Annotated in this window: 122 protein-coding genes, 1 other RNA gene and 4 pseudogenes (2 of these 127 cut by a window edge); 38 read left to right on the forward strand and 89 right to left on the reverse strand. The window is 45.6% G+C overall.

The features are described 5' to 3' along the window. From E8L90_RS13035 to E8L90_RS13045, 3 genes are all read right to left on the reverse strand, one after another. A protein-coding gene (locus tag E8L90_RS13035) for an ABC transporter ATP-binding protein (RefSeq protein WP_137029768.1) crosses the window boundary here: on the reverse strand, positions 1–1456 show its 5' portion. It extends 461 nt beyond the left edge of the window; only the first 1456 of its 1917 coding nucleotides appear in the window; its start codon is at positions 1454–1456; its stop codon lies beyond the left edge, outside the window. Positions 1457–1720: 264 nt separating this feature from the next. Then, positions 1721–2443 carry an NAD-dependent deacylase gene (locus E8L90_RS13040; protein WP_137029769.1) on the reverse strand — a complete coding sequence of 241 codons (723 nt, stop codon included), beginning with the start codon at positions 2441–2443 and terminating at the stop codon, positions 1721–1723. Positions 2444–2545: 102 nt separating this feature from the next. Further along, complete coding sequence (locus E8L90_RS13045; protein WP_137029770.1) at positions 2546–3301, reverse strand: cupin domain-containing protein; 756 nt, start codon at positions 3299–3301, stop codon at positions 2546–2548. 167 nt (positions 3302–3468) lie between these two features. Here E8L90_RS13045 and E8L90_RS13050 point away from each other — a divergent pair, with 167 nt between their 5' ends. The 6 genes from E8L90_RS13050 to E8L90_RS13075 all read left to right on the forward strand — a co-directional run bounded on the left by E8L90_RS13050 (position 3469) and on the right by E8L90_RS13075 (position 7793). Then, a complete protein-coding gene (locus E8L90_RS13050; RefSeq protein ID WP_137029771.1) occupies positions 3469–4254 on the forward strand; it encodes a metallophosphoesterase family protein in 786 nt (261 codons plus the stop codon). 174 nt (positions 4255–4428) lie between these two features. Then, complete coding sequence (locus tag E8L90_RS13055) at positions 4429–4857, forward strand: disulfide oxidoreductase (RefSeq protein WP_137029772.1); 429 nt, start codon at positions 4429–4431, stop codon at positions 4855–4857. A gap of 3 nt (positions 4858–4860) precedes the next feature. Continuing rightward, positions 4861–5331, forward strand: coding sequence for a thioredoxin family protein (locus E8L90_RS13060; RefSeq protein ID WP_137029773.1), 471 nt, complete (start codon positions 4861–4863; stop codon positions 5329–5331). 178 nt (positions 5332–5509) lie between these two features. Then, positions 5510–6379: a cytochrome c oxidase assembly factor CtaG gene (gene ctaG / locus E8L90_RS13065; RefSeq protein WP_137029774.1), complete on the forward strand. Its 870-nt coding sequence runs from the start codon at positions 5510–5512 to the stop codon at positions 6377–6379. Positions 6380–6413: 34 nt separating this feature from the next. Beyond that, positions 6414–7025, forward strand: a complete 612-nt coding sequence (locus E8L90_RS13070; protein ID WP_137029775.1) for an SCO family protein — start codon at positions 6414–6416, stop codon at positions 7023–7025. 6 nt (positions 7026–7031) lie between these two features. Beyond that, positions 7032–7793, forward strand: a complete 762-nt coding sequence (locus E8L90_RS13075) for a FixH family protein (RefSeq protein ID WP_137029776.1) — start codon at positions 7032–7034, stop codon at positions 7791–7793. On the opposite strand, the gene E8L90_RS29910 is transcribed toward E8L90_RS13075, so the two are convergent. Both E8L90_RS29910 and E8L90_RS13085 read right to left on the reverse strand, forming a co-directional pair. Beyond that, entirely contained in the window at positions 7782–8054 is a 273-nt protein-coding gene (locus E8L90_RS29910) for a hypothetical protein (protein ID WP_162309077.1), read from the reverse strand. The two genes, E8L90_RS13075 and E8L90_RS29910, sit on opposite strands and share 12 nt — an antisense overlap. Positions 8055–8335: 281 nt before the next feature. Beyond that, a complete protein-coding gene (locus E8L90_RS13085) occupies positions 8336–9502 on the reverse strand; it encodes a UDP-N-acetylmuramoyl-tripeptide--D-alanyl-D-alanine ligase (protein ID WP_137029778.1) in 1167 nt (388 codons plus the stop codon). A 156-nt stretch (positions 9503–9658) separates the two neighbouring features. On the opposite strand from E8L90_RS13085, the gene E8L90_RS13090 reads away from it, so the two are divergent. Then, positions 9659–10726, forward strand: coding sequence for a CapA family protein (locus E8L90_RS13090; RefSeq protein ID WP_137029779.1), 1068 nt, complete (start codon positions 9659–9661; stop codon positions 10724–10726). 151 nt (positions 10727–10877) lie between these two features. After that, complete coding sequence (locus E8L90_RS13095) at positions 10878–11846, forward strand: GNAT family N-acetyltransferase (RefSeq protein WP_137029780.1); 969 nt, start codon at positions 10878–10880, stop codon at positions 11844–11846. A 69-nt stretch (positions 11847–11915) separates the two neighbouring features. Here the strand turns inward: E8L90_RS13095 and E8L90_RS13100 are convergent, their stop codons facing one another. The 5 genes from E8L90_RS13100 to E8L90_RS13120 all read right to left on the reverse strand — a co-directional run bounded on the left by E8L90_RS13100 (position 11916) and on the right by E8L90_RS13120 (position 14800). Then, positions 11916–12419, reverse strand: a complete 504-nt coding sequence (locus E8L90_RS13100) for a CarD family transcriptional regulator (protein ID WP_012685669.1) — start codon at positions 12417–12419, stop codon at positions 11916–11918. Positions 12420–12521: 102 nt separating this feature from the next. Continuing rightward, positions 12522–12989, reverse strand: coding sequence for a DMT family transporter (locus tag E8L90_RS13105; protein WP_137029781.1), 468 nt, complete (start codon positions 12987–12989; stop codon positions 12522–12524). Between the two features lie 21 nt (positions 12990–13010). Then, positions 13011–13709 (reverse strand): Crp/Fnr family transcriptional regulator, encoded by a 699-nt coding sequence (locus E8L90_RS13110; protein ID WP_137029782.1) that lies wholly within the window; start codon positions 13707–13709, stop codon positions 13011–13013. 31 nt (positions 13710–13740) lie between these two features. Beyond that, complete coding sequence (locus E8L90_RS13115) at positions 13741–14166, reverse strand: DMT family transporter (protein WP_137029783.1); 426 nt, start codon at positions 14164–14166, stop codon at positions 13741–13743. Between the two features lie 139 nt (positions 14167–14305). After that, the gene (locus E8L90_RS13120) at positions 14306–14800 is read right to left on the reverse strand and encodes a DUF1648 domain-containing protein (protein ID WP_137029784.1); all 495 of its coding nucleotides are present in this window, start codon (positions 14798–14800) and stop codon (positions 14306–14308) included. A gap of 128 nt (positions 14801–14928) precedes the next feature. Between E8L90_RS13120 and E8L90_RS13125 the strand changes: the two genes are divergently transcribed. Continuing rightward, positions 14929–15735 carry a DUF2935 domain-containing protein gene (locus tag E8L90_RS13125; protein WP_137029785.1) on the forward strand — a complete coding sequence of 269 codons (807 nt, stop codon included), beginning with the start codon at positions 14929–14931 and terminating at the stop codon, positions 15733–15735. A 213-nt stretch (positions 15736–15948) separates the two neighbouring features. Here E8L90_RS13125 and E8L90_RS31090 read toward each other — a convergent pair whose 3' ends face one another. Further along, complete coding sequence (locus E8L90_RS31090) at positions 15949–16071, reverse strand: hypothetical protein (RefSeq protein WP_041749352.1); 123 nt, start codon at positions 16069–16071, stop codon at positions 15949–15951. Positions 16072–16236: 165 nt separating this feature from the next. Here E8L90_RS31090 and E8L90_RS13130 point away from each other — a divergent pair, with 165 nt between their 5' ends. Next, the gene (locus tag E8L90_RS13130) at positions 16237–17028 is read left to right on the forward strand and encodes a DUF2935 domain-containing protein (RefSeq protein WP_137029786.1); all 792 of its coding nucleotides are present in this window, start codon (positions 16237–16239) and stop codon (positions 17026–17028) included. Between the two features lie 1205 nt (positions 17029–18233). Continuing rightward, entirely contained in the window at positions 18234–18479 is a 246-nt protein-coding gene (locus E8L90_RS13145) for a hypothetical protein (RefSeq protein WP_137033427.1), read from the forward strand. A gap of 85 nt (positions 18480–18564) precedes the next feature. On the opposite strand, the gene E8L90_RS13150 is transcribed toward E8L90_RS13145, so the two are convergent. Next, positions 18565–18756 (reverse strand): hypothetical protein, encoded by a 192-nt coding sequence (locus tag E8L90_RS13150; protein WP_162309013.1) that lies wholly within the window; start codon positions 18754–18756, stop codon positions 18565–18567. 329 nt (positions 18757–19085) lie between these two features. On the opposite strand from E8L90_RS13150, the gene E8L90_RS13155 reads away from it, so the two are divergent. Next, positions 19086–19514: a NucA/NucB deoxyribonuclease domain-containing protein gene (locus tag E8L90_RS13155; protein WP_137029789.1), complete on the forward strand. Its 429-nt coding sequence runs from the start codon at positions 19086–19088 to the stop codon at positions 19512–19514. Positions 19515–19755: 241 nt separating this feature from the next. On the opposite strand, the gene E8L90_RS13160 is transcribed toward E8L90_RS13155, so the two are convergent. Further along, the gene (locus E8L90_RS13160) at positions 19756–20352 is read right to left on the reverse strand and encodes a hypothetical protein (protein WP_137029790.1); all 597 of its coding nucleotides are present in this window, start codon (positions 20350–20352) and stop codon (positions 19756–19758) included. Positions 20353–20941: 589 nt separating this feature from the next. On the opposite strand from E8L90_RS13160, the gene E8L90_RS29915 reads away from it, so the two are divergent. The 4 genes from E8L90_RS29915 to E8L90_RS29920 all read left to right on the forward strand — a co-directional run bounded on the left by E8L90_RS29915 (position 20942) and on the right by E8L90_RS29920 (position 22983). Further along, positions 20942–21103 carry a hypothetical protein gene (locus E8L90_RS29915; protein ID WP_162309078.1) on the forward strand — a complete coding sequence of 54 codons (162 nt, stop codon included), beginning with the start codon at positions 20942–20944 and terminating at the stop codon, positions 21101–21103. Positions 21104–21523: 420 nt separating this feature from the next. Then, positions 21524–21793 carry a hypothetical protein gene (locus E8L90_RS13165; RefSeq protein ID WP_137029791.1) on the forward strand — a complete coding sequence of 90 codons (270 nt, stop codon included), beginning with the start codon at positions 21524–21526 and terminating at the stop codon, positions 21791–21793. A 190-nt stretch (positions 21794–21983) separates the two neighbouring features. Further along, the gene (locus E8L90_RS13170; protein ID WP_244297212.1) at positions 21984–22379 is read left to right on the forward strand and encodes a hypothetical protein; all 396 of its coding nucleotides are present in this window, start codon (positions 21984–21986) and stop codon (positions 22377–22379) included. 373 nt (positions 22380–22752) lie between these two features. Next, a complete protein-coding gene (locus E8L90_RS29920) occupies positions 22753–22983 on the forward strand; it encodes an Ig-like domain-containing protein (protein WP_425267129.1) in 231 nt (76 codons plus the stop codon). Between the two features lie 147 nt (positions 22984–23130). On the opposite strand, the gene E8L90_RS13175 is transcribed toward E8L90_RS29920, so the two are convergent. Continuing rightward, a complete protein-coding gene (locus E8L90_RS13175; protein WP_208759426.1) occupies positions 23131–23382 on the reverse strand; it encodes a hypothetical protein in 252 nt (83 codons plus the stop codon). An 814-nt stretch (positions 23383–24196) separates the two neighbouring features. Then, entirely contained in the window at positions 24197–24391 is a 195-nt protein-coding gene (locus E8L90_RS13180; protein ID WP_064202647.1) for a tautomerase family protein, read from the reverse strand. Positions 24392–24970: 579 nt separating this feature from the next. Between E8L90_RS13180 and E8L90_RS13185 the strand changes: the two genes are divergently transcribed. After that, entirely contained in the window at positions 24971–25381 is a 411-nt protein-coding gene (locus E8L90_RS13185) for a GNAT family N-acetyltransferase (RefSeq protein ID WP_137029792.1), read from the forward strand. Positions 25382–25526: 145 nt separating this feature from the next. Then, entirely contained in the window at positions 25527–25859 is a 333-nt protein-coding gene (locus E8L90_RS13190; protein WP_137029793.1) for a DUF2834 domain-containing protein, read from the forward strand. A gap of 617 nt (positions 25860–26476) precedes the next feature. Here E8L90_RS13190 and E8L90_RS31380 read toward each other — a convergent pair. From E8L90_RS31380 to E8L90_RS13225, 7 genes and pseudogenes are all read right to left on the reverse strand, one after another. After that, a pseudogene (locus tag E8L90_RS31380) lies at positions 26477–26746 on the reverse strand (sigma factor-like helix-turn-helix DNA-binding protein); the annotation flags it as partial. 133 nt (positions 26747–26879) lie between these two features. Next, on the reverse strand, positions 26880–27194 hold the full coding sequence (locus tag E8L90_RS31385) for a hypothetical protein (RefSeq protein WP_425267108.1): 315 nt from the start codon (positions 27192–27194) through the stop codon (positions 26880–26882). A gap of 73 nt (positions 27195–27267) precedes the next feature. Then, a complete protein-coding gene (locus tag E8L90_RS31390; RefSeq protein WP_425267109.1) occupies positions 27268–27396 on the reverse strand; it encodes a hypothetical protein in 129 nt (42 codons plus the stop codon). A 4-nt stretch (positions 27397–27400) separates the two neighbouring features. Continuing rightward, a complete protein-coding gene (locus E8L90_RS31395) occupies positions 27401–27703 on the reverse strand; it encodes a ParB N-terminal domain-containing protein (RefSeq protein ID WP_425267110.1) in 303 nt (100 codons plus the stop codon). A 757-nt stretch (positions 27704–28460) separates the two neighbouring features. After that, positions 28461–28940 (reverse strand): hypothetical protein, encoded by a 480-nt coding sequence (locus tag E8L90_RS13210; protein WP_162309080.1) that lies wholly within the window; start codon positions 28938–28940, stop codon positions 28461–28463. 875 nt (positions 28941–29815) lie between these two features. Then, entirely contained in the window at positions 29816–30295 is a 480-nt protein-coding gene (locus E8L90_RS13220; RefSeq protein ID WP_137029795.1) for a GNAT family N-acetyltransferase, read from the reverse strand. A 185-nt stretch (positions 30296–30480) separates the two neighbouring features. Next, a pseudogene (locus E8L90_RS13225) lies at positions 30481–30727 on the reverse strand (ArpU family phage packaging/lysis transcriptional regulator). A 105-nt stretch (positions 30728–30832) separates the two neighbouring features. On the opposite strand from E8L90_RS13225, the gene E8L90_RS13230 reads away from it, so the two are divergent. The 3 genes from E8L90_RS13230 to E8L90_RS13240 all read left to right on the forward strand — a co-directional run bounded on the left by E8L90_RS13230 (position 30833) and on the right by E8L90_RS13240 (position 32569). Next, a complete protein-coding gene (locus E8L90_RS13230) occupies positions 30833–31207 on the forward strand; it encodes a hypothetical protein (RefSeq protein WP_137029796.1) in 375 nt (124 codons plus the stop codon). Positions 31208–31509: 302 nt separating this feature from the next. After that, complete coding sequence (locus tag E8L90_RS13235) at positions 31510–32010, forward strand: hypothetical protein (protein WP_137029797.1); 501 nt, start codon at positions 31510–31512, stop codon at positions 32008–32010. Between the two features lie 328 nt (positions 32011–32338). Further along, positions 32339–32569, forward strand: a complete 231-nt coding sequence (locus E8L90_RS13240; protein ID WP_137029798.1) for a hypothetical protein — start codon at positions 32339–32341, stop codon at positions 32567–32569. 703 nt (positions 32570–33272) lie between these two features. Here E8L90_RS13240 and E8L90_RS13245 read toward each other — a convergent pair. The 5 genes from E8L90_RS13245 to E8L90_RS13265 form a co-directional block, all read right to left on the reverse strand. Continuing rightward, a complete protein-coding gene (locus tag E8L90_RS13245) occupies positions 33273–33524 on the reverse strand; it encodes a sigma factor-like helix-turn-helix DNA-binding protein (protein WP_244297214.1) in 252 nt (83 codons plus the stop codon). A gap of 117 nt (positions 33525–33641) precedes the next feature. Beyond that, complete coding sequence (locus tag E8L90_RS13250) at positions 33642–34199, reverse strand: GNAT family N-acetyltransferase (RefSeq protein WP_137029799.1); 558 nt, start codon at positions 34197–34199, stop codon at positions 33642–33644. A 215-nt stretch (positions 34200–34414) separates the two neighbouring features. Beyond that, complete coding sequence (locus E8L90_RS13255) at positions 34415–34645, reverse strand: recombinase family protein (protein WP_137029800.1); 231 nt, start codon at positions 34643–34645, stop codon at positions 34415–34417. A 156-nt stretch (positions 34646–34801) separates the two neighbouring features. Next, positions 34802–35992 carry a hypothetical protein gene (locus E8L90_RS13260; RefSeq protein ID WP_137029801.1) on the reverse strand — a complete coding sequence of 397 codons (1191 nt, stop codon included), beginning with the start codon at positions 35990–35992 and terminating at the stop codon, positions 34802–34804. Positions 35993–36347: 355 nt separating this feature from the next. Continuing rightward, positions 36348–36773 (reverse strand): hypothetical protein, encoded by a 426-nt coding sequence (locus E8L90_RS13265; RefSeq protein ID WP_137029802.1) that lies wholly within the window; start codon positions 36771–36773, stop codon positions 36348–36350. Between the two features lie 629 nt (positions 36774–37402). On the opposite strand from E8L90_RS13265, the gene E8L90_RS13270 reads away from it, so the two are divergent. Continuing rightward, on the forward strand, positions 37403–37783 hold the full coding sequence (locus E8L90_RS13270; RefSeq protein ID WP_137029803.1) for a DUF1259 domain-containing protein: 381 nt from the start codon (positions 37403–37405) through the stop codon (positions 37781–37783). Between the two features lie 726 nt (positions 37784–38509). On the opposite strand, the gene sigK is transcribed toward E8L90_RS13270, so the two are convergent. Together sigK and E8L90_RS31095 are read right to left on the reverse strand one after the other, a co-directional pair. Further along, complete coding sequence (sigK, locus tag E8L90_RS13285; RefSeq protein ID WP_047072702.1) at positions 38510–39220, reverse strand: RNA polymerase sporulation sigma factor SigK; 711 nt, start codon at positions 39218–39220, stop codon at positions 38510–38512. A 667-nt stretch (positions 39221–39887) separates the two neighbouring features. Continuing rightward, complete coding sequence (locus tag E8L90_RS31095) at positions 39888–40010, reverse strand: hypothetical protein (protein WP_279633650.1); 123 nt, start codon at positions 40008–40010, stop codon at positions 39888–39890. Positions 40011–40323: 313 nt separating this feature from the next. Between E8L90_RS31095 and E8L90_RS13295 the strand changes: the two genes are divergently transcribed. Continuing rightward, positions 40324–40677: a DUF5412 family protein gene (locus E8L90_RS13295; RefSeq protein ID WP_162309081.1), complete on the forward strand. Its 354-nt coding sequence runs from the start codon at positions 40324–40326 to the stop codon at positions 40675–40677. 633 nt (positions 40678–41310) lie between these two features. On the opposite strand, the gene E8L90_RS13305 is transcribed toward E8L90_RS13295, so the two are convergent. The 8 genes and pseudogenes from E8L90_RS13305 to E8L90_RS13340 all read right to left on the reverse strand — a co-directional run bounded on the left by E8L90_RS13305 (position 41311) and on the right by E8L90_RS13340 (position 47888). Beyond that, positions 41311–41748 (reverse strand): hypothetical protein, encoded by a 438-nt coding sequence (locus E8L90_RS13305; RefSeq protein ID WP_137029805.1) that lies wholly within the window; start codon positions 41746–41748, stop codon positions 41311–41313. A gap of 18 nt (positions 41749–41766) precedes the next feature. Further along, a complete protein-coding gene (locus E8L90_RS13310) occupies positions 41767–42543 on the reverse strand; it encodes a CPBP family intramembrane glutamic endopeptidase (protein WP_137029806.1) in 777 nt (258 codons plus the stop codon). Positions 42544–43277: 734 nt separating this feature from the next. After that, the gene (locus E8L90_RS13315) at positions 43278–44420 is read right to left on the reverse strand and encodes a zinc-ribbon domain-containing protein (protein WP_162309082.1); all 1143 of its coding nucleotides are present in this window, start codon (positions 44418–44420) and stop codon (positions 43278–43280) included. Between the two features lie 90 nt (positions 44421–44510). Further along, positions 44511–45449, reverse strand: coding sequence for a hypothetical protein (locus E8L90_RS13320; RefSeq protein WP_137029808.1), 939 nt, complete (start codon positions 45447–45449; stop codon positions 44511–44513). 63 nt (positions 45450–45512) lie between these two features. Continuing rightward, positions 45513–46145, reverse strand: coding sequence for a hypothetical protein (locus E8L90_RS13325; protein WP_137029809.1), 633 nt, complete (start codon positions 46143–46145; stop codon positions 45513–45515). Between the two features lie 32 nt (positions 46146–46177). After that, entirely contained in the window at positions 46178–46516 is a 339-nt protein-coding gene (locus E8L90_RS13330) for a hypothetical protein (RefSeq protein WP_137029810.1), read from the reverse strand. A 494-nt stretch (positions 46517–47010) separates the two neighbouring features. Then, positions 47011–47202 (reverse strand): annotated as a pseudogene (locus E8L90_RS13335) (RNA polymerase subunit sigma-70); the annotation flags it as partial. Between the two features lie 125 nt (positions 47203–47327). Then, the gene (locus tag E8L90_RS13340) at positions 47328–47888 is read right to left on the reverse strand and encodes a hypothetical protein (protein WP_137029811.1); all 561 of its coding nucleotides are present in this window, start codon (positions 47886–47888) and stop codon (positions 47328–47330) included. Between the two features lie 111 nt (positions 47889–47999). Between E8L90_RS13340 and E8L90_RS13345 the strand changes: the two genes are divergently transcribed. Then, a complete protein-coding gene (locus E8L90_RS13345) occupies positions 48000–48197 on the forward strand; it encodes a hypothetical protein (RefSeq protein WP_137029812.1) in 198 nt (65 codons plus the stop codon). 20 nt (positions 48198–48217) lie between these two features. On the opposite strand, the gene E8L90_RS13350 is transcribed toward E8L90_RS13345, so the two are convergent. Genes E8L90_RS13350 through E8L90_RS13360 form a run of 3 tightly spaced genes read right to left on the reverse strand, consistent with a single transcriptional unit; the run spans position 48218 to position 50496 of the window. Continuing rightward, complete coding sequence (locus tag E8L90_RS13350) at positions 48218–48688, reverse strand: ankyrin repeat domain-containing protein (protein ID WP_137029813.1); 471 nt, start codon at positions 48686–48688, stop codon at positions 48218–48220. Positions 48689–48725: 37 nt separating this feature from the next. Further along, a complete protein-coding gene (locus tag E8L90_RS13355; protein WP_137029814.1) occupies positions 48726–49154 on the reverse strand; it encodes an immunity 22 family protein in 429 nt (142 codons plus the stop codon). A gap of 16 nt (positions 49155–49170) precedes the next feature. After that, on the reverse strand, positions 49171–50496 hold the full coding sequence (locus E8L90_RS13360; RefSeq protein WP_137029815.1) for an SMI1/KNR4 family protein: 1326 nt from the start codon (positions 50494–50496) through the stop codon (positions 49171–49173). A 184-nt stretch (positions 50497–50680) separates the two neighbouring features. On the opposite strand from E8L90_RS13360, the gene E8L90_RS13365 reads away from it, so the two are divergent. Genes E8L90_RS13365 through E8L90_RS13375 form a run of 3 tightly spaced genes read left to right on the forward strand, consistent with a single transcriptional unit; the run spans position 50681 to position 55007 of the window. After that, on the forward strand, positions 50681–52381 hold the full coding sequence (locus E8L90_RS13365) for a molecular chaperone HscC (RefSeq protein WP_137029816.1): 1701 nt from the start codon (positions 50681–50683) through the stop codon (positions 52379–52381). After that, entirely contained in the window at positions 52381–54267 is a 1887-nt protein-coding gene (locus E8L90_RS13370; RefSeq protein WP_137029817.1) for a J domain-containing protein, read from the forward strand. Before E8L90_RS13365 ends, E8L90_RS13370 begins: the two co-directional genes overlap by 1 nt. 20 nt (positions 54268–54287) lie before the next feature. After that, entirely contained in the window at positions 54288–55007 is a 720-nt protein-coding gene (locus E8L90_RS13375; RefSeq protein ID WP_137029818.1) for a DUF1266 domain-containing protein, read from the forward strand. 85 nt (positions 55008–55092) lie between these two features. On the opposite strand, the gene E8L90_RS13380 is transcribed toward E8L90_RS13375, so the two are convergent. Both E8L90_RS13380 and E8L90_RS13385 read right to left on the reverse strand, forming a co-directional pair. After that, positions 55093–55659: a GNAT family N-acetyltransferase gene (locus E8L90_RS13380; RefSeq protein WP_137029819.1), complete on the reverse strand. Its 567-nt coding sequence runs from the start codon at positions 55657–55659 to the stop codon at positions 55093–55095. A 190-nt stretch (positions 55660–55849) separates the two neighbouring features. Continuing rightward, positions 55850–56914, reverse strand: coding sequence for an HD-GYP domain-containing protein (locus E8L90_RS13385; RefSeq protein ID WP_137029820.1), 1065 nt, complete (start codon positions 56912–56914; stop codon positions 55850–55852). A gap of 216 nt (positions 56915–57130) precedes the next feature. On the opposite strand from E8L90_RS13385, the gene E8L90_RS13390 reads away from it, so the two are divergent. Then, complete coding sequence (locus E8L90_RS13390) at positions 57131–57622, forward strand: Mov34/MPN/PAD-1 family protein (RefSeq protein WP_137029821.1); 492 nt, start codon at positions 57131–57133, stop codon at positions 57620–57622. Here E8L90_RS13390 and E8L90_RS13395 read toward each other — a convergent pair. The 9 genes from E8L90_RS13395 to E8L90_RS13435 all read right to left on the reverse strand — a co-directional run bounded on the left by E8L90_RS13395 (position 57534) and on the right by E8L90_RS13435 (position 67251). Beyond that, positions 57534–59360, reverse strand: a complete 1827-nt coding sequence (locus E8L90_RS13395; protein ID WP_137029822.1) for a peptidoglycan D,D-transpeptidase FtsI family protein — start codon at positions 59358–59360, stop codon at positions 57534–57536. The two genes, E8L90_RS13390 and E8L90_RS13395, sit on opposite strands and share 89 nt — an antisense overlap. Before the next feature lie 105 nt (positions 59361–59465). Continuing rightward, a complete protein-coding gene (gene udk, locus E8L90_RS13400) occupies positions 59466–60110 on the reverse strand; it encodes a uridine kinase (RefSeq protein ID WP_137029823.1) in 645 nt (214 codons plus the stop codon). 43 nt (positions 60111–60153) lie between these two features. Beyond that, on the reverse strand, positions 60154–60789 hold the full coding sequence (locus E8L90_RS13405; protein ID WP_137029824.1) for an O-methyltransferase: 636 nt from the start codon (positions 60787–60789) through the stop codon (positions 60154–60156). Between the two features lie 106 nt (positions 60790–60895). After that, positions 60896–61996: an endolytic transglycosylase MltG gene (gene mltG, locus E8L90_RS13410; protein ID WP_137029825.1), complete on the reverse strand. Its 1101-nt coding sequence runs from the start codon at positions 61994–61996 to the stop codon at positions 60896–60898. A gap of 145 nt (positions 61997–62141) precedes the next feature. Beyond that, positions 62142–62432 (reverse strand): DUF1292 domain-containing protein, encoded by a 291-nt coding sequence (locus tag E8L90_RS13415; RefSeq protein WP_007727932.1) that lies wholly within the window; start codon positions 62430–62432, stop codon positions 62142–62144. A gap of 5 nt (positions 62433–62437) precedes the next feature. Further along, on the reverse strand, positions 62438–62854 hold the full coding sequence (gene ruvX, locus E8L90_RS13420; RefSeq protein WP_012685619.1) for a Holliday junction resolvase RuvX: 417 nt from the start codon (positions 62852–62854) through the stop codon (positions 62438–62440). A gap of 9 nt (positions 62855–62863) precedes the next feature. Then, entirely contained in the window at positions 62864–63124 is a 261-nt protein-coding gene (locus E8L90_RS13425; RefSeq protein ID WP_007727936.1) for an IreB family regulatory phosphoprotein, read from the reverse strand. A 100-nt stretch (positions 63125–63224) separates the two neighbouring features. Continuing rightward, positions 63225–65873 carry an alanine--tRNA ligase gene (alaS, locus tag E8L90_RS13430; protein ID WP_137029826.1) on the reverse strand — a complete coding sequence of 883 codons (2649 nt, stop codon included), beginning with the start codon at positions 65871–65873 and terminating at the stop codon, positions 63225–63227. 313 nt (positions 65874–66186) lie between these two features. Then, the gene (locus E8L90_RS13435; protein WP_137029827.1) at positions 66187–67251 is read right to left on the reverse strand and encodes an AI-2E family transporter; all 1065 of its coding nucleotides are present in this window, start codon (positions 67249–67251) and stop codon (positions 66187–66189) included. Positions 67252–67630: 379 nt separating this feature from the next. Here E8L90_RS13435 and E8L90_RS13440 point away from each other — a divergent pair, with 379 nt between their 5' ends. Beyond that, a complete protein-coding gene (locus E8L90_RS13440) occupies positions 67631–68317 on the forward strand; it encodes a TerC family protein (protein ID WP_137029828.1) in 687 nt (228 codons plus the stop codon). A gap of 115 nt (positions 68318–68432) precedes the next feature. On the opposite strand, the gene E8L90_RS13445 is transcribed toward E8L90_RS13440, so the two are convergent. From E8L90_RS13445 to cymR, 7 genes are all read right to left on the reverse strand, one after another. Continuing rightward, entirely contained in the window at positions 68433–68627 is a 195-nt protein-coding gene (locus E8L90_RS13445) for a hypothetical protein (RefSeq protein ID WP_244297216.1), read from the reverse strand. A gap of 27 nt (positions 68628–68654) precedes the next feature. Further along, a complete protein-coding gene (locus tag E8L90_RS13450) occupies positions 68655–68861 on the reverse strand; it encodes a hypothetical protein (protein WP_137033433.1) in 207 nt (68 codons plus the stop codon). 34 nt (positions 68862–68895) lie between these two features. After that, a complete protein-coding gene (locus E8L90_RS13455) occupies positions 68896–69375 on the reverse strand; it encodes a PRC-barrel domain-containing protein (RefSeq protein WP_048032157.1) in 480 nt (159 codons plus the stop codon). A gap of 74 nt (positions 69376–69449) precedes the next feature. After that, positions 69450–71711: an SF1B family DNA helicase RecD2 gene (gene recD2, locus E8L90_RS13460; protein ID WP_137029830.1), complete on the reverse strand. Its 2262-nt coding sequence runs from the start codon at positions 71709–71711 to the stop codon at positions 69450–69452. A gap of 80 nt (positions 71712–71791) precedes the next feature. After that, entirely contained in the window at positions 71792–73456 is a 1665-nt protein-coding gene (locus E8L90_RS13465; RefSeq protein WP_137029831.1) for a methyl-accepting chemotaxis protein, read from the reverse strand. A gap of 169 nt (positions 73457–73625) precedes the next feature. After that, complete coding sequence (locus E8L90_RS13470) at positions 73626–74771, reverse strand: cysteine desulfurase family protein (protein WP_137029832.1); 1146 nt, start codon at positions 74769–74771, stop codon at positions 73626–73628. Between the two features lie 210 nt (positions 74772–74981). Next, positions 74982–75401, reverse strand: a complete 420-nt coding sequence (cymR, locus tag E8L90_RS13475; protein WP_137029833.1) for a cysteine metabolism transcriptional regulator CymR — start codon at positions 75399–75401, stop codon at positions 74982–74984. Between the two features lie 97 nt (positions 75402–75498). Here cymR and E8L90_RS30285 point away from each other — a divergent pair, with 97 nt between their 5' ends. Continuing rightward, entirely contained in the window at positions 75499–75672 is a 174-nt protein-coding gene (locus E8L90_RS30285; RefSeq protein WP_167497601.1) for a hypothetical protein, read from the forward strand. Positions 75673–75688: 16 nt separating this feature from the next. Here E8L90_RS30285 and E8L90_RS13480 read toward each other — a convergent pair whose 3' ends face one another. The 7 genes from E8L90_RS13480 to E8L90_RS30290 form a co-directional block, all read right to left on the reverse strand. After that, entirely contained in the window at positions 75689–77047 is a 1359-nt protein-coding gene (locus E8L90_RS13480; protein ID WP_137029834.1) for a replication-associated recombination protein A, read from the reverse strand. Between the two features lie 6 nt (positions 77048–77053). Then, complete coding sequence (locus E8L90_RS13485) at positions 77054–77809, reverse strand: tRNA threonylcarbamoyladenosine dehydratase (RefSeq protein WP_137029835.1); 756 nt, start codon at positions 77807–77809, stop codon at positions 77054–77056. Between the two features lie 68 nt (positions 77810–77877). Further along, positions 77878–78059, reverse strand: a non-coding RNA gene (gene ssrS, locus E8L90_RS13490) — 6S RNA. Between the two features lie 50 nt (positions 78060–78109). After that, the gene (gene aspS, locus E8L90_RS13495; protein ID WP_137029836.1) at positions 78110–79900 is read right to left on the reverse strand and encodes an aspartate--tRNA ligase; all 1791 of its coding nucleotides are present in this window, start codon (positions 79898–79900) and stop codon (positions 78110–78112) included. 24 nt (positions 79901–79924) lie between these two features. After that, entirely contained in the window at positions 79925–81199 is a 1275-nt protein-coding gene (hisS, locus tag E8L90_RS13500) for a histidine--tRNA ligase (RefSeq protein ID WP_137029837.1), read from the reverse strand. Between the two features lie 490 nt (positions 81200–81689). Further along, entirely contained in the window at positions 81690–83213 is a 1524-nt protein-coding gene (locus E8L90_RS13505) for a coproporphyrinogen III oxidase (RefSeq protein ID WP_137029838.1), read from the reverse strand. A 107-nt stretch (positions 83214–83320) separates the two neighbouring features. Further along, positions 83321–83491, reverse strand: a complete 171-nt coding sequence (locus E8L90_RS30290; RefSeq protein ID WP_167497602.1) for a hypothetical protein — start codon at positions 83489–83491, stop codon at positions 83321–83323. Between the two features lie 200 nt (positions 83492–83691). Here E8L90_RS30290 and E8L90_RS13510 point away from each other — a divergent pair, with 200 nt between their 5' ends. Next, complete coding sequence (locus E8L90_RS13510; RefSeq protein WP_425267130.1) at positions 83692–85536, forward strand: N-acetylmuramoyl-L-alanine amidase family protein; 1845 nt, start codon at positions 83692–83694, stop codon at positions 85534–85536. A gap of 194 nt (positions 85537–85730) precedes the next feature. Next, positions 85731–86273, forward strand: a complete 543-nt coding sequence (locus tag E8L90_RS13515; RefSeq protein WP_244297218.1) for a DinB family protein — start codon at positions 85731–85733, stop codon at positions 86271–86273. Positions 86274–86338: 65 nt separating this feature from the next. Here E8L90_RS13515 and E8L90_RS13520 read toward each other — a convergent pair whose 3' ends face one another. The 8 genes from E8L90_RS13520 to E8L90_RS13555 form a co-directional block, all read right to left on the reverse strand. Next, complete coding sequence (locus E8L90_RS13520) at positions 86339–86899, reverse strand: short-chain dehydrogenase (RefSeq protein WP_137029840.1); 561 nt, start codon at positions 86897–86899, stop codon at positions 86339–86341. A gap of 25 nt (positions 86900–86924) precedes the next feature. Next, positions 86925–87362: a D-aminoacyl-tRNA deacylase gene (dtd, locus tag E8L90_RS13525; RefSeq protein WP_047072750.1), complete on the reverse strand. Its 438-nt coding sequence runs from the start codon at positions 87360–87362 to the stop codon at positions 86925–86927. Positions 87363–87413: 51 nt separating this feature from the next. Next, positions 87414–89585: a RelA/SpoT family protein gene (locus tag E8L90_RS13530; protein ID WP_137029841.1), complete on the reverse strand. Its 2172-nt coding sequence runs from the start codon at positions 89583–89585 to the stop codon at positions 87414–87416. Positions 89586–89968: 383 nt separating this feature from the next. Then, a complete protein-coding gene (locus E8L90_RS13535; RefSeq protein WP_137029842.1) occupies positions 89969–90481 on the reverse strand; it encodes an adenine phosphoribosyltransferase in 513 nt (170 codons plus the stop codon). Between the two features lie 12 nt (positions 90482–90493). Beyond that, positions 90494–92842: a single-stranded-DNA-specific exonuclease RecJ gene (recJ, locus tag E8L90_RS13540; RefSeq protein ID WP_137029843.1), complete on the reverse strand. Its 2349-nt coding sequence runs from the start codon at positions 92840–92842 to the stop codon at positions 90494–90496. Positions 92843–93006: 164 nt separating this feature from the next. Further along, a complete protein-coding gene (gene secF / locus E8L90_RS13545; RefSeq protein WP_137029844.1) occupies positions 93007–93930 on the reverse strand; it encodes a protein translocase subunit SecF in 924 nt (307 codons plus the stop codon). Then, positions 93920–95158 carry a protein translocase subunit SecD gene (gene secD, locus E8L90_RS13550; protein ID WP_137029845.1) on the reverse strand — a complete coding sequence of 413 codons (1239 nt, stop codon included), beginning with the start codon at positions 95156–95158 and terminating at the stop codon, positions 93920–93922. The genes secF and secD overlap by 11 nt, the downstream gene beginning before the upstream one ends. A 185-nt stretch (positions 95159–95343) precedes the next feature. Next, positions 95344–95580, reverse strand: coding sequence for a post-transcriptional regulator (locus E8L90_RS13555; RefSeq protein WP_137029846.1), 237 nt, complete (start codon positions 95578–95580; stop codon positions 95344–95346). Between the two features lie 87 nt (positions 95581–95667). Here E8L90_RS13555 and spoVB point away from each other — a divergent pair, with 87 nt between their 5' ends. Beyond that, on the forward strand, positions 95668–97254 hold the full coding sequence (spoVB, locus tag E8L90_RS13560; RefSeq protein WP_137029847.1) for a stage V sporulation protein B: 1587 nt from the start codon (positions 95668–95670) through the stop codon (positions 97252–97254). A 4-nt stretch (positions 97255–97258) separates the two neighbouring features. Here the strand turns inward: spoVB and E8L90_RS13565 are convergent, their stop codons facing one another. Next, positions 97259–97972, reverse strand: a complete 714-nt coding sequence (locus E8L90_RS13565; RefSeq protein WP_137029848.1) for a DUF421 domain-containing protein — start codon at positions 97970–97972, stop codon at positions 97259–97261. 68 nt (positions 97973–98040) lie between these two features. After that, entirely contained in the window at positions 98041–99018 is a 978-nt protein-coding gene (corA, locus tag E8L90_RS13570) for a magnesium/cobalt transporter CorA (protein ID WP_137029849.1), read from the reverse strand. Positions 99019–99149: 131 nt separating this feature from the next. Between corA and E8L90_RS13575 the strand changes: the two genes are divergently transcribed. After that, positions 99150–99566 carry a TIGR04086 family membrane protein gene (locus E8L90_RS13575; protein ID WP_137029850.1) on the forward strand — a complete coding sequence of 139 codons (417 nt, stop codon included), beginning with the start codon at positions 99150–99152 and terminating at the stop codon, positions 99564–99566. A gap of 49 nt (positions 99567–99615) precedes the next feature. Here E8L90_RS13575 and yajC read toward each other — a convergent pair whose 3' ends face one another. From yajC to E8L90_RS13620, 9 genes are all read right to left on the reverse strand, one after another. Continuing rightward, positions 99616–99936: a preprotein translocase subunit YajC gene (gene yajC / locus E8L90_RS13580; protein WP_137029851.1), complete on the reverse strand. Its 321-nt coding sequence runs from the start codon at positions 99934–99936 to the stop codon at positions 99616–99618. An 18-nt stretch (positions 99937–99954) separates the two neighbouring features. Continuing rightward, positions 99955–101085 carry a tRNA guanosine(34) transglycosylase Tgt gene (tgt, locus tag E8L90_RS13585; RefSeq protein WP_137029852.1) on the reverse strand — a complete coding sequence of 377 codons (1131 nt, stop codon included), beginning with the start codon at positions 101083–101085 and terminating at the stop codon, positions 99955–99957. Positions 101086–101202: 117 nt separating this feature from the next. After that, the gene (queA, locus tag E8L90_RS13590; RefSeq protein WP_137029853.1) at positions 101203–102231 is read right to left on the reverse strand and encodes a tRNA preQ1(34) S-adenosylmethionine ribosyltransferase-isomerase QueA; all 1029 of its coding nucleotides are present in this window, start codon (positions 102229–102231) and stop codon (positions 101203–101205) included. Positions 102232–102274: 43 nt separating this feature from the next. Beyond that, positions 102275–104209, reverse strand: a complete 1935-nt coding sequence (locus E8L90_RS13595) for a SpoIID/LytB domain-containing protein (protein ID WP_137029854.1) — start codon at positions 104207–104209, stop codon at positions 102275–102277. Positions 104210–104367: 158 nt separating this feature from the next. Continuing rightward, entirely contained in the window at positions 104368–104586 is a 219-nt protein-coding gene (locus E8L90_RS13600) for a DUF2905 domain-containing protein (RefSeq protein WP_012685583.1), read from the reverse strand. After that, on the reverse strand, positions 104583–105581 hold the full coding sequence (gene ruvB, locus E8L90_RS13605) for a Holliday junction branch migration DNA helicase RuvB (protein WP_012685582.1): 999 nt from the start codon (positions 105579–105581) through the stop codon (positions 104583–104585). Before ruvB ends, E8L90_RS13600 begins: the two co-directional genes overlap by 4 nt. A gap of 4 nt (positions 105582–105585) precedes the next feature. Then, positions 105586–106203 (reverse strand): Holliday junction branch migration protein RuvA, encoded by a 618-nt coding sequence (gene ruvA / locus E8L90_RS13610; RefSeq protein WP_137029855.1) that lies wholly within the window; start codon positions 106201–106203, stop codon positions 105586–105588. Then, positions 106200–106700 carry a crossover junction endodeoxyribonuclease RuvC gene (gene ruvC / locus E8L90_RS13615; protein ID WP_007724528.1) on the reverse strand — a complete coding sequence of 167 codons (501 nt, stop codon included), beginning with the start codon at positions 106698–106700 and terminating at the stop codon, positions 106200–106202. The genes ruvA and ruvC overlap by 4 nt, the downstream gene beginning before the upstream one ends. Before the next feature lie 150 nt (positions 106701–106850). Continuing rightward, a complete protein-coding gene (locus E8L90_RS13620) occupies positions 106851–107042 on the reverse strand; it encodes a hypothetical protein (protein ID WP_017247563.1) in 192 nt (63 codons plus the stop codon). A 132-nt stretch (positions 107043–107174) separates the two neighbouring features. Here E8L90_RS13620 and E8L90_RS13625 point away from each other — a divergent pair, with 132 nt between their 5' ends. After that, a complete protein-coding gene (locus E8L90_RS13625; protein WP_137029856.1) occupies positions 107175–108260 on the forward strand; it encodes a hypothetical protein in 1086 nt (361 codons plus the stop codon). Between the two features lie 86 nt (positions 108261–108346). Here E8L90_RS13625 and E8L90_RS13630 read toward each other — a convergent pair whose 3' ends face one another. Next, positions 108347–108919 (reverse strand): BofC C-terminal domain-containing protein, encoded by a 573-nt coding sequence (locus E8L90_RS13630; RefSeq protein WP_137029857.1) that lies wholly within the window; start codon positions 108917–108919, stop codon positions 108347–108349. Between the two features lie 214 nt (positions 108920–109133). Here E8L90_RS13630 and E8L90_RS13635 point away from each other — a divergent pair, with 214 nt between their 5' ends. Continuing rightward, complete coding sequence (locus tag E8L90_RS13635) at positions 109134–111122, forward strand: bifunctional 2',3'-cyclic-nucleotide 2'-phosphodiesterase/3'-nucleotidase (protein WP_137029858.1); 1989 nt, start codon at positions 109134–109136, stop codon at positions 111120–111122. 55 nt (positions 111123–111177) lie between these two features. On the opposite strand, the gene E8L90_RS13640 is transcribed toward E8L90_RS13635, so the two are convergent. Then, positions 111178–112206, reverse strand: a complete 1029-nt coding sequence (locus E8L90_RS13640; protein WP_137029859.1) for a phosphotransferase — start codon at positions 112204–112206, stop codon at positions 111178–111180. A gap of 460 nt (positions 112207–112666) precedes the next feature. On the opposite strand from E8L90_RS13640, the gene E8L90_RS30765 reads away from it, so the two are divergent. Next, the gene (locus E8L90_RS30765) at positions 112667–113143 is read left to right on the forward strand and encodes a hypothetical protein (RefSeq protein WP_244297220.1); all 477 of its coding nucleotides are present in this window, start codon (positions 112667–112669) and stop codon (positions 113141–113143) included. A 116-nt stretch (positions 113144–113259) separates the two neighbouring features. Next, a complete protein-coding gene (locus E8L90_RS30770) occupies positions 113260–113679 on the forward strand; it encodes a hypothetical protein (RefSeq protein ID WP_244297221.1) in 420 nt (139 codons plus the stop codon). A 125-nt stretch (positions 113680–113804) separates the two neighbouring features. Here E8L90_RS30770 and E8L90_RS31240 read toward each other — a convergent pair. The 3 genes and pseudogenes from E8L90_RS31240 to thrB all read right to left on the reverse strand — a co-directional run. Next, positions 113805–113963: pseudogene (locus E8L90_RS31240) on the reverse strand (LysM peptidoglycan-binding domain-containing protein); the annotation flags it as partial. Positions 113964–114008: 45 nt separating this feature from the next. Next, entirely contained in the window at positions 114009–114872 is an 864-nt protein-coding gene (pheA, locus tag E8L90_RS13650; RefSeq protein WP_137029861.1) for a prephenate dehydratase, read from the reverse strand. A gap of 22 nt (positions 114873–114894) precedes the next feature. Further along, positions 114895–115343, reverse strand: partial view of a homoserine kinase gene (gene thrB / locus E8L90_RS13655; RefSeq protein WP_137029862.1) — the 3' end only. It continues 481 nt past the right edge of the window; only the last 449 of its 930 coding nucleotides appear in the window; the start codon falls outside the window, past its right edge; the stop codon is at positions 114895–114897.

Consider the following 115343-nt stretch of genomic DNA (forward strand, 5'->3'; position numbering starts at 1 on the left):
ACTGCTCGAGATAGTCTTCCAAAATACTGAGCGTCTGAATATCCAAATCATTCGTAGGCTCATCTAAAAACAGCACATTCGGCTCTCCCATCAGCGTACGAAGCAGATAGAGACGTCTGCGCTCTCCCCCAGACAGGCGGGAAATCGGTGTCCATTGCATATGCGGAGAAAACAGAAACCGCTCCAGCATTTGCGAAGCCGTGATCGACTCCCCGTTGCTCGTCTGAATGACCTCTGCCGCTTCCTTTACATATTCGATGACGCGCAGCTTTTCGTCCATCTCGACGCTATCCTGCGTGTAGTAGGCGATTTTAACGGTCGTCCCGATTTCCAATGAACCGCTATCCGGTTGAATTCTTCCTGCGAGCATGTTCAGGAGTGTCGTTTTTCCACTTCCGTTTGGCCCGATAATTCCCACACGATCACCCGGCAGGACAATATAGCTGAAATCGTTGATCAGTTTTCGCTCACCGTACGCTTTATTGATGTTTGTAAGCTCGATCACCTTTTTGCCGAGACGACTGGCCCCGAGTGCCATTTCCATCTTGGCAGCAGGTCCATCTACGGCTTTATCTCGTAACTCCTCAGCCCGTTGCACACGCGCCTTTTGTTTGGTCGTCCGTGCTTTTGCTCCACGACGCAGCCATGCCAGCTCGCGTCGAAGCAGATTTTGCCGCTTGCTTTCTACGGCCGCTTCATTTTCTTCACGCTCCGCCTTTTTCTCCAGGAACATCGCGTAGTTGCCTTCATAGCTGTACAGCTTGCCGCGATCCAGCTCAAATGTACGGTTCGTCACGCGATCCAGGAAGTAACGATCATGAGTGACGAGCAGCAAAGCGCCCTTGTAGCGGGACAAATACTCTTCCAGCCACTCGACTGTCTCATTGTCAATATGGTTCGTAGGCTCATCCAAAATGAGTAGGTCTGCTGGTTGGATCAAAGCACGTGCCATTGCTACCCGCTTTTTTTGTCCACCAGAGAGCTCTCCTACCTTTTGCGAGAAATTGTGCAGGCCAAGCTTGGTCAGGATCATTTTGGCTTGCGTATTGCTCTCCCACGCATCAGCCGCATCCATCCTATTTTGAACAGCAAACAATCGCGCCTGCTTTTTCTCGTCGTCAGGCGATTCCTGAACAGCCTCTAGCGCTGTTTCATAATCACGCAAAAGCTGAATGAGTGGAGAATCGCCGTAAAATACTTGTTCCAGTACGGAGGAGTTTTCGTCAAAATCGGGGTTTTGCGGCAAATACTCCACATGGAAATGATTCGCGTGAACAATTTTCCCGCTATCCGCTGTATCCAGTCCCGCCACGATTTTCAAGAGCGAGGATTTTCCCGTACCATTTACACCGATCAGACCAATGCGCTCTTGCTCGGCAATATGAAAGGAAATGTTATCAAACAATACTTTTTCTCCATAGCCCTTGGAGAGGTTTTCTACTGATAATATTTGCATGAGCGTCACCTGTACTTTTCTATTTGCTTATCGAGAAGCCATATGAATCTTACACTCGATGGTATCATGTTTTTCGTGCAAGCTCTAGGGTGATTCAAATGGATCGAACAAATATTGGAATACCGTCTCATTAATGGTAAAATATTGAATAGTCAGTAATAATGACACATGTACGAAAATAAAATAGGAAGCGTCACCAGTATGAAGACGGGGCAACGAGCCCAAGCAGAAGAGGCGTACTCTTTTCATCGAGCACGCCTGCTTTTATTCGCCTAACGATTGTCCTACCCTTTGCAGTACTTCGCCGATCGGTTCATTTTGGATGACCTCATCTGCCCACGTATCCAATGGGGTTGGTTCCTGATTGACAATGACCAGTTTGGCTCCTCTTTCTTTCGCATGCTGTGGAAACCAATTCGCGGGACTCACGGTAAGCGAAGAACCTAATACGATGAACAAATCGGCTTGTTCGGTCCACGAGATGGCCTGATCGACTTGTGATTGCGGCAAAGATTCGCCAAACAGGACAACACCCGGACGCAAAAATCCACCGCAGGCGCAAATCGTCCCTTGCTCCTCCAGATAACGTGAATTGGCATACTCGGTCCCGCAGGCATGACAGCGGATTTTCGCAAGGGAGCCATGGAGTTCGGCTACAGCCAAGCTTCCCGCCTCTTGATGAAAGCCATCTACATTTTGTGTAATGATCCCATGGACCAATCCACGCCGCTCCCATTCAGCTAAGCATTCGTGTCCGGCATGTGGCTTGCAAGACAGTAGAGCTTGAATGCGCATCTGATAAAATTCAACAAACGCTTCCCGATTCTCCATCATCGCGCGTGTACTCGCGAGCTGCATCGGATCTTTGCCGCGCCATAGTCCAGACTGTGAACGAAAATCAGGCAAGCCACTCTCTGTCGACATGCCTGCTCCGGTGAATACAACGGTAAAAGAAGATGTCCGCAACCAGTGTGCCAGATGATCCATTATGGCCTCCCCTTCTTCTTTGAAAATGTTCTTCTCCTGATTGTAATAGAAGAATGCCTGATTTGGGAGACCTACCCATTAAGACACCATCTGTCTTACCATTCAATAGGATGGATAAACGGGTTGTGGCGGATATCCGGTATGATAGGGATTCGTGCCATATTGCGGATAAACGGGCGGCTGTTGATAGATTGGGTGCTGCCCATAACCACCCTGCTGCACGTAGTTGGCATCGTAATAACCGTAACTGTCTGGCAACTGGCTCGAGTAGCCATCGTACGGGTACTGGCTTGTGGCAGTTCTATCTGGCAACTGCCCCTGCTGCTGACATCCTACGGGTGGGCCAATCACGACTGTTTGGGTAAGAGGCGCAAATGTTTCTTTTACCTTTGCTTCATCTAAACAATACGTATGTGCCCACACACTTGCTGGAGTCAAGCGCAAAATATCAGAGCCAAAGATCACCTCTGGAACAGGCGCATCAAAAATAGCCAGTAGATGCGTATCGTCTGTCAAAGCCATTTCATAATGCCACCAGCCCTGCGGGATGTTGGCAACTTGTCTCGGTTTAATATTGTAATTGAGCAATTGATTGGTAAAAGGATTGATTAAGGACACTATCGCCTCACCAGCGATGCAATACACCAGCTCCGCTGCATTTTGATGAATGTGTGGCTCGACAACATTGCCCGTTGTCAGGAAAATATCCAACAGTGAGCTGTTGCCCAATGTATTTAATTGTGCGATCCCCAAGGCATCGATGAAATTCCGATCGTCCTTTTTGAAAAACAGATTATTTCTCATATCGTACGTGAACTGAGTATTTGGCGATGTATAGTCGCGATAGGAAGTAGCCATCTATCGTATGATCCTCCCACCTTATGGGTATTTGACTCATTATGCATCTCTATTCCCGTTCACAAAATATGTGCCCCCATTTAATGAGACACACCCTTTCACCCTCCACTTTGCACAAACATATCCTACTAAAAGGTATAGCGGGTAATCGAGGAGGGTGATCTTGTTTGGCTACTTATTTGGTCTCGGACATACATGGTCAGAATCAGGCTTTTCAAAAGGCGCTACGGGACGTTTCCTTCTCTCCCCAGGCTGGTGATCGTCTGTACGTATTGGGGGACATGATCGATCGAGGACCTGAATCAAAGGAAGTATTGCTCGATCTACTCGCTCTTCGGCAGGCGTATCTGAACCAAATCTATCTCATAAAAGGTAACCACGAGCAAATGCTCGAGGATTGGCTGTCTGGCAACGGCAATCCGGAGTTATACCTGCGCTACAATGGCGGCGATGCCACCATTCGTTCGTTCTTAGGGAATCACCCGCTTCGGCGAGCTTTTCTTAATCGGATGCCTTCTTTTCAGGAACAAGAAGAAGCGCGGCAATTGATCCTTTCTCGCTATCCAACCATTTTGCCAGCCTTATCTTCTCTTCCTTTGTATATAGAGCTGCCAGCCGATCCGCGAACAGGAGCTCCAGCCGCCCTTTTGGTACACGCAGGTATTCAACCCGGCATTCCCTTGCAGGAACAAAATCCGCATGATTTACTATGGATTCGCGAGCCTTTCTACCTTTATTATGATGGAGAACTCCCAGTCATCTTTGGCCATACCCCTGTTCCAGGCTTACCTCAATACACAGGCAGCGGTCCTTGGCGCAGAGACAATATCGTTGGCATTGATGGTGGCGCAGGGTATTGGCGAGGCGTCATGCTCGTCGAATGGCCTTCTCTTCAATCCATGTTCGTACCGATTCGTGATACGCATTCCTCTCCTCAAGTACGACTCTACTGATCATGCTCGGGAAAACGGGGAACGTAACGTACGGGTGCTCCTACCTGCTGCAAGCGCATCGGGTAGTACAGCCAGTGGATGAAGGAGACAAGCCCAATCATTCAATGAAAAATTATTACTTTTTATAATCAACTTTCGATTTGTAATATGTTAAGATATGAACGAGGTGTTTATATGAAACGTCAGCAAATTGTGGAACAAGCCATGTTTGCCGCATGGGGAGTCTCCCTCATCGCAACAGGAGCCAGTTTGTTTTTTTCAGAGGTGTTAAAGTACATACCGTGTGACCTGTGTTGGTACCAGCGAATCTTGATGTACCCGCTCGTCATCTTGCTCGGAGTTGCCACCGCGAAGAAAGATGACAAGATCGCATCGTACGCCTTGATTCTCTCCATCATCGGAGGACTCACATCGCTGTATCATTACTCCATTCAAAAAATACCTGCCTTACAAGATCTGGGTAGCGCTTGCGGCATTGTGCCATGCAACACGGACTATATTAACTGGCTAGGGTTTATCACGATTCCGTTCCTTGCTCTCATTGCCTTCACCTTGATCAGCATCCTGCTTGTCATCGTAATGAAAAATGCAAAGGAGAAATGATTCATGAAGAAAGTTATCTTTCTATCCATCCTTGTGGCTGCGCTCCTGATTGGTGCGATCGTGTACGCAGATATTTCGAACCGTCAACTTGCGGAAGGAAACCCTTATGGCAAAGACAATTTGCACCCCGCCACTCTTGAACAATTGAGTGATCCGCTGTACGATAATCTCATTATGCCTAATGACCTCAAAGCCAAGCTTGATAATCAAGAGGACGCGTTTGTTTACTTTTACAGTCCGGTTTGTGAGCATTGCAAAGCAACTACCCCCGTCCTTGTACCGATTGTGAAAAGCTTGGACATCGATATGAAAAAGCTCAACTTGCTCGAATTTAACGCCGGCTACGGTGAATACAACATCAAATTCACCCCAAGCCTCGTTCATTACAAGGGCGGCAAAGAAGTAGCTCGTCTCGTAGGTGGACGTGAGGCAAGCGAGTGGAAAGCATGGCTGGAAGAACAGAAAAAATCATAACGTACGATAGCCTCCCTCGCCTTTTTAGGGGAGGCTCTTTTTATTTTTGGCATGCGTGACAATTATGTGAAATCTCACTTCTCCCCCGGTGGAAATAGCCCGAACGAGTCATTAGGCTTTTCCAGTTATTTGCCTATAATGAATACTGGGGATAATCCTTGAAAACGGAGGTAATCGCATGACCCTCACTTATTTCATTGAAACCTTTGGCTTTCGGGCGACATGGAATCCAGAGCTGATTCTTTTGACTTTCTTGATCGGTCTGGCTTATTTCTCGCTGATCGGACCATTACGCCAAACTTTTCAAGATTCCACACCTGTTACACGCAAGCAAAAGACTTTTTTCACTCTCGGCTTACTTGGTTTTTACTTTAGTATGGGAAGTCCTTTGAACGTAGCTGGGCATTTTTTGTTTAGCGCCCACATGCTGCAGCAATCGTTGCTCTATCTCGTCATGCCCTTGCTGCTCTTGGCAGGAACCCCGTCATGGTTGATCCGCGGCCTGTTCTATCGCCGGGGGCTCAAGCTATTCATGCGCATAGCGAGTCACCCGATACCTGCTATTCTCATGTTCAATGCCCTGTTCTCGTTTTACCATATGCCTGTCATTTTAGACTTGGCAATGAACAATCTGGCCCTACATAATTTCGTTCATTTACTGCTGCTGGTGACTGCCATTTTGATGTGGATGCCTGTTATCGCACCGATTCCGGAAATTCACCGCCTGTCTGAACTGCAAAAGCTCGCCTACATTTTTGCTAACGGTGTTTTGATTACACCTGCATGCGCACTGATTATTTTTTCAGCAACACCGTTGTATGCGACATATGTAGATGGTCCTTCCATGCTCTGCGCGCCATTCTTTTCCACGCCGATCGACAAGTCGATGTTCTCCGTTCCACTGCTCCCTTTGGAGGATCAACGGCTGGGTGGAATCGTGATGAAGCTCATGCAGGAGCTGACGTACGGAGTCGTCCTGGCTTACATCTTCTCCACTTGGTATCGAAAAGAAAAGAATCAGGAAGAGGACGGCCTCATGACGCCTTAGCCAAAAAGAATCAGAAAGGAGGCGCTATACACACGTGAATATCGCCCCTGCTACCGCTATCCGAATCAGACGGTTGCTCTTGTTGTTACCCGTCCTTGTCCTTGTTGCTCTTGTCGCTTCTTGGGTTTGGTTCGGGCCTAAAAACGCCCAGGCGAAATTACCTGATGTGACTCTGCAAACCATCGATGGACAGTCCTATTCGCTAGCACCGCAAAAGAAAACGTTTCGCTTGGTAGAGCTGATCTATACCCGTTGCCCGGATATTTGTCCCACGACAACGGTAAAAATGGTTCAGCTGCAAAAGCGCTTGCTCGAAGCAAACTTGATGGGCCAAGGCGTTGAGTTTTTGACCATCACGATTGATCCGCAAAACGACACCCCAGATGTCATGCGCTACTATGCCCAGCAGTTGGGGATTCAAGAAAATGGCTGGACCCTGCTTCGGGGTGATGACGCAACGATCAAAACAGTTACAAATTCGCTTGGCTTTTTTGCCACTAAGATGGATGATGGATTTATCTCTCATACATCGAGTACGTATCTCGTGGATGATAACAATGCCGTCATTCAAAAATTCGGCATGGGTGACGATTTCGATCCCGAACAAATTTATCAGGAACTGTTGAAATTGAAGAAGGAAGGGTAATCCAACATGAAACGTACGATGATTCTGCTCTTATCCATGCTTATGCTCCTTTTAGCCGCTTGTGGAAAAGAGAACGAGCAACAAGTTTTTCAACCCGGAGCCCCCGTTGAGGCTGCCTTTACATTGGAACCAAAGGAGCTTGTAGCGGGCGACACAGTTACCTTCTCCGTTAAAGTCACACAAGAAGGCCAACCCGTGGATGATGCCAAGGAAGTGAAGTTCGAATGGTGGAAAGATGGGCAAGAAAAGCATGAAACGATCCCGGCTTCGCTACAAGGAGACGGTGTTTACACGGCCCAACAAACCATTAATGAGCCTGGTTCTTATTTTGTCTACTACCATGTAACGGCACGAGATTTCCACAATATGCAGAAGACACCGTTTACCGTAAACAGCAAGACCGGAGCGACGCCATCCGCACCTCAAGCTGACGCAGGTCAGTCACACGATCATGGGGCGGCAGGTCACGCGAATGCTGATACAATTGATTATCATTTCTCTCCCGCTGACAATATTCAGGTAGCAACCCCAGCGGCTCTCACTGTTCATTTGATGAAAGACAACAAAGCGTTTGACAAAGCGACAGTCAAATTCGAATTCTGGCGGGGAAATGACGAGAAGCATAGCTTCGTCGATGCAACGGAAACCGCAACAGGCCAGTACGCAGGCAACGCTCAGTTCCCTACTGCCGGAGATTACACAGTGAAGATCCATGTGGAAAAAGGGGACACACATGATCACAAGGATTTCTCACTTTCAATAAAATAGGGATGCAAAATAAAACGGCCATCCTCCCAAGGAATGGCCGTTTTGCTTGTAAATTCGGTTAGCAAGTAAAATAGGCGATTCGCCCCAAGTCTGTCCCGTAATACTCCCATCGATATCCTGTCCAGCGGTATCCAGATACAGAGTTACGACCGACATGGACGGGGTAAAACCAGAAAGAGCGACCATTTCGTAGCCAAACGTATGTGTAACGATATAAACAGGGATAGAATCCTCCGGCATCAATCCGGCGTGTTCCGCCATAGCCTCTTGCTCCCGGTGCACTTGGCGTCCTGCTGGGTGGAGGACCTGATGGTGGAGGGGGGAACCCTCCCGGTGAACCGGGGGAGCCTGGTGAGCCGGGAAAACCTGGGGAACCATCTCGGCCGCCAGGTGGAAATTGATATGACATGACGTGTCACCTCCTACTAGTCTCCCTATAGGAAATGCAGCAAACGCACAGATGGTATGTGCGTTTGCCCGCCGTCATTCACCTATTTTTTCCGCAATAGCCTGTATACAAATCCGCAGATGTCCCCACTCTTTCATCCATTCCCCGTGCTTCGTTTGGCAGATACCCTGCACAAAAATTGTACAGTCTCTCCCATTTTCAACCGATTCGATCCTTTTACGAGAAATGCGGTATTTGGCTTCAGCTGTTTTGCTAGACGACGATGCAAGCCTGCCTTACTCAAGCAATGCCTGACCCGATCTGCCGGAAAACCGGAGCGAATCGCTGCTCTGGCAATATTCCTAGCACTTCTTCCTAGCGTATATAAGTAGTCTACATTTTTTTGACTCAAATATTTCCCGACATCCTCATGACCTTTCACGTCGTATTTGCCCATTTCCAGCATACTGGCGAGCACCGCGATCTTTGTGGTATGCCCTACCTCGCTTAACACATCAATCGCTGCCTTGGCCGCATCTGGATTCGAGCTGTAGGTATCATCCAGCACCTGAATGTTGTTCGCGAGCCGATAGCTCATTAGGCGTTTTCGCTGTCCGCGAAACTGACTTAACCCGCGACGAATATCCTCGACGGGAATCCCCATCGTATGCGCGACTGCAATAGCAGCCAATGCATTGTACAAATTATGCTCTCCGGGAATAGGGACAAAAAATGACTCCTTTTCTCCACGCAAAGAACATTCGAATCGAAACCCATTGCCCTCTATTTTCGTTCGCCCCGCCTTATAGTCCGCCTCCTGCTCCTTGCCAAATGTCACGACTTTTCCCGTGAACGAACCTAGATAAGGCTGTTGAACGAACGTGCGAGAATAGGGACAGTCCCCATTCAGAAAAATAGTTCCCGTGGGTTTCATATGACGAATTAACTCCGTTTTTGCTAACGCCAGCTGCCTGGCATCACCGCCAAAATTTCCGATATGAGCCGTGCCAATATTGGTGATGACTCCCATCGACGGCTGGATGATTTTGCAATGCTGTCGCAAATGACCACTTCGATAAATACCATACTCAAGCACTGCGGCCTTGTGCTCGTCCCGAATTCTTTTGGTATGCGCTCTTGTATTTCCCAGGAAGTTCTTGTTGTACATCGATTTATATGTGGGCATGCGTAGATTCAGGATGGTATAGATCATTTCCTTTGTCGTGGTCTTCCCTGCGCTTCCCGTCACAGCGATAACTGGCTTGTCGAGAATCAGTGTCTTTAACGGTACAGCAGCTCTTCTCTTCTTTTTCATGGGCATCACCCCTTTGCCTCGTTCTCTTCTTCTCTCGATCAGCTTTCCTATTGTATGAACGACATAGACAGCCTGTATAGACCATTATCTATGAAAACGTTCCGCTACTATCCAAATCAGACAGACGACTTCTGGAATAGAGTAGGAGGGGAGGTGAAGCGCATGAAAAAGAAGGCCACCATCGCCGCTGTAGGCGACATCCTGATGTGGAAAGAGCAGGTGGCAACTGCCAGACTGCCTGGTACAGATCAATTCTCTTTTACGGATATGTTTCATCCCGTGACACCGATTCTCTCAGCAGCTGATCTCACGATTGGCAATTTAGAAACCACCTTTTCCGGGAAAACACAGCCCTATCAAATCGGTTCGGCACGAACCGGTTACCCTCGCTTCAACTGTCCAGATGAATTGGCTCGGGACTTGAAAACATCGGGATTTGACGTATTGACTACAGTGAATAACCACTGTCTGGATGGCGGGGTAACCGGACTATGCCGAACCCTTGATGTTTTGGATCGATACAAGCTCGCTCATACCGGAACCTATCGAAGCCCCGAGGAGGCAAATACCTACCTGATCAAGGAGGTAAACGGCATTCGCATCGCTATGCTTGCATACACCTACGGGACAAACAAGCAGGTGATCCCCGCTCATACGCCATGGATCGTCCGACTTCTTCATCTTGACACGATATTATCCGACCTGAGAAAAGTCCGTCCTCTCGTCGATGTTGTGATCATCTCCCTTCACTTTGGGATTGAATTCCGCTATACACCGACGACTCGCCAGCGACAGCTCGTACAAAGCCTGCTCGACAACGGTGCTGATGTCATCCTCGGAGCTCATCCACATGTTCTACAGCCTGTGGTCACCCCGAGTATCACGACTGCTCAAGGAACAAAGAGACAAACACTAGTCGCGTATTCTTTGGGCAATTTTACATCAGAGAAAATGCTCTCGTTTGATCAATCTCAGTGCGGAGCAATCCTGCGATTTACTGTCGAGAAGGATGAGCGGAATCAGATTTCACTCGACCAAATTTCGGTCATCCCGACATTTTCGCAACGATATGTAAGTCAAGGGCGCATTTGCTTTCGTGTCATCCCCATGCGTTCCTATTTGAAGAGCCCTGACCTGTATGTACGACCCCTGCAGAGAAAAAAGCTCCAGTTGCTGTGGAATCGCGCCGTCCGCATCATAGGCAGGGCGCGGGGCGTATTGATTGAATAACACAGGAGCAAACGAGGGAGCGGGCCGTTTGCTCCCCGCCCTTCCTCCGTTCCTACATAGACCACGATTGACGATTCACAGAACATTTTGGTAAAATTCACTTGTAACTAACAAAATTTATTTAGGTAGTTACAAAGGAGAGATGACTTGCATGATCACCGTTCGCCGTATCCACCCGGAAGATTTACCTGTATTTCTTGCCTTCCCGGATCACCCTGCTTCCGTTCGGGATGATATCGCTCTTTACCTCGACAAAATGTTCACACAAGGAGGCATGCGTCAGGATTGGTGCTTCGTTCTGGAGGTACAGGGTGAGATCACGGGTCGTCTTGCCTTCTGGACATTGCCTGGCAATGAACAAGCGACTGATTTGGTATTGTGGGAGCTTCCATGGAAAGAAACAGAATGTCCTTCGCTCGGAGCTCATTTCTTACGCGAAGTCTTCACACTTATGGCAGGGAATCTTTCGGAAAAAATCGGCTATGTTCTGGATTCACCTTCCTCCTCTCCCCAATGGCAAACGGATCAGCAAGAGCGAAGAATTGTTCTGGAAGCGCTCGGTTTTCAAATTAGCCGGGAAACAAACCGATTCGAATGGCATGCTTCGATAGAGGTAACTGCTATACCGTCAAAAGGAACGCGTGATCCGATCGTGTACCACAATCTTCTTGAGGTTGGCGAGGCTGCATTTGTGGATGCCATCCTGCGTGTCTCGCAATTCACCCATGATCAACAAATTACAGAGGATCGCTTGGAAAAAGGCCCGCTCGCCCAAGCACAGGGAATGTTCCAAGATTTGCAACAAATGAAATACGAACCGGAATGGTGGCAGCTCGCCTATACAGCAAAAAATGAGCTCATTGGTTTCTTGATGCCTACGGTCAGCCCTACCTTTGCTACAATTGGATACATCGGTGTTCTCCCCGAGCAAAGAGGACACGGCTATATTGATCAATTGCTGAAGCAAGCCACAGACGTTCTTGTACAAGCTGGCAAAACATACATCCGCGCAGATACCGATGTAAAAAACACGCCAATGGCCAAAGCCTTTTTACGTGCTGGTTATCACCAGTTTGCCAGTCGCCAAGAATTTTCCCTCGATCGCAGCTTGTTGCTCTAACAGACAAACAAAAAAAGGGGGCGATTGCAGTAACAATCACTCCCCTTGCTTCCCTTGTATAGACAATATTTATGGGACAATTTCAGACATTTCTGCTGGGCATACAGCCTGCTTTAGCATTTCTGTTGCCTGTTGCGTATCTACATCTTTTACCAATTCAATCTCACTAATGAGGAGCTGCTGCGCATTATCCAGCATCACTTTGTCACTCGTTCCCAACACTTTTTCTTTACTCATACCAACCAAATCGCGAATGACCTCAGATTGCTCGTAAATATCGCCACTCTTCATTTTTTCTGTATGAAGCTTGTAGCGCTGTGCTGCATTCAAGGCGGTGTCGCGTTGCCCCTCTAGCATGGCGGCCAAAACATTCTCTAGAATGTCGGCTTCGACCACCTTTCTGATACCAAGAGCGGACATCTTTTCAACCGGGACCATGATGTTTAACTCTTTCAGCGACATGTTGAGCACATAATAGAGGTGTTTTTCACCCAAAAACTCTTTCTCCTCCATCGCCTCGATTACGCCTGCCCCATGGATCGGATAAAAAACCTTGTCTCCAACTAGAAACATACGTCCACCTCCTTCAAAGCAATCTAAAGCCATTATAACACAAAAATCGAATTTAAAATTTTTTATTTTATCATGACGATCAAAATCAAGTCAATAAAAAATTTACATCTTACTCATTGAGCGTTCCTGTTGCCATTCGCCGCCTAGTTTAAATACGATCACACCCCCGACAATGATCACAACCCCAAACAATTGCGTAAAAGTAATCGGCACTTGAATCAGCCCTAACCAGCCGATTGAATCTGACCATAAAGCAAAGCCGAGCTGGGCAGTGAGGACAATGGAGATAGCATACGTTGGGCCAAGCAGTCTCATCCCTTGCACCAGACAAAAGACCACCCCAACGCCGATCATGCCACTGAACCAGTACCACGGCTGCATAGCTGGAAACGAAAACAACTGATTGCCTTCGAAAATGAGACCCATCGTCAAAGACGACAGAAATCCCATCCCAAGTACAAGAGTCGTGGTAGACCATGTTCCTGCCTGTTCACTTACTTTCCTGTTGAAAATATTTTGCAAGCTGACCAACAAGCCAGCCAGTAACGCAAAGAATAGCCCGACTACCATGATATGTATCCTCCTGTCTCCTTATTCGTTTGGAGTCTCGCTCGCCGTTTTAGCTAAACCTTCCCTATTCTTGATCAGAAGGTGTCCATTGGCACGCTCAATCAGTCCCTCCTTGCAGAACTGTTGAATGACCCGATTCAAATGTCTGTAGCTCGTTCCAATCATATTCGCTGCATCCAAGAGATTGCTCGTACTGATCTCTTCGTTGTTGGCAGGATGCCACTCCTCAATCGAAACGGACAACAAATAACGAGCGAAACGCACTTCTACTGGGTACAGAAGGTTGATGCTTAATGAGTTGGACTTCACACAAAATTTATTCGTAATGATTTGCAGTAAAAATTCAAGGAGTGGAGCATAGTCTGTTCCGTATTTTTTCAACCAGCGATAATGAATCCCAATCATCTGAACAGACGAGGCTGCTTCAACCGAATTTTGATAAGAAATTCCTCTTACATATTCAATATCTCCGATCACTTCCAGCGGCTTTTTAATGGAAAGGATCAATGTTTTTCCTTCGGGGGAAGTCGTAAAAACCTTTACTTTGCCCTTCACCAAAACATACAGGTGACAGGCCGATTCACCCTGGGCACAAATGAACTCCCCCTGATCAAATTGGTACAAGGATAAATGCGGCAGAAAAGGCTCATAAAAGACAGATGCTAACTGATGTTCATGGAGATATTGTTGCAAAAGCTCACGATTTTCGATTTCCTTCATCCCTCTGTTTCACCCTCTCGCTATTAGGCTATTAGGCTCTCAGTATCAGCACACCTAGAATCATCATCCCGATCCCAATAAAATGCGGCAGCCTCATCTTTTGTTTATCGAAACCGAACCACCCATTGCTGTCAATGAGAAAAGTCAGGCTTAGCTGCGCAATCAAGAGGGCTGATATCGTCATGGTTACCCCGATATGCTGGATAGCCGTAACATTGCTAAAAATGATAAACGCAGCGAATGCCCCACCTGTCAAATATAACGGTTTCACTTGCCTGTATGCCTGCCATCTTCCATCTCGAAATAACAGCAGGAGTAAAAAAGCCGTGAGGAAGCCCGTTAACTGCGTAAGTGTCGCGGTTTGCCACGTACCAATATCTTGACTGATTCTGGCATTCGCTACACCTTGCAAGGTAATGAAAACACCGCCCAAAATTGCAAACAAAATCCCTTTCATCCTCTCACCTCACACTGATCTGTCCCTAATTAAAATGGATGGCGATGGGGATAGGGAAGGACATATGTCCTCAAGATTTTCGTTGCAAAAAAACAAAGAAGAGGTCCTTTCTGTTAGAAGGACCCCTCGCTCATTCTCCTCATTGAATCTTTTTTTGTTTCACGATTCCTATCACTAACAGGACGATCATCCCAATAATGGTGATCGGCAGAAACCACTTCCCAAAGCCGCCTCCCCATCCGAGCGCAATGGAAACCGACTCCAACAAGATTACGGAAAAAATAATTAAGCAACTATTTTTTATTTGGTTCACGATTTTTCGACTATGCAAATAAAACTGCTCGGCATTCAATTCAGAGAAACGTGCCGGATAGTTATGGAGCTCCGGATGCTTTTCGAGTACTTGCATGAGGAAAATGATAAAGACGCCAATCCCAGGTAAAAGAAGCAGTTCCCATTTTGAGCCCCAGCGATCTACTTCCCCCAAAGCATTGTAATGGGCGGGCACCTCGTCAGGAAGCTTATTCCATACAAAGACTAAAAAGAGTAGCGATCCCACGAAAAATAAACAACCAACTACATCCCATAACCATTCGCTGCCTGTCTTTGGTATATTTGTGATTGGTCTCTTCATATTCCCCCCCCTTTCTGCTGCTCCTACAAGTATTTTACCATTTATGTCCATTTGGGAGTCAAGGTCAATCCGTCACACACTTCTGGGCGTTTTTACATATCTTGATGTGGAGTAAGGAGGGAACGACAGTGAATGATCCTTTGAGAGAAAGTATGTTATTTGAGCATCGTTTCTGGCTACAAATCCTGGGCGATCATGCCCGCTTTATTTTTCAATCACTCGCTCCGAATGAAGAGCAGGAGATTGAAAAAACCGTATACTTTATCGTGTCATTCGATAACTTACTGGATAACGCCAGACAGAATCTGTCTTCCGATGAACTACACGCACTCAACCAGCAGGCAAGTGAACTCACCCAACAACTACGTGATTTTAAACTCCACATCCTGGAAAGGCACCTCATCAGTAATATATCGATCAGTCTTCCTCCAACGTTTATGAACCACATGGTCAATGAACTAGAAGAGTATGAACGAATCTTGCATGCTTTTCTCTCCGGAAGCTTGCCACCTGCCAATCATCCGGTAGAGCTCCACCTTCTGTGGCTATCCGATGCGATCGGACATGCAGCCACCATCACTTCCCTCTTGGACATGGTGGAAAAAGATTATCAGCTTAAAAGTGAACAATTTACCAAGCAGTTCGAGCATTTTTATTTAAAAGCGGTGGAATTAGCCGGGTATCTGCGAACAAACTTGAATAACTTCCCGGCACTACGCCGTTTTAATCACCAAGCAGAAATGGAAATGAAGCTTTTTCAGGTATTCTTGCATGAATTGGAGGAGATGCGGATACGCGATGAATTGCTTGGAGTATTCTCCCCGCTCATGGCTGACCATATGTCTCGCGAAGAATGCTACTATTTGATGAAGCTGTCTGAGGTTTCCGACGTGCCATCACCAGACTGTTTCCCGACGAGACCGCGAATCGAGTAAAAGAGTAACCTTATTCAGAACTGGGCGAAAGCTAAAGGCTTTACGCCTCTTTTTCATTCTTATTTCGCGATATCCACACATGCATAAGCAAGCAGAAAGCTGTCCTCATATCCTATAAGTACCAACGGTTAAGGGGGTAGTGTTATGGATCCAATTGATCATCATAGACAGCGTATGCATCACCACATGAGGCAAGCAGAACGTTTTCGCTCTTTAGCTTTTGAACATCGTCATGACCGACTGCGTCATCATACCTTTAGAGAAAGAGAACACTTCCATCGCATGAGGGCCCATCACCACAGAATGCAAATGCATTCGATGCGTCGTTTTTGACATGGAAAACTCCCTTTACCGGGAGTTTTTTTGTGGGACAAGCCAGAATTTTTTATTTCTGTGCTCATGCCCATTCACGAAACTGGGTAAACGCATAGTCATACATCATGTATGATCAAAAGTGGAAATGGGCTTTGATCCGCCCAAATCCTTATGCGGAGGTACAACATGACAGATGTTTTTGTTGAACGATCATTAGAGGAAATACGTTTTTGGTCTCGCATCATGAAAGAACACTCCCTGTTTCTCAAATTGGGTTTTAACTGCGAAGACACCAAATTGATTGAAGAAGCGAATCGCTTTTACAGCATTTTTGAAGAAATCGAAAGCCAAGCACTTGCCTTTTCTTCTGACGTAGACCCTCAACGAATCTATGACTTTAATCAAATCGTTCACAATGCCGCTTCCTATATTTGGGCCTTTAAACGCAAAGTACTCGGACTCATTATTCATTGCAAAATTGGTGGTAACAACTTTCCACTCTTGGTCGATCACATCAGTAGGGAAGCCGCCTATTTTCGGAATCGACTCGAACAACTGAATACGGGGAACCTTGATCCCTTACCTGATGCCGTGATTAATGAAAATGTCTTCTTCCTACGAATCATGGCTGACCATGCTAAATTTATTAACCATTTGCTCGATCCTTCCGAAAGAAAGCTAGTGGATCAAGCTAGAGAATTCAGTCATGATTTTGATCAATTATTGTTCCAAGCTCAGGATCTTGATTCCATGCGCCCCCAGTCTCAAACGAAACCGCTACTGAATCAATTTGTGGATCAAAATCGCGTGTCCGTCCGTCAATTGCGTGACTTCAAAAAAACAGCTCGTGATTTGATTGAGGAATGCAAAATTAAGAGCATCATCCCCCCATTGCTCGCTGACCACGTATTTAGAGAAGCCTCGCATTTTCTAGAGATTCTAGATGCTTTTGAGGTATCCCTTACACACGCAAAGTAGCTATCAGAAATAAGAATGACCCGTCTCCTAAAAATAGAGACGGGTTTTGCATTTCTTGAAAAAGCTGAATAAAATCTCAAATCTGGTCAAAGCATTGGGCATGCAAAGATACAGATCCAGATCCAAAACCAAATCCAGACCCTCAGCCATCCGGTGATAACGCACTTCTTGTTATCAAGATGATCAGCGGTCTCGAGAAAGGGTTTGAATGAACTGCATCCGAAGTTCAAGACTTTATCGACTGGTATAATGGCCGTGCAGACGGACGTGGAAAAGAAACCTATATGATCGATAAGGACTTTAACAAGGGACCATTTACTGCTAGAAAAGATTACGTAGCATTCAGCAAAATTCAATCCTTTGAAGTGATGGAATATACGAAATAACACGATGAGGCACCTCCTATAGCACAGGTTGGTGCCTCATTGTATTGATAACGATTATACGAATTATTAACGAAGAAAACCCGTCTCTTTAGAATAGGGACGGGTTAAACAGCAATCGCAACCAAACAAATAATGATTAAATAGCCTGGTATTACAGCAAGTTCTATATTCATTTTTCTATTGTTAATAAAATGAGCCCAGTAAAAAGAAGTTGACCCCAATACTGACAAACATAAATAAAATACAGAAAAATTTTCTTGCAGTAAAAACCTTTGTACCAAATATGAATACATGATGCCCGTTAATACAAAGATCAAAGTTACTATAAAGCGGTTTATTATCTTGGATGTAAAAGAATATACGACTTCTCCTATCAAGCATCCAGCATAGCAAAACGGTAGTAAATAAAGCGTCAACATAAATGAAGCAGTTAAAGCGTTAAATACTCCTTCACCTTGATAGGATAGGGAAGTGAACATACTAATGATATACAATATGGAACTGACAAGAAACGCTACACTTGCTGCACTAAAAAAACGTAAAATCCGCATAAACACCTCAGTAAATTGTTCCATAAAGGAAGTTGTAGTTCCTGGAAGTTCTATATCTCTTGGGCCATCAACGAGTTCACCATGTCCATCGATATTACCATATACTTCATAGGCAGGGAATCCCTCGATACGGATCCTTTTAACCTCTGAATATCTTCAACCGTTTTGATATCGTTGCAAAGCGTTAGCATAATGTCCGATGTGTTAAGTGCACGCAAGCAGACCATCTGTTATAATTGTTATAAAAAGGGAAATGTTGGTGACCTTTATGAAAAATAGACCTCTTTGGTTCAATATCTTTTCAGTAGTTGCCCTTTTTATTGCAGTAGTGAACATTTTTACAAATGTGACTTTCTTACGAATAATAACGATGCTATGCCTTGCCGCTCTCATGGTTTTTTTAGGAACATTTGAACTGAAGAAAAACCGTAAGATGGCCTTTATTATGTTTGGTGTGGCCGCTTTTCAGGTTTTCGTGTTGGCAGAGATGTTTTATGACACCGTTACAAAATAACTATCTTGTTGAATACTATTAGATACATGTAAAAATCGTTTTTGCCTTCATCACCTCTACTTTTACTCGTATGGGACGTATCCGATCATCTTGCGCTTGCACAAGAGAGCGGCGGACACTTTTCATACCCGCCGCCCTTGCTCGATTCCCTCGTGTTAACTTCTATCGTAATATCTGCTCCCTCTCCTGTTTTTGTAATCCCCACAGTGATCGGACTTCCTTTACATAACTCCACGTTGACAATGAAGTTCTGCGCACAAATAATCCCTTCGTTCACCAGGTTGTACCCCCTCCATCTGCGTTTTGACTGATCCAATAAGAGCTTCTTGATCAGTTTGCAAATAGAAAAGCCACATTCCGCCCCCTCACAATTGCACGATTTTAATTGAATTTTTAAAACTCGTCCAAAAAAACTCCAGATTAATCCTTTGATTTGAATTTATTCCTTTTACTGTTTTGCTCAAATCAACGAACTGTAATATATTTCTTTGTGGAATTATCCATTTTTAGAAACTCAAGGGTAATTTTATGAATTTTGCAAAGAATTTCAGAAAGCTAATTCTATGTTTTGCCTTGAAAAAGAACTTATATTTGGAGGACAGAAGCATGACACAGAGAAAAATGCTGATGTTGATTGTAATGCTGCTAATTGGCGCCGCCTATTTCTTTGGACTTGTGCCAATAGAGAACAAAACAGTCAGCAACGGGAACGTAGACCATACGATTGTATTTCCATCTGATCGATACCCTCAGACTGCCAAGCATATCAAAAAAGCGATTGCCTCAGGGAAGTCAGCAATATGCACAATTGACCGAGATGGAGCAGATGAAAATCGTGAAGAATCACTCAAGGGTATTCCCACGAAAAAGGGATACGATCGAGATGAATGGCCAATGGCCATGTGTGCGGAGGGTGGAACAGGGGCACATATCGAATACATTTCTCCTTCCGACAATCGAGGAGCTGGATCGTGGATTTCCAATCAATTAGGGGATTTTCCAGACGGAACAAAGGTTGAAATCGTGGTCAAATAAAGTATTTGTTCCCTAAGTTAACATCTGCACCATAGTAGTATTTTGAGCAATAGGAACGGGTGAATCCGCTTCATTTAAATGATTTCTCCTCGAGGTTCTCACCGTATCCCCCTATACGCGCGACTGTTAAATTGTGTGTTACGATTGCATTAATCCTATAGGGAAAATATAAGTGGGATTTGCAGGATTAAAACACTTGCCCTCGCGTTTTTGTGGGGGCAAGTGTCTAGTGTCATTAATTTTACTCAAGTCCTAATTGACTTTCGCTTTCTATCTGCAATCCTTCGGCCACTCCGTTAGGAGACTGCAACTTACCTTCTTCTTCGATGAATTTCCCTTGATAAACCCCTTTAATTACGTACGCATCTTCGGCAACGGGCCCTTCATATTTTTCTAAGTATACATACGCTTTTTCACCTGTTTCGAATACTTCATTACCTTCAAAAGTATACTCTGTTCCATCTTTATATCCGCCGGTCTCAAGTATTTTGATCACATTTTCCGGATCTACATGACCCTTATACACTTGCTTGACTTTTGCATTACTAAGGGTAAATACGACGTTTTCATACTGGAAGCTCTCCGATTCATCGATTTCAACCTCGGCAATCACTTCAGCGCTTTCATTAAGCTCTTTGGTACTGTCAAAGCTCTCTACTACATCTCCCGGTACATCTACTTTTTTTATAGTCTGCTTATCGCTTTTTGCTGGTTTATGAAATGCTTGGTCGTAAGCACGGCTCGTTTCGATTTTATTAGAATCTAAAAATAGATAGCCCCCGCCAACAAGAAAGCCTACTGCAAGTGTTGATAATATAATTTGTTTTTTGTTCTTCATTACATTTTTCATCCTTGCCTTATGGGCATAATTCACGAGTTTGTATCCATCGATCCATCGAGGCATTTCTAATTAAATCTGATCCATCGTACAGAGTAACTGTTGTTCGGGCAGTGCACCCTATTTTTCCGTAGTCCTCCTCGTTAAAGATGAACACTCTACTCTTTTTTGTATCTCGCCCAAAGGCTATATATTTTTCTACAGCAGGCTAAAGCGTCCGTCAACTCGTCTTCGTAGTCACTACTCATATCATCGTCGTAGTTAAACCTAACTACACTAATTTTTCATTTTACTTCCTTCTCTTCTATTTTGTTACAAAATGTAGAATACAGCAACATTTCTTCCAAGTAGCTTATTTACAACCATTCACAATAACATGTCCAACACCGAATAACCTGCCATACTAAGGATAATCATCTCTCTTTGGTCCGAGACACACTCAGCCTTCCGCAACTTTCTAGGTATGAGCTATTAAACTGCCAACGACAGAAATTTTTGAATACATTTTACATTTTTGGTGACTTTATTAATATTTACATCGTCTTAATATTTGGGAATTGACCCCAAAAATGATATAAAGGTGGTTACTATGAAAAAATTCTTCACTATTGCTTTTGCTGCATTTTTAGTTATGTCTGTACCTGCTAGCTATGCTTCAGCTTGGAACCCTTGCTACCCTTTAAAAGAGTGCACTGGTGGGAAACCCGAATGCAAAAAAGTTCCAGGTGGACAAGACATTTGCCCTTGGTAATTGTGATTCTACGCCCCCTTATTGGGGGCGTAGTTATTTCCTCGTAGGAGCTTGACTCACCGTCATCCAGATGCTAAAAGCCATCTGCGCTCTCAATTTTGCGCTTCGTCATCAAGTGCAATTTTTTCCGCTTTCGTCATAGTCCTACCCTCCCCATTTATCACATCGATTGTTTTGTTTATCATGGTTCATTTCAAAAGCTGCCACCAAATGAGTTAACTATAGTTAGCAGACAGTATCGATGGCTTGACGTATGTTAAAGTTGCCCATTGTAATTGTCTTTCTACCGTTGATGGAACGCCGTGTGCGATGAAAGTCGCCCGCACGGTGTAGGCTCGAACGAAACCCTCGTTTAAAGAAAAGGGATAAGTCGAGAATAGCGAACCACCAGCAACTGCTAGCATTACAGATGATAGTAACTTGACTATAATCAATATCCGTTTTGATAAAGCGTTATCCGCCGAAACACTTAAAAAACAAAGCGTGGTAAAGTCGTTTGGATATGTGGATAACGATTGGAGCGGTGCTTTTGTGAACTCCATCATGTGGGATAATTCTAATCCCGACAGCCCGATCCTACGCATTTTCACCAGCTTGGGTGCTGGTTTTGAACAAGGGAAGTACGTTACTTTTATGGATGGAGCAATAAAGGATATTCATGGAAATGTTATTACTCGAACAACACCGTAAATGCTATATCCATCAACGGCCCTCGGAATATCCCGGGGGTTATTCTTTGTGTTGAGACTAAGCATTTAGAATCTCTTTTTTAACAAATCGTGTGATTTGCAAAAAATTCAGATGAAATTGTGACTAATTACCAGTATCTTCGTCCTTATAGTGGAAGCAGTTTCAGTAATTGAATCGGAGGTATTTCATTTTGAACAAACTTTTTAAATCTGGAAACCTAATAGTTGTTCTGCCTCTCTTATTTGCACTTTTAATTCCTGCAAGTTTCTTACTTGACCCATCACCAGCCCAAAGAAATGAATTTGGATGGAACTTACAAGCCGGTTCTGCCAACGGAATTGTAGCCAAAACTCCAATTGATGTAGCGAGCAATTTGTTTTACAATGATAGGCCATTACAGAATGCACTTGTAAAAGTAACTTACATTGACAATAACCAAAATATGAGCTTTGTATTGCAACCTTATGAGGGTGGATATGAAGGAATAATTTTCTTCCAAGAACCAGGAAAACATACCCTTCAATTTTCTGTAGAGAAAGGAGATATTATAGGCTCAGAAAATTGGGAAATTGATGTAAAAGAGTAATAATTAATTTCACTTCTTACACTTCTCGATGAGAAGTGTTTTTTCGTTTATACTAAATACCGTCTTGTTTAAACGCTTATCACATCGTGTGTATTGTAAAACCCTAACTACTTGGAACCATATGTTGATTAGTAACCTTGAAATAATTTACATTTTTGCAGTACACTTATTTAGCTCATTGTATTTTTTTACCTTTTTATCCGTTGATGGAACGCCGTGTGCGATGAAAGTCGCCCGCACGGTGTAGGCTCGAACGAAATCCCTCACACAGAAAAGGGCATAAGTCGAGAATAGCAATCGCCCAGCTAAAGTTGGTACTATACCTCCACACAATTATGACCAATATGATGGCGGAACCTTTATTGCTACTGGTCTGCACTTCTACTCGAATCGTTTTTCTGACCCAGACGGAGATGAATTGACATTTACTGCTGTGTCGGATAATCCGAAAGTTCAAGTAACAGCTTACTCCGAATATTTGATTCTGGAATTTAATAATGTTAATGTCGGAGATGTTATTACCATCACGATTACAGCAGAGGATGGTAAAGGCGGTACGGTATCAGTGGATTGGATTATCACTATTACTCCATTTGAACCATAACACCTATCAACTGCCCTCGGGACAACCGAGGGTGTTTTTCATAATTACCGTTGTGTTAATCAACCACATCCAAAACGTCCAAAACGGCGTCACAGATTGTCCGCGGTGCTATGGCATATATGCTGCTTGGGATGCTCTCTTGAAAGACTAGGTATGCCAGATAGTTAGTTCCTTGAACTTCTCCACGATCATCCACGCATCGGCTATGTTGTGGAGTGGGCGCCAGTGAGTTGCAACCTCACTTCCATTCATCGTCCAAGAGTCGAAGAACTTTTGTATCCCTCCATCGGTTAGGTCAAGCTCTACGTCATGCTTTTCCCATCCCTTCGCCTTCGCAGTCCTCGTCGCTGAACTGGTCCAGAACGCGATCAAGCTAACCGTTTTTCCGAAGTAGTTCACGGTACTCATTATCATTAGAACTAACGGACAAAGGAATTTTATACAATATACAGAAAATAGAAGAGGTGCAATTAATGCATCTCTTCTATTTTTTGAGAGGAGCACAAATGATGAAGGAACCTTTAGCTATTTTTATGGGTATAGCACTTTTTATGGTGTTTAAATATACTTTCACTATACAAGAAAAAACACCAAAGGTTTTACATTTAATTGTTGAGTACTTAATTACCATTGGGTTTATTTTTTTCATTAAATTGGCTATTCTTGGACTCTCCGAATTTTTTTGATTACGTCCATCATTTAGTTGACATGATATATTCAACGAATAATCGAGAATACAACATTCCATTTTATGCCAATTAGCAGTTTAACTCGTGCTTTTTTCTTCGACTGAATGTCAACATACTTGCGATCCTTCGTCATTCTATAAAACACCTGTTATGTGTTGAAGGATTGAACATTTTAGTGTGCAAGGCCACTAGGAATATATAATGTTTATCTCTTAAAAGACGTATGATATATTAGATACTCTCTAAATATTTTAAACAACGTCTAAGGGTATGGTATGGATATTGAAGGGTTTGGCCTTTCAATCACTAATGCTAAAAGATATGGAGAGTTTGAGGATTACCAATTGGAAGAGGAAATTAAACAGCAGAAAATTCTATGAATAATCGATCGCTGTAATTCAATTATAAATGGGGTCTGCTTCGCCGGCATACCCCATTTCCCGTTTATCAAACTGTGTACTGGGTAAATTGACCATCATTAGAATGAAACAACCCGGCAAAAAGCCGGGCGGTTTGAAAACTACCTATTGTTTTCTGAAGTCGTCAGTAAGAATACCGGAGAAACCCCAATTTTCATCATCAATCTCTTCAATAACGATGTGAGTATGTTCAGGTTTTTTGCCAAGAACGTTAACAAGAGTTTCAGTGAACTCTCTCACAATCTGAGCCTTTTGATCACGGGTTGCACCTTTTGTAATTTGAAGGTTGATATATGGCATTTGTCCACATCTCCAATCCGTTTCTTTTATAACGTAGACGCGCAAGTTAGCAAATAGTTTCAATCATATCAACAGGTTGGATAACAAGGATTTTTTAACTTAATAGTTACTTTGTAAAATGTTAAACATTGCATAACTAAACATAATCATTTCCAACCAAAGTCACCTTTTCTGTAGCCTGCGATCTGGGCATCTACATACGTATAGTTGATGACCTTGACGAAATCGTCTGTACGTTTATCCGAGTGGTATCATCCGTCCTTACGCTTTGCGACTATGCCCTCCATGTCCCCTGGCAGCAATCGCGTCCCATAAGTCCTCGCATCGTTCTCACCGACAACTCCCCATGCCTCTTCCAACGTACCAAGCTCGCGCTGTACTTCCCGCCATTAACTTTGATGTAGGTAATGCAATTTTTCGCCTTCCGTAACACACATTTTGATAAATTACTCTTTAAGAAAGTCCACATGCTTGAGGTTTTCGAGAAAAAAATGGTAATATTTTTCTAACCAACATTTAGGGGGTGGCTCAAATGAAGTTATATCCTCAGACATAGAAATTTTGAAAGCGAGGAGTTATATGTCATTTGAGATTATAGAACGCCCCCCTACTCTTGAAGAGTTTCATCACTTGTGCGTTTCGGTTGGTTGGGAAAAGATGATGAATTTCAGTGTGATCAAAGACTCACTTGAAAATTCGTTGCATTCAGTTGTTGTTCTCTCTGAAAGTAAAATAATTGGTATGGGCAGAATTATTGGTGATGGGTACATTTATTTTTACCTTCAAGATATTGTTGTACTTCCGGAGTTTCAAAAAATGGGGATAGGGACAATAATTATGGACAATCTCATCTCCTATCTAAAACGGAATGCTCCTGATAAAGCTTTTATTGGTCTCTTTTCTTCTAACGAAGGTAAGAATCTGTATGAGAAATACGATTTTAAGCAGTACTCTGCTTTAACAGGAATGTTTCGAGTAGCGCCAATTTAGTTGTAGACTCCTCCAAGTTCGGAGGAGTTTTTATTATTGTCGATTGATCATTTTGAGAAATGTGTAAATTCCCTAAATGGTAGAATTGAAGTTGACTCTTTCCCTACTGTATAATGTTCCCAAAAACAAGGGTGGGGAGTAGAGAATGAAAAACCTCTATTTGTTACTGGCAATTTTGGGAGCAGTCTTGCCTTACAGTTATTTCATTCCATTCCTTCGTGAAAATGGATTCGATATCAAACTCATTTCATCGGAACTTTTTGCAAACAACATTTCTTCGTTTTTTGCAACCGATTTTCTTATCGCATGCGTAATTTTCTGGGTATTTCTTTTTCAAGAAGTTAGAAAGCATCACATTAAGCATTGGTGGATTTACGTAACCGCAACTTTAACTGTTGGTCTATCATTTGCTTTTCCTCTGTTTCTTTACTTCAGACAAAAAACAATAGAAGGTCGTAAACAAATTGATTTAACATAATTGAGCTTTTGATCATTTGAAAAATTTCTAGTGTGTTAGATAAAACCATAGATGGGAAGGATAACTATCGTTACTCTTGAAAAACTCTTCAGGGAGGGAACGAATTGGGGAAATATCGCTGTTATTACTGTGAACGTGAAACCGACAGCGTTCGCCAAATCACGTTTTTCCAAGGTAAGCAGGATCGCAACGAACTATTGTGCGATACCTGTCATGCTGATTGGATTGAATCCCTAAAGAGTGAGCCCTAGGCAGGGTAACGCTTCCCACTCCCACCCATAGTGAATGTGCTTTAGGGTGGGGGCTTTTTTGCCCACCCTCCCACGTTACGCTCCAAGTAAAGGAGTGTTGTTTAATGTAGAGGTTGTCTGCCTTACCTTCGTTATTCGATGGACACTGTTTCTAAGCTCACTTTCCAGACTCGTCCTCGGCAGCAGCCATAAGAGAATTGTTTCAAATGCATTAGATGTTACGATTGTTTTTTCGTGTAAAAAATGTGCATCCAATCATTTTTCAGGTTATTCGCATAGCAATCACCCGTAAGACGGCTGGCTTAAAGAATGCCTATCTTACGAGTGATCTTTTTCCAAAATGATTTTATTTTACTTCTTTAACCTTTATCTTCCCTGCGTCTGTTTCGTCCGATAAAATTCATTAAACAACTTCATTAACGCTCGCTTTTCGATAGGGGATACATACGAAGGAGAAATGCCCAGCTCACATGCGATTTCGCGCCGTGTCTTATCTTTGTCCTGATCCTGCCCAAACCTGCCGATGATCACCTCTTTTTCGCGCTCATCGAGGATGTGTATGTGCTAGTAAATTTTATTGGACTCCAGCTTGAGCTGCACAGCGTCCACCACTTCGTCGGTTTCTATGCCAAGGACATGATTTCATTCACCCTATATCGCCTTTCTGACTGCGGTTCCCAATTGGAATAGCAAGCAGCGCCAATAGCTTTTGTGTAGGCTGGACATACTTGCTTACATCCCCTCGCGATATCTCCCAGACTGTCTCTGGTTATTCGGGGAGTCCTGTTAGATCCGTTCGCCAAACCGTAGTCTGCTTACGATCTCCGTACCATGCTGGAGCCTGCCCTTTTAGATGAGCATAGAACACTGGCTTATGCTTAAACTTATATTGAGCAAACGACAACGAAAAAGCGTTCTTAACCCAAATACACTGGGTGCGCGATACTATTCCGACCTCGTTCATCTTGTTCTCAAATTCTCGGTGATTGCTAGAAGGATGGAAGACATAGATTGCTGCTTTCGGGTCCATGATTGGAGCATAGTTCGCAAACACAGCTTGAAGGAAGTCCTCGAATTGTTTCATAGGCATATCATCATTCAAAATGCTTTCCCTTCCGACTAAAGCCAGTCCTGCAGATTTACTTTTGACAGCAACATTATATGGTCTCTTCTATCTCAATGTTGACGTACTCATTGATCAAATCTGAAGCTTCATCCAGGTCAAAGCCTGAGAGCTCGACGTCCAAATCGCTCTCCTGTAGCTCCGCCAACACCTGGGCGAGCATTTCCTCATCCCCAAGCTCCAGTGAACTTGTTCAATGCGATGTTGAGTGCCTTCTCCTTGGTATCATCCAAATCAATGACTGAAACGTCTACCTCAGTCCGTCCTAGCTCGTTGACGAGTATCTTGAATCCCTGATGACCTCCAACAAGGCTCCCTGTTCGCTCGTTCCAGATGAGCAGTTGCACGTATCCAAACTCTTCGATGGATCGTTTCAGTTTCACATATTCAGGATCGCCCGGTTGCAAATCTATTCGCGGATTATAAGGGGCTGGATTGATTTTAGAGACTGATATTTTTCGTATGTCCAAGCTGTTCAGCTCCTTCGTGGTGATAAAGTAAGAATAAAGAATATTGCCAGCCCTTGAATTGCTGTATGCCTTGATGCTGTCAGGCTGGTGCCCTGTTTTGGGGGTGTAACGAAACGGCTACTAATCCAGCAGAAAAGTATATGTTTTGTTTCACCACAAAAAATGGGGTTGAGGCTTAGAGCCATTTGCTTTTGCTGGCTGTTGGCTTCTGGCGATCCCCTAGTCTTAATTTGGGTCTTCTCCTGCCTCTGTGATCTACTGGCTGAATAGGTGCAGGAGCCACGCTTCGGCTGTCTTCCCGCTGAGAGAATACAGTGAATTGATTGCTAATGCTGACCGTCCTACCAAGTCAGTTCGACGCATGACGTGGAGCTCCACAAATGTCTTCACGATCTTACGTGCCGTTGGATAGGAGCAGTCAGCGATGCGGGCAAGGTCTTTGACGGTAAGCGGCGTTACCTTTTACCCGCGCTCATTGTCGCCTTGCAGGAGGTTAGTTCCCTCGCTGGTATAAGCTGCAATCTTCAACAAAAAGCCAGCCTCAGCGAGTGACAGCTTCCTGAGCCGTCACTTTGCCTTTTGGCTGGCTTTGATTTTCACGTATTTTGATCTGCGACCTACTGGACGAAAAACTTTTACAATCTCGTCCGACCTGCGCAGCACTTCCTCCGTGTAATATATTTCTCCTGTTGCTGAATCGACATACTGGCGCACTATACTTCACCTAGCTCACGAAAATAGAAGACTTACCTTTTTATCAGTATTGTGTTACCTCAACACTGAAACTGGTTAGATCACTTGAGTTACTTTTGAAATTAAAATAGTATTCTCCAGGCTCTAACCATGCGTTGCTTACAAATCTGCCAGTTCCCTTCGGTTCAAAAATCACCGGGTACATACCAGATGTACCCCTAATTACATGATATTCCATATTCGGTGAAGATCCGTATTGATCGATTTTAAACTCTACTGGTCTGGGGTAATCTACTTTAAATCTTGTATAGTCTTGACTATAAATCCAGACATTCCCCGGTAAATTGTCATAATAAAAATATATATTGTTATATAATTCAGATGCTGCCTTCCCCTTATTTTTATTTAGTTCTCGATACTCTTGCATTTGATTCGACCGTTGCTCAAATTTCTGATTTTGAACAATCTCGCTTGCAAATACAGCCTGGGAACTGAAGGTGAAAACGGAAAGAACTACACCCAAAGTCATTACCTTTTTAATCATAATCCACACTCCTTTTTCCACTTAATCTTTTCGAACATGCCTTTTTTCATATTTCCTATCTACCGAATTGTTTCTTCGACTAACGTGGTGTGTACGATGGACTACAAATAAAAATAATACATTTTTCCATATCTTTCCATATTTCCAAGAACATCATATCACACGCTTTTTAAAAAATACAACTGCTTTATTTAAAAGTATTCTAAATTTTTCCTTGTTACAACATAACCATGCCTAAAATAATTGATCATGAAAAGAGACGAAAGCAAATTGCAGAGCAACATGGCAAGTCATTCTAGAGCACCTTCGGGATCAGCGACAAGTATTTTACCTGCTTTAGACAATCGTAAGCTACTGCACACTTAAGACACGATCGGCATATTCTCATAAGAGAGGTACCGGACAAGAGGCTAGGAGCAAAAGCCTTATGTCTCGCATGTAATCCCCTGTCCGGTAAATCCCAGCAGAGTAATTCGCGATTTTCCAAAGCTCCGAGAGGGGTTCCCAAAACTTGAAAACCGCTGTAATGCATACAATGAAAAATAATTGCATGGTTCCCTGCTACGCTCGCCGCAACTGGTGCGTTCAGGCTCAGAATGTCCCCCTTTCGTAAGGTCACATTCGTCATCACCCATAGATTCGCTCAGGTACGCCATTGATAAGGGATAGACGGTGTCTCCCAAGAGCGTTTGTTGCTTGCTCTTGACTCAAGATTACCGATTCCAACATTTCAAATCGTCCTGCCTTTTATCCGTTATTTTGTCCGGTTTTTATCCAGCTTTTTGTCGGCGGATTTCTTTAATACCCGTCTGTAGCCAACTCTCAACAAAAAAACCACCTCAAAGGTGGTTTCCTCACTGCTTTAACCCGAGTTATTAACTAACAAACACTTGTGTCTTTCTTCCAATCTCTATTCGCTCAGTAAATTTGCCTCCAGTGTATTCCTCAATTGTTTTTTTCCAAAAATGTTGTGCGGGCTCGTTACTATCTATTTGGTATACTTCCCATGGTCCCTTATGCATATGAAATATATCTTTAGCAACTTGTTTACCTAACCCTGACCTCCGAAATCTTTTCATAATAAAAAACTCGGCAATCGAAAAGTATGAGTCATCTTCGTCTCTATTTATCCATTTGACCAAGACGAAACCAGCAATTTTCTCATTTAGCGCTATTAAATAGGGAAACCTAGAGCAATCAGTCCAGTATTCGTTTAGCGGATATTCACCAAATTTCCCGTTGTCTTCAATCTGTATATCTATAAACTCAGAAAAATCATAAATATAGAATTGCAAAAGGTTGCTTAGTGTTTCCTTTTCATCCAAGGTCGCTCTCTTAATTTCATAGTTCTTCAATAAAACACTCCTTTTAGTAGTTTCCCCCCAAGTGTTCTATATTCGGTAAAATATTCAATTCCCCTTTTTATGGTTTATTGTTCTAAACTGCCCGTTAGGCGTGACACGGTCACAAAACAACGGCACTCAGATCATACCAAGTGCCGCAGCAATTTGACGTATAGCATCTTTTTTCTCTCATAGTATTAGTCCTTTGTCAGTCCCATATCAAGAATAACGTTGATATGCTTTACCCGTGATGTGCTGAGATACTTCTCTTCGATGATTTGGCGCTCTACCTGATCTAGTGAATACTGCAAAGCCCTGTCGATCGTGTTTATTTTGGACAGCAACACGAAGGGCTTTATACTCTTTTAATGCTTTGACAACAGCCTTCCTGACTTCTTTTTCATCTACTGGTTCCAGAAATGACAGTTGTTCTTGTGCGCTCATCTTTCCAATTCCGCCTCGCAGCAAGCCCGTGCTATAATGTTTTTGCCCAATACATATACGCGCTCCCACAAGGGGGCTATTTTTTTATAGAAAGTAGTTGATACGATGACTTATGACATCCGCGAATGGGCGTTCTCAAATGATTCAGAGTTACCACATCAAGATTGGGACCTTTTCATCACTACTATGGATACTGCTCCTTTGCTATTATCCCTATCTGTTGACCCGAAAGTAGCAAAGGATAAGCGAAAAGTCTTTCTAGCTTGTCTATACCTATTAGTAGGTGATGCAGTCGGAATAGTAAAAGATAGAACACACCTTGAGGAAGTCCGACTTTTTGTAGAGCAAGCTTCATCTAATCGAAATTACTACATCCAACAATGGGTTTCTCGGTCGTTTCAACTCATCCAAAATCCTGAACTTTTTGATTACGAGAAGTGGTGTACTGGAGATTCGATTTTCGAAAACTGGGACGACTAAAATCTCCAGTTTACTCCCGTAATATTAAGTTAAATCCATCTCAATTTGTTTTTCTAGCACCTCATATCCATTGCACTCGGAATGTAAAACATATAAGTCCTTCCCAGTATCCAGCTTATAGTGACTAGCGAAAAAATTTCTCTTCACACTCAATCACTGTTCCCAACCCTTTCTTTACAAATAGAGTGTTTTGTTAGTACATATCGTTTCAGATAACCTACATCATTAAACAGGCATTTATGTAACAAATTCCCAGGCTTTTCGTCCTTACTATTAATACGCCCAAAAGGAGAAAGATCTTAATGAAGAAAAACCTAACTTTGATCATAATCCCTCTACTTCTTCTAAGTGCGTTGTTCTTGTTTATGCCCTCTGGAAAACCAATTACCCATGAAGAACAAATTTCTACGCAATATTTAGAAAGGATGGGATTTAAAGCATTGGAATACGACGGCAAAGTCCAGAGCTACATTTTGCAGAATGAATTGTTGTCCGAACTCCCTTATATGACTTCATGGGGAGTGATGGATATAGACCCTTCTCTGTATCTTGGAAAGAACATTGAAGTTCACAGGCTGGTTGTTTCTAATCATCCACTTGATAACTATGAGGATTCGATTGGAAGAACGAATGCTTTCGTTTATATTTGTGAGTCAGCTGTTATAGGAGCCACATCATTCCCCATCACAAAGGAAAGGCTTGTTGGCTCAGTTTATTCAATCGATGGAAGAACTCTGGAAGAGATTACACAGCAAGACTTTCAGGAATGGCGTGAAAAATGGGTATCAGACGTCTCAAAATGATATACTTCCTTCCGATTAATTCCTTTATCTTAATTTCCTTCTTGTTTAAAAATATGGTTGTATACGCTTATCACATCGTGTGTTGTGCATAGTCTTCGCTTGAGATATTTTTGTGAGAATTTTGTGAGACGAGTTTGATAGGCTAAAACTGCCCGTTGTAAATCTTCATCTTTTTACCCGCTGATGGAACGCCGTGTGCGATGAAAGTCGCCCGCACGGTGTAGGCTCGTTATAAAACCATAGAGAGACATAGGAATAAGACGAGAATAGCGAACCAGAAGCAAATATCTCCATCTATTATGCTTATGAAAGTGGTACATCTCACGAGATGAGTCCAACTGGATTGGGACTTAATTTAAATGCAATCTTTACAGACGGATATGGAGGCACAGTAACCTATTCAAATCCGACTAGTAGCAATCCTGAAGTAGCAACAGTAGCCATTGTTAGTGGTATTTTGTCTGTAGTTAAAGTGAGTAGTGGTAGCACTACAGTTACTTTTGATGTTGCGGATAGTCATGGTGTAAAAAAAACCATCACCTATTACCTACGTGGCTAACGTGCCGCTATACCTCACCTTTCTGGTGGGGTATTTTTTCCTCATGCTGTCCACAATTACCGTTGTGTTATTCAACCACATCCAAAGCGTCCAAAGGGCGTCGCAGATTGTCCTCGGTGTTATGGCATATATGCTGCTTGGAATGCTCTCATAACAGACTAGGACGCCAAATAGCTAGTTACTCGCTATGTTTTGGAGTGGGTTCCAAACGTTCCGATATAGGTTAGGTCTATCGCAAAAGTATTGTCGTTGCATTCGACCTGATTTACCTCCCTGAGCAATTTGCAAACTTGACACTCCAATTTTTAGTATTATTAGGATGTAGAGGTCGTCTACCTACCAAAGTCGCTCATTTGTACGCACCATCCTTATCTTCGTTATTCGATTTTCGATGTACACTGTTTCTAAGCTCACTTTCCAGACTCGCCCTCGGCAGCCATAAGAGCCGAAGATTTTCTCCTCTTTTCCTTCCAACATTAAGCTTTACATCAGGCGGAATTGTTTCAAATGCATCAAATGTTACGATTGTTTTTTTCGCAGGAAAATGTGAATACAATCATTTTTCATGTTATTCGCATAACAATCACCCGTAAGACGGCTGGCTTAGAGCATGCCGATCTTACGGGTGAGCTTTTTCCAAAATGATTTTCCTTTACTTCTTAACTTTTATCTTCCCTGCGGCTGTTTCATCCGATAAAACTCATTAAACAACTGAACGAGAAATACCCAGCTCACGTGCAATTTCGCGCTGTGTCTTTTCTTTGTCCTGATGCAGCCCAAACCTGCCGATGATCACCTCTTTTTGGCGCTCATCGAGGATGTGTATGTGCTGGTAAATCTTATTAGACGCCAACTTGAGCTGCACAGCGTCAACCACTTCGTTGGTTTCTGTGCCAAGGACGTCGATTAAGGTGATTTCATTGCCTTCTTTATCTGTTCCGATTGGGTCGTGCAAGGATACATTCTTTTTGGGTTTTCTTCAGACTTCTCAGATGCATGAGGATTTCAATCTTAATGTCAAAAGGGGAGCAGTTAACACTATTTCGGCTTCTTAAGGTATATGCATAATCACTTATTTTTCAAGTATAAGATACCAATAAATCGCTATCTCATCACTATCCTTATCTAGACCTCTGTAGACGTAGGAATCGAAACCTCCGATGACAAAACCACAACTTTCGTAGAATTTACATGCGCGTACATTATTACTTTGTGTCTCCAGCATGATTCCCGGCATACCGCCATTCTTCGTCCAGCGTTTAGCCTGTTCGATTAGTTTTTTACCGACACCGTATCCTCTATATTTCTTATCAACTTTGATATCTTCCACATAGGCATATTTGTTCCAATTTCTTTTCAAAACAATTTGACCCACAACTTGATTATTTACGAGCGCTACATAAATGATTTGATGGGGATTGCCGATATAATTCGAATAATCCTCAACAGTATCTTCTTCAAGCTGTTCATCATCGTAGCTTTTATTTCTAAGAGGCCTCTCCTTCACCGTATATCCGATTCGCTGTCCCATCAGATACAAGACAAGGGTAGAGTCCACGATAAAGCTCCCATCAATGTTTGTACCACAATCATCGTCCCCAGCCCTCAGTTCTCTAATTAAAATATCCATATTCGTCCTCCTATATTTTTATAAGGTGAGAATAGAGATATGAAGGGGGACCACGGACTTAACGGAATACATATTGCTCCGTCATATTCATAACCTCCTGGTATTATTTAGCATTTAGGATTCCCTAGTTAATTGTACAATCATTGCTTGACCGGTGCTACAGCTTATTAATCGATAAGCCCGTTAGCTTAACCGTCCATTATTTACTCAGAACATTAGAAAGTGTATATCTCTACACTCTCTTCGAAAACGCTAACTTCCTTAACCACATGACGGATCAGTTCTTTCTTATCCTCGAATGTTAGCTCATCCTGTGCCTTCGATAAGTAATATTCAGCAGCTTCACTCGTCGCTGCTTTCTTCCTGCATTCCATTACCTGATTGTCGAGGCTGAACCCGCTCTTGGATTGTTCCTCTGTACTCACCCTAGCATATATCCCGATCATACGGCTTCTCCCTCCTGTCGAGAAGATATGCGCGAACGGCTTGTCAAAAGTAGTGAGGAAACATGGAAAAAGCACCACATGGGTGCTTTTTTTGATCATGGTGTATAGATAATAATGTGTTAGGCTTGGGCCTCCCCTACGGTTTTCGTCGAAAGCTTACCGAATACGATCCAGGACGTTTTTCATAACCTGCGGCGAGTCCTGCCGATCGAATAAATTATAGCGGGCTTTGACTGTTTGATAGACCTGATTCAGCGCTTTTTGACTCTTCGTTTTCCGGTACTCGCTCACAAGCTTGGTAAAGGAAGGATGCCGGATTACGTCTGTTCGCCAGTCCCACACGCGCGGTTTTTGGACTTCTCGCCGGACCTGTTCCACCATCTCTATTATAATAGGGGCAAGAGAGGCGCTGAGCTGCGTTTCGGCCTTCTTCTTCTCCGGAAGATCAGACAGCATCACATAGTTGGGAAGGGAAGACATTGGCTTGTTGTTTACATGCAGCAATTCGCCCGAATAGTTGTGCACGACCTCTAGCAACAAGACTTGATTGACTTCGTATTGAAAATACTCCCAACCAGCAGTCGCTTTTTTGCTAGGCAAAAACAGATGGATGAAGTCGAGCATACTTGTGTAGTATGGCTGCGATTGCGGATACACAAACCCTTTTGCATCGACCTGGAATCCCGGCACTCCCACCTCTACTGCCCAGCGGACCGCTTCACTTTGGCTGTCCTTGGGAGCTACACTCCCCTTATAAGGTCTAACGTTTTTGTACAAGCGGTACAATGTCTCCGCAACAAATTGCTTCGTAAGCCGTTGGTCTTTCAGTTCCTCAGACTGTACGTACCCCGCCTGGACAAGTGCGTTTATCCGCCCTTTTAGTTCCATCTCTCCTCGCTTTTTCCGTAGCTCGCTCCCCCATTGACCAGATGCTTCCTGCTCTGCTATTTGCTTACTAATGAGGGCAGGATCGTAACCTTGGGGATAGACGGGATCCAATATCCCAATCTCATTGTACAGGGCCAGCAAATACCCATCTTTAGAGACGCTGAATTCATCGATCATGAAACCACGCGGTGTGTCAGTACCGTTAAGATCGCCGACCATTTCCGTGAGGCTTTTACTGTTTTTGTCCAGGATGCTGGCCGGATGCGGATTTTTAATCTTAAGCGCATCTTTTAGGAGAGAATGAAAAACTTCTTTTTCTTCCAGCGTATTGACCGTGGGCATTTTGTAGTCAATGCGATAAGAGGCCACCGTTGCCGCTCCTGCCTCTTGAATCGGATAGGCGATCTGCCCGACAGACAGAACGGCTGCAATTGCAGTGATGAACATAACCTTTTTCATAGATTTGTTCCCTCCTCAATGGGGCAAGCATACCGGAATTTGATTAACGGGTGTTTGCAAATACATTTGTTAGACGAATCTTTTTTGAATAAAGTTACATTCCACACATATTTACCTAAGCATACCCGACCTTCGGGCAGAGGTCTTAGCCGCAAGCTAATCCTACCTATTACGGTCACAGGCTTAAGCTAGGCTAGGGTGCACCGGGTCATTCTGCCTACTTGAGACAGGATCCACGTATTCGAATAGGAGAAGGACTGGACAAGGGGCTGTGACTGGATCCGTTGCTAATGAGTTCATTTTCAAAAGAAAAAGCACCGCGTGGGTGCTCTTGTGTCTAACTATTCAGTTTGTTTTATTTTAACCAAAAATTAATAACCGTATCCCAACCTTTTTCCCCTCTAATTTCCGTCGGGGCTGATACTGCGAGTATTCTATTGTTTTCGTCTACAGCATAAGCATGTATCCTGTATAGTTTTCCAATTCTTAAACTATAGATTTTTGAGCTAGTAGTGTATGACGTACCAGACGCATCCTCATATCCATCGGTCACATTGTAACGAACCCACTTATATCTATCCACACCCGGAATATAATTAAACTTCACCCCAATATCTTGATACACATCTTCATACTTTTCATCTTCGCTAGAAGATACTTTTGATGATGAATCGTGAGCGGTTGCAGTAGTTGCAGGTGATTGCTGTCCCTCGTGTGCAAATGCAGGTACGGCTGAAGTCAATAGTGCCAGTGTTGCTAAACTAGTCAGAAACTTTTTCATCAAAAAACACTCCTTCTTACTCTTATTTTTACCCGCCCTCAGAAGAGAAGCAAGTTAATGGGGGATTGGACTTGGTAGCCGACATTTAAATGTTACAGACAACCAATTCCCATTCATTCCCATTTATTACAAAAACATCATAACATCCATCACCTAAATAACACAAGTGTATTATTTAAAATTTTTTGGGATTTTTTCAATTGGGGTCTCCGCCCTCAAGCCAAACCTTTCTCTAAGGGCAGGATCGGCTAACAATTATGAGAAGTTCTGGTCAAGGGGCGAGTAGCCTAAGCAGTAGGTCTCGTATGTAGTCCCCTGTCAGGTAAATCCCTGCGAAGTTATTCGCGATTTTTAAAAGTTCCAAGAGGGTTTGTATCCAGCTTTTTGTCGGTCTTTTTGGCACAAAAAAAGACACTCAGATAATCCCGAGTGCCGTAGCAATTTGATGTATAGCATCCTTTTTCTTTCGTAATACGCATAGACGAGCAATTTGTCTGTCGTGTAATCATTTGTAGTAATCTCATTGCTACTATCATTTCACTTGTACATGCACCCTTTTTTTCCCCTGTCCAGAACCTCTTATTCTGTTCTACATAGAATGCATTGAATTAAGAAAAGGAGGATCACACTTGAAGATACCGAAAAGTTTATGCGATCGTATAGCTAAAATTCTGGGTGGGACAGGCATGTCAAATGATACTTGTTCTATCACGGTTAAGCGTAATCTCAATGCAACAATCTTGGGCAAACCCTATGATACTGAGCACGAAATTACCGTTGAATCCCTTGATAAAGAAGGAAACACCTTAAACACTGGTGAATTTACACTCCTGCAAACCGAAGTCCAAAAGTTTATTGACGCTGTTCGTAAAGAAGGGTTTATCGTTACTGCCCTGCACAACCACTGGCTCTTTGATAAGCCACGCCTCATGTATTTGCATCTTGAATCTGTTGAGCCCCCCATAGAGTTTGCAAAGAAACTACGACGTGCTTTGAATGTACTGAAATAACCGATCCTAGTGGCGCTAAGCGTATAATGCCTTAGCGCCTCTTTCATTGCCTGCCACTATCGTTTCACACATCGATTGTTGTCTTGCCTAGTCGTCTCCTTGCTACATACTTTCATCGTCTCTCCTCCCCATTTAACAAATCGTGTAGATGTGGCAGTCTGTAAGTGTAATGGTACTCGGTACCCTTCTACTGCGAATTGCTGGTAGAAAATCAATTTCTCAAATGACTATGGTCCAAGTAGAAAATGAAAAAACTATATTTGTTACTGGCAATTTTGGGAACAGTCTTGCCTTTTTCAAGAAGTTAGAAAGCATCACATTAAGCATTGGTGGATAATACGTAACCGCAACTTTAACTGTTGGTCTATCATTTGCTTTTCCTCTGTTTCTTTACTTCATACAAAAAAACAATAGAAGGTCGTAGATGGGAAAGATAACTATCGTTACTCTTGAAAAACTTTTCAGGGTGGGGTCTTTTTTGCCCATCCTCCCACGTTACACTCCAAGAAAAGGAGTGTTGTTTAATGTAGAGCTCGTCTGCCTTACCTTCGTTATTCGATTTTCTATGTATACTGTTTCTTGGCTCACTTTCCAGACTCGCCCCCGGCAGCCATAAGAGAATTCAGGTTATTCGCATAGCAATCACCCGTAAGACGGCTGGCTTAAAGAATGCCTATCTTACGGGTGATCTTTTTCCAATATGATTTTCCTTTACTTCTTTAACTTTTATCTTCCTTGCGGCTGTTTTGTCCGATAAAACTCATTAAACAACTTCATTAACGCTCGCTTTTCGATACGGGATACATACGACCGAGAAATGCCCAGCTCACGTGCAATTTCGCGCTGTGTCTTTTCTTTGTCCTGATCCAGCCCAAACCTGCCGATGATCACCTCTTTTTCGCGCTCATCGAGGATGTGTATGTGCTGGTAAATTTTATTGGACTCCAGCTTGAGCTGCACAGCGTCAACCACTTCGTCGGTTTCTGTGCCAAGGACGTCGATTAAGGTGATTTCATTGCCTTCTTTATCTGTTCCGATTGGGTCGTGCAAGGATACGTCTTTCTTGGTTTTCTTCAGACTTCTCAGATGCATGAGGATTTCATTCTCAATACAACGCGCAGCATACGTAGCCAGCTTGGTGCCCTTATCCACCTGATAACTCTCGATTGCTTTGATCAGGCCGATGGTACCGATGGAAATCAGATCTTCACTGTCCTCACCTGTGTTCTCGAATTTCTTCACAATATGCGCCACCAAACGCAAATTGTGCTCAATCAGCTTGTTGCGGGCGTAAGGGTCGCCTTTGGCCATGAGTCGGAGGTACTTTTCTTCTTCGGTGTCCTGAAGCGGTTGCGGGAAAGCATTGTTCTTGACATAAGCCACAAAAACGAGAAGTTCTTTAAACACAAGGGAAAGCGCCGCGATAATGCTGGACATGGCTGCCACCTCCACGTCTGGAATAGCTTACTTCTATCCTTATGTGGGCGGTCGCCTATGCGTGCCTGTACGCATGGAGTTGTTGTCGATTAATTCACTGTTGCTTGTATGGTAAAAGATTGTTTAGAAAAATGGGGTATTTTGGTAACATAATCAAGGGAACTTGTATGTCTGTATATTGATAATTGCCATCACTAAGACTGTTAATTACTCCATATCCCCCTAATTTTCTTTGCATCTTAGGGGAGTGTTTTAGCAGCCACTCATACTCTGAGGTATTTTCATTTTTCATCTGTAAACTTTCAAAATATGCATTAAGGTGGTTTGAAAATTTAATATAATAATCGTTGTCTGTTTTGAGAATTCATAAAGTAGCAATAATCTTCATTAATCCAATTAATAGATTAATAGCCAGCGTAACAATGTAAAATGACACAACGTCACCTCGTATGATATGTCCTGAATGATTATTAAAACTAATCTTGTATTCAGTTTTTAATAGATTGATTTACATACCATTACTTTCGGCAATTTGATAATAGAACCCATGTTTTCTTTTAAGAATCAATAATTCATCCTCATAATCAAGCATTCCTTATTTGTTCATATCTTACAGCAATTTCAGTTGGTGGATAACATGCTTTTCTTCAATACGAAATGTCCAAGATCAATCTGCTTCGAGCATTTCTTGGATCGTTTCAGCAAACAAATCCTTCAAAGCCGACTGTACGTCGTCCACAGACTTCATATCCTTCTCTTTGATCCAATGTTTGATCTGCTCTTTTGACATCATAAAAAATCTCCCAACCTTTCTAAGACTAATTGTAATTTAGAGGTTGAGAGTTTACACAGAATATTTTACAGACTCTTCAAGTTTTTTGTTGAATGCAAACTTATTATTCACCTTCAATCAAAGCGCTGTTTTATTTATCTTTTAGCCAAAATGAATTAAGATTAGTTCAGATTTTAACAGGTAGCGCGCGGAATGGTTTGATAGTTATTTTGATGATCCGACCGATCAAGCTGCTATCAATAGAGGTATTGATTGGTTCGAAGATGATAGATTCGAATAAGAAATTTTTGATTCACGAAGGCGGAGTATCATGAAAAAAATCCTACATAATAAGTTATTCATTGCTCTCTTTATTTTGATCCTACTTCCCTTTTCACTCTATTACATCGCATTTTATTCAACATTATTGATCGGGGAGGGAGAACTGACTAATGAGGTGTATTCGCCAAACAGTCAGTACGTTGCCAAGGTATATCGTGTTGGTGATGAAGGTGGCTTACGAGTAGATGTAAATACGGGACTTTTCGGTAGTGAGAGACTTATTTACTGGAGTTGGAAAGAAACCGAAGAAAAAGTAAAATGGCTTGACGATACCCACATTAAGATCAATGAGAGAGTTTTAGACGTTAGATTTGAGAAGTATGACAAGAGAACAATGGATTAATTAGAGTAATTTTCATGCTCAGTAGGATATTCAAATACAAGGAGGAATTCCTCCTTATATTTGAATTAATTAAATAAAAATAATTAATATGGTAAATATAGATACTCGTTAAAGGTTTAACCCATTCATATTTTGTATACATTAAATGAATTCACCCTCTTATCAGTACACACTGCAATCCTCATGAAGTCCCCATTTCATGAAAAGACCGACTAAATATATTTAAGCTCTTCTAATTCCTTTAATATTTTCCTCGTTTTTGTTTCTTCTTCTGCATTCTTTACCCAATATTTCACTTCGAATTCCTTTTCCATCACCTTACACTCCCTTTGTCATAATAAAAACGATATTTCATCCATTGTTTTTTGACATTATTCAATTGGAAATAGTTCTTTCAGTTCATTTATGATCGCTTCTGTCTGCTCAGCTTTAACGCGATTTGTTTCATATGCAATACTATTACCAATCTCTTTAGCAACGTTACTAAGATAAGTATAATTAGCTACATCGCTTTCTAGCTTTTGAATGTATCTATGTACTTGACCAACTCTAATCTGCCTTGTCCCTCTTGTTTTCTTTGTATTTTCTATTTTACGCTCCCTCACTCAAAGCTGTTTGCATAGAATCGCTGTTTTATATGCTCTTCTTTCCTTTTAACAAGAAACTCATAATATAAATATGATAATAAAGCAATGAAGCTATTGCCCCAAGCTGGAATAATCTTCTAGCATCTGTTATATCTAAAAGTATCTTTCCACCTGACAACACAATTAAGGTAAGAAAAATAGCCAAGATACCAGAAATCAAGTAAACAACAACTTCAAAAACATACTTAAATATTGAATTTGAAATCCTTATTTTCCTCTTGACAATATCAATTACTAATGAAATTGGAACGCCCAACAATAGATAAACAGGAGTTGCATATAACAGATAAATCATCACCAAACTGGCAAAAGAAAAGTAGTGTACGTTAGGTTCGCGATCATTTTCAGGAGTATAGTTTAAAAACGCTAATGACAGGCAAAAAATTACGGATGATACTAGTGCAATTAATATTTTTCTAATCACAAATGCCTCCTAATCAAATTACCTTTTCATTTGGATTCTTAATTCATTTGTTCTATAAGACTTTACATAGGTAAAGACAACAAAACTTAGAAAAGTCATTACACTAAAGACACTTCCCTCAATGCCGTACTCGCCACCGTTTATTAACGTTTGCTGTGACAACTCTGTTGTTAACAATATTGTTTTATCTCGCCATATCCCCAATAACCCAGAGGTGTAGTTCCACGCGAAATGAAAACCACATGAAACCCAAATCGCTCCAGACTTTTCTCTCAACTGGGCATACCATACTCCAGCCAAAAACAAAGTTGTTATTGAAAGGAAGTCGATACCTAATCTAGTAAAATGAAATGCAGCGAAAAGTCCTGAACTAATTAAAGATGATGCTAGTGCACCAAACTTATATTTCAAAATTCCGTATATGTACCCTCTAATTAAAATTTCTTCTCCAAGTACAGCAATAATGCAGAAAACTGTCCAAGTAACAAACACTGTCCAATCAAAAGCAAACTCAGTTATCTTATGCCCTTCAAACAAATAAGCAATAGTGAAAATGGCTAACAGAGAAATACATCCACCGTACAACCCCTTGATCAAATCGCAAAACAAGCCATTCAACTTTAAACCTATCGACCATTTTTTTCTGTCAAAATAGAAGTAAGTAATCAATGATGCAAAAATTATACAAATTGAAAAACCATTTTCCGCTAAATTCTGTAGTAACCATCCAAGCACAAAGAAACTGATAACAAAGAGCCCTAACCGCTTAAAAAATTCAGATATAAAATGTTTCATGCCTTTTCATCCAATCAAATCACCGCTTTATCATGTTAACTATCGTGTTAAAAGACCTTATGATTTCGACCTGATTTTCCTAAGAGATTTTGGTATAATTATCCAAAAAGGTGGAGGTAAATTACTTTGTCGCTAATATCTAAGGTTGTATTAGCTTTGCTCCTTCTGTTATGGGCAGGTGCTGAGATATTCTTTACCCCAACTACAACAAAAATTAAGGCAAGAATTTTGTTTTTCATTTCATTGGTCGTAATCAGCGGAGCGATTTACTGGATAGGGTATTGGTTTTAATATCCGCCTTAACTCCCTACATAGTAGATTGAAATTACCTAAATGCACGTCAAAGCCTGGATATAACAACGTTTGTATATAGTGTACCGACAGGATTTACATGGAGAGGCGAACATGATAGGCTCTGGAGCCAAGCGAATCCATTACAGGCATTGCTCCGTTCGCCCTTAATCATGCTCGTAGAGGCTCCGTGTCAATCCGTCTATACTGTTGGTACACCATATGTAATCCCTACAGCCTGTATGGATGGCAGGTGTTTCTTGGCAAGTTAATATAATACACAATTTGTTAATCATTCTTCGGCGTCATTAACGCATGCTTCACACAACTCGCCTACATCGTCAGCATAGTAATCAACTTCTGACAAACAATTACTGCATACTTTCATTGTTCTTTCCTCCTTAGGTATTTTTTAAGAAACACATTGAAATCCCCATTTTATTCTAAATTTTTTTACATTTGATGCACCATTGATTGTAACTTTTGATGTCGTTCGGTCTCTTGAAAAATTGATGACCGTTTTCGCATTCAAATAGATACTGACCTTTGTTGCCCAAATATACTGTAGACAATAGTTTCTCCTTAAATTCCAAAGCAAGCTGTTGCAATTGATTTAAACGGGATATATATTGATAGAACCCATCGAAGGAGAAATTTTTTATCTGATACTGTTCCACAACTGCACCATTCTTTATCAGTTCTTTAAAAATAAACGACACAAGGTTTTCATCATTATTTGAGATTGAATAAGGTATCGTGATTATAGAAATCCCCATCCCTATACACTTCTCAATCTTTATTGAATCTCTCGTCAAAATATTTTCCAGCCCTTGAGAATTGCAATGGAAAAAGGAGTCAAAATCATAATGCTGTTTTCCGTGATGTTCAAATCCAATTTTCAATTCATCATTATATCCATCTAACTCTTGTCCTTTAATAATACTTCTACTGCTCTTAAAAGGTTTACCAGTTAATCTCTCAAAGATAAATCTACATCTTTCTTCGCTGATGTTAATATAATTCTTACATTTAGGACACCAGCTACTGGATGAGATAATTGAGTTGGGTTTTGCTTCCCAAACATGACCATCGATGCACTGCCATTTTAATAACGTGTGTGCATCAAGATAGTCATTGCTCAAACACTTGCCGCCTCTGCTCCTTGCAACTTCTTGCATAGTTACAATGCCTAATCTCTGTGTTTTTGCTCTTTCACCAATGTTACACCTGCTACAGAAAGCATTTTTATGTTTGATTTGAACTAAACTTCTTTTGAAGTGATGTCCTGATTTACAAATCCACTCTAACTTTTGACTGCCACCTTTGAAATCACTTGTAAGCAGTTTACCTTCAAAGAATTTCGCAGTTTCAATTGCATCTTCAAGGGTGTATTTTTTGATATGTCCTGAGCACTCCATACACCATTGTCCAATTTTAACTTTAACAGGCTGCTTCATAAAACGATGACCATGCTTGCATTCCCACTCTAAAGGAGTAGAGCTTGATTCATACTGTTTAGAAATACACTTACCTTCGTATTGTGCTGCAAGAACTTGCATCTGCTGAATTGTCAATTTTCTAGACACATGATCATCCCATTTCCCCATCAAACCATCTTTTAACCTGTTTCTAGTATCACCAAGCTTAAATTATCTCGACTTTGGTATGCCTTTTTATTAATCTTCATACGCTTTCACGATTTCTGCTTTACTTCCTTCGACTATAATTAAATCACGCGGTTCTCTATCATCATATGCACCATGAAAATCTACCGATTTAGTATAGAATGAAATATCTTCAGCAATACTGTAACCGTACCTTTCTAGTTCATCACTGTAAAGTCCATCACCACTAAATGGATATTTTGAGTATTTGATTGAATTGTATTCAGTATCTAAAAGTTTTACAAAAGCCTTTTCTGCATCAGCGATGATTTTCAGTTTATCTGGCTCATATCCAAAATCTTTCTTAAATTCTTCAATCGTTCCAAAGGTATTTACATTTAAATATTTTACGTCAAATAAAAAAATAAACAGTTCATCAGTTACCCTTGAAGATGAAGATTTAGGATGGAGGTTTGTCAAAATATCAAGTCTGGCATGGTGTGCATTTTCATATAATCTCGTCAAGCTATCATTCTCTTTAGAAATTCCTACATACAGTAGTTCAAATGTGCAAAATTGTCTAAAATCAAAATCATGATCTGCATCTGTTCTTGCGGTAACTGTTTGATGAGAATTCTGGTATAAGAAAGATGTTGGCGTGAACCAAATGTGAATATGATTTGGATTAGAGACCTCTGACACCCTAAACAACCTGTCTCCTATTTCTATATTGATAGTCTTGAACGGTACATTATATTTTTCTAAATCGTATAATAAATAATAACGGATTGTAGGACTGATAATATCCCCCATCTTTAACTTAAAATGAAACACACCCTCATTTTGATCAAAAGAATATTCATAAAACAATAACTCTTTTCTTTGTCCCATCATGTACAGTTTTGAATTTTTAACAACATTCTTAACTTCCACATCATCAGATAACCAAGAACCTTCTTGATTTGTGATTGGAGGGAAAACAAGACTAAGATCACTTAGTAAAAATTTCATAAATGCTGCCTCCTGCTTAACAATATAATATCCATAAACACACCTGATCAAAATCTTCTTTTATTAAAATAATCGATTGACTTCACTCTTAATTTCCTTCAATTCATCCATCTCACTGTCCAACAATTCGAGAATGTTATCAAATTCACTATTTAGAATGCCAATATCATCTTTAAGACGGAGTAAGCCTCCATGGAATTCGTCTGAGTACCATCTATTTTCTATATGGAGGTCTAAATACTCCAGTTCTTCCCCATTTGAATCGCTGTCAAATCCTTCAATAATACCCCTAAAGGTTTCGGAATATTGGAAGTCACACGATAAAGATCTCATTTCTAACTCTATTTTCTCAAAGCTTTTTAATAGTCCATCTTTTTGAAGATCAAATCTAATCTCTTTAATTAGGGACTCTCCTTGTATTGTCTCATGCAATCTGTTTATGGTTTGCATATACGAAATCATGAATTCCAAAATTAGCTCGATATAACTTCTATAGAGGTAAACGATAGGGGTAATTTGCCGTATCATAATCTCGTCTTTTTTTCGGTTACTTAAGAGGTTTGTATGTAACTTTTGTGCAGATTTATATACATTCAGTAGATAAGACCGATCAAAATCCTTACAAGAATCTAAGAGTGATTTCGAGTTATAGTTGTCCCATGATGCGATATAAAATCTATCCCGATTCTTTTTCACTGATATTACCCTCTTCTCATGAAATATTGATTTCAACTAAAATGTTTTCTAGAATTGGGATACAGCGTTTCCCCAAAAGCAATCGCATCTTCTTGTTTTTCGCGCGCGTCATTGTACCAAGGTTTAATTAAATTAAATAATTCAAATTCAGTTGGAATCCAGTGTGAGTAGACTATATTTAGTTGTCCATTTTTTTGCAAGGAAAGAAGATGACTTCTAACATTTGTAATTTCACTAACATCAACTATGTTAACTCTATTTCCAGTGACTCGTTCCTCTGACTGGCGATATCTCCAATTAAATGCACCACCGACCTTTTCCCATATAGTAAATACACCAAATTTATCCCTCCACATATCAATAATTGCCATTAGCACCATCACAGTTTTATTCTGAGCAAAAAATATTCATAATCCACCTTCTTAATAAAATCTAGTTGATATTCGCATGCCAATTATACCAAATATTTCTTGCCCCTTCGACGTAGTGCTAAGACTATCTGTAAGGCGTATATGGGACGTGTTGCGTAATTGGTAATGGTGTGTTTATAGGTAATGAGGGATTGAACGTGTGTAGGGCATTGTGGAGGGTTTTAAAGTGGCTTATTGTGGATCATCACGTAATGATACATTTTAGATGGTAAAATGGATACTCACCAATAAAAGCTACAATTGATAAAGTGCTTAAAGCTGCAAAGAAGTGTAATCCCAAAGTTAGTTATGCGACTTTTGTTTCCACCCTTATAAAATGAAAAAGGCAACCCATTTCGTAAATGAATGAGTTGCTTTTCTCATTTTATAAAGCTTGTCCAATTTTACTTGATGATAGAAAAGACGGGCTTGTCCTCATTTAAAATAACCTTTTGATGACTCACCAAACGCAAATTGTGCTCAATCAGCTTGTTGCGGGCGTAAGGGTCGCCTTTGGCCATGAGTCGGAGGTACTTTTCTTCTTCGGTGTCCTGAAGCGGTTGCGGGAAAGCATTGTTCTTAACATAAGCCACAAAAACGAGAAGTTCTTTAAAAACAAGGGAAAGCGCCGCGATAATGCTGGACATGGCTGCCACCTCCACGTCTGGAATAGCTTACTTCTATGCTTATGTGGGCGGTCGCCTATATGTGCATGTACGCTAAAATAACCGAGTGAGTAAGCGAAACGTTCATTATTACAAAGACGTAACGGTTAGTGGCTGATTATACGAAGGTAAATGAACACGAGCGAGTCAGATATTCCAAAAACCGCATGGTCATCCCAATCGTCTTTTATCGAAATAATTTCAAGATTACTTAATTGAGGTTGTAACAATTGGATAAACTCCTCAGACACACCATCTTCTCTCAGTTCCTTATTCAAGTTTTCCATGTACACTGTACTGTTCATGCGTTTCATTTGATTTGGATTTACATACTGCGGAAAAATATAGGTATGTAAAACATGAACGACCTCCTCTTTTGAGAAGTCATCCCCATAAAGATCAGACCAACTCTCCCAATGATGGACATACTTTTTAAAGACACCTACAAACGCATCTTCCCATGACATAAATTGTTTTCTTGGAGCAAATACCAAGGTACCCGTAAAGCCACCTTGCTTAACATAATGATTCAGTCTACCATCGACAATTAAAACGCTATCCAATGGAAGATAGATTACGTAAATCTCCTCCTGACTTAATTGAGAATGTAACCATTTTTCAGTGAACACCTCTGTGTTTTCAAATAAGTTTCTTAATTTGTCAGGCATATGAGCCTCCCAATTTGTTTTAATTACAATATTTCCAAAATATTATATTTTTTGATACAATAATCCAAATGAATTAGCATATACAAACCAAACATATTGGAGTGATCACCCATGCTAGATTTTGGCGCTGTGTCGATCGAATCGGGTACTTTACTCTTCCAGCTCTTTGTCTTCCTCTTGCCTTTCGCACTTGTCATTGCTTGCTGCTTGTTCATCGTAAAGCGCACCGCAACCAGGCAAAAAGCCATCGACGAGCTGGAAAAACGCGTCGCAGCACTCGAGCAAGAAAGAAAGCGTCCGGAATTATAACGGACGCTTTCCTTTTTCCCCTATTCAAATAAAGCCATCATCTCTTCGTCTTCTCTCTCACGGGCTATATCGTATGGCGTTTGCCCCGCCATGTTCTTTTTGTTAGGATTCGCACCTTTAGCTAGTAGCAACTCTACCACATCCACACGCTCCTCTCCATCCGCTACCTGTGTGTGCAGCGGGGTACTTCCATCATGAGCGTTGGCATGTATGTCTGCACCGTGCGCGATGAGCACCTCTGCAATCTCTGGATAGAGCGTGATATGCAACGGGGTAATCCCCTCATCGTTTTTCGCATGAACCTCCGCACCCTGTGCGACCAAATACGCAATGAGATCAACATCGTCCGTCATCACAGCGCCATGCAGGACGGAAAACTCATACTCATCCTTTTCATGCAGCAATTCCGGCTGTTTCGTGACGATCTTTTTTACGAGCTCAATGTCTCCCAGTTCAGCCGCATCATATAAATCTGCGAAATGGTAAGCCATATCTGTCTCTCCTATCTTCTGTATTCCTCCCTGCTCCTTACCGCTCCTCTGTTTCAAATACAAGTTTGGCGAGCAGGACCAGCGGTGAATCTTTTTCTTGCCCACCCTCAGTGAGATCGAACAATTTTTCGTTAATCGGACCGTACCGCGATTCATTGCCATACAGCAGAATCACATGTGGGTACTTGCCAATTTCCTCTGTTAGCTTTTTCGGCCATTCTTTTCTATCGAGTGTGGCATTCATCGCATATTCGTTTTCCAAATACGTGAGAAAGTCCGCTCTGGCCTCTGCATCCTGTACCCCATGCACTTCAAAATAGTCCTCGTCTACCCATTCAAGACCCGATGCTGTTAAAAAACCAGAAGGTATCACTTCCCCGTCCTCATCGTAAACCGGAGTCAGAAAATCCGCTAGCTCATCAGAAGACTGCAAGGTTGTTCCCCATACGGTTACCACATTTCTCATTGTCTTTCCCCCTCGTCTAATGCTTTGCTGTTTCCAAGGACGAGCGAATACGATCTACACGCTCCTTTTCCTTACGCAGAATGGCTTTCTCGTACGCTAGCTCCAACAACCGATTGATTTCTTGCCAATTCGCTTCACCGGAAGGCGACTCACCACTTGTCAGCATTTTCCCCCAAGCACTTAATGCAATCTGCCGCTGTGCTTCATTTCCGTCCAGCCAACGAATCAGATCATTCCATTGTGGACGTGACACCGCGAATAGCTCATCCCAGCCTTCAATTGGGTACGCCACATGCGGTTCCATCCACAAAATGACTTCACGGGATCGAAAGTGATGTAAATGACTGTTGGCAGTATATCCTACCAGACATTCTTTTCTGGCAACGACTTCGTCCATTTCAGCCAAAACTCGCTGTAAGCCCTCTTCCTCCGGCAAACAAGCTGCCGTTACATATGCACGGAGGCTTGAGCCTATCCGTTGATAATGTGGCCCGGACTCCCATAGCGAGCGTACCCAGTTCTCTGCCTTATTACCTACTGTCTCGACAATGAGCTGGCACCAAAGTAGCAGATTGCTTGATGACGTTTCCTGCTCAATTTGCGCCACCCATTTATGCAAAACCGGCTCCCAATCGTACTGAGTAAATGCCTCTTGAATACGTGAATCTCCTGCACCATGCATTTTCGCAAACAAGACGAGCTTCTCGAAATCTTGCGTTGCCTCTTCAAAGGTTAGCGTCCGATAGGTTTGCAGCCATTCTTTCCACTCTTGTGCGACTTGCCCCTCGACATCGAGCCCATCTGCACCAGCGAGTGCTTCATAATTCCAGCACTCTGCCCCAATACAGCCCAGCTCCGTGACTCGCTCTACGAACTCTGTGAAGCTTTTGCCGAGTAATAGGAATTCGTCTGTCTCATGCCCCCAAGAATAGACCGGGGGGTCATCCACGCCTGTCGACAAATCGATGAGCAGCATGTCGCCATTCCCGCCGACGTGAAAACAGAGATACCTTTTCTCGTCCTCACTCTCTTCTTCCCCGCCAAAATACGGCCACTCAAATGCATCCAATGACCATCCCAAATCCCCACTGAGCGAAAAAGGGTCTAACGCTCGAGATGGCAACGACCAATTTATTTGAACCTGACTGCTGCCCAATAGTAAAATAGTCCGGATCGTCGCGGGAAAGCTGATCCCGAGACTTTCCTCTCTTCTTTCGATTTCTTCCATCGCTGCTGGAGGTTCTATGGTGAGCGGCCAAACCTGAGCACCTTGTTTCTCCATATCATGCATAAGTAATTTCCACGCTTCAAACCACTTTTCCATTCGATGCTGCATTGGCATAACGACCTCTCTCGTCTGTCGTTTTCTATCTTACGAATTCTATATCTATTTTCTTTATCTAAAATTCGATTTCATATCCTACTAAAGGACCAATTATATCCATTTTTTTCATGGTAAAATTATCTACAAAGTCTCTATTTTTACCGATATTAGTAGAAACAACACAGAAATGAGGACCTAGCTAATGACCACCATTGGAATTGATTTGGGCACGACGAACAGTCTGGTGGCCTACTGGACTGAGAATGGACCGGTGCTCATTCCAAACGCGCTCGGAGAAACACTGACTCCTTCTGTAGTCAGCGTCGATGAGAACGGCGAGATCTTGATTGGAAAAATCGCCAGAGAGCGCCTCTTAACACACCCAGATCGTACTGCTTCTACCTTCAAACGGTTTATGGGGACAGAAAAAAGGTACCAACTTGGGGGATATTCCCTTTCTGCTGAAGACCTTTCCTCCTTTGTGATTAAATCTTTGAAGGCGGATGCAGAGGCTCATTTCGGGCACCCCGTTCACGAAGCGGTTATCAGTGTGCCTGCCTATTTCAACGACACACAACGCAAAGCAACCAAGCGAGCAGCAGAGCTTGCTGGACTGAAAGTAGAGCGTTTGATCAGCGAACCGACTGCCGCCGCGATCTCATATGGGCTCCATCAGGAGGAATCCGAGACACAATTCCTCGTATTCGACTTAGGAGGCGGTACGTTTGACGTTTCTATTTTGGAAATGTTCGAAGGTGTGATGGAGGTAAAATCAATCGCTGGAGACAACTTTTTGGGCGGCGAAGACTTTACCGATCTGATTGCCTCTTATTTTATAGAAGCCCATCGACTCGATATCGACACACTGGACAGCAAAACGCGTTCGTCCATCCACAAACAAGCTGAGTTGTGCAAGCGCGCCTTGTTTTCCGAGCAAGAAGGGAAAATGAGTGTCAATATTCAAGGAGAGCTGGTTGAAACAACTCTCAGCCGGAATCAGATGGAAGAGCTCGCGTTTCCTCTGCTGCAACGACTGCGTCAGCCGATCGAGCGTGCTTTGCGAGACGCATCCATCTCACCTCGGGACCTAGACGCCATCGTGCTTATTGGCGGTGCGACGCGGATGCCGCTTATCAAATCCATCGTAAGCAAAATATTTGGGCGACTGCCCTATTCCCATATTAATCCCGATGAGGCCGTTGCATTGGGAACAGCGATACAAGCAGCACTCAAGGAACGCAACGAGGCGTTAAACGAGCTTGTATTAACAGATGTTTGCCCATACACACTCGGTACGGGTATTGTTCAAACCATGGCAAACGGCAAACACGAGGATGGCTACTTTTTTCCGATCATCGAGCGCAATACACCAATCCCGGTCAGCCGGGTAGAACGGCTGTACACCGTTCACGATAATCAACGCTCCATTCTCGTTGACGTCTATCAAGGCGAAAGCCGACGCGTCGAACATAACCTCAAGCTTGGCGAACTGAATATAAAAGTTCCCCCTGCCCAAAAGGGCGAGGAGTCTATCGATGTTCGTTATACATATGACATCAACGGGATTCTTGAAGTCGAAGTGACTGTCGTATCTACAGGCGTCAAAACCAAGGCCGTCATCGAAAAAAATCCGGGCAGCCTTTCAAAAGAGGAAATTGAGGAGCGTTTTCAAGCTCTTCAAAACATAAAGATCCACCCCAGAGAACGAACCGAAAATCGATTGCTTCTGGCAAAAGGCGAGCGTATGTACGAGGAAGCGTTGGGCGAAAACCGGATGATCATTGCGAATTGCTTACGCCGCTTCGAAAGTGTCCTGACCACCCAAAATGAAAGAGACATCGCCAAAGCAGCAGAAGAATTGAAGCAGCAGCTGGACATGTTTGAAGGGTGGAATGAGTATTAATGGGGATTTGGGAGATTCTCGGGATTGAACCGACGGACAATCCTGCCCAGATAAAAAAGGCTTATGCCAAAAAGTTGAAGGTGCATAATCCGGAAGTTGATCCTGAAGGCTTTCAGCGATTGCGAGAGGCATATGACCTCGCCCTGAAGTTCATACGCAATGACAAGCGGAATCCTGAAGAAAGACAGCTGGATGGTGAGGAGAATCATGAAACGCAAGAAGTAGTCTCTCATGAAGAAATCTCGATTCCCAAGCGGTACGATTTCACGAAGAACCACGATCATTCCGAACGCTCCATGAACCCCGATGACATGGTGGAGCGTTTTTTCCGCCGTACGCAAGAGTTGTACGACAACTATCACGAACGTATCCAGGTTGAAAACTGGCGTGAGTTGCTGAATGACGAAGCCATGTGGAATGTCGGCTGCCATCAACTCATCGATACGCAATTTCTCCACTTTTTAGAAGAACACTATCACTTGCCTCATGAAGTGTGGAAGCTGCTCGACTCCCATTTTCAATGGCAGGAGAATTCAGAAAAACTCGCAAGCCAGCTCTCAGGACGTTTTGTCGCTTACCTGAACGGCCAGCTCAATCAGACCTTCACGCTGCGGTACCACTCTTTTGAGAATCGCGATGACTTGGTTATTGAAGCGTTTCTAGAATGGCGCAGCGATGCGTTATTTGCCCTCATGGAAAATGATTGGGAAACGGCTCAGGGCTATTTGGCAAAAGCCCATGCTCTGTACGCTCTTGACCCCGATTTGATCCGCTTACAGGGCGAATATTTTTTACGAACGGGAAATAAGAATCGTGCATTTCATACCTTTGATCAATTGATACGTCTTGATCCAGATAACATCGATGCGTATTTGTATCGTGCCCGACTATTCCTCGAAAAAGGAGAGGCCGCCGATGCGATCAAAGATTGCGAGGAAATCCTCACTCGGATGCCAGAACTGTGGGACGCTCGTAGCTTGCTAGGGAAAGGCTATCTTCAGCTGGGCCAATGGGAGAAGGCTCAAGAGGTTTTTCAGGAGATGCTTTCGCATAATCCCTCCGATATCGACGCGAAGATATGCCTGACGCAAATACAATCACCGTTTGACAGGGTGATTGAAGCAACTGCGAACAAGCAAGCCAAAGCCACTAGGAGAAAAAACTTGCAAACACTCGGGCTTCCTGGCAGGCTAGCAAGGTTCAAGCAATTTTTTTCCATCTATACGAGACGTAACATTTGGACGATTATTTTCCTCCTTCTGCTCCATTACGCTATGTTTGCTGTTGTATCCATGAAGCTAGAGATGACTTCGGAGCAGATGTTTGACTCCTTGGTCAATAAATACAAGCCTGTCCAAATTAAGACAATGGACGAGTTGAAACAAACTCCGCTTGGCTACCAGGTGGAATTTACATTGACCAAAGCTTCTTATATCAATATGCTCCGCGTCTATGACAAAGAGAAGTATCCCGAGCCAAAAGCCGAATTCATTCCTGCTGCCAAAGCCGAAGAGCGAGATCTGTTGAACTCTGACACCGGCTATGTAAATGTGGGTTATCTGGATCAACAAGCGATCATTGTTATTACAGACTACGACTATGCCAAAGAAATTCACGACAAACATTCCATTACGATGCGAGGAACGCTCAAGGCGATACCGGATGGCGAGATGTTGCCTAGCATTGTGAATGCTTTGGAAAAACGCAAGCATCCCTACCAGTCGATTCTCGTGACTGATACGTTTATCAATGCCAAGCCTGACTTGGAGGAAAAAGGATGGACAGGATCATGGCTTTTGGGCATTCTCGCGATGATTTCCATGTTGTATTACATCCGCATCATTCGTGAGTTTCCCAAAACTCGCAAAGCATTGACATTCCACTAAAGGAGGCAGGGAGGACTACCATGACAAAAGAAGCAGAAAACGAAAAAGAGATCGACCCAAAGTTAAGCCGCTACTTGCATGCTCTCTCCTCTGTTTGCCTAAATCAGAAGCGGCTCGCGTATTATTTGGCCATCCATGAATACAACCGCCTGCGCGATACATTTTTGCGCCTTCGTATTGATAACAGATGGGATACAGGGGATGCCACGAAAACGAAAGAGCGCTTGACTTGGTTTTTTGAGCATGGGCGAAGAACGGAATTTGATCAGCATCGCCACGTATTATCTTCGCTCGGCGCTACCAATCGTTCCAACTACATCGCGTCCTTAAAAAAAGGCGATATGGAGTCAGCCCGGCAGTTGGTCGTGTACGCGTACATGAACAGACTCCCACATGCCGGTATTGCCGCCTTTGATTACGCCTGGTATCTCATTATTTGCAAAGCAGGCGCCCAACAGTCCTATCTTCCCAAGGCAGAAGCCGTAGAAGGCATGCTGGACGTAGCCAAGCGAATCCAACTCGCTTATTCGAGCTGGGAAGAGTATTTATTTGCCTATGCGTGCGGCAATCTTTACGACGAAGCAGGTGCGTCTAAAAATACCAGTAAAGCTACTGAAGCTCATATTTTGAAACTCTTGACGGGTAAGTACAGTCCGATCCGTGAATTTGACTGGAAGTTTGATCTTACACCTTACCTGCCCTCATCCCATGTAGAAACCCTCCCTTCTTTTAGCAGCTAAGCTTTCAAAAAAACGTTTCCCTCGGACTTCTTGCGCTTTGTCCAACGGGAAACGTTTTTTTGTATTAAGCCCAACAGAGGTCTTCTTACGCCTTTTCCGCTATGTCCTTCACCATATGGCTCAATTTATGCCCGCTTACGATCACTGTCCCATCCTCACGATAGCCGAGCGATTCATACAGCTTGCGCGCACGTGGCTTTTCCTCGTCAACGAGCAAAGCGATTCGGTCATGCCCGCGCTGAATCGCTTCTTTTTCAAAGGCATCCAGCAGAAGTGATCCGATCCCCTTCCCTCTGCATGAGGAATCAACCGCGACAGAATCCAAATAAAATTCGTCATCCTTTGCTTCTTTTACAAGCGTAATCGTCTCGCCAGTCAAACGTTGGACATGCTCAACGAAGGGGCGATCGAGCACCTCTGTTTGGCTCCCATGGTAAAAGAGCGCCAGTCCTACCGGTACATCTCCATCCATGGCAATCACCGCGTTTTCGTAACTGAGCCGGTTATTTTCCTTCGCAAAAAACTCCTCCATCATACGAATCGCATCCGCTGCCTCCGTTGCACCTGTCAACGTATGCGCGATATCTCCAATGGCATCATAAATTAATGGCGCAGCAAAAGCTGCATCTGTGGGTTCCGCTTTGCGTATCATGTGTTTCCTCCTTGCGTTTCGAGCATCAGCACGACACGACTCTTTTCGTTTCTTTGTCTATCATACACACTTTCATTGTGTCACAATCTGCCAAGCGGATCGAGCTTTCCCGACAATCGTTCACAGATCAGCAACAATGAAACCGCTCTCATTTTTCAAGAGCGGTTTTCCCTCTATCACATCGACTTTCTTATCCTATCATTTTTTCAATCGTCAGCTTGCGATCATGCCGCAAATCGAGGAATTCACCCATCCTTCTTACCAACGGACGCATCGGTTCATCTTGATGAATAAGAATGACTTCGACTTCTTCCCCGCTACTCAACCTCGCCTTCGCGCCTACGTATAGCAAGGCAATGTAGCGGACAAAGTGCGCAACGATCTCCACGTTCAATGTTCCGTTACAGGCTTCCTTCCACAGGAGCTGTGCCGCCTCAAATGGGGACGACCTCCCTCTGTACACCCGATCAGAACAGATCGCATCAAACATATCGGCAACAGCGAGCACCTGACATTCGATTGGAATGCTATCGCCTTTTCTTTGCTCCGGATAGCCAGAACCATCGAGTCGCTCGTGATGCAGCAAGGCACACAATGCCAACAGCTCAGACCCACCCTTCATCTCACGGATCATTTCGTAGCCGAAGACGGTATGCTTCTTCATGATTGCAAATTCTTCTTCACTTAGCTTGCCTGGCTTAAGCAATATTTCCTTGGGTACCCTCATTTTCCCAATGTCATGCAAAAATCCGGCTGTCCCCATGAATGCTACTCGCTCCTCATCCCATTTCATCAAGCGAGCAATGAGCGAACAGAGTATGCCTACATTTAATGAATGTCGGTATGTATAGCTGTCTGCCCCTTCCAGTACGTACAAGTTCCGGAACAATCCCAAATGCTTCGACGATTTTTCTGCTACATCAAAAAAGATATTGGAAAAATGATCAAGACTCGGTGTCTCGCCAACTGTCAGTTCATTGAAGAGTAGTCTCGTTTTGTCAAGAGCTTGTACATAAGCAGCAACGGTCTCAGAATCTGCCTCTAGCTGGAATAGTTGAGAAGTAACTTCCTCACCAGTTCCCTCTGTAAGACTCTGTATGATGTCAACCTCACGGACTCGTTGCTTCTGTAATAGGATCACATGGGCAGGTGTGATCGTCGTATTTTGTCCCAGCAGCAATATTCCTTGTTCGGTGTACAAATCAGCCGCTAATACTTGCCCAATCAGTGAGAGATCAACAGGTGCCAAAGGCATACAATCAACCCTTCCAGTCTCCGTCTTTTTAGAGGTTGTTCAAAAATCCGACTTTTTGAACTCACACTTTTACTCAAATTATAGAAAGGAAGAGGGTGAGATACAATCTTTTTTTCGACAATTCATAACTTCGCTGGACACCGGACATTTCACTATTCGCATACATATGATAGCAAGCAAATGTCAGTGGTTTTATCAAGGAGGGACGAACGTCTCATGACGACGCTGTACATCACACCAAAAGCGTGGAAACAAATTGAGCAGGCCGTACGAAAAAAACCCTCACTGGAAACAGGAGGGGTCATGATGGGATACCCACTTGGTGAGGATAGATGGGTCGTAACGTATGCAAGTGAACCAGGCCCAAATGCGATTCACCAGCCACATTCTATTTTTTTCGATGACACACATCTCAATAAGCTCGTACGCAAATTAAGTAGACATGGACAGTGGAAATACATTGGTGATTGGCATAGCCATACGGTAAAGCGCCTTTCTCCCAGTAAAGGTGATAAACGAACCATTTGGGCAAAAGCGTCGCAATCCATGTACATGTCCTCCTCCCCCCTCATGCTAATCGTCGGGCTTAGTAAAAACAATCAAATAAACGCAAGAGGATTCATCCTCGGAAATACTCTTCGCGAGGTTGGGAAGATTGAGCTGTATGATCGGCAAGCTCAGCAACAGCTCGGTGAAAAAGCTCCATAGCCTGGTTTTTTCCCCAGCTCGGCTGATTTTCTGCCACGACACAAATGGCGTAACGCGGCTCTTCTAACGGGGCGTACCCGAGAAACCACAGGTGGTTGTTTCCATTCGCCTCCCCGATTTGCGCAGTCCCGCTTTTGCCTGCCACCTGCCAAGCGGAATTCATGAGCATCTTTCCTGTTCCCTCTGTGACGACTTTACGCATCATTTTTCGCAATTTGTTGGCTGTGACGTAGTCAATTCCGTCCACAGAGAGCTCCTGCTCGGGGAATGTATGAAACGACTGACCATTTCGGTATGCGATCTCTTTTACCAGCCGTACTTGAGAGCTTTGACCGCCACGCAAAATCGTTACCATCATGTTGGCTGCTTGCAAGGGGGTAATGCGTACATCCCGCTGACCGATGGCGCTTTGAATCAGGACGCCTTCATCGTCGCGGGATATCCCCTCTGCAAAGACTCTACCTGGCTCTTCGCCATCCAGCTGTTTGAAGTTTTTGAGTTTATACAGATGAGGGGTAACATGCCCCACTTGAGTGGTCAAGCCCAGCTTTTTTGCATATTCCTCCAACTTTTCTCCACCCACCATCTTGGCGATGTGGGCAATCGCAATGTTGCAGGATTGGGCATACGCTTCTTCCAGTGTCACACTGCCGTGACCTTCTTTTTTCCAGCAGGAGAATTGGTACTTCCCGTACTCCCCTGTACATGTGAAACGGTCAATTGGTGAAACGATTCCTTCCGCCAAGGCTGCTGCTGCTACCACTGTTTTATAGACAGAACCAGGCGGGAGTTGTTTAAAGGCGCGATTCTTCCAGTCGCTCGTGTTTCCTGTAACATTCGTTTGATCATAGGTAGGGCGGCTCACAGCTGCAAGAACATCGGCTGTTTGTACATCCAAAACGACGATACAGCCTTCTTTGAGCCCTACATGATCGGCTGTAGCCTCCATGCTTCTCTGGATTGCTGCATCCAAGGTAGTCGTTAATGACAACGGATAGTATTGATTTGACTGCTTTGTATAGCGAATATCCAGCCCTCGAAGCGGTTGTCCATGCCCATCTACATAATAGGACAAGACAGACGGCTCTACCCCTTGTAAAAACCGGTCAAAGCTTCTCTCCAGACCCGATGCCCCCAGTGTGCTCTCCGCATTCATTTTGCCGCTTGTCCATTCATCTGGATACAGCTTCTGCACCATGTCGGGATTTTTATGGATAAAACCAATCACATGCTTGGCTACTTCATCAGCGCGGTATCGCTCTGTCACCGCCAATGCCACAACTCCTGGGATGGCAAGAGCATTGATTTCCTCGGCCTGCTGTTCGGTGAGCATCACCAGCTTTCCGGAATCCTCTCGCATGAACAACGGTACTTTCGCCTTTTCCATGGTTTCCGACAGGCGTTCCCTGGATTCTCCCGTTATTTGAGCTAACCGCTGCAAGCCATCTGTTCCTTGCAGGCTCCCACGCGCCAACGGGAACAAAATCAAGGCGAGATGCTCTTCTCCAGTAAAAGCGTACCCATTCCGATCCACGATATCGCCACGCCCGCTATGCAGTACGATGCTTTGCTGTCTTTGCTTCACTGATGCCTTTACCAAATCAACGCCATGCCGAGAAAACCGATGGGGCGATCCCAATTGTATCCACCACAATCGCACGACCAAACCGAGCCATAACAACGACATGGACAGCAATACAAGAAAGTGACGTCTTTTGATTCGTCGATCCAGCTGCATCGATTTCCCTCCTGGCTTTTTTCACCAGTATTGCCGGAATGTACGCGACAGAAACAACGAACAAAGAAAAAAGCACACCGTACGTCACGGTGCACTTTTCGCGGTTTAGGATTGATTGGCGAATTGTTGCTTCTCCAATAAAATATTGCTGATCTTCGTGGACAACAGATCCAATGCTACTCGATTGTAGCCGCCCTCTGGCATGATGACGTCTGCATATCGCTTGGTCGGTTCAATAAACTGCAAATGCATCGGTCGAACGACGTTTAAGTACTGTGTCACCACTGAATCGAGGGAACGACCGCGCTCTTCGATGTCACGTACAATTCGGCGTACAATACGCACATCCGCATCGGTATCGACAAATACCTTGATATCCATTAAATTGCGAATCCGCTCATCCTCTAGAATCAGCATTCCTTCCAGAATGATAACATCCTTCGGGTCGACCTGGATTTGCTCTGGCTTGCGGTTATGCTCCTTGAAGTCGTAGATCGGTTTTTGGATCGCTTTTCCTTGCATCAGATCTTGCAAATGCACAAGCAACAAATCATTGTCAAAAGCGAAGGGATGGTCGTAGTTCGTCAACGCCCGCTCTTCTGGGCTCAAATGGCTTTGATCCTTGTAGTAGGAATCCTGCTCAATCATCGTTACACTATCATTTTGGAACTGGCGGTACAGCTCTTTTGCTACAGTCGTTTTTCCAGAACCACTGCCTCCCGCTACCCCAATCAATACGGGGTTACCCATGCTTCATGTCCCCTTCCTCATGATGCTTTACACGTTTTCGACCCTATTTCCTTTTCAAGCTGATGGCCAACCCGTCTCCTACTGGAATAAATGTTGTCTCTAAATCAGGACGCTCCATCAGATGTGAATTATAAGAAAGCAGCTTGTCCACCATTGGACGCTGGCGCTTGCCCGCTTCTTCAGGGGTCGCCACCAGTCCTCGGAAGAGAACATTGTCGCTGATTACCAAACCGCCTTCGCGAAGAAGCGGTAGATACAAATCGAGGAATGCTCGATACTGCCCCTTTGCCGCATCGATAAACAAGCAGTCAAATTGATACGACTCCGGCAGCCCTAATGTGGCATCACGCAAGAGAATTTCCACACGGTCTGCACATCCTGCTTCTTTTATATTTGCCCGTGCTCTCACCAATCGATCTTCATCTATGTCCATCGTGACAATTCGCGCTTCCGGTGCAGCTTCTGCAAGCCAAATGGTGGAATAGCCAATTGCCGTACCCACTTCAAGAATCTCTTTGGGACGATGCAGCAGTAACAACATCCGCATGACTTGAGCGGACGCCAGCTGCACAATCGGAATGTTTTCCTCAGTCGCCTCCTTCTCCAGACGCTGGAGCAAGAAAGAACGCTCGGGAACCAGGCTTGACACGTAGTCGTCAATTGCCGGATTGGTAATCATGATTTCACTCCTCTTTCGTTACAACCGAATTATTATAGCATACCTTAGGAAAACTTGGCTACGTCAAGGACTGTTGTCCGCATGCAAAAAAAAAGAGGAAACCTGGTTAGTTTCCCCTGCTTTTCTTATCATTTGCTTCATGCTCTTGCAGTGTTTTGGAAAAGTAATGCTCGGACGTTCCGTCTTTTTTCGTCACGTAGAAAAAGTAATCGTGTTTGACTGGAGTGACGACAGCTTCAAGCGAAGCTCTGCCTGGGCTGGCAATCGGCCCCGGTGGCAATCCAGGATTTGTGTACGTGTTGTACGGACTTTTTACTTTTAGGTCCTCGAAGGTCAGACGGTCTCGTTGTTTTCCGAGAACAAATTGGACGGTAGCATCAGCCTGCAACGGCCACTTATCGCGAATCCGATTGTAGTACACGCCTGCTACAAGTGGACGCTCCTTGTCTACCGTTACTTCACGCTCCACGATCGAGGCGAGATTAACTGCTTCATCCATGGTTAAATCGTGCTGCTTCAACTGCTCTGTCCACTCTGGCTTCCATTCCTTTTGGAATTGAGCCAGCATACGTGAGACGACATCATGTGCCGTAGCGTCTTTGTCCACCTCATACGTTTCCGGGAACAGATACCCTTCCAAACGGTGTTTTCGGTCGGCGTGCTTCGGTATCGCAGCAACAAAAGGATAGTTGGGGAATGCACCTTCATTTACTTCTTTTAAGAATGCCGCTTTCTCTACAATGCCTTCTTTATCGAGATGATCTGCGATCTGTTCAACATTCCAGCCTTCTGGGATCGTAAACCGGTTCGCATTGATCACCGTGTTTCCTTCTGCCATGGCGGTTAGTATCTCGTCGATAGCTTGACCCGTCGTAAATTGGTATTCTCCCGCCTTAAGTTCAGGCGCCATACCTTTATACTTCACGTAGTAATTAAATACATCGGCATTTCGGATCAGACCTTGTTCTTCCAGTAGACGACCGATTTTTTGTACGGAGGAACCGGACGGAATCGCCACATTCTTCACCGTCTGTTCACCTGCAACTGGCTGTAATTGCTGGTACACATACCACGTTGCTCCTCCCGCCGCCAAAATGATCAACAACAAAAAGGCAACCAGCCATATTACAATTCGTCCGCCGCGTCTGCGTCGCTTCGTCACTGGGCGGTCGGGGTTAAAATCAGGCTTCGCTGACATTGGTTTCAAGCTAGAAATCCTCCCTTTAGGGTCTCTTTATCTCCATCCCATTCATTATACAAGAGGCTTATCTACCTGTCACTTCATGGGTGATTTTGGCGAAAAAAGACATAAAAAGAGCCCGCCAGTTGCGGACTCTCTTTCCACGAGTCTATTAAATTCCGTCTTTCTCCAAATCAGCAATCAACGTTTCGAAGGTAGCTTCTACTTGCTCCCACTCTTCATCATCCTCGATTGGCATGAGCATGTCTGTACCATCATAACGCAGGAAGTGAACCTCGTACTCTTCTTCCTCTTCCTGATCTACTGGTACGAGCACCAAATAGCTGCGGTCTTCAATGTCAAAAATGTACATGATACGAAAATCTCGCGGTTCCTCGGTACCTTCTTCCGTCAGCGCGATCACATCGCCCACTTCGAACTCTTCCATCATCTCTTCACTCATTGTGGTCACCTCGATTTCGCGTCCAAATATCCTTGGAGGATTAAAGTGGCCGCCATTTTATCAATCACTGTCTTTCGCTTTTGACGGCTGACATCAGCAGAAATCAGCATACGCTCTGCCGCCATCGTCGTCAAGCGTTCGTCCCACATGTGGACAGGAAGAGACGTGCGTTCCTCCAAAAGCTTGCCAAATGCTTGACACATTTCAGCACGCGGGCCTATGGTTCCGTTCATGTTTTTGGGCAAACCAACGACGAAAGCCCCAATTTGATACTGCGAAACTAATTCGCTCAGGCGGGCAAAATCCTTTTCCTTGGATTGTCGCTTGATGGTCTCTACTCCTTGCGCAGTCCATCCCAGCTCATCGCTGACAGCCACTCCAATCGTTTTGTCGCCTACATCTAATCCCATCAATCTTGTCATCGTTAAGGTCTACTTGCGCTCTGACAAGTAAACGGTCACCAACTCTTCTATGATTTTGTCCCGTTCCAATTTGCCGATCAGGCTCCGCGCGTTGTTGTGGCGTGGGATAAACGCCGGGTCGCCAGAAAGCAAGTAACCGACGATCTGGGTGATCGGGTTGTATCCTTTTTCCTGCAGGGCTTTGTACACCTCTGTCAATGTTTCTTGCACATCCGCCGCATTCGCTTCCTTGGGCACCGTGAATTTCATGGTATTATCCAACGAACTCACAATCAACACCTCGATTTCCTTTGAGACTCTTTTGGTCACATACTCTTTTTTCTATTCGACTCGGCTTTCGTTTACTCCTGTCGATATTACAAATTTCTCTTTATTTCGCTACTGCCTGACTCTTCACGAAGTCAACCACTGCATCCAGGGCTTCTTGCAGCTTGGATGGGTCCTTACCGCCAGCTTGTGCCATATCAGGACGTCCACCACCGCCGCCACCGCAACGAGTTGCGACTTCCTTGATGATCTTGCCAGCGTGAATGCCTTGATCCATGAGATCTTTGGTTACACCTGCTACGAGGTTCACCTTGTCGCCATCGACTGCACCCAACACAATGACAGCGGAGCCGAGTTTGTTTTTCAGCTCATCCACCATGCCCCGCAGGTTGTCCATATCGACAGCGGAAACACGTGCAGCGAGTACATTCATACCCTCTACTTGTTGGAGTTTATCCGTCAACGACGCTGCCTCGATGTTCCCCAATTTTGCACGCAGGGACTCATTTTCGCGTTGTACTTCTTTCAATTGTTGTTGCAGACCTTCTACACGTGCAGGTGCTTCTGCCAGCACTGGTGCTTTGAGTGCTTGCCCCACTTCTTTGAGCGTAGTGAACTGCTGGTTCAAGAACTGATAAGCGCCGCGACCTGTTACGGCTTCGATCCGGCGCGTACCTGCACCGATACCGCTCTCGCTAACCAGCTTGAACAGACCGATTTCTGCGGTATTGTTCACATGGCATCCACCGCACAGCTCCAGGCTGTATTCGCCGACTTTTACAACGCGTACAACGTCGCCGTATTTTTCACCGAATAACGCCATTGCGCCCATCGCTTTTGCTTCAGCCAATGATTTGTTGGAGATCTCGACACTCAGATTTGCCCACACTTTTTCATTCACGATCGCTTCGATATGCTCCAGCTCTTCTGGAGTAATGGAGCTAATGTGAGTGAAGTCAAAGCGGAGACGCTCTGGTGCTACCAAGGAACCTGCCTGATTGACATGCGTTCCTAGTACATCCTTGAGTGCTTGGTGTAGCAAGTGAGTCGCTGTATGGTTTTGCGTGATAGCCAGACGTGCTTCACGGTTCACTTCCGCGCGAACCTCACCGCCTTTGCGCAGGGTTCCTGCTTCGACGATGACGGAATGTACATTTTGACCCATTGGTCCTTTTTGTACATCTGTCACACGTGCTTTCACGATATCAGAAATCAGGAAACCTTCGTCATTGATCTGACCGCCGCTTTCTGCATAGAAAGGCGTTTGACTCAGAACGACTTGTACGGTTTGACCTTCTTCTGCTTCTTCCACCAGCTGGTTGTCCAAAATAATCGCTTCAACTTTACCTGTTGCTACCAATTCAGTATAACCAACAAATTGGCTCGTAACCGTCAAATCAGACAATGGACCACCTTGGATTTGCATGCTGTCTACATCTTGACGTGCTGCACGTGCGCGCTCACGCTGTTCTTCCATCGCTTGATCAAAGCCATCGCGATCGACAGTCAGCCCTTGCTCGTCTGCGAAGTCTTCTGTCAAGTCAACAGGGAATCCATACGTATCGTACATTTTGAACACATCTTGACCAGACAGTTGTGTCTTTCCGCTTTCTTTTGCTGCTTTTACCATGTCAGACAAGATCGCCAGACCATCGTTTAATGTCTCGTGGAAACGATCTTCCTCGGCACGAATAACTTTTTCGATAAACGCACGTTTTTGAACAACCTCTGGGTAGAATTCGCCCATCATCGTGCCTACTGTCTCAGTCAAGCTGTACAGGAATGGCTTCTCTACGCCCAGCTTTTTCCCCATACGTACAGCACGGCGAAGCAGACGGCGAATAACATAGCCACGTCCTTCATTGGATGGAAGTGCACCGTCACCAATCGCAAACACAACCGTACGCGCATGGTCAGCGATAACCTTCAGGGCTACATCCATCTCAGGGCTTGTTTGATACTTCACACCGGAGATTTCTGTGGTCTTTTCGATCAGCGGGAACAGCAAGTCTGTCTCAAAGTTGTTGTCTACGCCTTGGATCACAGACGCCATGCGCTCAAGACCCATCCCCGTATCAATGTTCTTCTTAGGCAGCGGCGTGTAGGTACCGTCTGGATTGTGGTTGAACTGGGAGAATACCAAGTTCCATATTTCCAGGTAACGCTCGTTCTCCCCACCTGGATACAGCTCAGGGTCGCTCGGGTCGTTTCCGAACGCTTCTCCACGGTCATAGAAAATCTCCGTGTTCGGTCCGCTTGGGCCTTCTCCAATATCCCAGAAGTTGCCCTCCAGTCGGATGATTCGCTCTTCTGGAACACCGATTTTCTTGTTCCACAGCTCAAATGCTTCTTCGTCCTCTGGGTGAATGGTAACGGACAAGAGCTCTGGATCAAAGCCGATCCATTTTGGACTTGTCAAAAACTCCCATGCCCATTCAATCGCTTCTTCCTTGAAGTACTCACCAATAGAGAAGTTACCCAGCATTTCAAAAAAAGTATGGTGGCGAGCAGTACGTCCCACATTTTCAATATCATTGGTACGAATCGACTTTTGCGAGTTCGTGATACGTGGATTGTCCGGGATGATGCGACCGTCAAAGTATTTCTTGAGAGTCGCCACACCGCTGTTGATCCACAGAAGGGAAGGATCGTCGATTGGAACCAATGGAGCGCTAGGCTCAATGCGATGTCCTTTTTCTACAAAAAAGTCGAGGAACATCTGGCGAATTTGATTGCCTGTCAGCTTCTTCATCTACATTCTCCTCATCTAAAAATAAAAAAAGCCCCCATCCCCTCAGGGACGAGAACTGATTTTCTCGCGGTACCACCCTGCTTACAGGCTCGCTACACGTATCTGAGCCAAGGCCTGTCGCTTAAGTGGCGTCTAACGGTGCCAAGCCGCCGGGTTTTGCCCGGTCTTAGGAGTAGCCTTCTGCTGCTCTTCTTTTGGTCGCCCTCTCAACCATGGAGCGCCCTCTCTGTAAAAGGTCTGCAGCATACTCGTTCCCTCATTGATTTCACATAAATCACTTTGTCCATATTATAAATATTTTACCTGATCACTGTCAACTTTCGTGCATCATGACAGCGATTCGGCTGACGATCACTTTGCAAACGGCAAGAATCGGGATCGCTACGATTAGCCCGATGATCCCCCCGACCGTCTCCCCTACCAACAGTGCCAGGATAATGAGAAGCGGGTGCAAATGCAAAGAACGACCGACGATGTTAGGAGACAAAATGTTCCCTTCCACGATTTGAATGATGAGATTGACAACGAGAACGAGTAACAGTGTCTTGGTGGAAATCGTAATCGCGATCACAACTGCCGGTGCCGCCCCAATCAACGGTCCGATGTACGGAATGATGTTGGTCAGACATACGAATGCAGCCAGTACAAAAGGATACGGCATGCCGATCCACCAGTAGCCTAAGTATGCGAAAACGCCTACGATCAAGGCGACCATCATTTGTCCATGTATGTATTTGCCCAAGGATTCATTAATATCCCGCAGGACGATCAGCACTTGCTTCCGATAAGCCTTTGGAACAATCGACATCCCCGTCTCATGCAATTGCTTCATATCCTTCAAAAAGTAGAAAGCGATAAACGGCACAATAGCAAAAGCAAACAACTTGCCCATCGAATGCTTGGCATTATCCACGAGTTTCGATACGGAATGAGACATTCCCTCATTCGACTGGATGATCACCCGGTCCACACCCTTCGAAATGCTATCCGGCAAGAAATATTTTCGTGCCTCCCACTCACTCATCCATGTATAGTACCAATCCATCAGGCGGGGGATGTCATCTGACAGCTCCACCAATTGTTTCGTAAAAACAGGGATGGCGTTAATGATCGCAATGGTAATCACCAATACAAATGATCCATATATGAGCAGGACTGCCATCAAGCGTGGAACCCTTCTATTTTCCAGCAATTGCACGATCGGATGGAGCAAGTAAGCAATGACGAGTCCCAATATAATGGGAACGAGCACTTCCTTTATGAGCGAAAACAACTGTGACAGGACTGGTCGGAGCAGCCAAAGTAGATTGCCGATGACCAAAAGTGTGATGAGCCAAACAGCAGCAGCAAATAGACGACTTCGCCGAAGTTCATCCACGTTCCCCAACTCCTCCCTATTTGCATACATCTTTTTTAGCTTGTCTCATTCACTATAATTTCATGTAACCTATTGACACACAATTTCGTGTTCAGTAGTATGTAATTACAAGAGGATATCTCCAAAGGGGAGTAGCTTTTTCGCAACATAGTCGTCATTACGGGACTTTTCCCCGGCTATGTTGGCAACATTTTCGTAAATGTTGTAAGCAAGACCTTTGCCGATCAGGTAAAAGGTCTATTTTTGTTTTTCAAACGACCTTTTCCTGCACCGGGAAAGGTCGTTTTCTTTTTCGCCCCTTTACATACACTATAGGAGGTATGAAGAAAACGGCCAGCGGATTATTCGCTTCTACAATGGATTAGGAGGAGGAAGAGAAATGGATTTATTGTTAAGCCCTGAGTTTTGGACCGCATTACTTTCTATCGTTATCATCGACCTCGTGCTGGCCGGGGACAATGCCCTCGTCATCGGGATGGCGGCTCGTAACCTGCCTGCGCATCAGCAAAAGCAAGCCATCATCTGGGGAACAGTTGGTGCCATTGTCATTCGTGCATTGGCAACACTCGCTGTCGTTTGGTTGCTGAAAATTCCTGGTCTGCTGCTTGCAGGTGGTTTGATTCTCATTTGGATCGCCCTCAAGTTACTGATTCAAGATAATGGTCATGAGAATATGAAGGCAAGCGGAACACTTGGCGCGGCGATTTGGACGATTATCGTAGCCGACACGGTAATGGGCTTGGATAACGTTATCGCGGTTGCTGGTGCAGCACATGGTGATTTCCTTCTGGTAGTTATCGGTTTGATCATCAGTGTTCCTATCATGGTATGGGGTAGTACATTGATCTTGAAGCTGATCGAGAAATATCCGGTCGTTATCTATATCGGTTCTGCCGTATTGGCGTATACCGCTTCGAGCATGGTAACGAGCGAGAAGTTCCTCACACCATTTTTTGCCGCTTACCCTTGGGTAAAATGGTTATTCATCGTAGCTGTTGTGGTTGGTGTCCTGTTGATCGGACGCATGAAAAGCCAACAGCAAAAACGATTAGCAGAACAATCTTAATGTAAAGCAAAGCTCCGTCGATTCCGCGACGGAGCTTTTTCATGTCCGTCGAAAAAAAGCACCCGAACACAGTGTATGTTCGGATGCTTATTTACGTTCCCATTCACATTTTGTGTTAACGAGTAACGGCACGCATCAGCTTGCGACTTGATTTCCACATACGCGTTACATCACGCATGGAGAAGGGCAACTGATTTACATTCAATGAAAACCGACTGCGACGTCGCGGAGCCAACCAATAGCCAATGATCGCCACAATTCCGCTTGTGGCCAGAACCCGCAACAGGCTTCGAGTGAACAAGCGTGCCACCTCCGTTAGTTTTGCCGCTCAAATCCACTACATATTCAAGTGAGCGGTTACTGTCTGATCCTCAATAAACAGATCGTTGAGCGAATGCAAAGATCCATCTTCCTCCACTTGGTAGACAGAAGCGATCTGCTCATTGGTAACGCTCATTTCTATAAAGCAGTTCCAGCAATAGTATTGATTGGTTCCAATCTTTCCTACGTCTTTGGAACTGCAATTCGGGCATATGACACGCATCACGCTTTTCCTCCCTTTCACGCCTGGCCACGAACTAGTCCGGCACGATCAGGTTTTCTTCCCCGATGATAACGGATGCTGGTGCAGGGAGGCGCTTTCGTCCTTCCGTAATATCTGCAAGCCAGCCATTCGATAGTTCGTACCCTACAAGTTTCTCCCAGTTGGCTGAAAAGTAAACGTCTTCCAGCCTCCCCAAACACTCTCCGGATGCGGTAATCACCGCTTTTCCTTTTAACTTCGTCTTTCCCGTCACAATGCCGACAGGCTCTAGACCGGCGAGATGAGGTAAGGGCGTGATCGCGTCTTTTCCCGATACGGTAAGGCAGGACTCCCCGACCGCATGAATATGTTCGGTAGGAATATAGGTACCTGATTGGAACCAGCCCTGTTCGCTCAGCAAGACTCCTCGTACATGCCAAGTGGAGTCGCAAAGAATGTCACGCACGGTTCCAATCGTCTCTCCTGTTTGCAGGCAAACAACTGGCAATCCGACTGCATCCATTGCCTTGCGCATGTGGGACATCCCCCTTCCGCCTTGTTAGTATCAGGCGAAATGGATACGTCCATTCGGCGCAAATGGTTCCAACTTCACTCTTGCTTTAGCCGTTCTTCTAGGTAACTGTACCGTACCCCTTCCTCATCAGACTCTACAGCAGCGCGGAACGCATCCGGCTCTCCACACATGATGAGGAATGATTTGCTCCGGGTAATCCCGGTATAGACCAACTTGCGTCTGAGCATCCGGTAGTAGCTTTTGACAAACGGCATGATCACAATCGGAAATTCGCTGCCTTGAGACTTATGAACCGAGCAGCAGTAGGCAAGCGTCAGCTGATGATAATCCGAACGCTTGTACACCACTTCCCTGTTATCAAAGGCAGCGACCAGCATCTCCTGGTTCTCCGCATTTTCATTCGGGAAAAAGATGGCGACGATCTCACCCATGTCACCGTTAAACACCTGTTCTTCAGCATTGTTCACCAATTGCAGAACCTTGTCTCCTGTACGAAAAGTCGTCTCTCCGAAAGTAACTTCACGCTTCTGCGGCGTTTTCGGATTAAACAGCTCCTGCAATTCTTCATTCAACCGGTTCACACCAGCATTACCTTTATAGATAGGGGCTAATACCTGAACATCTTTTGCCGTATATCCTTTTTTTACGGCTCCGAAGCAAATTTGTTTCACTGCTTCCGGAACTTCTTGTGGCAAACTTGTGAAGAATCGCCGATCCGGGGTGGTGTGAAGCAAATCTGCTGGTACATTCCCCTTGCGTACATCATGGGCCAACCGAATAATTGTAGACTCTTCTGCTTGCCGATAAATTTCTGTCAGCTGTACCAACGGTAGCAATCCAGATCGGATCATATCCAATAGGACGTTGCCCGGTCCTACGGAAGGCAACTGGTCAGGGTCACCTACCATGATGATCTGCATATCGTCTGGGACCGCACGAAACAATTGATTTGCGAGCCAGATATCGACCATGGACATTTCATCCACAATTAATAGTCGGCCACGGATTGGGTGCTCCGCGTCATGCTCGAAGCTCTCCCCTTTGTAACCGAGCAAGCGATGGATGGTCATTGCTGGTAAGCCCGTAGTCTCTGTCATACGCTTTGCTGCACGTCCAGTAGGAGCCACAAGAACGATCGGGAACGGATTTTCTTCGTTGTATTTTTTCAAGTCCAGAGACAATCCATGAAGCTGAGAAAAGACACGACATATCCCTCGAATAACTGTCGTTTTCCCCGTACCAGGTCCCCCTGTCAACAGCATCAGACCTGCTTTGATCGCCTGTTCAATGGCATCACGCTGCGTCTGGGCATACGTAATCCCCAGCTCATCCTCGACCGCTCCTAACGCACGGTAAAATTCCGATGTCGGGAACGTACCAAATTCATCCCGTGCAGCGAAGTGACGCAGTCTTTTGGCTAGACCGAGCTCGGCAAAAAACAGCGAGGGTAAATACACCCGTTCATCTTCCCAAGCAATTTTGCTCGACACAAACAGAGCTTCCACTGCCAGTTGAATATCGTCTCCAGAAAAGACGTGCCCCCCGCACTCTTCGAGAAGGCGCAGCGTTTTTTCACAAAGCTCCTCCACAGGCAAATAAACATGTCCTTCTGAATACGAAGCCTCCTGCAACATAAAGAGAGCTGCCGCCTTCACACGTTCTTCTGAGGAGGCAACGATTCCAGTTGCTCGTGCAATGTCATCTGCCCGCTTAAAGCCGATTCCTACGACATCCTCAATCAACCGGTAAGGCTCTTCCTTCAGTACTGTCATCGTTTCCAGCTTGTAGGTCTGATAAATACGTAGCGCCATGTTCACTCCAATGCCGAAGTCGTACAGGAAAACCATGGCACTTTCCAAGGAACGATGCTCGACTACTGAATCATAGATCGTTTTGGCACGTTGGTCAGAAATGCCTGGTACCTCAGCCAATCTCTCCGGGAAGTCAGCAATAATCGACAGCGCATCTACCCCTAGCTGCTCGACAATTCGTTTGGCCATCTTCTTTCCGATCCCTTGAAACAAGCCACTGGCTAAGTATCGCTCAACCCCAGCCAATGTCTTCGGTGTTTCACGTTCATAGCGCTTTGCTACGTACTGCTGGCCAAAACGAGGGTGTGTTTTCCATTCACCGTAAAAGGTGTACAGCTCATCTGGATGCGGGCGAGGAAAATTACCGACAATAATGACCTCCGATTCTTTGATCGATTCGGTAGTCTCTTCTATCTTTAGACGGATAACTCCGTACCAGGTTTCATCCTTGTAAAAAATTTCTTGAGAAACAAATCCTCTAATGTAGGTTTCCGCAAACAGCGAGATTGACTGCTGCTCGTCCATCTAAACGCCTCCTTACATAAAAACCGTTCCAGAAAGGAAAAATCCACTTCTCTCGAAAGTGGATTTCTCATAGGCTCGTCTTAAATTGTAAATCGTTTTACTTGTTCTGACAACTGCTCGGCCATTTTCGCAAGCGTTTCGGATGCTGCCGTCATTTCCTCAGACGTTGCTGACTGTTCTTCAGACGCTGCTGCCACTTCCTGTGTATCTCTGGCCGCTGTGTCCGCAAGCCCAGCAATTTTTTCGGAGTGACCCACCAATTGGACTGTATCGCGATGAATCGCTTGGGCTGCATCGTTCATACGATGTACTTGTTGGCTGACATCTTGAACAGCCAGCAAGATTTGCTGGAAGCTGTCTCCTGCCTGGGCCACTCCTTCGCGTCCATCCTGGATCGCGACTGCAGTCGTTCCCATTTCCGATACAGCCGCAAGAATATCTGTATGGATCGTATGAATCAAGCCTGCGATCTCTTCTGCAGCCTCACCTGATTGCTCAGCCAGCTTGCGTACCTCTTGGGCCACAATCGCAAAGCCGCGTCCCTGTTCTCCCGCCCGTGCAGCCTCGATGGCGGCATTCAAAGCCAACAGATTCGTCTGGGTGGATATTTGACGAATGATCGTGATGATTCCCATGATTTGCTCGGATTGAGATCCAAGCTCGCGGATAACCTGCTCCGTACTACGGGCATGATCCGTGATTTGATCCATTTCTTGTACGAGCTCTTGCAGCTTGCCTTCACCGACCTGTGCCAATCGATTCGCGTCTGTCGCATCCGCATTGACTTGAGAAGTCGAAGCCGCAATGAGTTGGATATCTCCGCCGATACGAGACAAAAAGCGTGCTGTATCCGTCACTGTTTGTTTTTGTTGTTCGGAACCCATAGCGATTTCCGAAGAAGCCATGGAAATCTGTTCGGAAGCACGTGCACTTTCTGTGGCACTCGCTGTTAATTCTTCCGAAGCTGCCGCGACCTGCTGGGCTACTCGCTGCACCTCGTCGACCATACTGCGAAATACTCCCATCATCTCATTGTACATCGACGATAATTCGCCGAGCTCATCTCGGGAACGGACCGTTACTTGCGTGGTCAAATCTCCAGTCTCTGCACACTTCATTGCCGATACTAGCTCTTTTAGCGGTCGTACCAGCTTGCTGACAATAAAAATGCCTGTGAAAAGCGCTAAGCAAGCACTCACCAGGTTGAGGAGAAACATCATCGGACGACTACTCTCAATCGTTGTCAACAAATCATTCTCGTAGCTGCCAATGGCTAGAATCCACCCGTTCGGCAGCTGCTTATACGCTGCTACTTTGGTCGAGCCTCCAAATTCATATTCGAACCAGCCGTTTTTTTGAGCGAGCATGACTTGCGTAAATTCTTCATTCGCCAAAGAGGTATTCTCGACTTTCGGGTCTGGATGAAAGATGGCAATTCCACTTGCATCCAAGATATAAGCGTAGCCAACCATGCCATTTGGTTTGTAATATTTTTCGGCCACCTCGCGTATTATTTCATTTATTTTCTGTCTGTTTTCCTCACGAATCGTTGCATCTTGAGCGTAAACAGCCAACTCACGTGCCTTTATCTCCGTTATGTATTGCAAGTCAGATACAGCCAACTTGTATAGCGCGCTGCGTGCATTTTCAAATTGAATATAGCCGACGACCATTAATGGAAGCATAGTTAAGATGAGTATCGTAAACACCAGTTTGTAGCGAATAGAGTAGCGTCTGGCCATCATGGAAGTCCTCTCCTTATCAGATGATACGTATTCTATAGTACTTCAGGATTAGTACTATAGAATCATTCTACCATCGTCTTCCACAATTCACCACAAACTCCAATAAGAATCCAGTTTTTGCTCCAATAAAAAAACCGCTTGGCATCATCCAAACGGCTTTCATCCTTCGTTATTCGCGTACCAAGCGCTTTACAATCGCAGCAACAGCTGTAGCAGCCTGCTTCGCCTCTTCGACCGTATTCGTAATCCCAAAGCTGAAACGAATGGCTGAATGCGCAATTTTCTCGTCCACGTGCATCGCTATTAGCACGTGTGACAGCTCTAATGATCCGGATGTACAAGCTGAGCCGCTCGCTGCTGCAATCTTGGCGATATCCAGATTCATCAGCATGGTTTCTGTATGGGCACCAGGGAAGGACACATTTAAAATATGTGGCAATGCCTGCTCGCTATGTCCATTTAGGCAGAACGTAATTCCTGCTTCTTGCCAGACTGCGATCATCTCTGCTTTCATCTGTTCATATTTCTCAACCCGCTCCGCCATTTCCTCGCCAGCGACCTTTGTCGCTTCGGCAAAGCCAACAATCCCGGCCAGGTTTTCCGTTCCCGCTCTACGCTTGCGTTCTTGTGAACCACCGTGCAATATCGGGGAAAATGGAACCTTACGCGCTAAATACAAAGCGCCGACCCCTTTTGGACCATTAATTTTATGGGCAGATACCGAGAGCATATCAACAGGCAGCTTTCGTGCTTGGACAGGTAGTACACCAAAAGCCTGTACGGCATCCGTATGAAAAACAATCCCTTTTTCACGCAGGAAGGTACCAATTTCCTCGATTGGCTGGATCGTTCCTACTTCATTGTTCCCATACATAATGGACACCAGTACCGTATCCGGGCGAACCGCTTGTTTCAGGTCTTCCAAGCGGACCATGCCTGTCTGGTCAACTGGCAAGTACGTCACTTCGAATCCAGCCTGCTCCAAAAATTCACAAGCATGCAAGACTGCATGGTGCTCGATTTGCGAAGTAATGACATGACGACCATGTTCGCGCTGTGCCATTGCAGCGCCAATGATTGCCATATTGTCCGCTTCTGTCCCGCCACTCGTAAAGATGAGCGATTGTGGATCAGCATCCATAAAGTCGGCAATCGTGTCTCTCGCATGCTCCAACGCTTTTCGCGCTTCGCGACCTGCACCATGAACACTGGATGGATTCCCGAATACTTGAGTCAAATAGGGAGTCATTGCAGCAACTACACGCGGATGTACAGGCGTAGTAGCTGCATGGTCAAAATACATTAGATCTGACACTGCTGTCACCTTCTACCAACTTATAGTACGTGTTCAAAAAGTCGGCTTTTTAGCACCGAGAAGATGGCGAGAACCGAACGAAGGAGGAGCGGAGTGTAGGTAATCTACATGAGCACCGGACTTCGGAGGTGAACGCCATATTCGATGTCGAATTAGCTTTCTGAGCTACTTCGTGATCAAAAGACGACTTTTTAAACAACCTCTTACATTCTAGATATAAAACATATAATTATCGGCAGGACTATCGTCTTCAAAGCTGATCAAGTCCTGTAGGGAAGTCGAATCAAGAACAGCAGAAATACTATCCCGAATGCGCAACCATAAAAAACGCTTAGCCGGATCTTCTTCCTCTGCAAATTCCACAGGGCTGATCGGTCCTTCCAGCACGCGTATCACATCACCAGCAGAAATCTCATCCGGCTGCTTTGCCAGAACGTAACCGCCATATGCGCCACGAATACTTTTTACCAAACCCGCGTTACGCAGAGGTGCAATCAATTGCTCCAAATAATGCTCGGACAAATCGTGTTTTTGGGCGATGCTCCGCAGGGATGTTGGCCCTTCTCCGCAACGGTTGGCCAATTCCATCATGATCGTCAGCCCGTAACGTCCTTTCGTTGAAATCTTCACGTTAACAACTCTCCTCTTTGTATCGGTAATACGCGCCCGCCCCCTACATGTCTTCTGTATCGCGGGACACACTAACATCTTAGGGGGTGATATGCAGATGACAACGAACAAACGCTCGGAACGAGGTCCCAACCACCCGTCCGACACCTTGTACGAACAACCCGCAGGCACGATTGCTCACAAAGCCCGTTACGGTGCGAGTGAGCAGAGCAAACAGCCGAATGCAAACGGTGATTTGCCCAATAAACCAGGCGGAAATATCCGCACTTAACATGTTAGCTCCCCCACTATTCGGGGGAGTTTTTCCTTGGCAATCCACGTCCATCCATCTTCTGTCTTTCTTCCTGGAAGCGGCGAATGTGGCGCTCATAGCCGTGGTCCTTTGGCTGGTAGAACGAGTAATTTACACCGTCAGGCAGATACTGTTGAGGGACATACCCATATGGATAGTTATGCGGATACAGATATCCCTGACCGTGTCCCAGCTTCGCAGCTCCCTTGTAAGCAGAATCTCGCAGGTGAATCGGTACTTGCTTATGACCATCCGTTCGGATACGATCCAACGCAGAATTAATTCCGTTGTAAGCGGCATTGCTTTTAGGGGCGGTTGCCAGGTACGTCGTCGCTTGTGCTAAAGGGATACGCCCTTCAGGCATCCCCACCAATTCTACCGCCTGAAAGCAGGACATCGCAACTGTGATCGCTTGCGGGTCAGCATTTCCGATGTCCTCTGAAGCCGAGATAACCAAACGGCGGGAAATGAACCGCGGATCTTCTCCGGCATCGATCATTCTCGCCAACCAGTAAAGAGCTGCGTCCGGATCAGAGCCACGAATGGATTTAATAAAAGCGGAGATCGTGTCGTAATGGTTGTCCCCACTCTTATCATAGCGTACAGCCCTGCGCTGAATAGATTCTACAGCGACGTCCAATGTCACCGTAATTCGTCCATCCACTCCTGGTTGCGTCGTTGTCACTGCCAGTTCCAATGCGTTTAGCAAACGTCTGGCATCCCCTTCTGCGTATTGAATCAAATGCTCTGCCGCTTCCGGTTCTACGCTGACAAATAGCTCCGCCAATCCGTTTTCTTCATCAGTAAGTGCTCGATCCATGACCTGCTTCAATTCCTCATGAGAAAGCGATTGAAGGGAAAAAACTTGTGAACGCGACAAAAGCGCCGGATTCACCTCGAAAAAAGGATTCTCCGTCGTAGCGCCGATCAAAATAATCGTGCCTTCCTCCACATAAGGAAGAAGGGCATCCTGTTGCGATTTATTGAAGCGATGAATCTCATCTACGAACAACGTTGTCCGCTGACTGTCCATGACGAGCCGTTCCTTTGCCGCATCTACCACTTTGCGGATGTCAGCGACACCGGCCGTAACGGCATTTAACTCGGAGAAATGCGTACGTGTGGTTCGGGCAATGACTTTTGCCAGTGTTGTTTTCCCGGTACCTGGAGGTCCGTAAAAAATGACAGAGGACACTTGATCTGCTTCAATCGCGCGTCGAAGCAGCTTTCCAGGAGCCAATATATGCGATTGCCCGATTACATCCTGAATCGTTTGCGGCCGCATCCGTGCAGCCAATGGCTTCTGTTTGCCGCCACCCTGCTGGTCATAGGCAAACGTGAATAAATCATCCATGTTCCACTATCCTTTTACAGGCTGCCACTCCAAAATATCTCTTGCCACTACACTGGCCAAAATTAAACCAGCTACAGAAGGCACGAAAGCATTGCTTGCTGGAGGCATCCGCACTTTACTAATCGGTGAATCCGGGTTGGAAACGATCTGTTCACGTACATCTACACGTACGGTGACGGGAATCTCGCGGGAATATACCACTTTTACCCCTTTATAGATACCGCTTTTCCGCAGCTCACGACGAATGACCTTTGCAATCGGATCATAACTCGTTTGGGAAATATCGGCAACCTCAAAACGGGTCGGGTCCATTTTATTAGCCGCACCCATGCTAGAAATAATAGGGATATTACGACGCTTCGCTTCCTTAATTACATGGAGCTTCGCGGACATAGTATCCATAGCGTCCACGATGTAATCTAGTTCATGCTCAAACAGCGCATCCGCTGTTTCTTCATTGTAGAACATATTAAGAGTTACGACCTCGCACTCTGGATTGATCGTCGCAATACGCTCCTTCATGAGCTCAGCCTTTTTTTGACCGACTGTGTTCAGCGTCGCATGAATTTGGCGGTTGATGTTCGTAATGTCTACTACATCCTTATCTACCAAAATGAGCTTGCCTACACCTGTACGCGCGAGTGCTTCCACCGTAAAGGAACCGACTCCACCAATTCCCAATACAGCAACGCGGCTATTTTTCATTTTTTCCAAACCTTCGGGACCAAAGGCCAATTCACAACGAGAAAATTGATGAAGCATATTCGTGTCACCTTTCATTCGCAAGCGGGATTATAGTCAATCGGAAAAGTAGGATTGAAGGAGAAAAAAGGAGCCCCATTATGCCGTGTTACTCCTTAGTTTTGAACCTGCTCATCGCAGGTGGGTGTCTTGCCGAACTGTTACAGACGTCCACTCTAAGGAGGCATGCCTTTACAATCACGGACGAAAAACTCCCTAAACAAACTTTGTGGCTCAAAACTATCGGATGTCACGGGCATAGCAGGGCTTTCATCATAGTATTACCAATGTATCAAAGAGCAATGCAGTTGCGCAAGTCGATTACGCTTCTACCTTTTCTTCTTCTGTGACAATTGTTGCAATGGACAGCTCTTTCAATTGTTTTCCGTCCACTACATCTGGAGCATTTACCATCAGGTCGCTCGCACTTGCTGTTTTCGGGAATGCGATGACTTCGCGCAGGTTGGTGCGGCCAGCCAAGAGCATGATCAGGCGGTCCAAGCCAAGTGCGATTCCACCATGTGGAGGTGTACCGTACTCGAATGCATCCATGAGGAAGCCGAATTGTTTACGCGCCTCTTCTGGTGAGAAGCCAAGTGCGGTAAACATTTTTTCTTGCACGTCGCGCTTGTAGATCCGCATGGAACCTCCGCCGAGCTCGTATCCGTTGAGAACCATGTCATACGCTTGTGCGCGCATTTGACCTGGATCGGTGTCGAACAGGTGCAGGTCTTCGTCTTTTGGACGCGTGAACGGATGGTGCAGGGCAACGTAGCGTTTTGCATCCTCATCCCACTCAACCAGCGGGAAGTCTACTACCCACAGGAATGCGAACTTGCTTTGGTCAATCAGACCGAGTTCAGCACCCAGCTTGGAGCGAAGGGCACCCAGTGCATCAGCTACTACTTTTGGTTTGTCAGCAACGAACAAGAGCAAGTCGCCTTCTTCTACTGCCAAGCGTGCTTTCATCTCGTTGATTTCTTCTTCTTTAAAGAACTTCGCAATTGGCCCTTTGATTTCGCCGTCTTTGAAGCCGATCCAAGCCAAGCCTTTCGCGCCATAACGGGAAGCGAATTTGCCCAGATCGTCTGCTTCTTTACGGGAGTAGTGTCCGCAACCTTTTGCGTTGATCGCCTTTACTTGTCCGCCGCCAGCTACTGCTGCTGCAAACACCTTGAAGTCGCTTGTCGCAACCAGATCAGATACGTCTGTCAGCTCCATGCCGAAACGTACGTCTGGTTTATCAGAACCGTAACGCGCCATTGCATCCGCATACGTGAGACGAGGGAATGGAGTCGGTACGTCTACGCCAACTGTTTGCTTGAATACGTGAGCAACCATCTTTTCCATCATTGGCAAGATTTCTTCCATAGACAGGAAAGAGGTCTCAATGTCCACTTGAGTAAATTCAGGCTGACGGTCAGCACGCAGGTCTTCGTCACGGAAGCAACGAGCAATTTGGTAGTAGCGCTCCAAACCGGATACCATCAAAAGCTGTTTGAACAACTGTGGCGATTGCGGCAGTGCGTAGAACTCGCCTGGATGTACACGGGAAGGCACGAGGTAGTCACGTGCGCCCTCAGGCGTGCTCTTCTGGAGAATTGGTGTTTCGATTTCCAGGAAGTTGTTCTCATCCAGGTAGTCACGGAAAGCTTTTGCTGCTTTGCTACGCAAAAGCAGGGAGCGCTGCATTTCTGGACGGCGCAAGTCCAGGTAGCGGTATTTCAAACGAACTTGTTCATCTACATCGATCTCGTCTTCAATCAGGAACGGAGGCGTTTTTGCATCGTTCAAGATTTCGATTTCAGAGATGTGCACTTCTACTTCGCCGGTTTTCAGTTTCGGATTGACTGCTTCTGGTGCACGGTTTACAACTTTCCCTTTTACAACCAGTACGTATTCGCTGCGAACCTTGTCAGCCGCTTCCCAAGCTTCTTTGTTGTACTCTGGGTTGAATACGATTTGGACGATGCCAGTGCGGTCACGGAAGTCGATGAAGATGACGCCTCCGAGGTCGCGACGCTTTTGTACCCAGCCGTTCAGTACGACTTCTTGCCCAACGTGTGCTGTTGTTACTTCTCCACCATGTACGGTGCGATATTGCCAAGACATGATCATTTCCCCCAACCATTTGTTTTATTGATTTGCTTTTGCAGCGAGTACCGCAACGAGTTCCTCGCGTTTCACTTCTTGTTGCTCGCCTGTTGCCATTTCCTTTAGAACAACCGTGCCATTCGCTAATTCAGACTCACCGATGATCGCCGTAAAGCGAGCCTGGAGACGATCTGCTTGCTTCAACTGTGCTTTCATTTTCCGGTCCAGATAATCCAGCTCAGCCGCAATCCCAGCTTGGCGCAATTGGTCGACGAGAACGAAAGCTGTTGTTTTCGCTTCTGGTGTCTGCACCACTACGAAGCAGTCGATGCCACCCGAGATCGGCAGTTGAACACCTTGCTTTTCCAGAGCCAACAGCAGACGCTCGATACTGAGTGCGAAGCCGATGCCCGGCATATCGTCTCCGCCCAGCTCTGCAACCAGTCCGTTGTAACGCCCACCGCCACAAAGTGTTTCTACCGCACCGATCTCTGCCATTTTGATTTCAAATGCAGTCAGTGTGTAATAGTCCAAGCCGCGAACCAGACGCGGATTTACATGAAACGGAATATCCAGCGCGGTCAAGTAGTTTTGTACGGCTTCGAAGTGTGCCGCGGATTCTTCGCTCAAGTAGTCCAAAATGGACGGTGCGTCCATCGTTAGTGTTTTGCATTTTTCATTTTTGCAATCGAGCACGCGCAGCGGGTTGCGATCAATACGAGATTGACAGTCCTCGCAAAGCTCGGAGCGAACGCCGTTCAAATGTGCGAGCAAGTGCTCACGGTGACGCGCCCGGTCTTCTCCTGTACCTACGCTGTTCAATTCCACAGAAAGTCCTGTCAATCCGAGCTCCTGATACAGACGAATCGCAAGGCCAATGACTTCTGCATCGATTGCTGGATCGCTTGAACCGATCGCTTCTGCACCGAATTGGACGAATTGGCGATAACGGCCTGCTTGCGGACGCTCGTGACGGAACATCGGTCCTAAGTAGTACAGCTTGGTAGGCTGATTAGGCACACCGTACAGCTTGTTTTCCACGTAGGAACGTACAACACCCGCAGTCCCTTCTGGACGCAGCGTGAGAGCATCCGTACTGCGCGGGTTGGCTACACTGTACATTTCTTTTTCCACGATATCCGTGGTCTCGCCTACACCCCGTTGGAACAACTCTGTGCTCTCAAACAGCGGCGTGCGAATTTCCGCGTAATTGGAGCGGCGACACAGATCGCGGGCCTTGGCCTCCACGTAGTGCCACAGCTCTACAGTACCAGGCATGATATCCTGCGTACCGCGTGGGATCTGGATTCTTGTCATTCCTCTCGAACCTCCATGTCTTTTCAAAAACTCGGGCTAAAGCCAAACCTTCAGGATCAAGGAACCTTTATTTTTGACCAAATAAAAAAGTCCCTCGTCTCCTGACATTTAGCAAATCGCCGCATGTCAGGGACGAGAGACTGGTTATACTCCCGTGGTGCCACCCTGTTTGAATAGCCCTACACTCACAAAAGGCTATCCCACTTATTAGCCGTTAACGCCGGCACACGCCTGCCAGTTACTGGGGAAAGAGATTTCTTTCAGCCGTTCACTGCGGTCTTCAGGGATGTCATTCACCAAGCCGTTATACGAAAGCACTCTCAGCCACGGCGCTTTCTCTCTGGGTATCCGGTTCCTAGATACTTGTTCCCGTCATCAGATCATTTCTTATTCAATAAAAAGCTTAATGTGAATCATAGCAAACCCGCCAACAGCCGTCAACAGGCGCTCGAATAAAACTTTTTTTATTAAGGATCAGTATATCCATCACTTACTTGTCAGATACCTGTCCAGCCGTTCTCGCACCCGAATAGATTTCATCCAAATCCCGGAGCTTGTTTTCGACTAGAACCTTGTACGTGTCATTGTACGTTTTCGGGTCCTTTGGATTCGGAAAGCGCGTCAGCTTGCCGCTTCCTGGAGCCATCAGCTTGGACACTGCACCACAGCCGAGACCAAGGATGGTTTGTACCTCTTCCATGATCATAATGTTGTAGATGCTCTCCTGCCCTGGCTGGGCATACCCGACATTCTCCAGATTTCCCAAAATGTTTTTCTGCCGATACAAATAGTACGGGTCATAGCCGTTCGCTGTTGTCCACTCGGAGGCCATCCCCATCATCTTGCTAATTTCATCGCGACTGGCGACCTTGTAGCGGTCCTTGTTTTGCGTCATCTCAGATGCTCTCTTGAAAGACAGCGTATGCACCGTCAGCGAGGCAGGCATTAGCTTTTCTACCTCTTGGAGGCTGTGCGCCAGCTCGGCTACGCCTTCGTTGGGCAGCCCGATGATCAGGTCCATATTAATATTAGTCAAACCCATCTCCATAGCCAGATGGTATTTCTCAATCGTCTCTTCGACCGTGTGGTGACGTCCGATTGCCTGGAGCGTCTCCTGCGTGAACGACTGTGGATTAATACTGATCCGATCTACTTCCCACCGCTTCATGACATCTAGCTTTTCGCGTGTAATCGTGTCGGGTCTTCCCGCCTCAACTGTCAACTCACGCACTTCTCCCATGTGTGGAAACGAACGATGCATCGTCTCAAACAACTGGTTCATGTCATCTGCGGTAATACTCGTAGGGGTTCCGCCACCGAAATAAATGGACGTGATCCTTTGGTCATTCGCCCGAAGCCACTCCCCCATCCGCTCCATCTCGTAATGGAGACCTTCGAGAAACGGATTAACCGAAGCGGTATGACTGCGAATCGCGTAAGCTGGAAACGTACAGTACGCACACTTCGTCGGGCAAAATGGGATGCCGATATATACCGATAGCTCGCGGTCAATCTGGTACAAATCAGGCACGACGTAGAGCTGCTTGTCTATGATTTCTTGCAAAAGCTTTAGCTTATATGGACGCAAAATCACATCCTGCTGCAATCTCTTATGTGCTTCCTGTCTGTCTACACCAGCGGCGTTCAACTGATGCAGCAGTTTCGTCGGGCGTATCCCGGTCAAAATTCCCCAACCTTGCTCTATGCCCGTGTATTCTTCCAGCATCAATAACAGCGCATAGCAAAGAGCTTGCTTGGCCGTCTTTTTCATCGCTTTTTCATCTCGTGCTACGTAGTCACGCTCCACCTGATGAGAGATGCTCCGTTTGCCATCGTATAACTCTCCCGAAGCCACGACTCCATTTTCATGCACGGTCAATGCCAGCTTGAATTTCAAATCAGCCTCATCTGTCCACGCGGGCACAAAAGTGAGCGCTGGATCTTCGTAAAATAACGCGAGAATTAAGGAGAGTTCCCGCTCGAATGCGTGTCCCTCACATATGATCTGTATCATGGAGTTCACCTGCTTTTTTCAAAAATGCCACTCCTCATCATAGCCGACGAGAATTACTCGGGTCAACTAGACAAGTTGTGGCATCGTGTGCAAGGTGGCAAAAACGGTCATGTTCGTTTTTGCCTGGGGTGTTGGATATCCCGTAAGCCCGGATGAAAATCTTGTGCCATTTCTACATTTTGTAGTGACGTTTCTTTCTCCAAATCGTCTTGAAAATCAACAGACAAAAACTGCCGATTCAATCCTTGCGCGAATGTTTCCTTTTTTGACTGTCTCACGATGAACTCCTCCTGAAAAGCTGCATGCGCTAGCATCTAATAAAATCTAGTATTGCCTTGCCTATTGAAAAGCAATCAGGGAAGCCATGCAGAACTTTGTCGTTTTTTGCAGGAAAAAGCAGGAGAAATAGCGAAGTGATAACTTTGGTAAAAACATGCAAGATCGCAATGAATCCAAAAAGCTACGTATTTCGGAAAGGATGTCTATCGTGTTTGTTCGTCAAAAGATCCTGAGGAGTCTCCTGACTGTCGTCTGTGCCATTTCCCTCCCCGTTTCTGCAGCCTGGGCCGCCGGTTCTGTTCAGGTCACCGTGGACAAGCTCAATGTCCGTTCAGGTCCCAGCCTCCAAGACGCTATCGTCACTACACTGCCGAACAAAACTGTGCTACCCGTCATCTCTACCAAAAATGACTGGATTCAAGTAAAGCTTCCGAACGGTCAAAACGGTTGGGTAGCGAACTGGCTCGTCAGCACACAGCAACAGCAACAGAAACCAGCAACTGTATCAGCCAAGCAAGTGGAGAGCACCACAACGAATCTCAATGTTCGTTCTGGACCCGGTCAGACATATGCAGTCGTACAAACAATCAATCCAGGTACACGCTACCCTATCGTGCAAACGAATGGCGAATGGCTCCAAATTCAACTCAACGCAGGAACAAAAGGCTGGGTTGCAAACTGGCTTGTAAAAGAAGTAGGTGCGGGACAAGCAGTTTCTCCTCCCTCTACAGGAAGTACACCCCCAACGACCAATCCAGCGGGCACAGGCTCACAACCGAAGCCTCCTGCCGTACAAGGAACCAGCCTAACCTTAGATTTCGCTCCGTACGTATACGCCACGCCAGATGCCAGTACACCTGCTATCGGTCAACTGCATGCGGGCGAGAAAATCACGGTATTGAACAAACAAAATGGTTGGATTCAATTCCCTTACGATGGAGTCAATGCTTGGCTCTCCACCGATCAAACCAACCCAAATACAGGTCAACCGACTCTACCCGAAAATGGAAATGGAAACACGCAACCTCAGACTGGACAACCATCTTCTTCAAGTCAAACCGCCACAGTAAAAACGGACGGATTGAATCTACGCAGTGAACCGAACACAACCAGTGCCATTCAAGCTACACTTCCAACCGGAAGCAAGCTGACCGTTTTGGAAAAACGAGAAGACTGGTACCGCATCAAAGCGGCGGACGGAAAAACTGGCTGGGTAGCAGGCTGGCACATTACGGTGGACCAACCAAGCATGCCTACTCCGAGTGGCCCATACGTGACGATCATGAATCCAGATACCAATGTTCGCTCTGGTCCGAGTACCGATCACGATGTTATCAAGCAGGTACAGCCTGGCGAGAAATACGGAATTGCCAATAAATCAGGCGAGTGGTTCCAAGTAAGCTTCCTTGACGGCTCCACAGGCTACATCGCAGGCTGGCTCGTTTCTGCTAATGGTGCGCCAGCAGTCGTACGCAGTAATGATCTTGCCGGCAAAGTCATCGTCGTCGATGCTGGACATGGTGGCACAGATGGTGGTTCGACTGGCTCCAGCTTCTCTACATTAGAGAAAACGGTCAACCTGCAAGTAGCTATGCTCCTGCGCAACAAATTGGAAGCGGCAGGTGCCAAAGTCATCATGACACGGGCTGATGATCGCAAGCTAACCCTGCAACAGCGCGTTGACATCGCGATTCAGAATCAGGCTACTATTTTTGTCAGCGTCCACCATAATACGCATCCAAACTCTGCAACGAATGGTTCGATAGTTTTCTACTACAGCCAAGGTAACTCTAGCAAGCTCGCCTCCCTCGTTCAAACGGAACTGGTGAAAGCGACGAGCTACAAGGACATGAATTATCGGTACGGAAACTATTTCGTTCTGCGCGAAAACCCGGTGCCATCCATTTTGGCCGAGATCTCCTTCTTATCCAACTACAACGATGAGATTCGCGCACGTTCCGAAAAACAACAGGATCTTGCAGCGGAAGGTCTGTTCAAAGGGATTATCCAGTACTTTAATACACAAAGCAATCAGGGAGGCTAATCCCTCTCTTACCAAAACCCCCATGCGAAAGAAGCTGGCTCAAAGCCCTCTCGTATGAGGGTTTTCATTTTGGGTGTACCCGATCGCATCAAGGATAGACAGGCAGGAATTCCCAAAGGATTTGCGAATATCATAAGGCATCGAAAGGAGTGATGACGGATGAAAAACAATCACACTATCAGTAATCGCACGGTATGGACGCAGGTGATCACAAGTTAACCTTTGAAAATGGAGTGATTTCTATTAAAACCATGTTTGAGTACAATTGGATGGTTCGTGAAGAATGGCTGAAATGGTGTGAGGATGTTCCGATGGAGGAATTGCTTCGTCCGCACATCGGGGGAGTGGGGGGTATTTTGCATACACTGTTCCATGTCATAGATGTAGAGTGGAGCTGGATTCAAGTCATGCTGGGAAGGCCGGATTTTCAAGAAAGCTTCGACCTTCACAACCGGTTGGAAAAGGTTCGTGAGCTGGAGGCAACTTTTCGCCCCGATGTGCTTCAATTTTTGCGCAATTGGGATGAAAGTATGGAAACAAGGACCTTTCAGGATACGAAACCAGGGGGCAGCATCGCTACGTACACTTGGGGTGAAATTATGCGGCACATGGTCGCTCATGAAATCCACCATGTCGGACAGCTATCGATATGGGCACGAGAAATCGGGAAAAAGCCGATTTCTGCAAACCTGATCGGCAAAAATCTGATCCTCCCAGCAACCCATTTCATTCACTGACCCAATTCCGTACTGAAACGACAAAAACGATTGCACCAGGCAATCGTTTTTTGTTTTTGACTCTGCTATATGGCTTCATACGCCGGGCGTTTTTCCCACGGCTCGACTTGACCGACGATCATTTGCCGTTCAGTTGTTTGCAGAGCGTCAATCACTCCATCTGCAATTTCATCATTTGTCAGCCAGCGCGTATGCTCACCTGCACATGTAAAACCAAGGATAACCCGTCGGTACATACAGAATTCCGATGTAGGCTCTGTCATTGGATTTCTCCAAGCAGCACTCCCACACACATGCAGCAATTGCCAGTGCTTCTCAGGACGCGACAGTTCTTCCACGATCACAGGCAGCGCATGCGGTGCAGTCGAATGAATCCACGCGACAACCACATCCATCGGCCCTCTCTTCTCTACAAGATCGGCGATAGCCTGATGCAATCTATCTGTCTGGTGGTAGTCCTGAGATAGCAAATGAATCGACTCTGGATGAGTTGAACCGTCTCTGACACTTCTTAATTTGACTGGATCACGACCTAGTACGGTTACTTCATAACCTTGGCGAGCCAGCCAGCGGGAGACCTCTGTAAGCATGCCACTCGCACCAATCACCAATGCTTCCTGGGCCATATTTCATTCCCCCTGATGGTTGTGCTTACGATTCCACAATCAGAGTAACAGGACCATCATTTAGCAGACGCACGTCCATCATTGCTCCAAAGCGTCCTGTTTCCACCTGGAGCCCTTTTTCACGCAGCTTGGCGTTAAACAGCTCGTACAGCGGTTCAGCCTGCTCTGGTCGTGCGGCAGCCATGAAATTGGGTCTTCTGCCCTTTCTACAATCACCATACAGCGTAAATTGGGATACAGACAAAATTTGACCACCCTTGTCTAAAACAGAGAAGTTCATTTTGCCTTCCTCGTCTTCAAAAATACGCAGGTTCGCAATTTTGTCTGCGACAAATTCTACCTCTTTTTCTGTGTCTTCATGCGTAATTCCTACCAGCAGCATTAAGCCGTGATCAATTTGTCCGACGATCTCTCCTGCTACGGTCACACTCGCTTCTCTCGTTCTTTGTACGACAACCCTCACACTGACTCATCCTTCCTGTTATGTAAACAAGAACACCCAATCCACGAGGGATCAGGTGCTCAGTATCCGGCGAACCGAATAAATATCTTTGATGCGCTTGATACGCTCTACTACTTTCAACAAATGATCCACATTGCTAATCGAGATGGTCATATGAATCGTTGCTACTCGATTTTTATCGGACTTGCCACTGACAGCCGCAATGTTCGTCTTTGTCTCTGCCACAACCTGCAATACATCGTTTAACAATCCGCTCCGATCATTGCCCGTGATCTCGATCTCTACATGGAAATTATGTTTGAAATCGGTATCCCATTCGACATCAATCAGACGCTCTGTACATTCGTCAGTCAGTACGTTCGGACAGTCCAGTCGATGCACCGATACCCCACGACCTCTTGTAATGAAACCAATAATCTGGTCGCCTGGGACAGGTGTACAACAACGAGAAATACGAACGAGCAAATTATCCAAGCCACGGACTTTGACGCCAGACTCACTCTTGGCAGAACGATTTGCTAAATTCGGTTTGACCTCAGGAATAGTCGGGTTTTGTTCTTCGCGCTCCCGACGGAGTTTATCAAGGAGACGAGTCGCAATTTGCGAAGCCGTAATGCCGCCATAGCCGACTGCGGCAAACATGTCTTCTGCGCCTTGGAAATTAAACCGGGCTGCCGCTTCCTTCAGGTTTGTTTCCGTCATCGCTTCTTTTACATCAAAGCTGCGCGACTTGATCTCCGCTTCCACCATTTGCTGACCCTTGGCGACGTTCTCTTCCCGCTTCTCTTTTTTAAACCACTGTTTAATCTTATTGCGAGCATGCGCGGATTTGGCCATCTTTAGCCAGTCCTGACTTGGACCGTACGAATGCTTAGAGGTCAGGATTTCGACAATATCGCCTGTTTTCATCGCATAGTCGAGCGGTACAATCTTGCCGTTCACTTTAGCACCAATTGTTCTGTTTCCTACCGCAGAGTGAATCCGGTAGGAGAAGTCCAGTGGTACAGAGCCTTTTGGTAGCTCAACTACATCGCCTTTTGGCGTGAAGACGAAAACCGTATCGGAGAAAAGATCCTGCTTGAGACTTTCCATGAACTCTTGCGCGTTCGGAGCTTCTTCCGATCCACCTTCGATAATCTCCCGCAGACTACCCAGCTTTTCTGCAAAAGAGCCTTGCACGATGCTTTTGCCTTCCTTGTACGCCCAGTGAGCCGCGATCCCGATCTCTGCTGTCTGATGCATATCCCACGTGCGGATTTGCACTTCCAATGGCTCACCTTTTGGCCCAATCACTGTAGTATGAAGTGATTGGTACATATTCGTCTTTGGCATGGCAATGTAATCTTTGAATCTGCCTGGCATCGGCTTCCACAGGGTGTGCACGATACCGAGAACCGCATAACAATCGCGGATGTCATTCACAATGATCCGCAACGCAAGCAGGTCATAAATCTCGTTGAACTGCTTATTTTGTCTCGTCATCTTTTTAAAGATGCTGTAGATATGCTTTGGACGTCCCGAAATTTCTGCCTCGATGTTTAACTCGCCCAGCTTTTCTCTGATCGTATCCGATGCTTCATTCAGATAGGCTTCGCGCTCCACCCGTTTCTTTTGCATCAAATTCACAATCCGATAATACTGTTGCGGATTCAAATATCGAAGCGCCGTATCTTCCAGCTCCCATTTGACGGAAGCGATCCCCAAGCGATGAGCAAGTGGCGCAAAGATTTCCAGCGTTTCATCGGAAATCTCGCGTTGCTTCTCCTCGGACATGTGCCGAAGTGTCCTCATGTTGTGCAGACGGTCTGCCAGCTTAATCATGATGACGCGGATGTCCTGTGCCATGGCAACCAGCATCTTGCGGTGGTTTTCGGCGAGCTGCTCTTCCTTGGACTTGTATTTAATTTTTTCCAGCTTGGTCACTCCATCTACCAGGAGAGCTACATCCGGTCCGAACTGTTCACGGAGATGATCAAGCGTAATCTCAGTATCTTCCACGACATCATGCAAAAATCCAGCCGCAATCGTAACGGCATCCATGTGCAGGTTTGCGAGAATCCCCGCCACGGCGATTGGGTGCATAATGTAAGGAACGCCTGATTTGCGTATTTGCCCTTCATGCGCTTTTTCGGCAAGCTGATAGGCACGTGTAATCAGGTCCATATCCGATTGTGATAAATAGGTGCTTGCTTTTTTTACTATCTCATCAATGCCGGTAATCATAGTTCCCTTCCCTTATCCTCTCAGTAAAATAACCTCGTTCGAGGCCTTCTCACGGAGGAGCGACCGCATTATAGCGGAAAGTTTCACCGAAGTATTGCCGGAAGCAGACGCTGAGGCACTTCGTGATGCGCTCCGGAAAGTTTAAGCCTGGACGTATTTCGCACTGTGAAGCACTTGAACTTTCCTATACGTCTAGAAAACTTGGGCGTTGCCAAGTCTTTTGGCGCAGGCGAAGGCTTACTTGCACGTGTCATGTCTGTCTATTTCATACTATTATCTTGTATGTCGTTCGTCTTGTAAAGCTGAATTCCCCTGTAAAGTATGTGCAGCCGCAGAAAAAAGAAAAAAACGGGCATTTCACCCGTTTTTCCTTATTTCATCAATTAATATTGAACGAGCGATTTGATAGGAATTTCACCTATTTTGCTACGTCCATCCAAGTAGGACAGTTCAATGAAGAAGGCAGCTCCTACTACTTTGCCTCCAAGTTGCTCAATCAAATTGATTGTTGTCTCAATGGTTCCACCTGTCGCCAGCAAATCGTCTGCAATCAGGACACGCTGACCTGGTTGGATCGCATCTACGTGTACAGCGAGTGCATCTTTTCCATACTCCAGGTCGTAATCCGCTTTGATGGATTCATATGGCAGCTTGCCAGACTTGCGGATTGGTATAAAGCCAATTCCCATTTCGTACGACAATGGCGCACCTACTACGAATCCACGAGCTTCTGGACCCGCAATCACGTCTGCTTGTACTTCACGAGCGAAGACAGCCAAGTCTTGAATCGCAGCTTTGTAAGCAGGGCCATCCTTCAACAGAGTAGTGATGTCCTTGAAACGAATACCTGGCTGTGGAAAATCTGGGATAACACGAATGTATTGTTTAAAATCCATGAAAAATTCCTCCTAAACAGTGGTTGGTTCCACCAATTGATGAAGCGCTTGAATCATTGCATCAGAAGAAGAAAGTAATAAATCCGTAGCAAGCTGTGCCTCTTCCTTCCAATTCGCGTAGAGTACAGAGCTCTCGAGCGGCCTTTTCGCAGTGTTGGCCTGCAGCGTGTACTGCTCGTCCTCCTCTACTAAAAACTCCAGCTCCATAAAAATGGCAATCATGCCGTCCAATAGATTTCTTTTCCATTGCAGCTTTCTGGCCAATGCATCCATATGGATTTTTTTAACAGTTGGCACCTGAACAAAAAACTGGTACAACTGTTTAAAATGATCCCGGCCCGGACAGGAAAGCCGCTCCATTCCTAAATCCGGATCACCGAACAAACAGTATATGCGCTCCGCTTGTTTGAGCAAGACACGAACCACTTCCAATTCGGAACGACGCGTCGGCAAATCATACAAAATCACGTTGGAAGAGGCTGTGATGTTCGTCCCCTCTCGACCAACCACGAACAAGAAATTCACCTGATCGCTTGTCGCTTTCGCTACCAATGGCTCATAGCTATCCTCGCGAAACAGAATGGTCACCGAATTGGACTCCGTCATCACTTGCTGCCATTTCTCTATCTTGTCACGACTGCCTCGCCAGTCAAACACTTGCTGGTGTCCAACAGACAAATCACGGATCGTCAGCTGAGGCTTTCGATTTCCGTTCCATTCGTTTACAGACAATTCTCCCAATACGTGAAAACGTGCCTTGGGCGTTACTCTCTTTGTTACATGTGCCCAGTTGAAGCCAATGGCATCCAAAGAGGTTCCCGCTTTGTTCAATGTACACTTTAAATGATTGTCATCTCGCCCAATGGTGCGCATCCCTTGTGTTTCTACTTCTTCTAACAAAACGAGCGGTGTTGGATTCCCCATGCCATATGGGGCGAGCTGTTCGAGTTGCTCCGCTGCGGTCAAGCTAATCTCTTCCATACTCATCGCCACGTCCACTTTGGTCATCGGCGTGAAGTCTTCATCGGACAACCACTCTCCGGCGAGCTCGTTTAATTTTTGACGTAATAAGTCGAGATTTTCTACAGGCAAGGTCATCCCCGCTGCCATCGTATGACCCCCATAGTGCGGTAGCCATTCCTTGCAAGCAGTCAGACCTTCATACATATCAAAACCTGCAATGCTTCGTGCCGAGCCTTTTGCCGTTCCTTTTTCCGGATCAATGCCAAGCACAATCGTTGGACGATAAAAAAGCTCGACCAATCGGGAAGCTACGATCCCTACCACGCCCACGTTCCAGCCTTCTTTAGCCAGGACGAGAACATTGTTCTGGTCTGGCGGATACAGCTCATTCACCATCTGTACAGCTTCCTCAGTCATCGCTGCGACGATTTCCTGACGTTCGCGGTTTAAGTCGTCCAGCGCCTGGGCACATTTCTCTGCTTCGTCCATATCCGAAGTCGTCAGCAGTTTCACGGCGGATTCAGCCGTCTCCAGCCTTCCACTCGCATTCAGACGCGGTCCGAGCGCAAAGCCTACATGTCCCGCAGACAGCTCGGTATCGGCCAACCCACAAACTCGGATTAAGGCTTGCAGACCAAGATTCCTTGTATGATTTAAGCGCTTTAATCCCGCTCGAGCAAGAATGCGATTTTCATCTACCAACGGCACCAGATCCGCTATCGTCCCCAATGCAGCCAAATCTGCCAAATGCAGAGGCGGCTCCTTCAGCAAGGCATGCCCCACTTTAAAGGCGACTCCCACTCCCGCCAACATATCAAACGGGTATGAACAACCAGGCTTCTTGGGGTTGATCACAGCAAATGCCTCCGGGATGACTGCCGGAGGTTCGTGATGGTCGGTTACAATGACGTCAAGACCCAACTGGTTCGCGTACGCTACCTGCTCCACTGCACTGATCCCTGTATCGACAGTAATGATCAGCTTATAGCCGCTATGATGCAGATGCGCCAATGCGTCTTTATGTAACCCATACCCTTCTGTAAAACGGTTGGGAATGTAGTAGTCAAAAACAGCGCCGAGTTGGCGCAGTAGATGTACCATTAGCGATGTGGAGCTAACCCCATCGGCGTCGTAATCGCCGTATATGCAAATCGGTTCTTGCCTTTGAATGGCTTGTTGAATGCGATGCACGCTTTGTTCCATTCCATCCAGCAAGAAAGGGTCATGAAACAATTCTGGACCGGCTTGCAAAAAATCACGAGCCTTTTGTGATGTGTCAATGCCACGTATCACCAATAACTTGGATACGAGCGGAGTAAGCTGGCAATCTGCGGCAATACTAGCAGCTAGCTGCTCATCATAGGTGGCCAGTTTCCAGCGTGTTTTCGCTTTCAGCATGGGCTTTCCTCCAATCCTCATTCATTATAGTAGATGGAGCAGGAAGCTGACAACTGCATAAAACATACCGTTTTATGCAAAACTCTCATGCGGCTTCAAACTGTGGCAAATACAGAAACAGAAAATAGAAAAACCGCAGGGTTTACCTGCGGTTTCGTCCACATTTACACTACTTCTTTTTTCTTTTTCATATTCCGTTCTTTCAGATTCACCCATACTTGGGCTGCAATAAAGATAGAGGAATACGTACCACTCACCAGACCGAACAGCAGGGCCAAGGAGAAGTTCTGAATGCTCTCGCTTCCCAAAACAGCAAGGGCAAGAGCTGTGAAGAATACAGTCGCTACCGTGTATACAGAACGGCGCATGGTTTGCCACAGTGACACGTTCACCAGATGTTCCAGTTCAGGAATTGTCTTGGATTTCATTGTTCTCAAGTTCTCCCGAATCCGGTCAAAAATAACGATTTTATCGTTAATCGAGTAACCCAAGATCGTCAGAAGCGCGGCGATAAAGGTAATGTCTACCTCCAACCCGAGGATAGAGAACAACGCAATCGGAATAAACACGTCATGCGCAAGCCCTACGACACATGCAATACCGAACAGCCATTGGAAGCGGATCGCGATGTAGATGGCAATTCCCACAGCAGCAATCGCAACCGCAATCGCTGCTTTTTGCACCATCTCTTGCGCAATACTCGGATCAACCGACGAAACCTGTTTACTAACTTGCTCACCATATTTTGCTTTGAGCGCATTTTCCACTTTCATCAGCGTGTCGGATGAGATGGTTTGATCAAAACGAGTATAGGCCTGACTTAGATCTGTTCCATACGGAATGACCTTGCTGAAATTCACATCAGGAACCTCTTTCTTGATCACTGCTTCTACATCTGCCGGATTGAATGTTTTTCCAATGAAAAGATCCAAGCGAGTTCCTGCCTTGAAGTCAACGCCAAGGTGAAGCCCTTGAAATAGCGTAAACAGAAGGCCGATGATAATAATCACAGAGGAAGCGATGAAAAACTTCCTGCGATTTTTCACGATGTCAAATCTGATTACAGTATGGTCTTTATCATAGCTCACGGATCTCACTCTCCTTTACCCCGAACCAGAACGGCTTTTTAAACATGTTGGAACGGACAACCAGCCAGAGGAGGAAGCGGGACCCAAACACGTTGGTAATGATACTTACGATAATCGTCATCGCCAATACAACAGCGAAGCCTTGCACGGAGCTCGTCCCGAAGAAAAATAGAACGCCCGTTGCAATCAGTGTCGTCACGTGAGCATCGATAATCGTAATCAAGGAACGGCGTTCACCTGCACGGAAGGCAGAGAGGACCGTCTTGCCAGAACGAATTTCTTCCTGGATGCGCTCATATGTAATGATGTTAGCATCTACGGCAATCCCCACGGCCAAAATAAATCCAGCAATACCTGGCAGCGTCAGCGTTGCATGCATCCAGTCGAGTACGACCATACAAAAATAGGTAAATCCAGCCAAGGTAATGTTCGCAATCATACCTGGCATACGGTAAACAACTAGCATGAAAATAAAGATCAGCGCAGCCCCGATATACCCTGCATACAAGGTTTTCTCCAGAGCCAGAGTTCCCAAGGAAGCACCCACGGAGGTAACTTGCTTCTCAACCAGTTTGGCTGGCATCGCACCGGAATTCAGCAGATCAGCCAATTCCTGTGCCGATTCCTGTGTGTAATTTCCGGTAATTTGCGCGCTACCACCAGTAATGACAGATTGAATGGTCGGATTGGTTTGCATCGTCTCATCCAAAAAGATCGCCATTGGCTTGTGCAGGTTTGCACGTGTGGCGTCTTCTAGCTTCTTCGGGTCAGAGAATTTCAGGGTAACGAGCGGGCGTTTCAGCTCGTCGTAACCAACTGCTGCCCCGTTTGGAGCCAAGTCACTTCCTTGCAACATAACCTTGCCATTTTCATCACGGAATGTCAGATGAGCAGGCTTCCCGATCAACTCGCGAAGCTTGTCCTGATCCGCTGATTGTGATGCGATTTGAACACGAATCCGGTTTGGCAATTCGGCTGTGGTGACTGGCTCAGCCACACCACCGATGTTAATCCGTCTTTCAATCATGTGAGCTGTTGATTTCAAAAGCTCGATATCAACTTTGTGCCCAGCCTCGATAGGCTCTACCTCATACAGAATCTCAAACCCGCCCTGCAGGTCCAGACCGAGTGTGATGTTTCCTGCCACCTGCTTGGTCGTAGTTGCTACAAGCGTAGCCAAAAGCCCTACAACGACCAGAAACAGGAGGAATCTTCCCCATTTAACCATAGTAGTAATACCCCTCTTTCCTAACAGGGTCCCGTCCTAGACGAGAAACCAATATGCCCATTATAACGAAGTACAAAAAAACGTGTCAATTATTGCTGGAAATGTGAACCATGGTAACCAACCCCTTGCGTTTTTCGCGACATGTACGTATACGAAGAGGGCGGTCGGAAGTTTCTATAAAATCCCTAAGAATTTTTGTACATTTGAATCATGAGGTAATTCATGTACTTGTTAGGCTTCAAGGACAAAATGTCGTTGACAAGCTGGTGTATCGGTGGCACTTCTTTATAGCCGTTCGTGACGCATTCCCAAACGTCTTCAGGTGCAACATTATCGTACCCCAAGAAAGCAAATTCCTCTGCCTTGCTTGCACAAAGACTGGCAACTTGCCCATACCATTCCTGTTTTTGCGCTTGGTCCATCCCAATTTCCCCCTCAAAGTAGTCATGCCGACAGCGGCACGTCCATATTCTTTACTGAGTGAATTTATCCTTGCAAAGGAGCCTTCCATGAAACAATCCTTCTTTTACGGAACGGTCATCCTCATAATTGCTGGTGGCATCACCAAAGTGTTTGGCTTTGCTCACAGGATCGTGTTGTCGCGCATTATCGGAGCGGAAGGAATGGGGCTTTATCAGATGGTTGTGCCCCTTTTATACTTTCTGATTACTGTGACGACATTCGGACTTCCGGTTGCCATTGCAAAACAAGTGGCAGAGACGGAAGCAGCTAATAATCCGCGGCTGACTCGCCGGTTCTTGTTACTAGCCTTGTCGGTCGCCGGCGGGATTAGCCTCTTCATTTGCGTCCTGCTCCTCTTGTTCTCTCAATGGATTTCCGGAATGCTATTCGCGGACTCTCGTGCACACATTGTTCTGCTTGCAGCCATTCCGGTCATCCCGATTTCCGGCATTTCTCTTGTCCTGCGAGGATACTTCCAAGGCAAGCAAAACATGATCCCTACTGCCGTCTCTCAACTTGTGGAGCAAGTCGTCCGAATGGCACTGGTCGTTGTCATGACGATGTCTTTTCTCTCGGCAGGCATTGAGTACGCCACAGCAGGGGCTGTCGCCAGCATTATTTTTGGGGAAGCCGCCGGACTCGTGTACATTCTCTGGCAGTATAGAAAAGGCAGCAAAAAAGCAGCAGCCGAGCTTCTGGATAAGCCTCTTCTCATGACGGTTTCAGCAAGCAAAAAGAGCTTGTCGCAACTCATCCATGTCGCACTCCCTGTCACGCTTAGCCGCGTCATTGGCTCCATTGCTTACGTGCTAGAGCCGATGATCGTACCGTACGCACTCGTCATAGCAGGCTTTACCACCTCGACTGCTACTGGTTTGTACGGACAGTTTGCCGGGATGGCCGTTCCTTTGGTGCTTTTCCCCACTTTTTTAACGTATTCCTTGTCCGTTTCCCTCGTTCCTGCCGTGGCGGAAGCGGCCTATCAAAAAAACGCTCCACTCGTGCATCGCCGCATTTATCAAGCCATGCGGATTACACTCGTCATTGGAGCACCTTGTACCGTCTTGCTCACTATTTTTGCAGAACCTTTATGTGTCCTGCTCTACGGCAGTGAGTATCGGGAGGTTGGCGTGCTACTAAAAGAGCTGGCACCATTCTCCGTCTTCCTGTTTTTTCAAGCACCGCTTGCCGCCGCCTTGCAAGGACTCGATTACGCTCAGGTCGTCTTTCGAAATACGCTGATCAGTGCCATCATCAAAACTGTCGCCATGTTTTTTTTCACGGCACATCCAGCATTCGGCATTCACGGCGCTGTCATTGCCCTGAATATCGGCATTACCCTTGGGACATTATTGCATTTTGCCAGCCTGATCAAAAAAATTGGTTTTACGGTCGACCTTCGGGAATTCGGCAAAATCGCGGTCGCCATGCTGCTCATGGGTTATTCCGGTTCCTACATTGCCAAGCACTGGTTTACGGACATTTCGATTGGACAGCTATTGACTGCAAGCACCTTCATTAGCACTTTGCTATACGTTATCCTGCTCGTTGCCATGCGCGTCTTGGGTAAGCAAGACGTGCGTCGCATTCCGTGGATTGGCGAACAACTCGCTGTGTTCTTCCCTCGCCGCTAGTAACTTATTGCAGCGGCTTGTCTTTTTTGTCCAAATACATGATGCCACGTTCGTCAATGCTGCAAAAAGAAACTTCTCGAATGTCTTTGATTCCGTATTTCCGGATTTCTCGTTTCAGCCAAAGCTGGTTTTGTCCAATCTTGTTCAATGCCTCCGTTCTCACCTTGCCATCGAGAATCAGTGGGATGGGCAGACCTTTGTACGAGACAGGACCGACCTGTGGCTTCTGCATCAACGCGAGATCTTCCCTCGTGACCTTATCTTTTTGCTCCTTTAAAAACACACTCATTTGTCCGGTTGGCTCCAACAACGCAAACTCAACATCGGCAATGCTTTTTACGTCTTTTTGTCGCAGATGTACCATCAAATCATCCATGTTCAAGCGATTGCGACGCATCGCCTGCTCCCTGATTTGCCCATTTTCTATAATCAAATCGGCAGAGCCGTCCACTGTATCGCGGAATTTCTTGCTCTTTAAAGACAAATAAGCAAAGGCGACTTCCAATAAGGCAATCAACAGCATCGGCAAATAAAACCGAAGGGCAGGCTTATCGACATCCTCAATTGCCAGTGCAGCCATTTCTGCAAGCATGATCGAGATGACCACATCAAAAACGGACAGCTTTCCCAATTCCCGCTTTCCCATCAACCGCACTAAAATCAGGAGGAAAAAATACGAGAAAAGGGTGCGAAGTAACACCATTGTAAGATTTTCCACTTACGCTGCCCCCCAAAGAACATTTGATACTAGTGTTCAACAGGGGGCAGGGAAAGTATTAGCACCAATTACAGCCACTTTCGCTTGCGGAAAATATGAAGCATGGTAAACGTCATGCCTAACATAATCACGAGTGCCACGATCAGCATATACGGTTCTGCTTCTTCACCTAGCCATGCGAAAGTATTCATCCCGAATAGTCCGGTGATAAATGTCAACGGAAGGATGATTGTGGAGATGATGGTAAGAACACGCATCGTCTCCGTTGTTTTGGCGCTAATGATGGTGTAGTACGTATCCAAAGCACCGTTCACCAGATCACGGAAGGTTTCCGTAGAATCCGAAATCCTTTCCAAGTGGTCTGTTAGGTCGGTGTAGAACGGAACGTTTTCCTCGGAAATGTCGAAGGAGTAACGGCCGTTGACGTTCGCGAAAATTCTTTTTTGCGGCATGATCACACGCCTGATTAAAATAATCGTTCGCTTCAACGCCAGGAACTCTTCGGTAATTTCCTCCATCTGATGTTCATAAATCTCGTCCTCCAGCTCGTCAATCCGCACACTAATCCGATCAATAATGGGAAAGTATTCATCGGTAATCCCGTCTACAATGGCATACAGCAAATAGTCAGGACCTCTGTTCAAGTAAGAAATGTTGCGGTGACACATGGCAGCGATCCGACCAATGGTATTCATCGGAGACTTGTGGATCGTCACGATGTAGTTAGGGCCGAGAAAAACGTTCAGTTCTACCGTTGTGATCTCGTCATCACTTTCTTCATTGTAACGCAGGGCGTGAAAAACGAAGAAATAGTAGTCATCGTACTTGTCTACCTTGGCACGCGGACTGACGTGCAGGCAGTCCTCAATTGCCAGCGGGTGAAAGTCGAAAATCTTGGCAATATAGGGCAGTTCATTGTTTCCCACATCATACAGATCGATCCAGAGCAAATCCTCTGGTGATTTCAACCATTGATCTTTGGTTGCCAGATCAACGTCGTGAAACATCTTCTGTTCAGAGTGGTTATAAAAGTACGTTTTAATCAATCTTCCTCACCCCCGTCTCGTTCCCCATCCATCATACGAAAATTCCTATCAATGTTCAACGCGAAGATGAATACGTGAGCCAAGCCTCTCATATAGATGTACAAACACTTCCAATTAAGGGGGTACATACCGTGCGAAGTGCATCCACCTCTGTACTGACCGGTCTATTGTATACGACATGTCTTGTTTTAATTGGAGCGTTGCTCGCAACCCTGCTCCTTAGCTTTACCTCGATACGTGAAGGTACGCTGCCCTATTTTACGTACGTGATCAATGCCATCGCCCTCTTGATCGGGGGATTCGTTACTGGACGTCGTTGCGGCGGCAGAGGCTGGTACTACGGCGGACTTACCGGACTCACTTACTTTCTCTTCATCCTCTTGATCGGCTTCCTAGGCTTCAACGCCCCGATGCAATGGGGAACCTTCCTGTTCTTGTTCGGTGCTTTTGGAGTGGCTGCATTAGGTGGGATTCTCGGCGTGAATTCGGCCAATTCCAACAACAAGCATAAAGGCGGTAAACCTAAAGTTATCAAGCCTCGCCGCTAAAACAAGACAGAAAAAAGCAGGTGGATCACCCACCTGCTTTTCGCATGTATTATTTGGATTCTTCTTTTGCTACTTCGCTCTTCGCTGTTTCACTCTTTACAGGTTCGTTACTGGTAGAAACAGCGTTGTTGATCGCGCCACGATCAAAAGTAACGTTTACGTTGTGAGCAATACGCAACGTAACAGTATCATCAGACAGTTCTTGGATCGTTCCATGCACTCCACCGATTGTTACGATCTTGTCGCCTTTTTTCAGAGCAGCAAGCATTGCGTTGCGTTGTTTTGCCTTCTTTTGTTGCGGACGAATCAGCAAGAAGTAAAAAATCGCAAACATGATGATAATCGGTACAAACTGAGTCCAGCCTTCCATGAAAAAAATCCCCCTCGATTAAAAAGATCTACCTTCACCCAATCCATATTGAGCGAAAAACTGGTCGCGGAAATCTTGCAAGCGGTCTTCGGCAATCGCCTGACGCACCTGTTCCATTAACTTTACCAAGAAGTACAGGTTATGGTAGGTAGTTAATCGGATGCCAAAGGTTTCCTCCGACTTGACCAGATGTCGGATGTAAGCACGTGTGTAATTTTTGCAGGTGTAGCAATCGCAATTTGGATCAAGCGGAGTAAAGTCGCGCGCGTATTTTGCATTGCGGATGACCAGTCTTCCTTGGCTTGTCATGCATGTCCCATTGCGTGCGATTCTTGTTGGCAACACACAATCAAACATGTCGATGCCGCGGATCGCTCCATCGATAAGAGCATCTGGTGAACCAACCCCCATCAAATAGCGGGCCTTGCTTGTCGGAAGCAGTGGAACGGTATGCTCCAGCACTTCGTACATCAAAGGAAACGGTTCCCCCACGCTCAAACCACCGATCGCGTATCCTGGGAAATCCATGGAAACGAGATCACGTGCACTTTGTGCGCGTAGATCGTTGTACATTCCACCTTGAACGATTCCAAACAGCGCTTGCTCGTTTGGACGAGTATGCGCCTTCAGGCAACGCTCCGCCCAGCGGGTTGTACGCTCCATTGATTTTTTTACGTAATCGTACTCCGCAGGATAAGGAGCACACTCATCGAATGCCATGAAAATATCGGCACCCAACGCGTTTTGAATCTGTGTCGCCTCTTCAGGACCAATAAACAGCTTTTCTCCGTTTAGGTGGGAACGGAAGGATACTCCTTCCTCCGTGATCTTGCGGAGGTTACTAAGGCTAAATACTTGAAAACCGCCGGAATCAGTCAGAATGGCACGGTCCCAATTCATAAAGCCGTGCAGTCCACCTGCCTCGCGAACAATTTCATGCCCTGGACGAAGAAACAAATGGTACGTATTACTAAGGATGATGCCCGCACCAATCGCTTTTAACTCCTCGGGGCTCATCGTCTTTACTGTCGCTTGTGTACCGACAGGCATAAAGACAGGGGTGTCAATCGTCCCATGAGGTGTATGTAGCTTACCGAGACGTGCACCAGTTTGCTTGCATGTTTTGATTAACTCGTAGCGTACAGCCAAATCTTTGCACTCCTCAAGCTATGTATGTAAGTCTTACCTATTATAGAAAAACTTCCGAGTGAAGTAAACCCACCTGACTAATAAGTATACACTTATACAGGTGGGTTGTTCACATTTTTATAAAATGAACATCGCATCGCCAAAACTGAAGAAGCGATACTCCTCTTCCACAGCCATTTTGTAGGCACGCATCACATTCTCTTTTCCAGCCAAAGCACTCACTAGCATGACGAGCGTAGACTTGGGCAAGTGGAAGTTTGTCAGTAGCCCGTCTAGGATGGAAAACGTGTAGCCCGGATAAATGAAAATATCCGTCCAACCAGAGGTTGCCACCAGCTTTCCTCCATTCGCGCGCCCTACTGTCTCCAATGTGCGGCAGGATGTCGTCCCGACAGCGATTACTCTTCTGCCTTCTGCTTTTGCCTGGTTCACCAGCTCTACTGTTTCCTCGGGAATCTCATAGTATTCCGCGTGCATGACATGCTCTTCCACGGAATCTGCTGATACAGGGCGAAAAGTCCCAAGTCCCACATGCAGGGTCACGTAAGCCAGCTGTACGCCTTTGGCAGCAATTTGCTCCAAGTAGGGCTTCGTGAAATGAAGCCCGGCTGTCGGAGCTGCTGCCGAGCCGCGCTCCTTCGCATAAACTGTCTGGTAACGCTCACTGTCCTCCAGTTGTGCGTGAATATACGGAGGCAAAGGCATCGAGCCTAATTGGTCGAGAATCTCATAAAAGATTCCCTCGTACAAAAAGCGCACGATTCGTCCACCCGTCTCTGTCACGTCTTCACAAACACAGCGCAAAAGACCGTTACCAAAAACCACTTCTGTCCCCGGCTTCATCCGCTTCCCAGGCTTCACTAGTGTCTCCCAACGATCGTCACCAAGTGATTTCAACAAAAGGATTTCTATTTTCGCACCAGTCTCCGCCTTTTCACCTATCAATCTGGCAGGCAAAACGCGGCTGTCATTCATGACGAGTACGTCCCCTGCTTGGAGGTGATCGATTAAATTGGTAAATTGCTGATGAACGATATTGCCTGTTTGTTTCTCTAACACGAGCAATCTCGATGAAGTTCTGTCTTCTAGCGGGTGCTGGGCAATCAAATGCTCCGGCAAATCAAAATCAAATTGTTGCACGTCCACGAAATCGTTACTCCTTTTTGCGGTAGATCTTGTGGCAAACGACTTACTTTTCGATTGTCACATCCTGGTAGTAGTGTTGCAAGATATCTTTGTAGTCATACCCTTCCTCTGCCATTGCACGAGCTCCGTATTGCGAAACACCAAGTCCGTGCCCAAAGCCAGTACCACGGAAGATGAATTGCGAACCATTGATTTTTTCCACTTCAAACTTCGTGCTGCGAAGAGGGGAGCCACCTTGTTGAAAAACAGAACGGAATGCATCCGGTGAAGAAACGACAATTGGTTTCCCGTTTGCTTCCATCGCGATCACACGTCCAGATGGACCGCGTCCTGTCACTTTCAGGCTCGTTACGTTTCCTGAAATGCGTGGAGCTTTGTTCTTGTCATGTGCGGCATTAATCATGGCTGCGATCTCTGTAGAGGTAAAGGGACCGCGCGTCCACGAATACGCATTTTCTTCTTTTACTTCTGAGAGGATCGTTACCTCTGCACCAGTAGGGAGTACGGACAATACCCGATTCGTCGTTGTACTTGGACCTGAGCGCAGATTGGTATTTTCAGTCGAAATGACCGCTATTCTTTTTCCCGCTGAATTGTTCTGGCCTGTTTCGGTCACCAGATCATTTCTTACATAGCCGAGCGTTCCATCTGCTAAAGCCACGCGATACCATACACTTGCATTGTCCATTGGATACGTGTCTTTACTCTCGACAGATCGTAAATAAGGAACCGGGTTGCCCCATACTTCTGTGCCGTCCGCTGTCATACCGCCTGCATTGGAATAGAAGAGCGACTCGGCTGGCTTGCCTTGGTAGTAAATGACTTCGCCTTCTGTCTCGTCGACGGCCTCACGCACATCATCAGACTCTTTTGTATAGCCATAATACGCCTGTTCGAAAACTGTATCTGACACGTTGGCAACCCCATACTTATTGCCTTGCCACACAGCACGAGTTCTCGACAGGACCGCCTGCGTTTTCAATGCTTCCATCGGCCAGCCTGGAGCCATTTCAGAGCCAACGACTCCATACAGATACTCTTCCATAGGAAGCTCATTTACTAGTGTCAAGTGACCATTGTATTCCGACAGCTCTAGCTCACCGCGATATGTGCGCTGCTCTCGTTCCACAACGCCAATCACTGATTCATTGCCTGCTTTATTCGCTTCAACTGTCAGCTTTACTTGAGGGGAGAATACATACTTCCAAATCACTTCATCTGGTGATCCGTATACATCCTGCTTCAATATAACATAAGATTGGCTATCTGGCTCCTGATAGGAGAAAGAAGGGAATGCGGCATTAGCTCTTCGTTTCAATTCTTTCACGGCATCAGGGCTAACCTCGTCACCGATCCAAACCGCATATTTGACTTTATCCCCATCTGATACCATCACGGGATAAGCAGGAATACCAGCTGCTTCAAATGACGCTTGCCATTCTTGCGCTTCCTTTAAGCTTTTGAATTTACCCGCTTCGAGTCGATGCGGACCTTTTACCAGCGGATTCTGTCCGATTGCTTGGGCAACTGTTTTTGCCTGATTCGCTGCAGCTTGATACGTGTCATACGTTCCGCTCACAACCTGATAGACGGTCTGACCGTTACGCTTTGCCACCTGGATTGAGCCCTCGTATTTTCGTTGGCTCATTTGCTGTGCAATCTGCTGTGCGCGATTCCAGTCACCTGTTTCGGCAACGATCAGATGATATTCATCAACCCGGTAACGAGCTGCATCTCCCTTTAAATCGGGTAAATCTGTCTTGCCTTCGGGTCCGTTGAGCACAACTTCCATTCCATTTTCAGCCGTTAGCGTAACGGAAGGAACTACTCCCCGATAGCCTTGTCCTGTATCCACAAATAGCGCAACTCTGATATTGTCGCCGGCTGCCTGCGCTGGTACTTGTCCTCCTACGAGAACTACTGATAGCAGGCCCACCGAAAGGACTTTCCCCATCCATTTCTTTCTCATGTCGTCCATTGTCCTTTCTCCACCTGATTTTCAACAAAAATTGGCATGTCTTCCCATGTTTTTCGACAATAGCAGGCTAATCTCCTGCCTTTTTCGTAAAATGGGACCAAACGCCCGCACGCAAAAAAACCACCGGAACGATGAGCTCCGATGGCCTTCACACTTCCCTATTTAAACAGCCGGAATAAATACATACCAAGAGACAGGACGATGCTAATTACAATACAAGTTACAATCGGAAAGTAGAACTTGACGTTTTCCTTTTCTACCACGATATCTCCTGGCAAGCGCCCCAGCGGCAAAAATCTGCCTCCTACCTGCCACAAAAGACCAATTACGATTAAAGCAGCACCACCAATAATGAGTAGCTTGGCTACAGGATTCACGATTTCATCTCCCGACCAAAGTGTTGGTATGCACTCGGAGTAAGAACCCGCCCCCGCGGCGTCCGCTGCATAAAGCCAATCTGCATGAGGTATGGCTCGCAAACATCTTCCACCGTTTGTGACTCTTCTCCGATTGTTGCTGCGATCGTATCCAGTCCAACCGGTCCACCGTCAAAACGATCAATAATCGCCAGCAATAGTTTGTGGTCGATATGATCGAGACCGCAAGCATCCACTTGCAATCTTTCCAGCGCTTCTTTGGCAATCTCTGTCGTAATGACACCTTCGCCTTTTACCTGGGCAAAATCGCGAACCCGCTTCAGCAAACGATTTGCCACCCGGGGTGTTCCACGTGAACGTCTGGCAATCTCTTCTGCTCCGCCTTCGCGAATGACGACCTGCAGGATGTCGGCTGCACGCGAAACGATAAAGGTCAGTTCCGGGACTGTATAAAACTCCAGGCGATTTACAACTCCAAAGCGATCTCGAAGCGGCGCGGAAAGCATTCCAGCCCGCGTCGTAGCCCCCACCAGTGTAAATGGTGGCAAATCCAAACGGACACTGCGAGCGCTTGGCCCTTTACCGATTATGATGTCCAGCGCAAAATCCTCCATTGCTGGATACAAAACTTCCTCGACACTACGGTTGAGCCTGTGAATCTCGTCAATAAACAGGACATCGCCTTCTTGGAGATTGGTCAAAATCGCTGCCAAATCACCGGGACGCTCAATCGCCGGACCAGACGTCGTTCGGATATTCACACCCAGCTCATTTGCAATAATTTGCGACAGCGTCGTCTTCCCCAGACCAGGCGGACCGTACAGCAGTACGTGGTCCAACGACTCTTTCCGCATTTTGGCTGCTTCAATAAAGATTTTCAAGTTTTCCTTCACATGCTGCTGGCCGATGTATTCGTTTAAATAGCGAGGACGGAGGCTCAACTCCGCCGCATCTTCTTCCCAATTCATATGCGTCGTGATGATCCGAGAATCCAAAATCCTACCCCCTCATGAGCAACGCAAGCCCTTGTTTGATGAGCTTTTCTACACCATCGCCCTCTTTTGATTTCTCAGACAGCGTGTTTCTGATTTTTTGCAGTTCACCATCAGAGTAACCCAGTGCAGTCAACGCATCGAGTGCTTCGTTCAGTGCAGACACAGCTTTCTCGCCTGCTGTCAAATCACCCGCTGCAACAGTCAAAATCGCAGATGGGGTGTACCCTACCAATTTATCCTTCAAATCGAGAATAATGCGCTGGGCCGTCTTTTTCCCAATCCCCGGAAATTTCGTCAAATAGGTAACATTCTCCTGTTGAACCGCCATCACCAGCTGCTCAGGCGTCGCCGCAGCCAGAATAGCCAATCCGCCCTTTGGACCAATTCCGCTAACATCAAGCAGCTTGCGGAACAAATCGCGTTCATCACGGGTAGCGAAGCCATACAGCAGGATGGCATCTTCGCGCACATGGTGATGGGTAAACAATTTGGTTTTGTTGCCTTCATACCGAACGAATTGGTACGGGTTTGGGCAAAACAGTCGATAACCAATCCCGCCCGTTTCGATGACTATGTATTCCGAATCGAGATAACTAAGTGTACCTTCTACAAAATCAATCATTTCTGAACCCCTTCCGAAATGGAAATGAACGCGCGAAACTGTGCGTGCGTAATGGCAATGCCCAATGCGTCCGCCACGTCGTCAGGCTTTGGTACTTCTTTTAACCGCAATAGGAGCTTCGTCATTTCCTGTATTTGCTTCTTCTCTGCTCCCCCGTACCCAGTCACGGCTTGCTTGACCTGCATCGGGGTATATTCATAGACCGGCACACCAGCCAGCTCTGCTGCAAGTATAATAACCCCTCGCGCTTGACCAACTGTAAAGGCTGTCGTCACGTTTTTATTAAAGAAAAGCTTTTCGACGGACATTTCATCAGGACGATATGTTTCCAGAAGGCTCTGCATTGCCTCAAAAATCTGTTTCAATCTAAGCGGTACTGGCAATCCTGCTTCTGTCTGAATGCTTCCATATTGGACGGGACGCAATTGGCTGCCCTCTTTATCCACAACCCCGAAGCCAACAATCGCAATGCCAGGGTCAATTCCTAAAATGCGCATAGTCCACTCTCCGTGAGCAAAGATTCTACTCTCTACTGTAACACAAAGCACCCAAAAAGCGAACGTGTATTTCCATTTTATATCGAAGTTCACCACCTTATAAAAAAAACCCGCTCCCTATAAAAGGAACGGGTTATACGGCGTCGTCTATTAGTGTTTGTTCATTCCGAGTGAATCCGACACATCATGCTGCAAGTGGGCATATTCGTCTACGCCACTCTGCATGTGCTCTTTGATCTTGTTGATCTGTTGGTAATTGAGCTTGTTGTGCCCCTGGTTCAACTGGACGTACAAACGCTGATGGAACTGGTCTTTGTAGCTACCTCTAGGCATGGTAGACATGGTCTAAAGACTCCTCCTTCGATCACCGTATGAAATCAGTATGGCGTAAGCGCAATGGCGTTATGATACCAAGATTTACGTCACATGACCCAGATATCTAATTGAAATGATAAGCAGTGGAGGTGTTGGTTATTGCGAAGCAAAGTCCTTATTTTTTGTATATGCCTTTTCGTAATCGCATTGGCAATGCCACACTCTGCATTTGCTGAGGTCAAGAGTGACATCACGGTCACCGTTTCGGTGTCACCCGTGTCCTCCTTCCAAACGACCATGGCCTTCCGTGATCAAAAGCAATTTACGAAGCGGCTATTGGGCTCTACTACCCAAGTCGCCTCCTACAACCCGCACTGGATACGAGCTACACTGACCATAAAAAAACGAACGTATGTATATGATCACGATGGCCAGCTTTATGAAAAAGAAATGCCTCGCCGTTATGTGTTGGCAAACGATGCTCGCCAGCGGATCGAAGAAATGGTCAAGTCTGTAGAGGCTGTCCATTTTGCACAAGCCCTACCCTGGGAACAGGTGAAAAAAACGTTGAAACGGATGGAATTCGGTACCGTGATTGATTTAGAGACTGGACAACGTTTTGATGTGCAGCGTAGAGCAGGTAGTCGCCATGCCGATGTTCAACCGTTGACGCGCAAGGATACACAGATCATGAAGAACATTTATCAAGGGAAATGGTCGTGGAAGCGCAGAGCCATTCTGGTAGAGGTAGACGGTACTTATTTTGCAGCATCCATGCACGGAATGCCTCATGGCGCTGGTGCGATTAAAGGAAATGAATTCCCGGGGCATTTTTGTATCCACTTTTTTGGCAGCTCCACCCATCGACGCACAGAGCCTGATCCTAGTCACAGTATGATGATTCTCAAAGCCTCTGGAGCACTGGCGACTACAATGAAAGGGGCTTCTCCTGAAGAGCTGGTCGGCTATTTCCTCACGGCTCTGCATGAGCACGACACTCATGCGATGCGAATGACAACGGACGGATTCTCACTTCCAGAAGGGCTGTCTTCGATTGAATCTGTACGAACGTCAGAAATCGTCATCCCGTCAGACGAACGTGGCCCCCTTTTGATAGAAGTTCCTGTTCGGCTCACGTATACCGCTGAGGAAGGCGTAAATTTTCGAAGGACATGGAAGTTTCTTTTGCGCCGCGAAGTCCCGGGGGAACGCTGGCAAATCATTGCGGTTGAACTGAATCCATAGCAATGGAAACAAAAATCCCTTTCCTGTCCAATACGTGCTTGTTACACGAAAGGCTCGAAAGGGATTGCTTTTAGGTCTACCCGTATTCATTGTCCGCTCCATTGGTATTCGCCATAGGTGGACAATACACTGTTATACTCTGCCAAATTCCGAATGCGAATCCCCCGTTTCAGATTCTCCCATTCCTCTTTTGGCAGACTCGCTTCCATTTTTGCAGTATCGATTCGATAAAAGGTTTGCACGACATCTTGTTCAGCAGGCAGACCATGAAACAGGGCAAGCATTCCGTCCGCTGCTATTCCGATATGTCCATTCTCCTTGCACACTGGCGCTATATCCTGCTCTCGCTTCATCAAGATCATCTTCACAGGCTCAGCTTGTACAATTTCCCATCCATTGTAATCGCCCATGACGTCTGCCAGTTGATTGGTACGAACTGATACATGTTCTTCATCTCGCACCCCACATAAATAATGGCGTGCTAAAACCAACTCGTACGACGCACCCGCGACTACATTTGCTTCACCTGTATGGTTCAGTAAGCGCGCAAGACCTGAATCGTTTCCCTCCTTACTCACTAACAGGATACCAACTACGACGCCTGTGGCTAATGCTACACCCCACGTCGCGTAAACCATCCATCTTTTCTTCTCAGTCACATAGAACCCCTTCTTTATAGGCTTTTCTTCCTATCATTGCCACAAAAAAATAGGGGCATACACGACCAAAGAGGGATTGACGTTATGTTTTTTTATTTTTGTCAATACAAAAAATTAATATACTATTTCATCTAGCTATCTATCCAGCCTTCGAATCTAATGATAAACTATTTTTGCTTGGCATTATTGTAAACTTATGGAGGTAATTTCAAACATGAAAAAAACGAACAAAAAAATGCTGACTGCTTTTCTCCTCAGCACTTCTTTGGTTGTTGGCGCACTCTCTTTTCCTCTTACTCCAGTAAGCGCGCAAACAGATTCTGTCATTAAGCTCCGCCTGTTGGAAACGACAGATATCCACACCAATATCGTTAACTATGATTACTATCAAGACAAAAACACAGACGAGTTTGGCCTCGCAAAAACTGCGACATTGGTCAAAAAAGCAAGAGCAGAAGTGAAAAACAGCCTTCTGATCGACAACGGTGACTTGTTGCAAGGAAACCCATTGGGTGACTACGTGGCAAAAATTGACCAGTTAAAAGGTGGAAATATTCACCCTGCTTACAAAGCAATGAACCAGATGGACTATGATGTTGCCAATATCGGTAACCACGAGTTCAACTTTGGTTTGGAGTTCTTGGAGACCAGCTTGAAGGGTGCGAAATTCCCTTACATAAACTCTAACGTCTATGTAGACGACAAGGACAAAAACCCTGACAATGACAAAAACATGTTCACTCCTTATGAAATCCTGGAGCGTACTTTTAAAGATGAGAACGGCAAAGATGTAAAACTCAAAGTAGGCGTAATCGGTTTTGTTCCTCCACAAATTATGCAGTGGGACAAGGCTAACCTGGAAGGAAAAGTAATCGCGAAGGACATCGTAGAAACCGCCAACAAATTCGTACCTGAAATGAAGAAAAAAGGGGCGGACATCATCATCGCAGTCCCTCACTCCGGAATTGGCCCTATCGAGGGTGGTCCTCAATTGGAGAACGCTAGCTTCCAACTGAGCAAAGTAGATGGTATCGACGCGATCTTGTTCGGACACTCCCACTCCGTATTCCCTGGCCCTGGATACGATAAAATTCCAGGCATTGATGCAGAAAAAGGAACGTTCAACGGTAAACCTGCCGTTATGCCTGGCTTCTGGGGTAACCACCTCGGCCAGATCGACCTGACGCTGAAACAAGAAAAAGGAAAATGGAAAGTGGCTGAGTCCGTTACAAAAGTAGTTCCGATCTATGACAAAGCGAACAAAGCATCCTTGGCTGATGCAGACAAAGCTATCGTAGAGGCAGTAAAAGTAGATCACGATAAAACAGTTGAATGGGTTCGTTCTGCTGTAGGGAAAACATCTTCCCCGATCTTCAGCTACTTTGCACTCGTGCAAGATGACCCATCTATCCAAATTGTAACCAATGCACAAAAATGGTTCGTTGAGAAAAACGTGAAGGGTACAGAGTACGATGGCATTCCAGTTCTGTCTGCTGGTGCACCATTTAAAGCAGGCGGCCGCAACGGAGTAAGCTACTACTCCAATATCCCAGCTGGTACAATCGCCATCAAAAACGTATCTGACCTGTACATCTACCCGAACACATTGAAAGCGGTTCTGGTTGATGGGGCTACGGTGAAAGAATGGTTGGAGCGCTCCGCTGGACAGTTCAACCAAATCGATGTAAAGAAAGCAGATGAGCAACCACTTATCAACGAGTCTTTCCCAACGTACAACTATGATGTAATCGACGGCGTTACTTATCAAATCGATGTGACACAGCCATCCAAATACGCAGTAGATGGAAAAGTAGCAAACAAAGATGCAAACCGCATCAAAAACCTCTCTTATAACGGTAAACCAGTAAAACCTGAAGACAAATTCATCGTCGTAACCAACAACTACCGTGCAAGCGGCGGCGGTGCGTTCCCAGGTCTAGATGGTAAAAACATCGTAATCGATTCTCCAGATGAAAACCGTCAAATCGTAATCGATTACATCCTGAACCAAAAAAATATCGACCCAGCAGCAGACAACAACTGGTCTTTTGCTCCAGTAGATGCCAAGTTGAACGTTACATTCACTTCTTCTCCTGACGCGAAACCATTTGCTGAAAAATTGTCCAACATCAAGTTCATCAACGTATTGGAATCTGGGTTTGCGAAATTCTCTATTGATTTGTCCAAGCCTGCTTCCAAGTAAGCTTGTCACCAACACAAACATCCCTCTTTCGAGAGGGATGTTTTATTTGATCCAATTATCCAACAAAATGGTAATGCCCCCACGGAGAGCGCTGGAAAATTCGTTCTCCGTCGTTTAAAAAGCGTTGACGATTCTCCATCACTTTGCCTTCCATTTGGATCAGCTGCATGACCCCCCGCATGTGGTAGCCTGGGCGCTGGCTATACAAGCCCGTTACCTCCCGCAAGAAATTATCCGGATAGCGAAGCAATTGATGAACAGCCCAAATTTGCGTATCAGATAAATAGTTGACATTACTATAGGCTTCCATCGCTTCTACAAAGGAATCCATGCCGTACTCTTGCATCAATAGCATCCGCGACATCAATTGTACAAGGTCAACAAGCTGAAGATCATGACCTACTGTATCAAGGTCAATCAAATAGCAATTACCTCGCTCCGTAAGCAAAAAGTTATGACTCGCCACGTCTCTGTGCGCGAGTGTCCCCCTCTCCATGGCTACAAACATTTCTGGCGTCAAAGGCAGCTTGTAGGCAGATTGTAGCAGCTCCTTGCCATCCCGAAGGACGTGATCTGCCTGTTGGGAAATGAGTTGCTCCAGTTTGCTCTGGGGTCCTTTCTGTTCAATCGACCACATCAAGCGCTCAAAGTATTCCAAGCGACTCTCCCATTTATCTAAAAGAGCCGGTTTTCCTTCATACGCATAGGAATGAGCAATAGGAAAACCCTGAGCTGCAACATGAAAACGTGCCAATGTCTCTGCTGTTTTTTTAACATCGAAAAGAGAAGCGTTATCTGCTTCATGCCCATCAATCATTTTCATGATGGTGTAATGGCGGTCTTCAAATGTAAAAATTTTGGACCCTTCCTGACTCGCCACATATTGCACCGTATGATGAAAGCCCTTCTCATGAAGTGCATCTGCTAACTCTGTCACCCACACAGCTTTTTCGACCTGCTTATATCCTTTGAGTATCCAGTGGCCCCGGTCTGTTTTTAACAGGTTGACGTTTCGCTTCGGCTTCACCCCGTAGATTTGACAGCGAAAAACCTTTTCAATAGTGGATAAGATTCCTTTGTTCATCCCATACCCTCTCAGTAAGAAGAGGATTCTTCATGCCCATCTCCCCAGTTCGGCCAAACCCCTTGTTCAGGCATAGAAGCCATACACGGGGAGGGCGGGAACATCATGTTATTGTGAATCCCCTGTGGAGAACGATTGTACTTGCCTTTTCGGCCTCTGTACTCCGGGACTTCAGAAGAACACTCACATGATGATGACTCCACTGGTTCCGGGCACACAGGCTTTTTCGCTCGTGGCCGCTTTAATGGCATGGGTGGAAATGGTGGTGGGCATGGATAAGGAAACGGCATCGGTCTGATCGATGGTGGGGCGATTGGAAATGGATTGATTGGTCGCATTTGTTCTGGACTTACAATCGGTCTTCGATTTGGATAAAACGGGTCAATCCACGGGTTCCCGAACGGTGGGCAAGGCGGGAATGGTGGCATGAACGACGGTGGGAATGGTGGGAATGGCGGGAATGGACGCACCTGCGGCATTGGCCTACGCTCTTGCTCTGGACTTACCCTCGTTGATGGCTTCAGCTTCTGTTGTGGACTTACTTTTGAAGGTGGCTTGCGCTGCTGTTGTGGGCTCACCTTCGAAGGCGGCTGCGTCGGCCGCAATGGACTTACCCGTGGCGGTGGATAGTTTGGCTGCATCGGTTGCAATGGACTTACCCGTGGTGGGTAGTTTGGCTGCATCGGTTGCAATGGACTTACCCGTGGTGGTGGATAGTTTGGCTGCATCGGTTGCAATGGACTTACCCGCGGTGGTGGGTAGTTTGGCTGCATCGGTTGCAATGGACTTACCCGTGGTGGTGGGTAGTTTGGCTGCATCGGTTGCAATGGACTTACCCGTGGTGGGTAGTTTGGCTGCATCGGTTGCAATGGACTTACCCGTGGCGGATAATTCGGCTGTGGGCAAGGTGGGCAAATATTTGCTGGCGGTCGTGTAGGCTGTAATGGCAAAACCTGAGTCGGTGGTCTATATGGAATGCTAGGCACATTTTGATTCGGTGGAATCGCTGGTGGATAAATATACGGACTCACTCTGGTTGGAGGTGGAGTCGGTATGAGTGGAAGTATAGGAACAGGCGGAACAGGCGGCAGCACATTTGGCTTGCCTGAAATGTTCGGCGGTTTATACGGTGTTGGCTTCTCAATCGGTTTTTCGATCGGTTTTTCACTTGGCTTCTCCGTTGGTTTTGGGATCGGCTGTGTCGGTGGAGGAGGCGGTAATGTTGGTGGTGCCGTTGGCCTGACTACCTCTGGTGAAACAGAAGGGGCCGGTGGTCTAGGCATTTCTTTGGGAGGTCTAGGCATCTCCTTGGGTGGTCTCGTTGGAATGGGAGCAGGCAGTGGCGTAGGCCTAATTTCCTCCCTAGACTCGATTTCCACCTCTCCTGATTCTTCCGGCTCAATTGGCCGTCTTTCGATTTGTTGCGGGACCTCCATCTCTTCCTCTTCCGTAATCGGTCTTTCTTTCACATAAGGGGCCGCCTCACTCATTGGATGCGGGGGCGTCGTTCTTTGCGGTGGTCGGACAGGAACTTGTTTCGCCGGAATCTTGATTCTCGCTCCAGGATAAATTGTATCGGGAGTTTTTAATTGACTATTAAGGCGTAACAGTTCTTTGTAATCGACGCCATATCTTTTGGCGATCTTCCACATCGTATCGCCTTTTTGGACGATGTGTATTCTCAATGTTTTCTCCTCCCTTGCACCAAACTCCCTAACATCGTATGCAGTCATGGGCGTTTTGCTCCTTGACGCCATTCCTTTGTGGGAGGGAGGAGAAAAAGAAAAAAACCAATCCCTCCTCTAGGAATTGGTCTGATGCATATAAAATGGATACGTCCCAAGCTGACGAACTTGACAACCAATGGCTTCAATCTCCGCAAACGCTCCTGGCAACAAGACATCGTCCATCTTCTGATCAATGTCGATGACAAAATAATAGTTTCCGAGTGCTTTCTTCGTCGGTCGTGATTCGATGCGAGACAAGTTGACCTTTCTCCAAGCAAAAGCAGCGAGTACTTGATACAATGCTCCCGGAAAATCTTCCGGCAGCGTGACCAGTATCGTCGTCTTTTCCTTGCGGGAAACTGGCAGATCAAGACTATCCTGACCTACGAGAACAAAGCGCGTGTAGTTATTCGAATAATCTTGAATTTGTTCACGCGCAAACGCCAATGGATAGATCTCTACATTTAATCGAGTACCAACAGCAGCCCATGGCTCTTCTGGATGCTCGCTCACCATTTTTGCAGCCAATGCCGTACTGTTTACCGTTTCGATCGCTGCTTCCGGCAAATTCTCACGCAAAAAGTTGTGGCTTTGTGCAATCGCTTGAGGATGTGACAGCACTCTCGTAATCGCGGACAAAGGCAATGGGTGCTCTCGTTTTGCCACCAGCAGGTTTTGCGTAATCGGCAGTGCGAGCTCCGCTAAAATGGGCAGCTCTACTTCATGAATGAGCCAATCTAGTGTAGAATTGACCGTTCCTTCAATGGAGTTTTCCATCGGTACGACACCGTATGCCACTTCCTTTTTGGAAACAGCCTCTAGCACTTCAATAATACTTGGGTACGGAACAATAGATAGCTTTTGTCCGAGCGACAAAATCCTCGCTGCTTCTTCGGTAAACGTTCCACGCGGTCCTAGAAAAGCTAGTTTCTTCTCCATGGCTACTCCTATCCACTATGGTCTATCTCTGATGGATTTCTACCTGTACGCCCTTTTCGTCCGGCTGCAAGATCATCACGCGGTACGAGATGTCGTGCCCTTTCATCACTCTGTCCACAAATGCACGCAGCTTCTCTAATTCTTCATCCGAAGAGAAAAAACAGAGGATCGTCGGTCCAGCGCCACTTAAAGCAGCCCCCAGTGCCCCGTGTTCAGTCGCTTTGTCCAGGATTTCGTTCAAGCCAGGTACAAGCTTTGCTCGGTACGGCTGATGCAACCGATCCGACATTGCCCGTCCCATCAGGTCGAGTCTGCCTTGTGCGAGTGCAGCAACTAGCAAACTACTATGACCCACATTATATACAACATCCGCTCTGCTGTACACCTGTGGCAAGACGTTCCGCGCTTTTTCTGTCGAGAGCATGAATTCCGGGATCACGACGAGAGTTTGCAATCCCGCCGGAGTAGAAA

Source organism: Brevibacillus antibioticus (assembly GCF_005217615.1).
Lineage (GTDB): Bacteria > Bacillota > Bacilli > Brevibacillales > Brevibacillaceae > Brevibacillus > Brevibacillus antibioticus.

What these genes read in the sequence shown, in the direction of transcription:
- E8L90_RS13265 (WP_137029802.1), bottom strand. Translation starts at nt 36,773, where the DNA reads ATGAAAAAGTTTCTGACTAGTTTAGCAACACTGGCACTATTGACTTCA.
- E8L90_RS13510 (WP_425267130.1), top strand. Translation starts at nt 83,692, where the DNA reads ATGTCTATCGTGTTTGTTCGTCAAAAGATCCTGAGGAGTCTCCTGACT.
- sigK (WP_047072702.1), bottom strand. Translation starts at nt 39,220, where the DNA reads ATGTCCAGCATTATCGCGGCGCTTTCCCTTGTGTTTAAAGAACTTCTC.
- E8L90_RS13480 (WP_137029834.1), bottom strand. Translation starts at nt 77,047, where the DNA reads ATGGATGATTTATTCACGTTTGCCTATGACCAGCAGGGTGGCGGCAAA.
- E8L90_RS13115 (WP_137029783.1), bottom strand. Translation starts at nt 14,166, where the DNA reads ATGAAAGGGATTTTGTTTGCAATTTTGGGCGGTGTTTTCATTACCTTG.
- E8L90_RS13360 (WP_137029815.1), bottom strand. Translation starts at nt 50,496, where the DNA reads ATGCCAATGCAGCATCGAATGGAAAAGTGGTTTGAAGCGTGGAAATTA.
- E8L90_RS13130 (WP_137029786.1), top strand. Translation starts at nt 16,237, where the DNA reads ATGACAGATGTTTTTGTTGAACGATCATTAGAGGAAATACGTTTTTGG.
- hisS (WP_137029837.1), bottom strand. Translation starts at nt 81,199, where the DNA reads ATGACAAGAATCCAGATCCCACGCGGTACGCAGGATATCATGCCTGGT.
- E8L90_RS30770 (WP_244297221.1), top strand. Translation starts at nt 113,260, where the DNA reads ATGAGTGGAAGTATAGGAACAGGCGGAACAGGCGGCAGCACATTTGGC.
- E8L90_RS31385 (WP_425267108.1), bottom strand. Translation starts at nt 27,194, where the DNA reads ATGAAACAATTCGAGGACTTCCTTCAAGCTGTGTTTGCGAACTATGCT.
- E8L90_RS13100 (WP_012685669.1), bottom strand. Translation starts at nt 12,419, where the DNA reads ATGTTTCTAGTTGGAGACAAGGTTTTTTATCCGATCCATGGGGCAGGC.
- E8L90_RS13635 (WP_137029858.1), top strand. Translation starts at nt 109,134, where the DNA reads ATGAAAAAAACGAACAAAAAAATGCTGACTGCTTTTCTCCTCAGCACT.
- E8L90_RS29910 (WP_162309077.1), bottom strand. Translation starts at nt 8,054, where the DNA reads ATGGCGGAACACGCCGGATTGATGCCGGAGGATTCTATCCCTGTTTAT.
- E8L90_RS13530 (WP_137029841.1), bottom strand. Translation starts at nt 89,585, where the DNA reads ATGATTACCGGCATTGATGAGATAGTAAAAAAAGCAAGCACCTATTTA.
- alaS (WP_137029826.1), bottom strand. Translation starts at nt 65,873, where the DNA reads ATGAAGAAGCTGACAGGCAATCAAATTCGCCAGATGTTCCTCGACTTT.
- E8L90_RS13185 (WP_137029792.1), top strand. Translation starts at nt 24,971, where the DNA reads ATGTCATTTGAGATTATAGAACGCCCCCCTACTCTTGAAGAGTTTCAT.
- E8L90_RS13385 (WP_137029820.1), bottom strand. Translation starts at nt 56,914, where the DNA reads ATGCCTTTGGCACCTGTTGATCTCTCACTGATTGGGCAAGTATTAGCG.
- E8L90_RS13230 (WP_137029796.1), top strand. Translation starts at nt 30,833, where the DNA reads ATGACTTATGACATCCGCGAATGGGCGTTCTCAAATGATTCAGAGTTA.
- E8L90_RS13145 (WP_137033427.1), top strand. Translation starts at nt 18,234, where the DNA reads ATGAAAAATAGACCTCTTTGGTTCAATATCTTTTCAGTAGTTGCCCTT.
- E8L90_RS13535 (WP_137029842.1), bottom strand. Translation starts at nt 90,481, where the DNA reads ATGGATTTTAAACAATACATTCGTGTTATCCCAGATTTTCCACAGCCA.
- E8L90_RS13345 (WP_137029812.1), top strand. Translation starts at nt 48,000, where the DNA reads ATGCTAGATTTTGGCGCTGTGTCGATCGAATCGGGTACTTTACTCTTC.
- E8L90_RS13620 (WP_017247563.1), bottom strand. Translation starts at nt 107,042, where the DNA reads ATGTCTACCATGCCTAGAGGTAGCTACAAAGACCAGTTCCATCAGCGT.
- E8L90_RS13190 (WP_137029793.1), top strand. Translation starts at nt 25,527, where the DNA reads ATGAAAAACCTCTATTTGTTACTGGCAATTTTGGGAGCAGTCTTGCCT.
- E8L90_RS13085 (WP_137029778.1), bottom strand. Translation starts at nt 9,502, where the DNA reads ATGCCCATGAAAAAGAAGAGAAGAGCTGCTGTACCGTTAAAGACACTG.
- pheA (WP_137029861.1), bottom strand. Translation starts at nt 114,872, where the DNA reads ATGGAGAAGAAACTAGCTTTTCTAGGACCGCGTGGAACGTTTACCGAA.
- E8L90_RS13250 (WP_137029799.1), bottom strand. Translation starts at nt 34,199, where the DNA reads ATGGATATTTTAATTAGAGAACTGAGGGCTGGGGACGATGATTGTGGT.
- E8L90_RS13040 (WP_137029769.1), bottom strand. Translation starts at nt 2,443, where the DNA reads ATGGATCATCTGGCACACTGGTTGCGGACATCTTCTTTTACCGTTGTA.
- E8L90_RS31090 (WP_041749352.1), bottom strand. Translation starts at nt 16,071, where the DNA reads ATGTCAAAAACGACGCATCGAATGCATTTGCATTCTGTGGTGATGGGC.
- E8L90_RS13090 (WP_137029779.1), top strand. Translation starts at nt 9,659, where the DNA reads ATGAAAAAGAAGGCCACCATCGCCGCTGTAGGCGACATCCTGATGTGG.
- E8L90_RS13415 (WP_007727932.1), bottom strand. Translation starts at nt 62,432, where the DNA reads ATGAGTGAAGAGATGATGGAAGAGTTCGAAGTGGGCGATGTGATCGCG.
- E8L90_RS13450 (WP_137033433.1), bottom strand. Translation starts at nt 68,861, where the DNA reads ATGCGTGTCATATGCCCGAATTGCAGTTCCAAAGACGTAGGAAAGATT.
- recJ (WP_137029843.1), bottom strand. Translation starts at nt 92,842, where the DNA reads ATGCTGAAAGCGAAAACACGCTGGAAACTGGCCACCTATGATGAGCAG.
- E8L90_RS13340 (WP_137029811.1), bottom strand. Translation starts at nt 47,888, where the DNA reads ATGCCTGACAAATTAAGAAACTTATTTGAAAACACAGAGGTGTTCACT.
- E8L90_RS13110 (WP_137029782.1), bottom strand. Translation starts at nt 13,709, where the DNA reads ATGAAGGAAATCGAAAATCGTGAGCTTTTGCAACAATATCTCCATGAA.
- E8L90_RS13180 (WP_064202647.1), bottom strand. Translation starts at nt 24,391, where the DNA reads ATGCCATATATCAACCTTCAAATTACAAAAGGTGCAACCCGTGATCAA.
- E8L90_RS13380 (WP_137029819.1), bottom strand. Translation starts at nt 55,659, where the DNA reads ATGATACGCAAAGCGGAACCCACAGATGCAGCTTTTGCTGCGCCATTA.
- E8L90_RS13555 (WP_137029846.1), bottom strand. Translation starts at nt 95,580, where the DNA reads ATGGACCAAGCGCAAAAACAGGAATGGTATGGGCAAGTTGCCAGTCTT.
- ruvA (WP_137029855.1), bottom strand. Translation starts at nt 106,203, where the DNA reads ATGATTGATTTTGTAGAAGGTACACTTAGTTATCTCGATTCGGAATAC.
- E8L90_RS13045 (WP_137029770.1), bottom strand. Translation starts at nt 3,301, where the DNA reads ATGGCTACTTCCTATCGCGACTATACATCGCCAAATACTCAGTTCACG.
- E8L90_RS13455 (WP_048032157.1), bottom strand. Translation starts at nt 69,375, where the DNA reads ATGCGCAAGGCAATGGATGCAGTCGGATTGCCAGTTGTTTGCCTGCAA.
- E8L90_RS13365 (WP_137029816.1), top strand. Translation starts at nt 50,681, where the DNA reads ATGACCACCATTGGAATTGATTTGGGCACGACGAACAGTCTGGTGGCC.
- E8L90_RS13095 (WP_137029780.1), top strand. Translation starts at nt 10,878, where the DNA reads ATGATCACCGTTCGCCGTATCCACCCGGAAGATTTACCTGTATTTCTT.
- E8L90_RS30765 (WP_244297220.1), top strand. Translation starts at nt 112,667, where the DNA reads ATGGACGCACCTGCGGCATTGGCCTACGCTCTTGCTCTGGACTTACCC.
- E8L90_RS30285 (WP_167497601.1), top strand. Translation starts at nt 75,499, where the DNA reads ATGACAACGAACAAACGCTCGGAACGAGGTCCCAACCACCCGTCCGAC.
- E8L90_RS13515 (WP_244297218.1), top strand. Translation starts at nt 85,731, where the DNA reads ATGGACGCAGGTGATCACAAGTTAACCTTTGAAAATGGAGTGATTTCT.
- E8L90_RS13160 (WP_137029790.1), bottom strand. Translation starts at nt 20,352, where the DNA reads ATGAAGAACAAAAAACAAATTATATTATCAACACTTGCAGTAGGCTTT.
- E8L90_RS13060 (WP_137029773.1), top strand. Translation starts at nt 4,861, where the DNA reads ATGAAGAAAGTTATCTTTCTATCCATCCTTGTGGCTGCGCTCCTGATT.
- E8L90_RS13520 (WP_137029840.1), bottom strand. Translation starts at nt 86,899, where the DNA reads ATGGCCCAGGAAGCATTGGTGATTGGTGCGAGTGGCATGCTTACAGAG.
- E8L90_RS13375 (WP_137029818.1), top strand. Translation starts at nt 54,288, where the DNA reads ATGACAAAAGAAGCAGAAAACGAAAAAGAGATCGACCCAAAGTTAAGC.
- E8L90_RS13395 (WP_137029822.1), bottom strand. Translation starts at nt 59,360, where the DNA reads ATGCAGCTGGATCGACGAATCAAAAGACGTCACTTTCTTGTATTGCTG.
- E8L90_RS31390 (WP_425267109.1), bottom strand. Translation starts at nt 27,396, where the DNA reads ATGCTCGCCCAGGTGTTGGCGGAGCTACAGGAGAGCGATTTGGACGTC.
- E8L90_RS13055 (WP_137029772.1), top strand. Translation starts at nt 4,429, where the DNA reads ATGAAACGTCAGCAAATTGTGGAACAAGCCATGTTTGCCGCATGGGGA.
- E8L90_RS13260 (WP_137029801.1), bottom strand. Translation starts at nt 35,992, where the DNA reads ATGAAAAAGGTTATGTTCATCACTGCAATTGCAGCCGTTCTGTCTGTC.
- secD (WP_137029845.1), bottom strand. Translation starts at nt 95,158, where the DNA reads ATGGTTAAATGGGGAAGATTCCTCCTGTTTCTGGTCGTTGTAGGGCTT.
- E8L90_RS13320 (WP_137029808.1), bottom strand. Translation starts at nt 45,449, where the DNA reads ATGAAATTTTTACTAAGTGATCTTAGTCTTGTTTTCCCTCCAATCACA.
- aspS (WP_137029836.1), bottom strand. Translation starts at nt 79,900, where the DNA reads ATGTCTTGGCAATATCGCACCGTACATGGTGGAGAAGTAACAACAGCA.
- ruvX (WP_012685619.1), bottom strand. Translation starts at nt 62,854, where the DNA reads ATGACAAGATTGATGGGATTAGATGTAGGCGACAAAACGATTGGAGTG.
- E8L90_RS13105 (WP_137029781.1), bottom strand. Translation starts at nt 12,989, where the DNA reads ATGGTAGTCGGGCTATTCTTTGCGTTACTGGCTGGCTTGTTGGTCAGC.
- E8L90_RS13505 (WP_137029838.1), bottom strand. Translation starts at nt 83,213, where the DNA reads ATGATACAGATCATATGTGAGGGACACGCATTCGAGCGGGAACTCTCC.
- E8L90_RS13235 (WP_137029797.1), top strand. Translation starts at nt 31,510, where the DNA reads ATGAAGAAAAACCTAACTTTGATCATAATCCCTCTACTTCTTCTAAGT.
- E8L90_RS13075 (WP_137029776.1), top strand. Translation starts at nt 7,032, where the DNA reads ATGAAACGTACGATGATTCTGCTCTTATCCATGCTTATGCTCCTTTTA.
- E8L90_RS13310 (WP_137029806.1), bottom strand. Translation starts at nt 42,543, where the DNA reads ATGAAACATTTTATATCTGAATTTTTTAAGCGGTTAGGGCTCTTTGTT.
- E8L90_RS13390 (WP_137029821.1), top strand. Translation starts at nt 57,131, where the DNA reads ATGACGACGCTGTACATCACACCAAAAGCGTGGAAACAAATTGAGCAG.
- E8L90_RS13370 (WP_137029817.1), top strand. Translation starts at nt 52,381, where the DNA reads ATGGGGATTTGGGAGATTCTCGGGATTGAACCGACGGACAATCCTGCC.
- E8L90_RS13330 (WP_137029810.1), bottom strand. Translation starts at nt 46,516, where the DNA reads ATGGCAATTATTGATATGTGGAGGGATAAATTTGGTGTATTTACTATA.
- recD2 (WP_137029830.1), bottom strand. Translation starts at nt 71,711, where the DNA reads ATGGACGAGCAGCAGTCAATCTCGCTGTTTGCGGAAACCTACATTAGA.
- E8L90_RS13295 (WP_162309081.1), top strand. Translation starts at nt 40,324, where the DNA reads ATGAAAAAAATCCTACATAATAAGTTATTCATTGCTCTCTTTATTTTG.
- E8L90_RS13240 (WP_137029798.1), top strand. Translation starts at nt 32,339, where the DNA reads ATGAGTCCAACTGGATTGGGACTTAATTTAAATGCAATCTTTACAGAC.
- E8L90_RS13640 (WP_137029859.1), bottom strand. Translation starts at nt 112,206, where the DNA reads ATGAACAAAGGAATCTTATCCACTATTGAAAAGGTTTTTCGCTGTCAA.
- E8L90_RS13440 (WP_137029828.1), top strand. Translation starts at nt 67,631, where the DNA reads ATGGATTTATTGTTAAGCCCTGAGTTTTGGACCGCATTACTTTCTATC.
- E8L90_RS13155 (WP_137029789.1), top strand. Translation starts at nt 19,086, where the DNA reads ATGACACAGAGAAAAATGCTGATGTTGATTGTAATGCTGCTAATTGGC.
- E8L90_RS13255 (WP_137029800.1), bottom strand. Translation starts at nt 34,645, where the DNA reads ATGATCGGGATATATGCTAGGGTGAGTACAGAGGAACAATCCAAGAGC.
- yajC (WP_137029851.1), bottom strand. Translation starts at nt 99,936, where the DNA reads ATGGAAGGCTGGACTCAGTTTGTACCGATTATCATCATGTTTGCGATT.
- ruvC (WP_007724528.1), bottom strand. Translation starts at nt 106,700, where the DNA reads ATGCGCATTTTAGGAATTGACCCTGGCATTGCGATTGTTGGCTTCGGG.
- E8L90_RS13595 (WP_137029854.1), bottom strand. Translation starts at nt 104,209, where the DNA reads ATGGACGACATGAGAAAGAAATGGATGGGGAAAGTCCTTTCGGTGGGC.
- E8L90_RS13485 (WP_137029835.1), bottom strand. Translation starts at nt 77,809, where the DNA reads ATGCTTCATCAATTTTCTCGTTGTGAATTGGCCTTTGGTCCCGAAGGT.
- udk (WP_137029823.1), bottom strand. Translation starts at nt 60,110, where the DNA reads ATGGGTAACCCCGTATTGATTGGGGTAGCGGGAGGCAGTGGTTCTGGA.
- E8L90_RS13350 (WP_137029813.1), bottom strand. Translation starts at nt 48,688, where the DNA reads ATGGCTTACCATTTCGCAGATTTATATGATGCGGCTGAACTGGGAGAC.
- E8L90_RS13355 (WP_137029814.1), bottom strand. Translation starts at nt 49,154, where the DNA reads ATGAGAAATGTGGTAACCGTATGGGGAACAACCTTGCAGTCTTCTGAT.
- E8L90_RS13405 (WP_137029824.1), bottom strand. Translation starts at nt 60,789, where the DNA reads ATGATTACCAATCCGGCAATTGACGACTACGTGTCAAGCCTGGTTCCC.
- spoVB (WP_137029847.1), top strand. Translation starts at nt 95,668, where the DNA reads ATGAAACAATCCTTCTTTTACGGAACGGTCATCCTCATAATTGCTGGT.
- E8L90_RS31095 (WP_279633650.1), bottom strand. Translation starts at nt 40,010, where the DNA reads ATGTCAAAAGAGCAGATCAAACATTGGATCAAAGAGAAGGATATGAAG.
- E8L90_RS13120 (WP_137029784.1), bottom strand. Translation starts at nt 14,800, where the DNA reads ATGAAGAGACCAATCACAAATATACCAAAGACAGGCAGCGAATGGTTA.
- ctaG (WP_137029774.1), top strand. Translation starts at nt 5,510, where the DNA reads ATGACCCTCACTTATTTCATTGAAACCTTTGGCTTTCGGGCGACATGG.
- E8L90_RS13210 (WP_162309080.1), bottom strand. Translation starts at nt 28,940, where the DNA reads ATGATTAAAAAGGTAATGACTTTGGGTGTAGTTCTTTCCGTTTTCACC.
- E8L90_RS29915 (WP_162309078.1), top strand. Translation starts at nt 20,942, where the DNA reads ATGAAAAAATTCTTCACTATTGCTTTTGCTGCATTTTTAGTTATGTCT.
- E8L90_RS13465 (WP_137029831.1), bottom strand. Translation starts at nt 73,456, where the DNA reads ATGATGGCCAGACGCTACTCTATTCGCTACAAACTGGTGTTTACGATA.